Source organism: Clostridium luticellarii (assembly GCF_002995845.1).
GTDB classification, from domain to species: Bacteria; Bacillota; Clostridia; order Clostridiales; family Clostridiaceae; genus Clostridium_B; species Clostridium_B luticellarii.
The window spans coordinates 1-92,819 of sequence record NZ_PVXP01000006.1 but is presented as its reverse complement, the minus strand read 5'-3'; the positions used below and the strand labels follow the sequence as shown (position 1 = coordinate 92,819).

General features: G+C 34.6%; 79 protein-coding genes, 4 tRNA genes, 1 riboswitch and 3 other annotated features. Of the genes, 15 read left to right on the top strand and 68 right to left on the bottom strand.

All coding sequences use genetic code 11. The features are described 5' to 3' along the window. Window positions 1-114: 114 nt before the first annotated feature. Together speE and CLLU_RS03935 are read right to left on the bottom strand one after the other, a co-directional pair. A complete protein-coding gene (gene speE, locus CLLU_RS03940; protein WP_106008270.1) occupies window positions 115-942 on the bottom strand; it encodes a polyamine aminopropyltransferase in 828 nt (275 codons plus the stop codon). Window positions 943-1,030: 88 nt separating this feature from the next. Beyond that, the gene (locus CLLU_RS03935) at window positions 1,031-2,806 is read right to left on the bottom strand and encodes an Eco57I restriction-modification methylase domain-containing protein (protein ID WP_106008269.1); all 1,776 of its coding nucleotides are present in this window, start codon (window positions 2,804-2,806) and stop codon (window positions 1,031-1,033) included. Window positions 2,807-2,960: 154 nt separating this feature from the next. Here CLLU_RS03935 and pdaA point away from each other — a divergent pair, with 154 nt between their 5' ends. Further along, window positions 2,961-3,848 (top strand): delta-lactam-biosynthetic de-N-acetylase, encoded by an 888-nt coding sequence (pdaA, locus tag CLLU_RS03930; protein WP_106008268.1) that lies wholly within the window; start codon window positions 2,961-2,963, stop codon window positions 3,846-3,848. Window positions 3,849-3,979: 131 nt separating this feature from the next. Continuing rightward, window positions 3,980-4,396 carry an RrF2 family transcriptional regulator gene (locus CLLU_RS03925; protein ID WP_106008267.1) on the top strand — a complete coding sequence of 139 codons (417 nt, stop codon included), beginning with the start codon at window positions 3,980-3,982 and terminating at the stop codon, window positions 4,394-4,396. On the opposite strand, the gene CLLU_RS03920 is transcribed toward CLLU_RS03925, so the two are convergent. From CLLU_RS03920 to CLLU_RS03820, 21 genes are all read right to left on the bottom strand, one after another. Next, complete coding sequence (locus CLLU_RS03920; RefSeq protein ID WP_106008266.1) at window positions 4,389-5,111, bottom strand: WecB/TagA/CpsF family glycosyltransferase; 723 nt, start codon at window positions 5,109-5,111, stop codon at window positions 4,389-4,391. The two genes, CLLU_RS03925 and CLLU_RS03920, sit on opposite strands and share 8 nt — an antisense overlap. After that, entirely contained in the window at window positions 5,112-5,765 is a 654-nt protein-coding gene (locus CLLU_RS03915) for a sugar transferase (RefSeq protein ID WP_106008265.1), read from the bottom strand. 56 nt (window positions 5,766-5,821) lie between these two features. Continuing rightward, window positions 5,822-6,826 (bottom strand): acyltransferase, encoded by a 1,005-nt coding sequence (locus tag CLLU_RS03910; protein WP_106008280.1) that lies wholly within the window; start codon window positions 6,824-6,826, stop codon window positions 5,822-5,824. A 19-nt stretch (window positions 6,827-6,845) separates the two neighbouring features. Continuing rightward, a complete protein-coding gene (murJ, locus tag CLLU_RS03905; RefSeq protein ID WP_106008264.1) occupies window positions 6,846-8,396 on the bottom strand; it encodes a murein biosynthesis integral membrane protein MurJ in 1,551 nt (516 codons plus the stop codon). Between the two features lie 14 nt (window positions 8,397-8,410). Beyond that, complete coding sequence (locus tag CLLU_RS03900) at window positions 8,411-9,505, bottom strand: glycosyltransferase family 4 protein (RefSeq protein ID WP_242977464.1); 1,095 nt, start codon at window positions 9,503-9,505, stop codon at window positions 8,411-8,413. Between the two features lie 25 nt (window positions 9,506-9,530). Further along, complete coding sequence (locus tag CLLU_RS03895; RefSeq protein ID WP_106008263.1) at window positions 9,531-10,787, bottom strand: O-antigen ligase family protein; 1,257 nt, start codon at window positions 10,785-10,787, stop codon at window positions 9,531-9,533. A gap of 31 nt (window positions 10,788-10,818) precedes the next feature. Then, complete coding sequence (gene wecB, locus CLLU_RS03890) at window positions 10,819-11,871, bottom strand: non-hydrolyzing UDP-N-acetylglucosamine 2-epimerase (RefSeq protein WP_106008262.1); 1,053 nt, start codon at window positions 11,869-11,871, stop codon at window positions 10,819-10,821. Between the two features lie 22 nt (window positions 11,872-11,893). After that, window positions 11,894-12,640, bottom strand: coding sequence for an acyltransferase (locus tag CLLU_RS03885; protein WP_106008261.1), 747 nt, complete (start codon window positions 12,638-12,640; stop codon window positions 11,894-11,896). Between the two features lie 67 nt (window positions 12,641-12,707). After that, the gene (locus tag CLLU_RS03880; protein ID WP_106008260.1) at window positions 12,708-13,814 is read right to left on the bottom strand and encodes a Gfo/Idh/MocA family protein; all 1,107 of its coding nucleotides are present in this window, start codon (window positions 13,812-13,814) and stop codon (window positions 12,708-12,710) included. Window positions 13,815-13,845: 31 nt separating this feature from the next. Beyond that, window positions 13,846-15,162 carry a nucleotide sugar dehydrogenase gene (locus CLLU_RS03875; RefSeq protein WP_106008259.1) on the bottom strand — a complete coding sequence of 439 codons (1,317 nt, stop codon included), beginning with the start codon at window positions 15,160-15,162 and terminating at the stop codon, window positions 13,846-13,848. A 76-nt stretch (window positions 15,163-15,238) separates the two neighbouring features. Then, window positions 15,239-16,435 (bottom strand): sugar ABC transporter substrate-binding protein, encoded by a 1,197-nt coding sequence (locus tag CLLU_RS03870; RefSeq protein WP_106008258.1) that lies wholly within the window; start codon window positions 16,433-16,435, stop codon window positions 15,239-15,241. A gap of 43 nt (window positions 16,436-16,478) precedes the next feature. Beyond that, window positions 16,479-18,017: a murein biosynthesis integral membrane protein MurJ gene (gene murJ / locus CLLU_RS03865; protein WP_106008257.1), complete on the bottom strand. Its 1,539-nt coding sequence runs from the start codon at window positions 18,015-18,017 to the stop codon at window positions 16,479-16,481. Window positions 18,018-18,086: 69 nt separating this feature from the next. Then, entirely contained in the window at window positions 18,087-19,067 is a 981-nt protein-coding gene (locus tag CLLU_RS03860) for an acyltransferase family protein (RefSeq protein WP_106008278.1), read from the bottom strand. 30 nt (window positions 19,068-19,097) lie between these two features. Next, window positions 19,098-20,387, bottom strand: coding sequence for an O-antigen polymerase (locus CLLU_RS03855; protein ID WP_106008256.1), 1,290 nt, complete (start codon window positions 20,385-20,387; stop codon window positions 19,098-19,100). A gap of 15 nt (window positions 20,388-20,402) precedes the next feature. Next, complete coding sequence (locus CLLU_RS03850) at window positions 20,403-21,410, bottom strand: glycosyltransferase family 2 protein (protein WP_106008255.1); 1,008 nt, start codon at window positions 21,408-21,410, stop codon at window positions 20,403-20,405. A gap of 27 nt (window positions 21,411-21,437) precedes the next feature. Then, window positions 21,438-22,550, bottom strand: a complete 1,113-nt coding sequence (locus tag CLLU_RS03845) for a glycosyltransferase (protein WP_106008254.1) — start codon at window positions 22,548-22,550, stop codon at window positions 21,438-21,440. 7 nt (window positions 22,551-22,557) lie between these two features. After that, entirely contained in the window at window positions 22,558-23,739 is a 1,182-nt protein-coding gene (locus CLLU_RS03840; protein WP_106008253.1) for a glycosyltransferase, read from the bottom strand. A gap of 4 nt (window positions 23,740-23,743) precedes the next feature. Further along, the gene (locus CLLU_RS03835) at window positions 23,744-25,594 is read right to left on the bottom strand and encodes a polysaccharide biosynthesis protein (protein WP_106008252.1); all 1,851 of its coding nucleotides are present in this window, start codon (window positions 25,592-25,594) and stop codon (window positions 23,744-23,746) included. 132 nt (window positions 25,595-25,726) lie between these two features. Next, on the bottom strand, window positions 25,727-26,635 hold the full coding sequence (gene galU, locus CLLU_RS03830) for a UTP--glucose-1-phosphate uridylyltransferase GalU (RefSeq protein WP_106008277.1): 909 nt from the start codon (window positions 26,633-26,635) through the stop codon (window positions 25,727-25,729). Between the two features lie 35 nt (window positions 26,636-26,670). After that, window positions 26,671-27,765 carry a tetratricopeptide repeat protein gene (locus CLLU_RS03825; RefSeq protein ID WP_106008251.1) on the bottom strand — a complete coding sequence of 365 codons (1,095 nt, stop codon included), beginning with the start codon at window positions 27,763-27,765 and terminating at the stop codon, window positions 26,671-26,673. Window positions 27,766-27,793: 28 nt separating this feature from the next. After that, entirely contained in the window at window positions 27,794-29,518 is a 1,725-nt protein-coding gene (locus tag CLLU_RS03820; RefSeq protein WP_106008250.1) for a phospho-sugar mutase, read from the bottom strand. 255 nt (window positions 29,519-29,773) lie between these two features. Between CLLU_RS03820 and CLLU_RS03815 the strand changes: the two genes are divergently transcribed. Continuing rightward, window positions 29,774-31,234, top strand: coding sequence for an aminotransferase class I/II-fold pyridoxal phosphate-dependent enzyme (locus tag CLLU_RS03815; protein WP_106008249.1), 1,461 nt, complete (start codon window positions 29,774-29,776; stop codon window positions 31,232-31,234). Window positions 31,235-31,294: 60 nt separating this feature from the next. Here CLLU_RS03815 and CLLU_RS03810 read toward each other — a convergent pair whose 3' ends face one another. The 3 genes from CLLU_RS03810 to CLLU_RS03800 form a co-directional block, all read right to left on the bottom strand. After that, window positions 31,295-32,314, bottom strand: coding sequence for an alpha-hydroxy-acid oxidizing protein (locus CLLU_RS03810; RefSeq protein WP_106008276.1), 1,020 nt, complete (start codon window positions 32,312-32,314; stop codon window positions 31,295-31,297). Between the two features lie 112 nt (window positions 32,315-32,426). Further along, complete coding sequence (locus CLLU_RS03805) at window positions 32,427-34,787, bottom strand: endonuclease MutS2 (protein WP_106008248.1); 2,361 nt, start codon at window positions 34,785-34,787, stop codon at window positions 32,427-32,429. 86 nt (window positions 34,788-34,873) lie between these two features. Further along, the gene (locus CLLU_RS03800) at window positions 34,874-37,243 is read right to left on the bottom strand and encodes a U32 family peptidase (protein WP_106008247.1); all 2,370 of its coding nucleotides are present in this window, start codon (window positions 37,241-37,243) and stop codon (window positions 34,874-34,876) included. 143 nt (window positions 37,244-37,386) lie between these two features. Here CLLU_RS03800 and CLLU_RS03795 point away from each other — a divergent pair, with 143 nt between their 5' ends. Together CLLU_RS03795 and CLLU_RS19285 are read left to right on the top strand one after the other, a co-directional pair. Then, entirely contained in the window at window positions 37,387-37,926 is a 540-nt protein-coding gene (locus tag CLLU_RS03795) for a DNRLRE domain-containing protein (RefSeq protein ID WP_106008246.1), read from the top strand. A 174-nt stretch (window positions 37,927-38,100) separates the two neighbouring features. After that, the gene (locus CLLU_RS19285; RefSeq protein WP_106008245.1) at window positions 38,101-39,717 is read left to right on the top strand and encodes an exosporium glycoprotein BclB-related protein; all 1,617 of its coding nucleotides are present in this window, start codon (window positions 38,101-38,103) and stop codon (window positions 39,715-39,717) included. 425 nt (window positions 39,718-40,142) lie between these two features. Here the strand turns inward: CLLU_RS19285 and pdxR are convergent, their stop codons facing one another. Beyond that, entirely contained in the window at window positions 40,143-41,534 is a 1,392-nt protein-coding gene (gene pdxR / locus CLLU_RS03785) for a MocR-like pyridoxine biosynthesis transcription factor PdxR (protein ID WP_106008244.1), read from the bottom strand. Between the two features lie 122 nt (window positions 41,535-41,656). Between pdxR and CLLU_RS03780 the strand changes: the two genes are divergently transcribed. From CLLU_RS03780 to CLLU_RS03770, 3 genes are all read left to right on the top strand, one after another. Beyond that, a complete protein-coding gene (locus CLLU_RS03780) occupies window positions 41,657-42,361 on the top strand; it encodes a phenylalanine--tRNA ligase beta subunit-related protein (protein WP_106008243.1) in 705 nt (234 codons plus the stop codon). Further along, window positions 42,358-42,972, top strand: coding sequence for a LysE family translocator (locus tag CLLU_RS03775; protein ID WP_106008242.1), 615 nt, complete (start codon window positions 42,358-42,360; stop codon window positions 42,970-42,972). Before CLLU_RS03780 ends, CLLU_RS03775 begins: the two co-directional genes overlap by 4 nt. Window positions 42,973-43,285: 313 nt before the next feature. Then, on the top strand, window positions 43,286-44,335 hold the full coding sequence (locus CLLU_RS03770) for a glycosyltransferase (RefSeq protein ID WP_106008275.1): 1,050 nt from the start codon (window positions 43,286-43,288) through the stop codon (window positions 44,333-44,335). A 27-nt stretch (window positions 44,336-44,362) separates the two neighbouring features. On the opposite strand, the gene CLLU_RS03765 is transcribed toward CLLU_RS03770, so the two are convergent. The 12 genes from CLLU_RS03765 to ytxC form a co-directional block, all read right to left on the bottom strand. Further along, a complete protein-coding gene (locus CLLU_RS03765) occupies window positions 44,363-46,546 on the bottom strand; it encodes a methyltransferase domain-containing protein (protein ID WP_106008241.1) in 2,184 nt (727 codons plus the stop codon). 77 nt (window positions 46,547-46,623) lie between these two features. Continuing rightward, the gene (locus CLLU_RS03760) at window positions 46,624-47,610 is read right to left on the bottom strand and encodes a glycosyltransferase (RefSeq protein WP_106008240.1); all 987 of its coding nucleotides are present in this window, start codon (window positions 47,608-47,610) and stop codon (window positions 46,624-46,626) included. A 19-nt stretch (window positions 47,611-47,629) separates the two neighbouring features. Further along, complete coding sequence (locus tag CLLU_RS03755) at window positions 47,630-48,613, bottom strand: glycosyltransferase family 4 protein (RefSeq protein ID WP_106008239.1); 984 nt, start codon at window positions 48,611-48,613, stop codon at window positions 47,630-47,632. Between the two features lie 104 nt (window positions 48,614-48,717). After that, entirely contained in the window at window positions 48,718-49,317 is a 600-nt protein-coding gene (locus CLLU_RS03750; RefSeq protein WP_106008238.1) for a cell division protein ZapA, read from the bottom strand. A gap of 180 nt (window positions 49,318-49,497) precedes the next feature. Further along, window positions 49,498-51,879, bottom strand: a complete 2,382-nt coding sequence (gene pheT / locus CLLU_RS03745) for a phenylalanine--tRNA ligase subunit beta (RefSeq protein ID WP_106008237.1) — start codon at window positions 51,877-51,879, stop codon at window positions 49,498-49,500. Window positions 51,880-51,946: 67 nt separating this feature from the next. Continuing rightward, entirely contained in the window at window positions 51,947-52,966 is a 1,020-nt protein-coding gene (gene pheS / locus CLLU_RS03740; RefSeq protein ID WP_106008274.1) for a phenylalanine--tRNA ligase subunit alpha, read from the bottom strand. Window positions 52,967-53,036: 70 nt separating this feature from the next. Next, window positions 53,037-53,257 (bottom strand) — a binding site (T-box leader). A gap of 61 nt (window positions 53,258-53,318) precedes the next feature. Next, window positions 53,319-54,107 carry a TrmH family RNA methyltransferase gene (locus CLLU_RS03735; RefSeq protein WP_106008236.1) on the bottom strand — a complete coding sequence of 263 codons (789 nt, stop codon included), beginning with the start codon at window positions 54,105-54,107 and terminating at the stop codon, window positions 53,319-53,321. 143 nt (window positions 54,108-54,250) lie between these two features. After that, window positions 54,251-54,610 carry a 50S ribosomal protein L20 gene (gene rplT, locus CLLU_RS03730; RefSeq protein ID WP_106008235.1) on the bottom strand — a complete coding sequence of 120 codons (360 nt, stop codon included), beginning with the start codon at window positions 54,608-54,610 and terminating at the stop codon, window positions 54,251-54,253. 28 nt (window positions 54,611-54,638) lie between these two features. After that, window positions 54,639-54,836, bottom strand: coding sequence for a 50S ribosomal protein L35 (rpmI, locus tag CLLU_RS03725; RefSeq protein ID WP_106008234.1), 198 nt, complete (start codon window positions 54,834-54,836; stop codon window positions 54,639-54,641). A gap of 19 nt (window positions 54,837-54,855) precedes the next feature. Continuing rightward, entirely contained in the window at window positions 54,856-55,377 is a 522-nt protein-coding gene (gene infC, locus CLLU_RS03720; RefSeq protein WP_106008233.1) for a translation initiation factor IF-3, read from the bottom strand. A gap of 17 nt (window positions 55,378-55,394) precedes the next feature. After that, window positions 55,395-55,522 (bottom strand) — a sequence feature (ribosomal protein L20 leader region). A gap of 49 nt (window positions 55,523-55,571) precedes the next feature. Beyond that, window positions 55,572-57,485, bottom strand: coding sequence for a threonine--tRNA ligase (gene thrS / locus CLLU_RS03715; RefSeq protein WP_106008232.1), 1,914 nt, complete (start codon window positions 57,483-57,485; stop codon window positions 55,572-55,574). A 67-nt stretch (window positions 57,486-57,552) separates the two neighbouring features. Beyond that, window positions 57,553-57,785, bottom strand: a binding site (T-box leader). A 66-nt stretch (window positions 57,786-57,851) separates the two neighbouring features. Continuing rightward, window positions 57,852-58,754, bottom strand: a complete 903-nt coding sequence (gene ytxC, locus CLLU_RS03710; RefSeq protein WP_106008231.1) for a putative sporulation protein YtxC — start codon at window positions 58,752-58,754, stop codon at window positions 57,852-57,854. A gap of 245 nt (window positions 58,755-58,999) precedes the next feature. Between ytxC and CLLU_RS03705 the strand changes: the two genes are divergently transcribed. The 4 genes from CLLU_RS03705 to CLLU_RS03690 all read left to right on the top strand — a co-directional run bounded on the left by CLLU_RS03705 (window position 59,000) and on the right by CLLU_RS03690 (window position 59,405). Then, window positions 59,000-59,075, top strand: a tRNA-Val gene (locus CLLU_RS03705). 86 nt (window positions 59,076-59,161) lie between these two features. After that, window positions 59,162-59,237: transfer RNA gene (locus CLLU_RS03700), tRNA-Phe, on the top strand. Between the two features lie 10 nt (window positions 59,238-59,247). Beyond that, window positions 59,248-59,322: transfer RNA gene (locus tag CLLU_RS03695), tRNA-Gly, on the top strand. A gap of 9 nt (window positions 59,323-59,331) precedes the next feature. Then, window positions 59,332-59,405, top strand: a tRNA-Cys gene (locus CLLU_RS03690). A gap of 72 nt (window positions 59,406-59,477) precedes the next feature. Here CLLU_RS03690 and CLLU_RS03685 read toward each other — a convergent pair. Genes CLLU_RS03685 through CLLU_RS03670 form a run of 4 tightly spaced genes read right to left on the bottom strand, consistent with a single transcriptional unit; the run spans window position 59,478 to window position 63,651 of the window. Then, window positions 59,478-60,845 (bottom strand): HAMP domain-containing sensor histidine kinase, encoded by a 1,368-nt coding sequence (locus CLLU_RS03685; RefSeq protein ID WP_106008230.1) that lies wholly within the window; start codon window positions 60,843-60,845, stop codon window positions 59,478-59,480. Next, entirely contained in the window at window positions 60,829-61,518 is a 690-nt protein-coding gene (locus CLLU_RS03680; protein WP_106008273.1) for a response regulator transcription factor, read from the bottom strand. Before CLLU_RS03680 ends, CLLU_RS03685 begins: the two co-directional genes overlap by 17 nt. A 38-nt stretch (window positions 61,519-61,556) precedes the next feature. Then, on the bottom strand, window positions 61,557-62,720 hold the full coding sequence (locus tag CLLU_RS03675; RefSeq protein ID WP_106008229.1) for an ABC transporter permease subunit: 1,164 nt from the start codon (window positions 62,718-62,720) through the stop codon (window positions 61,557-61,559). Continuing rightward, window positions 62,713-63,651, bottom strand: a complete 939-nt coding sequence (locus tag CLLU_RS03670; RefSeq protein WP_106008228.1) for an ABC transporter ATP-binding protein — start codon at window positions 63,649-63,651, stop codon at window positions 62,713-62,715. Before CLLU_RS03670 ends, CLLU_RS03675 begins: the two co-directional genes overlap by 8 nt. Window positions 63,652-63,754: 103 nt before the next feature. Here CLLU_RS03670 and CLLU_RS03665 point away from each other — a divergent pair, with 103 nt between their 5' ends. Then, window positions 63,755-64,918 (top strand): pyridoxal phosphate-dependent aminotransferase, encoded by a 1,164-nt coding sequence (locus tag CLLU_RS03665; RefSeq protein WP_106008227.1) that lies wholly within the window; start codon window positions 63,755-63,757, stop codon window positions 64,916-64,918. An 82-nt stretch (window positions 64,919-65,000) separates the two neighbouring features. Here the strand turns inward: CLLU_RS03665 and CLLU_RS03660 are convergent, their stop codons facing one another. The 7 genes from CLLU_RS03660 to pckA form a co-directional block, all read right to left on the bottom strand. Further along, window positions 65,001-65,852 (bottom strand): methylenetetrahydrofolate reductase, encoded by an 852-nt coding sequence (locus CLLU_RS03660; RefSeq protein WP_337955486.1) that lies wholly within the window; start codon window positions 65,850-65,852, stop codon window positions 65,001-65,003. Between the two features lie 114 nt (window positions 65,853-65,966). Beyond that, the gene (gene dapB, locus CLLU_RS03655) at window positions 65,967-66,716 is read right to left on the bottom strand and encodes a 4-hydroxy-tetrahydrodipicolinate reductase (protein ID WP_106008226.1); all 750 of its coding nucleotides are present in this window, start codon (window positions 66,714-66,716) and stop codon (window positions 65,967-65,969) included. A 145-nt stretch (window positions 66,717-66,861) separates the two neighbouring features. Beyond that, window positions 66,862-67,743 carry a 4-hydroxy-tetrahydrodipicolinate synthase gene (gene dapA / locus CLLU_RS03650; protein ID WP_106008225.1) on the bottom strand — a complete coding sequence of 294 codons (882 nt, stop codon included), beginning with the start codon at window positions 67,741-67,743 and terminating at the stop codon, window positions 66,862-66,864. 41 nt (window positions 67,744-67,784) lie between these two features. Next, window positions 67,785-68,780 carry an aspartate-semialdehyde dehydrogenase gene (locus tag CLLU_RS03645; protein WP_106008224.1) on the bottom strand — a complete coding sequence of 332 codons (996 nt, stop codon included), beginning with the start codon at window positions 68,778-68,780 and terminating at the stop codon, window positions 67,785-67,787. Between the two features lie 247 nt (window positions 68,781-69,027). Continuing rightward, complete coding sequence (locus tag CLLU_RS03640; protein WP_106008223.1) at window positions 69,028-69,861, bottom strand: undecaprenyl-diphosphate phosphatase; 834 nt, start codon at window positions 69,859-69,861, stop codon at window positions 69,028-69,030. A 252-nt stretch (window positions 69,862-70,113) separates the two neighbouring features. Further along, window positions 70,114-70,647 carry a GNAT family N-acetyltransferase gene (locus tag CLLU_RS03635; RefSeq protein ID WP_106008222.1) on the bottom strand — a complete coding sequence of 178 codons (534 nt, stop codon included), beginning with the start codon at window positions 70,645-70,647 and terminating at the stop codon, window positions 70,114-70,116. Window positions 70,648-70,709: 62 nt separating this feature from the next. Continuing rightward, window positions 70,710-72,296: a phosphoenolpyruvate carboxykinase (ATP) gene (gene pckA, locus CLLU_RS03630; protein WP_106008221.1), complete on the bottom strand. Its 1,587-nt coding sequence runs from the start codon at window positions 72,294-72,296 to the stop codon at window positions 70,710-70,712. Between the two features lie 418 nt (window positions 72,297-72,714). Between pckA and CLLU_RS03625 the strand changes: the two genes are divergently transcribed. Further along, a complete protein-coding gene (locus CLLU_RS03625; RefSeq protein ID WP_420536064.1) occupies window positions 72,715-74,022 on the top strand; it encodes a MurT ligase domain-containing protein in 1,308 nt (435 codons plus the stop codon). A 33-nt stretch (window positions 74,023-74,055) separates the two neighbouring features. Further along, the gene (locus CLLU_RS03620) at window positions 74,056-74,799 is read left to right on the top strand and encodes a type 1 glutamine amidotransferase (protein WP_106008219.1); all 744 of its coding nucleotides are present in this window, start codon (window positions 74,056-74,058) and stop codon (window positions 74,797-74,799) included. Between the two features lie 82 nt (window positions 74,800-74,881). Here CLLU_RS03620 and CLLU_RS03615 read toward each other — a convergent pair whose 3' ends face one another. The 18 genes from CLLU_RS03615 to CLLU_RS03540 form a co-directional block, all read right to left on the bottom strand. Continuing rightward, window positions 74,882-75,799 carry a DMT family transporter gene (locus CLLU_RS03615; protein WP_106008218.1) on the bottom strand — a complete coding sequence of 306 codons (918 nt, stop codon included), beginning with the start codon at window positions 75,797-75,799 and terminating at the stop codon, window positions 74,882-74,884. 254 nt (window positions 75,800-76,053) lie between these two features. Beyond that, complete coding sequence (locus CLLU_RS03610; protein WP_106008217.1) at window positions 76,054-77,175, bottom strand: sodium ion-translocating decarboxylase subunit beta; 1,122 nt, start codon at window positions 77,173-77,175, stop codon at window positions 76,054-76,056. Beyond that, on the bottom strand, window positions 77,162-77,323 hold the full coding sequence (locus CLLU_RS18835; protein ID WP_170065727.1) for a hypothetical protein: 162 nt from the start codon (window positions 77,321-77,323) through the stop codon (window positions 77,162-77,164). Before CLLU_RS18835 ends, CLLU_RS03610 begins: the two co-directional genes overlap by 14 nt. 56 nt (window positions 77,324-77,379) lie before the next feature. Further along, window positions 77,380-77,769 (bottom strand): biotin/lipoyl-containing protein, encoded by a 390-nt coding sequence (locus CLLU_RS03605; RefSeq protein ID WP_106008216.1) that lies wholly within the window; start codon window positions 77,767-77,769, stop codon window positions 77,380-77,382. 20 nt (window positions 77,770-77,789) lie between these two features. Continuing rightward, window positions 77,790-78,110 carry an OadG family transporter subunit gene (locus CLLU_RS03600; RefSeq protein WP_106008215.1) on the bottom strand — a complete coding sequence of 107 codons (321 nt, stop codon included), beginning with the start codon at window positions 78,108-78,110 and terminating at the stop codon, window positions 77,790-77,792. A gap of 24 nt (window positions 78,111-78,134) precedes the next feature. Then, window positions 78,135-79,676 carry an acyl-CoA carboxylase subunit beta gene (locus CLLU_RS03595; protein ID WP_106008214.1) on the bottom strand — a complete coding sequence of 514 codons (1,542 nt, stop codon included), beginning with the start codon at window positions 79,674-79,676 and terminating at the stop codon, window positions 78,135-78,137. Window positions 79,677-79,704: 28 nt separating this feature from the next. Further along, on the bottom strand, window positions 79,705-80,112 hold the full coding sequence (gene mce, locus CLLU_RS03590; protein WP_106008213.1) for a methylmalonyl-CoA epimerase: 408 nt from the start codon (window positions 80,110-80,112) through the stop codon (window positions 79,705-79,707). Window position 80,113: 1 nt separating this feature from the next. Beyond that, the gene (gene meaB / locus CLLU_RS03585; protein ID WP_106008212.1) at window positions 80,114-81,070 is read right to left on the bottom strand and encodes a methylmalonyl Co-A mutase-associated GTPase MeaB; all 957 of its coding nucleotides are present in this window, start codon (window positions 81,068-81,070) and stop codon (window positions 80,114-80,116) included. Window positions 81,071-81,081: 11 nt separating this feature from the next. After that, entirely contained in the window at window positions 81,082-81,480 is a 399-nt protein-coding gene (locus CLLU_RS03580; RefSeq protein ID WP_106008211.1) for a cobalamin B12-binding domain-containing protein, read from the bottom strand. Window positions 81,481-81,507: 27 nt separating this feature from the next. After that, window positions 81,508-83,172: an acyl-CoA mutase large subunit family protein gene (locus CLLU_RS03575; protein ID WP_106008210.1), complete on the bottom strand. Its 1,665-nt coding sequence runs from the start codon at window positions 83,170-83,172 to the stop codon at window positions 81,508-81,510. A gap of 16 nt (window positions 83,173-83,188) precedes the next feature. Next, entirely contained in the window at window positions 83,189-84,712 is a 1,524-nt protein-coding gene (locus CLLU_RS03570; protein ID WP_106008209.1) for an acetyl-CoA hydrolase/transferase family protein, read from the bottom strand. A 226-nt stretch (window positions 84,713-84,938) separates the two neighbouring features. Beyond that, entirely contained in the window at window positions 84,939-85,259 is a 321-nt protein-coding gene (locus CLLU_RS03565) for a DUF3870 domain-containing protein (protein WP_158255872.1), read from the bottom strand. A 108-nt stretch (window positions 85,260-85,367) separates the two neighbouring features. Beyond that, window positions 85,368-85,542, bottom strand: a riboswitch (cobalamin riboswitch). Window positions 85,543-85,553: 11 nt separating this feature from the next. Next, on the bottom strand, window positions 85,554-88,148 hold the full coding sequence (gene clpB, locus CLLU_RS03560; RefSeq protein ID WP_106008271.1) for an ATP-dependent chaperone ClpB: 2,595 nt from the start codon (window positions 88,146-88,148) through the stop codon (window positions 85,554-85,556). A 121-nt stretch (window positions 88,149-88,269) separates the two neighbouring features. Then, the gene (locus tag CLLU_RS03555; RefSeq protein WP_106008207.1) at window positions 88,270-89,541 is read right to left on the bottom strand and encodes a helix-turn-helix domain-containing protein; all 1,272 of its coding nucleotides are present in this window, start codon (window positions 89,539-89,541) and stop codon (window positions 88,270-88,272) included. 27 nt (window positions 89,542-89,568) lie between these two features. Then, the gene (locus CLLU_RS03550) at window positions 89,569-90,867 is read right to left on the bottom strand and encodes a helix-turn-helix domain-containing protein (RefSeq protein WP_106008206.1); all 1,299 of its coding nucleotides are present in this window, start codon (window positions 90,865-90,867) and stop codon (window positions 89,569-89,571) included. Between the two features lie 164 nt (window positions 90,868-91,031). After that, window positions 91,032-91,184 carry a YtxH domain-containing protein gene (locus CLLU_RS18590; RefSeq protein ID WP_146127588.1) on the bottom strand — a complete coding sequence of 51 codons (153 nt, stop codon included), beginning with the start codon at window positions 91,182-91,184 and terminating at the stop codon, window positions 91,032-91,034. Between the two features lie 104 nt (window positions 91,185-91,288). Next, the gene (locus CLLU_RS03545) at window positions 91,289-92,230 is read right to left on the bottom strand and encodes a YkvA family protein (RefSeq protein WP_106008205.1); all 942 of its coding nucleotides are present in this window, start codon (window positions 92,228-92,230) and stop codon (window positions 91,289-91,291) included. A gap of 154 nt (window positions 92,231-92,384) precedes the next feature. After that, the gene (locus CLLU_RS03540) at window positions 92,385-92,600 is read right to left on the bottom strand and encodes a P-loop NTPase family protein (protein ID WP_106008204.1); all 216 of its coding nucleotides are present in this window, start codon (window positions 92,598-92,600) and stop codon (window positions 92,385-92,387) included. Between the last annotated feature and the right edge of the window lie 219 nt (window positions 92,601-92,819).

Genomic DNA, 92,819 nt, shown 5'->3' with positions numbered 1-92,819 from the left:
ATATATGTCATTTTTAAATTTTTTTAGAGAAAATTTTCAGATATAATAAGGAAAAGCATATCTGGGTCAATGAATAAACTCTCAGATATGCTCTCAAATTCAAAATCAAATATATTATCTAATCAGATCTTCTATGAATTTAGGAAGTACAAACGAAGCTATGTGTAATTCTTTTGTATAGTATTTTGTATTTATATCAGCTGTGGAAGATAAATTCACCTTCTGAGGATCATATCTTTTAGAACCCAGCGTAAAACTCCAAAATCCACTGGGATAAGTTGGTATACCCGCCATAAACAATTTAGTTATTGGGAAAACAGCTTTTGCGTCTTTATAAACATCTCTTACCACCTCAGGTAAATAAAAGGGGGTTTCAGTCTGAGCCACGAATATTCCATCTTTTGTCAGGCACTCATATATTTCCTTATAAAAACTTCCTCCAAACAATCCTTCTGCGGCACCAAAAGGATCTGTGGAATCCACTATTACAACATCAAAACTGTTCCTGTGTTCATGAACGTATTTTATTCCATCTCCAATAAAAATTTCACATTTTGGATCCTCCAGTGCAAAACTTATTTCTGGAAGATATTTTTTGCACTGCTTAACAACTTCTCCATCAATTTCGCAGAGCACAACTTTTTCCACTGTAGGATGCTTTAAAATCTCCTTTACAGCACCGCCGTCCCCTCCTCCAACTACAAGCACTTTTTTAGGATTTGGATGAGTAAATAGAGGTATATGGGTTATCATCTCATGATAAACATATTCATCCCTGACAGTAGTTTGCACTATTCCATCTAGAACAAGCATTCTCCCAAAACTATATGTATCCACTATAGCTAAATCCTGATACTCAGTTTTTTCCCTGATCAAAGTTTGTTTGACTCTATATGTCATAACGGCATCTTCAATTTGACTTTCTTTTAACCATAAATCCATAATATACCCCCGAATCACATTGAAATTCAATCTTTTATTGCAGTAAACATTATTATAGCAATAATTTCATATTGTGACAACAATCCTCCTAAAATCCATCATCAACAACACAGCTTTTTTTTACAATTTTGATTTCTTCTTCCGTCAATCCAAAAAATCTATATAGATAGCATTCTGCATCACCTTTTCCACAAAAATCAATAAAAGGTATCCTCAATTTCATCAGAGTATTGGGATAATACTCATACAGATTATTTCCCAACTTTTTGCCAAAAGTTTTAAAATAAAATTCATATAATGAACTATTTAGAATTTTAAGTAAATCATCATAAGTAAACTCAAGACCTTTCTTTAATACCAGTGAATACACATCTGCACTAAAATAACTTCCTTTGTCTAAAGCAAATCTATTATTTTTTGATTTGTATGGGAATACAATTTTTTTGCCTTCAAATATCTCCGGTTTTCTCCCCCATTGAAGTTCATACCATTTTCTAACTCCATTTTTACACTCTCTCCTATTTAAAAGTTTTTTCTTATATGTACCTATATACCCTATGGAATTAGGGTATTCTATCTCAGATTCTATAATATTGGAGTATATTATAAACATTTTTTTATAGGATATTTCATTTCTATGAATATAACTGCTTTTTATCCAGGGCCTTATTAGAGCACGCTCAATATTTTTTTCCTTCAAAATATGTTCATCTATTATAAAAGCCCTGTCACAACCTGTTATAACTCCCTGATGACTTTCACATATATCATTTAAAGTACATTGGCTTTTTCTCTTTACTTTTTCAATTATTTTTCTTTCAATTTTATCAACAAGTACCCATCCACTGCTGTCTGCAGAATTCTGTTCTATAAAAAAATTTCTGTATTCCCCATCTTTTTTTATAAATAGAGAATCATAAAATTCATTTTTATCCAATTCACTGCAGTCTTTTGGTTTTATAACTTCTATATTATTATCAAAACTTTTTTCATTCAATAAGAATATTATGATAGGATCAATTCCCACATGTTTAAATGGACGTATACCGTAAAAATCTACAATTTTATAGATGGATGTATTTTTTATCAAAAAATTTCTAAGTTCTTCACCACTATACGCTTCACAAAAATATCTGGAACTGATAAATCCAAGCTTTCCACCTTTTTTCAGACAATCCAGAGATTTTTTAAAAAAACAATAGGATATATCTGCTTTATCTCTATATATGCTTCCGTATATCTCCTTTAGAGTCTTAAAATAGTTTCTATTTACAGCTTTGTGTCCTACATAAGGTGGATTCCCTACAAATACATCAAATTTTTCACCTACATTTTTCACTAAAAAATCCTGAACTATAAAATTATCTGAATTCACCCCCCCGCTGATACTGAATAAATCTATCTTTAATATTTTCACTGCAATTTCATCTATATCAAAACCAAATATATTATTATCTATTATATGCTTGCTTATATCCTTCTCCTTTAATTTAATATTATTGTACTTGTTTATGGTTTCTATATTGTCCATAAATATATCTTTTAAATATAAAAAACACGCATATATCAAATTTCCACATCCACAAGAAGGATCTGCAATTTTTATAAATGGGTTTTCAATTACATCCTGAGGCTTTATTAAATTTTTCACCATATACATTGCTATCTCATAGGGTGTATACACCATTCCCTTGGCTTTATTGACACCTTTTAGATTATAGTAATTTTCCGAAAAACATCTGGAACCGGACATATTAAACCTTTTTTTATATTCCTCAATAAATTCAAGTTTAACTTTAGCATCCTCACTGCTGTTATTTATAAAATCATAGATCTTTTCAACACCTTCAATAAAACTCTCCACATCACTATCTCCAATTTATCTTATAATCAAAAAAACATTGATACATCAATGCTTCCTACATACAATTTACTTATAATTTCTTTAAAACTGAAGTATAAATTATTAAATTAAGTATATCATAAATTATATCTTGTAAGGTAGGTGATAATATACTATGATTAAAAAACTTATATCAATTTTTCTAATTTATATAATTTTTTCATGCACTTATAATGCCAGAGCCTGCTACAGGCAAAAGAAGCTTTTAACATACAGCAATCCCTCCATGTCACAGATAAAACTAAACTCTAAAGAGGACAACACACCTAAAAGCTACAACAGGCTGAAAAATTTAGATATTTCTAAATTAGACAAGAGTGAAAAAAACTGGTTTTTTAAACCAAACAACAATGGTACCCCTTCAGAAGAACCTGAAGATGTGTTAAAACTTATAAACAAATATTCCGCATATTATTTAGGAGACACTTCTAAAAAAGTTATCTACTTGACTTTTGATGAAGGCTATGAAAACGGCTATACCTCCAAAATGCTGGATATACTGAAATCAAATAAAGTGAAAGCTGCTTTTTTTGTCACAACCCCCTATATAAAAAGTAATCCGGATCTTATAAAGAGAATGGTAAATGAAGGCCATCTGGTATGCAATCATTCTGAAAAACATCCTTCCATGGCAGATGCTGCAAAAGATCCTGCAAGATTTGAAAGGGAATTTTCAGTAACAGAAGATGCCTATAAAGAGGTCACAGGAAAGGAAATGCCACATTTTTTCAGACCGCCTATGGGAAAATACAGTGAGCTGTCCTTATTTTATACCAGCAAATTAGATTATAAAACCATATTCTGGAGTTTTGCCTATAACGACTGGAATGTAAAAAGACAGCCTTCTCCTGAAGAATCCAAGAAAATGATAAGCCGCAGAACCCATAATGGGGCAATTATATTGCTTCATGCAGTTTCCAAAACAAATTCAGAAATACTCGACTCTGTGATAAAAGATTGGAAAAAACAGGGCTATACTCTGGAAAGCCTCGATAAATTGTAACAAATATATTTCTCTTGCAGGATTTCACTTTATATTATAACTTAAATTAGGTATAATTAAGTTGGTTGTTGTTATTTGGTTATACCTAATTTACCTAATTGTATAAAAAAATATTTTGGGGGAATATGCATATGAGGATTACACAGGAATCAGATTACGGCCTTAGAGTTGTACTCTATTTATCAAAACTAGGCTATGGGAAAAAAATAGAGGCTAAATCCATAGCTAGAGACGAAAATGTACCCCTTAGATTTCTTCTTAAGCTTTTGAGAAAGCTGACCCAGGCAGGTATAATTAAATCCTACAGGGGAGTTAATGGCGGTTATGCATTAAATCTCATGCCTGAAAAAATAACTTTAAGAAGTATAATTGAAGCTATTGACGGGCCCATCTATTTAAACAGATGTTTGTATGACCCTGAACGTTGTACTGCCAATAGAAACGGGCACTGTGACATACATAACTCACTTTTAAAAATACAGAACCACCTGATTGAAGAACTGGAAAGTGTCAATTTCAAGGATATACTGGAAAATAATATTAAATAGTTTGTTTTTTATTGAAAATTATGACTTTCAATAAAAATTTAGGTATGGATATCAGCCTTTTTATTCTAAATGGCTCTTTTATAACTCTGTAAAGCCACTCAAGTCCCAGACTTATCATCCATTTTGGAGCCCTTTTTACTTTACCTGCAAATACATCAAAACTTCCTCCCACTCCCATGTATATATGACAGGGCAATTCATCCATATTCCGTGCTATAAAGATATCCTGTCTTGGGTTTCCCATGGCCACGAATATGGCATAGGGACTGCAGGCTCTTATATCGGAAAGTATATTGTCACAATTGTCTATATCGAAATAGCCATTATGAGTTCCTGATATTATTAAAGTGGGATATTTTTTTTTGAGATTTTTTTTGCACATATCCAGAACATCCTGTTTGGCTCCAAGTAAATATATAGACCTTCCTTCCTCCGTACATTTTTCCATTATAGTTTCCATTACCTCTATACCGGCTATCTTCTCTTTTACCGGCGTACCCACAATTTTACAGGCCAAAACCGTACCCACTCCATCTGGAATTATCACAGTACTGCTACCCCTAAAATTCTTCATCAAGAATTCACTTTTAAGCCCATTGTACAATACTTCCGGATTACCTGAAACTATATTTATTTTTGAGAACTTATCTATATAATCCATGAACTCTGATTTACTTCTATTAAATATTTTGTATTTCAGCAACTTAGTAAACATTTAAAATGCACCTTCACTTTTAAACACAGAAAAAATTGTCTTAAAAAGAATCTTGATATCAGTTAGAAGGGAAAATTTCTTTATATAAGTCAGATCATAATATACAGTTTTTCCTAGTTCTATTTCACCTCTTCCACTTACCTGTGCAAGACCTGTTATTCCTGGAGTAACCATAAGCCTTTGTCTATACGCTTCAGGGTAAAGCTTAACTACCTCCGGTATTTCTGGTCTTGGTCCTACCAAACTCATATTCCCGAGAAGTACATTAAAAAGCTGGGGTATTTCATCCAGACTTGTTTTTCTCAAAAAAGCACCGGATTTGGTAACCCTGTTGTCATTTCTACTTTGAAATACAAAATTTTCTAAATTACCTGGATCAATATTGAGCTTATGTTTTTTTTCCGCATCCACTACCATTGTCCTGAATTTATATATGGTAAAATTTTTTCCATTTTTCCCCACTCTGATTTGTTTGAAAATAGCAGGACCTTTAGAGTCCAGCTTAATCCACAATATGAGTATGACAAACACTACACTCAATAATACCATTCCTACTGCTGAAAATAGAATATCAAAAACTCTTTTCACAAAAAACTGTAATGCCTTACTTTTTATATCCATTTCCATATCTATTTTTATTTCATCTGCCTGCATAATTTAGCAAATTCACCTACTTCCTGTATTTTATCATTATATCATACATATTTTTACTATAAAATCTTTTTTAACTTACTTAGAGCAATGGAACCAAAAAGAGTAATTAGAAAAGCATTTATCTCAAAATCAAGATTACCTGCATCAACATATTTATTGATATAATACTGCGTATAAATGTATAATATTCCCGCCTGAACCAGATATATATCATAGGACATATCCGATATATATCTTACAATTTTCATAATCAATCCCTTTTGGAATTTAAAGCTAAAAATAAAAAGTATAAATGCTGTAGAATAGAAAAGTACAGCAGGCCTTTGAAAAGTTGTTGTATAATCCACATTTCCACTGAATTGTTTTCCCTCAATAAAACCGTATATGACTACAAAAACTGAAATTAAAAACAATGCAGATATAAAAAACCTGTGACGATTTAATTTTTCAGAAATAACATCAATATTTCTGCCCATATAACCTCCCAATGAAAAGTAAAAAATCCAGTACAACAGATTTTTTTTATTCCAGAACCATTCATCAGGCGATGCAATTTTAAAATAATATGTATACACCAGAAAAAAAGCTGTAATGGTAAAGCTAAAGAATATCCACCATTTTTTATCCATAAATCTATATATAAACGGAAACAGGATATAAAATTCAATTATAAGAGGAACATAATAAAAATGGTAGAACACATTTCCATAAATTATATTGTTTATGTCCTCATGTATGTCAAAATTTCTGGTTATCAGCAGTATGTAAATTACACACCATACTATATACTGGGGTACTACCCTTAAAAATCTCTTGACTATAAATTCAGAATAGCTTTCCCCCTTTTTGTAATTTACAGTAAGACCCATTCCTGATATAACTATAAAAGCTGGTACACAAAACCGTGAAAGCTGATTTAATATAAATGACACATTATAAGTGGCAGAATAAGGCCTGCACCTGTAAAGTACAGTTGCGGAAACATGCAGTGATATAACTGCAATTATTGAAAAAGCCCTTATTATATCCATACCCAAAATACGTTTTTTTATTATGTCCACCACCCTCTTCACTTAAATATTACATTGAAATTTTATTTTTAACTGCTTTTACTACATATTCATATTCTTCAATCCCTGTAAGATGGAGACATATGAAATAAACTGCACTTCCTGCTACAAAGGATGCAAAAATGGACATGATGCTTCCCTTCATAAAAGAAGAAAATTCATTCATGCATATATAATTTACAGCATATATACATGCACCCATAACTGCAGAAGAAAAACTTATTTTTAAGAAACCGCCAAAAAGTTTTTTCATGTTCATTCCATTCAATTTTTTATTTAAATTTGCCATCATAAACATTGTAGTTATAATTGCAGAAATAGTAGTAGCCAATGCCAATCCTGAAACTTTCATATATTTTATCAATGCAAAATTTATGATTACATTGATAACTATTCCGGTAAAGCTGTTCACCATAGGCGTTTTTGCATCTTTAATGGAATAAAAGGCTTTGTTCAATATATCCCTTATACCATAGGCAATCATGGCCGGACAGTAAAATAGAAGCGCACTGGAAGTCAGATTTGAAGCCTCCAGACTAAAAGCTCCACGCCTAAAGATCACATTTATAAGTGGATGCCGTAAGATCCCTATGGCAACTGCCGCAGGTATCATTATGATCATTATCGTGTTTATGGAATTGACAAGAGCTTTTCTGTATTTTGCAATATCTTTTTTAACTGCCAATTCCGAAAGGGTGGGATATACAATCATGGCAATACCTATGGCAAATACCTCATAAGCCAGTGTACTTACCTTGTTTGAATAATCCAGTACTGTAACAGCACCAAAATATATGTTGTTCGCAAAGGATCTATTTACAAATAGATTTAACTGAATCAGAGAAGTGCTTATCACTATGGGTACCATCAATTTAAACATGGAAAGTGCATCACTGTCCTTTATATCCATTACAAATCTGTATCTGTACCCAAGCTTCCTGTATCCCGGAATATTTATTGCAAGCTGCACAAAGAAACCTATTACCGTAGCCACTGCAAATCCTTTCATTCCATATTTTGCAGTTAAAAATACAAGATAGATTATATAGACCATATTAGATGCCAGGGCCATAGCTGCAGGCTCGTAAAATCTTTTATGGGACTGCAGTACTCCCGTAACCACACTCTGCAGTGTTACAAATATCAATGACAGCAGCATTATTCTGATTATCTCAACGGATTGACTATATATATTCATATTAGCAGTAAATCCATGCCCGAATAGGTATATTATCTGTTTTGAAAATACAATGAGTATAACTGTAATTATAATTGTAAAAAAAGCAGACAGATTTATTATATTATTTACAAATTTATTTCTTTTCTCACTGCTGCTATTTTCAATGTGATCTGAATTAAGAGGTATAAAGGTCGTAGTCAATCCATAGCTTATAGTTGTCAAAAGATATACAAATCCCAGTGAAAAATTATATATATCAGTTACATAAGTTGCACCAAATTTTTCAGCTATAAGTGCATCTCTCACAAGAGCCAATATTTTGCCCCCTATTATGAGGAGCATTACTATAACGGAACTTTTTATCACTTTTCTTCCTGACATATTTTTCACTCCAACTACTTATGGTAAATTATCTCCTGATATATATGATTATACTGCCTGCAGAAATTACCCACTGAAAATTTTTCTGCACAGACATCATACAGCCTGTTTCCCATTTGTGGTATGTATTTTCTTTTATCATAAGCCAATTTCATTTTATTCACTATGTCTTCTACAGAATTGGGATTTATTAAAAAAATAGAGTCTTCATTAAATATCTTCTTCATCTCACCTATATCTGGAGCGATGAAAGGTTTTTTTACTGCAGCACTTTCAAGTAATGCTATAGGAGGTGCTCCCCCCTCACTAAATGATGTCAGTACTCCTATATCTCCTGCATTTATATAGTCCACCGCATTTTTCCTATAACCTGCAAGTATTACATCATTCTGTAGTGCCAGATCTACAATCAAATTTCTCAGCTTGAGTTCCTCTGATCCATCTCCAACTATAATGAGTTTTACATTTTCAACTTCATCTCTAATAATTCCAAAAGCCTGTATAAGTGACATTTGATTTTTTACAGGGTGCATCCTGGCCACATTTACATACAGAAAATCCTTTTCAGATATATCATATTTTTTTCTTATATTCTCCCTATTTTCTTTCACAGTCAGTCCATTTACATCAATACCATTGCTGACTCTGAATTTTCTCCCTGTAAAATCTTCTTCCTCCAAAATACTTTTTATATAATCCGACACACATATATATCTGTCAAAACTCTTCAATCCTTTTTTACTGAGAGGAGTGAACAGCCTGTATTTTATACTGTTATTTAAAAAATCCTTTCTGAAGTCACTATGTACTGTAGCCACTGTAGGAATTTTCACTTTATCCTTTAAAAAATAATGGGTGAAAAATGCCTTTGCGCCATGAAAATTGACAATATCAATTTGATTTTTTTTTATATACTCCAGCATATACCTGTCGTAGGTAAGGCTTTTCTTGAATTTTATCGTATCTATATTGAGTTTTCTACTCTTTTCATAAAGTCCTCCTCCGCCCAAGGTCCCTATAATACTGTGAAACATGGACTTTGAATAAAGGCTCAAATTCAGCACGTGATTTCCACCGCCACCTACATCATTTCCGGATATAATCTGCAATACTCTGATAACTGCCACCTCCAATTTAAAAGATGTTTAAAAATATACTTTCATGTTCTTCTCTATACATCACAGCCTGGGACACTGCCAGAATAAGCCAGAAATAGGTAGTTGTCCTAGGCACAAAAAATAAATTGTCAAATAAATTCATCACATAAAAAGCTATCATTGATGCAAAAAAACCTGTATAAAAGTATTTATAAAACTCATTTTTAGTACTGTTTATAAAAGATTTGACCTTTATAAGTGAAGCGGCAACAATACCGATAAAAGATATTCCTCCTATAACTCCAAGTTCACTTTCCACCTTCAAGTAGGAATTATGACTTGGCCATCTGGTGTATCCATAAAATTTATACTGTGGATATATCTGAACATATCTGTCATATAAACTTACATAATTTCCATTTCCCACCCCGAACACAGGATGATCCTTTATCATCTTTCCTGCAATTTTCCATAAATAGATTCTGGACTGATTCTGTACAGGATCATCTATTGCCATAATTCTAGCCCTCAATTCCGGCACAAGCATGGATATTGCTCCTGCCGCCAAAATCGGCACAATAAATTTAAAGCTGTACACAACAGCAAGGACAATGAGTCCAACTGCCGCACCAATAATGGCATTTCTGGAACCCGTAAATACCAGATCCAGAAGCATGATCACCGTCAGTATCAAATAAAAAATCTTTTTTATCCTATCCTTCTCATATATAAGCAGCATTATCACGGGGAAAATACCAATTATCAAAAAAGCTGCCAGGTTATTGGGATTATCCATATTTGCCGTTATTTTAAATCTTGCATATCCATAATTCTTAAATTCATTACTCAGGCCGAAACCTGTAAAATACTGATATAATCCATACACACCTACTATAAATGTAGAGCATATGTAGGAATACAATATTCCTTTCAGATGTCCGCTTCTATTCCATTCATATTTCACCATGAAAAACAGTACAATATAAGAGATAAATCTAAGACTTTCACTGACAGCAAGCTTTTTTTCAGCAGCATAACTTACTGATACCAGCATCATAATGGCAAATATACTCATAAATACAGTCAAATAATTCTTAAAAAAATCTTTTATTCCCATAAAAAATCTATGACGTGCTCTCTCTGAAACAACAATTTTAATCATATACAAAACTGCAATAAACACCAGCATACAATCTGAAAAGGCCACATTTCCTATTTTAAATACATCCGGTAAAATGGGAATGGATATTACATAAATACACAAAAATAAATATAAAATTCTATCTAAAAACAAATTCTCACCTCCACATTAATTTTCAAAATTACTATCTGTCAAGTATTTTAGTTATCCTTGACGAAGCCTTTCCATCTCCAAATATATTTTTCTGCTCCTTTAAAGGTACAAAATTCAATATCCCATCCAGTATTTTTTTCACATCGGTTCCTACTATTTTATTCCAGCCATTCTCCACAGTTTCAACCCATTCTGTCTCATCTCTCATGGTTATGCAGGGTTTTTTCATGAAAAAAGCCTCTTTTTGGACTCCGCCGCTGTCCGTAACTATTTTTTGTGAATTCATTTCCAGGTTTATCATTTCCAGATATCCCACAGGATCTGTTACCTTCACATTTTCATTGAATTCAAGCCCATAATCCAGCATATATTTTCTGGTTCTGGGATGAAGCGGAAGCACAACTATCCTGCCGCATTCATTCAGTGCATCTACTATATTGTTCAGTCTATCTATATGATCTGTATTTTCAGCCCTGTGTATAGTAGTAAGTATATACTCCTTACCCTCCAGATCCAGGTCCTTCATAATTTTATTTTTATTTTTCGCCAGCTTTTTAAAATTCAAGATGGCATCGAACATAACGTCTCCTACATTGTAGATACCTTTATCTATTCCCTCTCTTTTCAAATTCTCCTCCGCCGATTTTGTGGGTACAAATAAAATATTGGAAACATGATCTGTAAGGACTCTGTTCTGCTCTTCCGGCATTTCCATATTAAAGCTTCTTAGTCCAGCTTCCACATGGGCTACTGGGATCAATAATTTACTGGCACACAGAGCTCCTGCCAGAGTTGAATTCGTATCACCATATACCAATACGACATCCGGTTTCTCCTTTTCATATATCTCCTCAAGTTTTATGAGCATGGTTCCTGTCTGTTTCCCATGACTTCCTGAACCCACACCCAAATTATAATCCGGTTTAGGTATATTGAGTTCTTCAAAAAACACTTTAGACATATTCTCATCATAATGTTGTCCTGTATGTACCAATATTTCGCTGTGAGATTTTCTTAATATATTGGAAACAGCAGCAGCTTTGATGAATTGGGGTCTTGCTCCTACAACCGTCAATATTTTCATACATATCCTCCTGTAAAATTTATTATTGATTTTTAAGAAGTTGATCTTCAGGAACTTTTCTGAATCTCCTGGCTGGATTCCCCGCAACTATAGTCTCTTTTTCTACATCTTTCGTAACTACACTTCCAGCTGCAGCAAATCCATCTTCATTTATAACCTTGCCCGGAAGGACAGTTGCCTGGGCACCTATTCTGCCGCCTTTTTTAACGGTAATACCTTTAAAATGGCTGTATCTCTCCCTGGATCTGGCTGCAAAATTATCATTTGAAGTCACAACTCCCGGTGCAATAAATACATTGTCCTCAATCTCTGAATAAGCTGTGATATATACATTGGTTTCAATTTTACAATTGGAACCAACCTTTGAGAAATTTTCCACAGCTGCTCCTCTTCCTATTATGGTTTTACCGCCTATGGTTACATTTTCCCTCACTGTGGCAAGATCCGCAACAAGTACATTTTTCTCTATTGTACATCCACAGTAGATTATTACCCCTGCACCTATAAGACATCCATCTTTTATCAAAGTTGGATCAAACTTTTTATCATCCTTAAATATACTGTTTACAGATCTCATGGGTTCTTTGCCTATTACAGTATTGTCATCTATTCTCACATTGTCGCCTATTTTACTGCCGCTGTGAATGACCACGTTATGACCTATTATACAATTATTTCCCAATACAACCTCATTTTCTATAACTGCAAATTTTCCAATAGTCACGTTATTTCCTATCTTTGCAGTATCAGATATATATTTATCGCACATATTAACTCTCCTATTCTTATATATTCAAGAATTGAGAATGAAATTGTTCCATTCTCAATTTTAACTGCTAATTATTGATTTTTTCAATTCCCAGCATATCCAGGGTTGAAAAATCGCCCATGGGAAATTTAACAGGCATACCTGTAAGTCTTGATTTATAGGCCGCCAAAATTATGGACATTCCTTTTTTACCCTCTTTTCCATCTATGAGAGGTTTTGTATTGTTGTTTACAGCATCTATCATGTTTTTGAAAAGAGGTATATGACCAAAACCATATACGGTATCCGGGTCCCCTTCCTGAACTTTCAATATTTCATCATCCATATTTCTGTGATCTGCAAACTCCCAGGTTTCTATTTTATTCACTGCAAGTCCGCCTATGCACACCGTACCTTTCTCTCCAAATACGCTTAAAGTTTCTTCCAAGTTTTTAGGGTAAACACAGGCACTTCCCTCTACTATACCTATGGAACCATTTTTAAACCTTATTACAATTGCTCCAAAATCCTCAGCTTCTATATTTCTTATAAAAGTATCACACTGGGAATACACGCTGTCGATTTCTCCCCCCATCATCCACTGGAGCAGATCTATATTGTGTATGCACTGATTCATCAGAGTGCCTCCGTCAAGTTTCCAGGTTCCACGCCAGGGAGCCTGATTATAATAATCCATATTTCTGTTCCAGAGTATTCTAGCCGTACCGTTTATAATTCGGCCAAACCTGTGCTGTTCTACAGCTGATCTAAGCTGCTGAACCGGCTTGTTGAACCTGTTTTGATGGCATATGCACAACTTAACATGGTTTTTTTCAGATGCCGCTATCATGGCATCTGCATCCTGTATTGAAAGTGCCATAGGTTTTTCACATATGACATTTTTCTTGTTATTCATACAATAAATGGCTATTTCAGGATGATATCCGCTTTCGGTAGCTATGGTGACTACATCTATCTCCTGTTTTGCAAGCATTTCCTTATAATCGGTATAAACTGCCGGTTCATGATCTTTGCCTGTTTTATCCACATATTCGTCTTTTCTCTTTTCAGCCTTTTCACTGACTATATCGCATACTGCTGTTAAAACTGCTTCTTCTTTATTGGCTGCCAGAGCTTCAATATGTTTATAGGAAATTCTCCCACACCCTATAATGGCAAATTTTAATTTTTTCATAAAAACACCTCTTGTAAATAATTAATCCAGATTATAATTTATGGATTTTGTCCCTGTTGTTTTTTACATCTTTAGTGGCATTTCTCGTATCATAAACTATTTTAGCTCTGTCAACTATAGTCTCATAATCATAGCAGCTGTGATCTGTAGTTATAATAACTATATCAGAATCATCAATTTCATCTTTCCAATTTATTGTTTTATACACCTTGCCACCATGTTTGAATTCAGGAATGAATGGATCATCTACAAATATTTCTGCTCCATTTTTTTTCAAATGATCCATAATCTTAAGAACTGGCGATTCCCTCAAATCATCTATATCTTTTTTGTAAGCTGCTCCAAGTAAAAGCACTTTTGCTCCATTCATCGCCTTTTTATGTTCATTCAAAAGTTTCATGGCATTGTCAACTACAAATTCAGGCATAAAATCATTTATCTCTCCTGATGTCTCTATTAATTTTGTATGATAATCGTATTCTTTGGCCTTCCATGAAAGATAAAATGGATCAAGTGGTATACAGTGTCCTCCCAATCCTGGTCCCGGGTAAAACGCCATAAATCCATAGGGTTTGGTTTTTGCCGCATCTATTACTTCCCATATATCTATGCCCATTCTCTTGCAGAGCACTGCCATCTCATTGGCCAGGCCTATGTTTATATTTCTAAATGTATTTTCAAGTATCTTTTCCATTTCAGCCACTGCCGGACAGGATACGGTGTATATCTCACTTTCAAGTATATTCCTGTAAAGAGCTGCCGCAACATCCGTACATTCTGGAGTACATCCTCCTACCACTTTTGGAGTATTCTTGGTTTTATAATACTTGTTACCCGGATCCACCCTTTCAGGAGAAAATGCCAGAAAAAAATCTTTTCCACATTTTAATCCGCCCTCTTCAAGTATAGGTTTTAAAACCTCTTCCGTAGTACCAGGATAAGTTGTACTCTCAAGTACTACAAGCATTCCCCTGTGAAGATACTTTGCAACACTTTTGGTGGAATTTACCACATAGGATATATCCGGCTGTTTATAAAGATCCAGTGGAGTTGGGACACATATGGAAACTGCATCTACATCCTTGACAAAACTAAAATCAGTAGTGGCCTTCAATTTTCCTTCCTTTACCAATCTTTCCAGATCTGAATCCACTATGTCACCTATATAATTAACTCCCTCATTTACTGATTTAACTTTTTTATCCTGAACATCAAATCCAATAACCTGATATCCTGCTTTGGCCTTTTCTACAGCAAGCGGAAGCCCTACATAGCCTAAACCAACTACACCTAATTTTGCTTTTCTATTCTCCAGCTTTTCTATTAATTCGTCTTTCAATTGTGACATGTTTTTACCTCCTAGTTTAACTTGCTCATATGTTTTTCATTATAATACATACTTTTTCCTTTGTCATCTACACTTTTTACTGTTTTTCTTTTACGATAAAGTCCAATATATCCTTTTCTATTTTTTCCCCGCATTCTCCTGCCGTTATTTTTCCCGACGTCAAATCCAGCATTATCTTGCTGACATTTTGAAGAGCCTGTATTTCAGTCACATTGGGAAGTATTTCTCCATATTCCGACTGTTTTACAAAAGTTCTTGCTTTGGGGTCATTTTTTACTTCTTTTATGTTATAGTCCACCTTAAAAGGAGGAATTCTTCCCGTTATATCAAAAAGTGGTTTGCTGGAGTTGTCTATGAGATATTTTATCAGACTCCAGTCTGCATTTTGATATTCTGACTTTGGACTCACATAAGCCACCTGAGCCGTCACAAAAGACATCATCTGTTTACCATTGTATTTTGGAAAAGGCACTACAGAATAATTGAGCCCTGATTCATCCAATTCCTGAAGATCCCAGGAACCACTTATGTAAAAACTGGTCTTCCCATTTTTAAAATTATTTCTAGCAGTTATACTGTCTATGGTTTCCGGCATCAATTTATACTTTTGAACCATATCCTGAATCATGGAATATCCTTTAACTGCACCTTCATTATTGAGTCCTATGTCCTTTACATTATAGCCATTATGGCCTTTCCCAAAAATATAGGCTCCATTGGCCTGCAGTATTGGAAAACTCAAATAGAAATTATTTATATCATACTCAAACCCCTGTTTTTGTCCCATGGAAATCAGTTCCTTCCAGGTTTCAGGCAGATTTTTCACTTTGTCTTTATTATAATATAGACCATAAGTTTCTATAGACAGGGGTATGCCATACATTTTATTGTCAAAGGACACAGTTGCAAGCGCAGATGGTATATATTTATTTTTATCTATCAGATTATCCGGAACTTTGGCCAGAAGATTTTCGCTGTGCAATTTTTCCATTCGGTCATGGGATACTCCAAATTCTATATCCGGTTCCATATTTCTCAAGGATGCCTCAATGTATGCCCTGTTGTCGCCTTTATCCGAATGAATTATCACCTTGTACCCTGAAGTTTTCGACCACTTATCTGCGAGAGCTCTAAGCTCAGTTATTTCGGAATCTGTAAAATGAGACCAGACTACTATCTCTTTGTTGTTATTTCTTCCCGCCACGTCTGTACAGCCTGTTGAAAAAATCGTAAATACTAAAAGTGCAGTCATGAGTTTACAAAATTTCTTCATTAGAATTTTATTCTCCTTTTCACCACATTAAAATATAACATCTCTATCTTTTAAATTTTCTTTTAATTATATCTATTATATTTGTAAGTTCCTTCACCTTTAAAATCAGCAGCATCAAGGTATAGACTCCTACTGCAGCAATTATGCAAATAATTATTATAATCAATTGTCCCTTGAAACCTGTCATAAAGTTACTCAAAAAATCATCTATAAAGAATATACACAGTCCCATGACAGATGCTGCACCCATTATCTTGCTTCCCACCACAAACATGTTGAAGCCATTTACGCTCCCCACTTTATTCCTGAGATCCTTCACAAGAAGTACACAGCTTACAAAGGCAGATATGGTGGTGGCAAGGGTTAGCCCGCCTATGCCCATTTTTTTCACAAGTACAATGCTCATCACTATGTTTACCCCTACACCTATGGCTCCATTTATCATAGGTGTGGTAGTATCCTGCAGAGCGTAAAAAGATCTGTTGAATACATCCCTTATGCCCCAGAACACCAGGCCTGAGACCAGGAAAAAAAGAGCTTCTGCTGTCATATCCACTGCAGTTCTATTAAAAGCACCATGCATAAAAAGCACACTTATTATGGGAATTCTAAGTACCAAAAGCCCTATAACAGCTGGAATAACTATGATATTTATGTTATTCACTGCAGAACTTATATGGTATTTGAATTCATCAAAATTTTTAACGCTTCCGTCTCTGGAAAGTGATGGAAAAATTACTGTGACTATGGCGGAGGCAAAGGTAAAATATACAAGCATATTGAGTTTATTGGCATAATCAAGTGCCACTATACTTCCAATTGCAAGACCTCCAGCCATTCTTTTCTGGACAACTTCATTGACCTGATTTACACCTGTTCCAATAATGACCGGTGCAATCAGTGACAGCATCTTTTTTATCTTAGGCTCCTTGAAATCTATTTTAAAACTGTACTTGTATCTGTTTTTTACAAGCCAGGGAATCTGTATTACTATCTGCAGTCCATTTCCAAGCATAGTGGCCATTGTGAGTCCTATTATCCCATAATGAGTTCCTGTCAATATATACAATATTATAGGTATGTTCATCACTATACCCACTAATGCAGGAGCCGTAAAATCATCCAGAGTTTGAAGTATTGCAGTGTAACCGCTGTTCAAACTCAAAAAAAGTATATTTATCATGCTTATTTTTGTCAAAAAAACAGTTAAATTATATCGTTCCCCTGTAAAATTAGCAATTACATTTACAATATCATCGGTAAATATCCATCCCAATACACATAAAAATAGAGATATGATCATCAAAATATTCATTATGTAATTGGCAAACTTAAACATTTCCTCTCTGCCATTTTTACTGTAGCACTCACTGAGTATTGGAATAAAGGTTGTAGTAATGGCAAGGCCAAATAAATTAAACATGATATTCGGTATTGTAAGGGACATGGTATATGCATCCGAATTGACGGAAGCTCCAAAAGCACTTGCAATAAGTACATCTCTTACAAAACCCATGACCCTGCTTACCATTGAAATGACCATCACTACTCCGGCAGACTTTACAAGTTTATCACTCTTCATGTTTTCCTCCAAAATAATTAACCGCACTTACCTTAAGTATTTTATCACTAATTAATTTCATATACAATTTCATTTACGGCCCAAAAATATTTTTCCCAGTACAGGTACTTTGTCAAATATCCATTTGGACATCAATATTGGCATAAATCCTATAAAAAGCATTATCATTATTACAATATCATAGTCAAGTTTAAACATCTGATAGAATAGAACTCTGGCTCCCGTTTGAAAGAACCAGGATAGTAGATATATATCGTAACTGTATTTACCCAATTTTTTAAACAGCTCTCCAGTTGAAGAATTGACTATGAGTTGTGATATGAGCAAAAATATGCTGCTGCCTAAAAGTGCTGTAAGCAGATTATAATAAGGATATACTTCTTTCCCCACATTAAATCTATTTAAAGTCACAAGAACTACCGAAAATATCATGATAATCACGTACTTATTTTTAATATTTTTCCACCTGTCGTAAGTGCTTCTCAAATATATGCCAAAGAAAAAATAAAATAGGTAGTGCACTATACCATATACATAAAACAATCCTATCTGCTTTGTAAAAATCAGATTCAAAAACAAAGTCAATAGCAATGCTGCTGTAACTGGAAGCTTGTTAAATAAAGGTGCCGCTGCAAATATAAAAAACAGTGTATATATAAACCAAAAATATTGTATTGGAATGTCCAGCGGATAAAGCAGTATATTGGTTATAAGATCATTTAGGTTCACAGGTCTTGCAGCAAAATTGTTCATATACAATTTTATGGGAACTGCCACCAATGACACTGCAAAATATGGAACCATCAGTCTCTTTAATTTTTTACATATGTATGAGCCATAATTCTTTAAATTTTCTATTTCATATATTTTATAGGCAAAAAAACCTGATATAATGAAGAAAAACGGCATGTGAAATGAATATATAAGTTTATATATATATTCATAAAAGTCACTGTTGTTGAACTGTGAATCAGGAAAAGAATGTCCTAGAACTACTAGAAATATGCCTATTCCTCTGGCTATATCCATATCTTTATAGTACTTTTTCATCATCTTGTACCTCCCCCGGGAATCAAAATATTACAGCTCCTTTGGAAGCAGATAAGCTAAAACAAGACCGAGCCCAAGGCCATTTGTGAGCAGTGTAGTGAGTATGGGGCCATTAAACAGTGCCATTATTCCTCCGAAGAGAACCGTGCCCACCAAGAAAATATTCTTATTTTCTACAGATTTAATAATTATCATTATAAAATAGAGAAGTATTGAAAATAAAATTACCCCGGCAATACCGAAATTCATGTAGGCATCCCCGTACCAGGTTACATTAAGCCTCATATCAGGTCTTCCATAATACACCGTTGCCATGTAAAAATTAGGATCCATATTATATATATTCTTGAAAAAGTTACCAAATATGCTCTGGGATAAAAGCATTTTAGGATACATCCAGAAAAAATCATAATATTCCAGGGCTATAAGAGAAGGCCATAGAAATATTCTTATTATCACAAGAAGATATATGGATAATCTTTTTAAATAAAGGGCGGCAAGTCCAAGCACTACAGCAAGCGCTGTCATTTTTTCCACAAAACTCCTCTTTATGCCATATTTCAATACCATTCCGAAAAAAGGAGCCATGAGTAATACCGCAAATTGACTTTTATATGCTGCGTATCCATATAAAACAAGCTGCAATACAATAGGTATTATCACAAATTTATACTTTTTCTTATATATGAAATAAGCCAGTATAAAAGGATTTACTATATTTCCAAGCCATTGAACAAAATAATCTACAAATCTTCCAGCCTGCTCTCTGTAGTCCAGTCTCACCGCATATACATTTTGAAAAGCCTCCAGTATTTTAGTTGGAAATCCCAATTTATATATTAAATAGGAGTAACCAATTATCATAAAACCCACTACACATATCCAAAAAGTTCTGGGACTTATAGATATCTGTGGTATTTCAAGATCCATCTTGCTTACTATAATCACTCCAATTACAGCAACTGCAGTTATGGTATATATAAATACTTCTGAATTTTTACTTTCCCCAAGACCGCTCATTGTATAGACCACTAAAAGCGGAGTAATGCTGAGCAGCAAAAACAAGAGCCAATACAGGCTGGTAAGACCCTTTATTCTATTTGGAAGTAAAAATACGGCAGTATAAACTACTGCTATTACCAGGGGAAGCATAATAAGTGCTCTTTTTAAAATCCCCGAATTTATTACAAAATTAAAAGACTTGTAATATTTAATGGAACATATGTATCCCAGGATCAATCCTGCTATTATAAGCAGGTACAGTACAGCAGACAAAATCTTTCCACCTTTGCCCTGTCTGTCATAAATTTCATCTATCATCAAGCGACCTCCTATTCACCGGTTATTCTTTCTTCTGCTGAAAATTGATTTGAAAAATCCGCATATGGTTCCTATTCCATAAGTTATATGTAATAAAAGAAACAGTATAAACATACAGGGTATATATTTGATTCCATTTTTTACCGCTATTCTTACACATTCTGTCATATCCACCGCAAAATAACTTGCCAGAGCTAAAATCTCTATAATTCTGCTTATAAAAAACAGCTTATAAGTTATTCCAAATACAAATATGGTAATAAAAAATGCAAGTGGAATCAGATGTCTTATTCTGACTATCTCCCTGTTGCTCACAAGAGATCCTCCTATGGCCTCTCCATTCTTAAAATTTTGGGAAATAACTTCTTTTATACTGCTTCTGGGTTTATAATAGGATATTATATCTTTGCTCTGATATATCCTGTACCCTGCCCTTAATATTCTGTTGTTCAAATCATTATCTTCACTTCTGGAGAGACTCTCATTATAAAAACCTATCTCATCAAATATCCATCTCCAGAATGCACCATTCCATACAGTATCCACAAACCCCTCGTAATCCTTCTGCCTGAACTTGGCAACACCTATTCCAAATTTACTCTCATGTAAAAATACTATGCAATTTTCTATATATGACTCTGATGTCAATAGATATGTAGGCCCCCCTACATTCACAACTTTTTGTGATTTCACCTTGTTCAATGTATTTACACATTGACTTACATAATCTTTATCATAAACTGCATGTGCATCAACTCTTACAACTATATCTCCCCTTGCCATCTCTATACCTTTGTTGAGGGCTGCAGCTTGAACCTTCTTTACATTGTCTACAAGCATTACTTTTTCATTTTTAAACTTTTCTATTATACTTCTAGTAGCATCTGTAGACATGCCATCTAGTATCAATATTTCAATAATATTTCCATAAGTCTGATTCATTATGGATTTGAGACATTTTTCTATATGCATTTCCTCATTATATACTGGAATTATTATTGAAACAGAATTCTCGTTACACATATAAATCTCCTCTTGAACTTTCATCAATTACTTATCGTATATTTTACCCAATTTGGGCTCATTGGCTTCCCAAAAATAATTATTTTTCATTCTCCTCATATTGTCAATTATCTTTTCCTTTTCCCTCGGATTTTCTACAAGTCTCCCTATTACATTCTCCAATTCTTTTCTAAGATTGCTTCCTCCTACTGCATATCCAAAATTATTCTTACTCACTTCAAAACCAAACTCAGTTGCAATGTTTGCAATAATTGGAGTTTCAGTTATTATGCTCTCAAAGAATTTATTTGGCATGGATACAGCTGCTGTATTTCCAGGATAAAAGGCATAAGTAATATCAGTGCTGCTGTATAGTTTTTCAAGTTCACTTATGTGGTATACTCCCCGTATATATACATTTGAAAACTTTTTTGAATATTCAGCAAGTTGTTTGGAATATATTCCTCTGCCGCAGATTACAATTTGCACATATTCACTGTATTTCTGCGAGGCATCAATAAGGGCCTTCATTTCATCATAATATCTTACCGAACCTATAAAACCAATTCTAAGCTTAGTGCTGGGCACCTTCTCTATGTTTTTAAAAAGATTTTTATAGGGCGCATTATTTATCACATAAATATTTCTACTTATTTTACTGTAAATCTGCTTCATTTTAGGGGTAACAACTATGTGGGTATCTACTTTTTTCAGCATATGCTTTTCCATTATAATAATGGCATTGTAAATAAATTTGTTTATAAAACCCTTTCTATTGTAAAAATACATGTAAAAAAGATCATGTTCATCATATGTAAGCTTCAATCCAAGTTTTTTATTTAAACCCACTCCTATAAAAAGTCCGTCAAAATCATGGCAGTGCAGTGCTTCAAAATCCTTATTCCTCAAATAATCATAGACTTCCCTTTTAAATTTTAAAAACTTGAAAATCTGCCTGTAACCTGAACCATACTGGGCTTCTCCAAAGAATCTCACTATTTTTATACCATTTAAGTTTTCTTCAGGTTTATCTATATATGTTCCATCCCTATCCCAGCATAAAATAGTGATTTTATGTCCAAGCTTAGTAAGGGATTTTGCCTCCTTGTAGACTCTAGGATCAGGATCAAAACCATTTGTAAGCAGCATAGCAATATTCAAAATTCTCTCACCTCATAATTTCATCGTATATATCAATAGTTTTCTGTGCATTTCTAAGCCAGGTAAATTCTCTCAGTACAGCATTCTCTCCATTTAGGCCAATTTGTCTGGCCTCTTTTCTATGACTTAGTATATAATCAATGGTATTTGCCAAATCATCTACATCATGAGGTTTAACAAGAAAGCCATTTTTTCTGTCTTTAATTACATCTTCTATACCCTGTCCCTTAATACCTACAACAGGTATTCCGCTGTTCATTGCCTCTATATACACTATTCCAAAACCCTCCTGCCAGCTGGGGAGAGAGAATACATCACATTTTGAAGACATATATTTTATCACTTCTGAATGGGGTAATTCTCCCAGGAAAATCACATTTTCACTTAAGTTCAATTCAAATGCAAGTCTTTTTAAATTTTTACTTTCCTCTCCGGCTCCAATTATATAATACCTGATATCAGGATACTTTTTTACAAGTTTCGATAGTGCTCTTATATTCAGATCTATGCCCTTTGTCTTTATTAAAGCAGACACACTGAGCATTACATATTGTCCTTCTAACTCAATTTGTTCATCTATTACATATTCCTCCGGATTAATTCCATTATTTATGACCACAGTTTTATCCAGAAGATATTTTTCTCTTATTACGTTCCTCAGTTTATTGCTGACAGTTATTATCTTATCCGCATATTTCAGTACCCTGAATACATTTTTTCTGCACATGGCATTTTTCTTTATAGTATATTGGAAATCCTGTCCATGAATCGTCACTACCAGGGGCACCCTATATTTCTTGTCAAGAAGCATACTAGCAAATCCAACAGGTATTGCGGTATGTGCATGTATAACATTGAACTTAAAATTTCTATGAAGTCTGCCTACAATTCTCCTTATGCCCAGATACATAAAAAAACCCGAATTCTGTAGAAAAATTCCCCTTGGGAATTCAAAATACCTGGGATAAAAAACTTCTACACCATCCAGCACCGCTTTATCCGGTATTTGAAGGTAGGCTTTATATTTTTTTATTACACCTAAAAAAGCTGGGACATAAGGCACCGGGCATACCACTTTTACATTGCATCCCTCACCTATAAGTTTTTGAACCTGTTTATGAACAAAAATACCCAAGACACTCTTAAAAGGTGAAGGATACATATGTGAAATAACTAGTACATTCTTCATGGTCTTATTCATCCTTTTGATATTTTTTTCTTTTATAAGTTGGTACTTTCTCCTCTATGAGTTTAATTATCTGTTCTTTATCACCATTTACTACTTTTTTAAAATCTTCTATAGATTTTTCTACAAAATTTATATCTATTTTATTGGGTTTTTCCACAAATATTTTATCATGTTCTGTGGAAGTCAGGGCTACTTCATTCATAAGCAGTTCCTCATACAACTTTTCTCCCGGCCTTAATCCGGTATATTTTATTTTTATATCCACTCCTGGTTCATATCCGGATAAAGTTATAAGATCCTTGGCTAAATCCACTATCTTCACAGGCTTACCCATATCCAACACAAAAATTTCTCCTCCATGTGCTATAGCCCCTGCCTGAATTACAAGCTGAGCAGCTTCAGGTATTGTCATAAAAAATCTATTTATTTCAGGATGAGTCACTGTAACGGGACCTCCATGTGCTATCTGCTTTTTAAAAAGTGGAATTACGGAGCCATTACTTCCAAGTACATTTCCGAATCTTACAGCCACATATTCAGTTTTGCTGGCCTCATCAAAAGCCTGCACCATAATCTCACAAAATCTTTTAGAAGCTCCCATAACATTTGTCGGATTAACAGCCTTATCCGTGCTTATCTGTACAAATTTCTCTACATTAAATTTATTACAGCATTTAAGTACATTATATGTTCCTATAATGTTATTTTTAACTGCCTCTGCAGGATTGTTCTCCATAAGTGGAACATGCTTGTGGGCAGCCGCATGAAAAACCACCTGTGGTCTGTATTTCTCAAATATGTCTGTAAGTCTATCCACATCTCTTATGGAACCTATAATTATTTTCTTATTCAATTTAGGATACTTGTAATTTAATTCCATCTGTACGTCATAAACATTATTTTCATATATATCAAATATCAAAAGCAATTTCGGTTCAAATCTGGCTATCTGCCTGCACAGCTCGGATCCAATGGAACCTCCTCCACCGGTCACAACTATAACCTTACCTTTTATGTATCTGTTTATATTTTCATTATTTAACTTTACCTCTTCCCTTCCCAGCAGATCTTCAATGTTCACATCCCTGAGCTTCGAAATACTCACATTTCCATCTATCATTTCATATATTCCCGGTAAAGTTTTGAGCTTGCATTTTGTGGTCTTGCATATGTTTATAATTTTTCTCTTGGTTTTAATATCTGCAGAAGGCATTGCTATTATTATTTCTTCTATGTTGGCCTCCCTGCATATTCTCTGAATCTGATCCCTTCCGCCCAGAACCTTTATTCCATTTATCAGTTTTTTCTTTTTAGACCTGTCATCGTCTATGAGCCCTATTATATTGTAATTAAAATTTTTATGCTTTTTTATTTCCCTTATAAGCATGGCTGAGGCATCCCCAGCCCCTACTATAAGAAGTCTTTTGTCCTTACTGCTTTTATATTCTCCCTTACTGTCCTCAGACAATCTATATATAAATCTTATTCCCCCCAGCGCAAGCACCGACAATATCCAAAAAATTATATGCACCGTATACGGGAATCTGTAATACCTATTTTCAAGAAACTTATAATTTATAAGATAACTGTAAATTATAAATATAAGGTTTGCCAGTGACACAGAATACACAATGGAAACAAGCTCCTCCACGGAGGCATATTTCCATATACTGTTGTATAGATTGAATATTTTATTGAATATCAAAGTTATAACCACCACGGGAATAATTGATAATTTCAAAAATATCATATATTCCGGTGGTATACTAAAATCAAACCTGAGTAATAGAGCAAAATAGAGCGAAATTATTAGAAAAAATATATCGTATACTATAAGTTTTTTATCTTTCTGCATTTAAACACTTCCTAGAGATCATTGTAGAAATTTTGTATAAAAACTCTCTTTATCTATTTTACATCATAAGTAAAATTATTCAACATATTTTTTAATTCCTCATTTTTATACATTTTGTATTATATCCATAAGTTATTTTTTTTCAACTAATTTATCATGTACATTTTTAAAAAGTTCCTGTTCTTTTAGATCTAAAAGATATTTCATAAAAGGCATTTTCAACTCTTCCCTTTTCAGCGCATACTCCACTGTAGCCTGAAGGAACCCGAGCTTGTCACCTACATCATATCTTCTTCCCTCAAAGGTATATGCATACATAGCTTCATTTTTGGCAAGTGTTCTGAGGGCATCTGTAAGCTGAATTTCTCCACCTTTTCCCGGAGTGGTATTATCCAGTATTTCAAATATGGACGGAGTTATTATATACCTGCCAAGTATGGCTATATTTGACGGAGCCTCTTTCACTTTAGGCTTTTCTATTAAATCCTTAACCTTATATACTCTATTTTCTATGTACATGCCCTTGACTATTCCATATTTATAAACTTCATTTTTGTCTACTTCCTGCACTCCTATAATTGAAGTCTTATACTCATCATAGCAGTCTATAAGCTGTTTTAGACAGGGAACTTTGCTGTCTACCACATCATCCCCCAGCATTACCGCAAAAGGCTGATTTCCCACAAAAGTTTTAGCACAGCTTATGGCATGCCCCAGTCCCCTGGGTTCTTTCTGCCTTATATAATAAATATCTGCCATGTTGGATATATCCTGTACCATCTTCAGAAGATCATCCTTGCCTTTGCTGTTTAATTCTTTTTCCAACTCAACTGACTTATCAAAGTGATCTTCTATAGCTCTCTTATTTCTTCCTGTTATTATAAGTATTTCCTCTATTCCAGAAGCCACTGCCTCTTCTATAATATACTGTATAGTTGGTTTATCCACTATGGGCAGCATTTCCTTAGGCTGTGCCTTGGTAGCAGGTAAAAATCTGGTTCCAAGCCCTGCTGCCGGTATTATAGCTTTTTTTACATTCATTTTACAGCATCCCTTCCATAATTCACTTATAAAATTCATTTCAAATCAGGCATATTTTTTACCATATTCTCCAATTGAACTACCACCTCATCTTTGGGGTCTATTTTTTTTGCAATTTGAATATGGATTTTTGCATTCTTCAAGTCTCCTGAATTCAAATAGCACATTACAAGATTTGTGCATATCTCTACAGATTTTGTAACTTCAAAAGCCTTTCTCAAATAAGCTACAGCAGTCTCATATTTTCCAAGGGAAGCATAATTGATTCCCATTTCATTTACAATCTCCACTATACTACTGTCTATATTCAACGCTTCATTCAGATAATAAATTGCCTTTTCATAGTTTTCAAGCATCCTATAGGCAATAGCTATATAATAATACAAAAGAGCATTATCTCCCCAGGTATCCATAAGAGGTATCAAAAGCTTCAGAGCTTTCAGAGGATCCACCGGGTCATTTTCTAAAAGCTCTTTTCCTCTATCGTAATTTACAATGGATATGAGCCACTGTTTTAAATCTGTTACCTCCAGGGTCTCTTCTCCCCCTTTTTCTATATAGGTGTTTATACAAAACAGCGCCCTTTCGTAATCTCCGCTTTCCCTCTTCAAAATGGATTCATAAAAATATGGAAGTGCATAGTCCTCTTTGAGTTCAGCTTTCTCCAGAATGTTCAATTCCTCTTCTCTATATACATGGTTTTTCTTTCTGATTTCATCCGCCATAATTATGAGTTTGTCATATATCTCCACGGTATCTTCCAAAATAGATAATCCCTTTAAAATTATATAAGCATCCTCATAATTCTTATCTTTAATATTCTTTGCAATTACACCTTTTATAAACTTATTATTGTCCTGGCTGCTTTTCAGGATATTTTTATACTTCCCGGCAAATTTAAAGTTTTCATCTGCTCCCAGTACATAGTACATTCCCTCAATGAAATATCCTACAGGTATCTCATCCATATTTTTTTTCAATTTTACATTATCCACTATATACTTGGTATTTACAGGTAGATATATATTTTCAGGCAGACTTGCTTCAAATATCTTTTCAACATTTTTCTTCTCCACCTCTAAAAATAGAAGTCCAGACAATTTTTCTGCAAAATATGATTTTATATCCATAAACTATATCACCTACACCATTATATCATCAGTTTGCATTCCTAATTACATTCATGACATTCTTTTCAAATGTTTCCATTTTTTCTTGAGAATCTTGACTACTACTGCCTATTACGGAAAGATATATTTTTATCTTGGGCTCCGTACCCGAAGGTCTGACTACAAACCAGGATTTATCCTCCATAACAAATTTAAGTACGTTTGATTTAGGCAGTTCTATAATTTTTTCACTTATATTGACCAAATCTTTTTCCACGCTCAATTTATAATCCAGTTTCTTGATTATTTTCACATTACCCAATGTTCTCTTCATGGAATGTCTCAGGCAGTGAAGTATTGTCTCAATTTCCTCATGCCCCTTTTTGCCTTTCAATTCTATGGAAATCAACTTTTCCCTGTAAAATCCATACTTTTTGTAAAGATCCATCAAAGCCTCATAGAGACTCTTTCCTGCCATCTTATAGTACAAAGTCATTTCACATACCAGAGTTGAGGCGATTACAGCATCTTTGTCTCTTACAAAATCTCCGGCCAGATAACCGTAGCTTTCTTCAAAACCAAATATATATTTTTTATCACCCTTCTCTTCAAATTCCTTTATCTTCTCCCCTATATATTTAAATCCGGTAAGTACATCTATAACATTCACATCATAATCTTTTGCTATGGCAGCTGCCATTTCCGAGGTAACTATGGTCTTCACTATCCGGCCATTTTCAGGCAGCTTGTGAAATTCTTTCAAAGAAGAAAGAATATAATGGGTTAAAAGCACTCCCACCTGATTGCCTGTAAGCACCCTGTACTCCCCATGACTATCTTTTACCACTACTCCAAGTCTGTCACAATCCGGATCTGTTCCAAATATTATATCCGGTTTTATATTCTTTGCCATATCCAGAGCAAGGTGAAATACCTTGGGATCCTCAGGATTTGGATATGCTGCAGTAGGAAAGTTTCCATCTGGCTTTTCCTGTTCCTTCACCACAAATACATTTTCATATCCAAGTTCTTTTAAAGTTCTCCTAACCGGAATATTTCCAGTACCGTGAAGCGGCGTATATATCACTTTTAAATCTCTGGCATGAGAACCTACAAGTTCTTTTCTTATAACCAGATTTTTTACCTTTTCTATATAAGATGTATCCAGTTCATCTTCTATCATGTTGAGAAGTTTTTTATTTTCTGCCTCTTTCATATCAATATGCTTTATCTTTGAAAAATCATCAATATTTTCTATACTGGATAATATTTCATTTGCAGAAGCATCCGTTATCTGTCCTCCATCTTCTCCGTATACCTTATAGCCATTGTACTGTTTTGGATTATGTGATGCAGTTATAACAATACCCGCTTTACAATTTAACGTCCTCACTGCATAGGAAAGCATAGGGGTGGGATGAAGTGTTTTAAAAAGATTGACCTTGATTCCATTGGCACATAGATTGCATGCTGCAGTCTGAGCAAATTCCCTGGACATTATTCTGCAGTCGTAGGCTATTGCCACAGAAATATCTTTTTTATATTTATTTATAAGATATTGAGACAAACCTTCTGTAGCCTTTCCCACAGTGTATACATTCATTCTATTTGTGCCCAGGCCTATTATTCCTCTAAGGCCTCCTGTGCCAAATTCCAGGTCTTTATAAAATCTATCTTCTATTTCCCTTTCATCATCTATATTTTTTAACTCCAATTTTTCTTTCTCATCTATATAAGGTGAGTTCAGCCAATATTCATATTTTTCTCTATACATACCAATTTCCCCCTATATGCAATATTTAACAAGTTCTATTATACTATAAAAAATGATTAAAAACACCGGGGACATAATATTTTTACTGCAGCTTTACTTTCTGTCCATAATTTATTCTATAAAATTTACAACCATATTGTTGAATTTATAAATCAATTAACATATAATTATATTAGTTTTTATTAATAATCTAGTCCAACCCTTTAATTTCAAGGATTAAAGGGATATTTTTATGAAGGAAGGTGCTTTATCAAGTTGTATAGATTAGATCAAAATGAAACACCGTTATTTGACGCATTGATGGAATATGTGAACAGGAAAACCATACCTTTCCATGTTCCCGGTCATAAAAAAGGTGTTGGAGCAGATATTGAGTTTAAAAAATTCATGGGCGAAAATCCTTTTAAGATTGACGTGACCGTATTTAAGCTAGTAGATAGTCTTCATCATCCCAATGGCCCGATAAAAAGGGCTCAACAATTGGCTGCTGATGCCTATGGCTCGGATGCCGCTTTTTTTTCAATTCAAGGTACATCCGGAGCCATACAGGCAATGATTATGTCTGTAGTAACTTCTGGAGATAAACTTATAATTCCCAGAAATGTCCATAAATCCGTTACTGCGGGAATTATACTAAGCGGCGCGATACCTGTATACATGCAGCCTGCCCTGGATAAGACCGTAGGCATAGCACATGGTGTTACTCCTGAAACTGTGGAAAAAACTCTCATGGAAAACCCTGATGCAAAAGCAGTTTTAATTATAAATCCCACTTATTATGGAGTAGCTGCAGATATAAAAAAAATTGCGGATATTGTGCATAATTATGATATCCCATTAATTGTAGACGAAGCCCATGGACCTCACCTTGGTTTTAATGACAATCTGCCAATCTCATCTATACAAGCTGGCGCAGATATGTGTTCTCAAAGCACACATAAGATAATTGGTGCTTTGACCCAGTGTTCACTGCTCCACGTCAATTCAAAATACATTGATGTAGGCAGAGTGCAGCAGGTATTATCACTTATTCAAACCACTTCACCTTCATACATTCTGATGGCTTCCTTAGACTGCGCCAGAAGGCAAATAGCCCTTCACGGAAAAGAACTTTTGGATAAGTCCATCGAACTGGCAAATTATGCCCGATATGAAATAAACAATATTCCGGGCTTTTACTGCTTCGGTGAAGAGATACTGGGAAATGAAGGTGTATTCTCCCTGGATCCCACCAAGATAACCATAACCTGCAGGGAGCTGGGAATCACCGGATATGATCTGGATATGATCTTATCAAATAAATACCATATTCAGATGGAACTGTCAGACATATACAATGTCCTGGCTGTAGGTTCCTTTGGAGATACCAGGGAAAACATGGACTCTCTAATAAATGCTTTAAAAGAAATAAGCAGTGAATACTACGGCAGCGGCAGCAAAAAATCAGATTTTCTGGATATACCCGATATACCGAGACAGTTAAAGATACCCCGGGCAGCTTTCAACGCCCATAAGGTTCCGGTACTTTTAAAAAACAGCGTAGGCATGATAAGCGGCGAATTTTTAATGGCATATCCTCCAGGAATACCTATACTCTGCCCTGGCGAAGAGATAACAAGAGAAATTGTAGACTATGTACAGGAGTTGAAAGATACCGGACTATACGTACAGGGTACGGAAGATCCAGAAGTGGAATATATAAAGGTGGTAAAATGAATTTTTTAGGTATATAAGGTATTTTATTGGATACTTTATATACCTATTATTTATATAATTTTATCTGCTGTACAATATCCTGCTGCTTATATTTCCAATGGAATTGCATCCCGTCAAAACCATGGCTGATTTCAGTTCACTCTTTAAATTTTCCACATACAATTTTACCCCTTCTCGCTGCCCGCCAAAAGATGCAGTTACAAAAGGTCTTCCTATAAGTACTGCGTCTGCACCAAGTGCCAGCATTTTAAGTACATCCACACCACTCCTGATTCCACCATCTGCTAATATTGTAACCTTGCCCTTGACTGCCTTAGCTATATCCGGAAGTACTTCTGCCACTCCAGGAGTCTGATCCAAAACCCTTCCCCCGTGATTGGAAACCACTATGGCATCTACTCCAGCTTTTACAGCAAGTCCTGCTTCATCCGGTGTCATTATACCCTTTAATATAAATGGAAGCTTGGTACTTTCCACAATCTCCCTTATTTCCTCTATAGTCTTAGGCCCCACCGGCTTTCCATGAAGCGCCAGGGTTATGAGTCCTGCTGCATCTATATCCATGCCTACGGCAAAAACCCCTGCCTCTTCTGCAATTTTTATTTTGCTTATAACGTTTTTATTTTCCCAGGGCTTTATTACAGCTATACCATTACCATTATACTGCTTTAACTTTTCCAAATTAGTTATCAAAAAAGAATCTACAGCAGTATCTCCAACTATGGGGTATATTCCACCATCGAGACACCCGCCTATGACCCAGGAGATATATTCTTCTTCAGTAAACTTCCCTCCCATATTAAGCGTAGTTCCTGAAACCGGGGCTGCCAAAACAGGTATATCCATCTTTCTTCCAAACAATTCTATGGAAGTATCCGGGTTCTTGGCATTATGTATGACTCTCATATTCAATTTATATCTGTTAAGTGCATTGAAATTTTCTTTGAAAGAGTCCCCTGTTCCCTTGCCTCCCATACCCGGCACTTCGCCGGCACAGGCATTGCCATTACAAGCAGGACATACCCTGCAGCTTCCATTTAAGTTCTCCCGTGCATTTTTTAACACATCTTTATAATTCATAACAATACCGTTAAATAATAAAACTACCTGCATATGCAAAATTTTATTATTAAGCGGACTTTCCCCCCTTTTCCTATAATAAATTTAACATAATAATTATATCATATTTCAATCATTTCAATTCAACTACTGTAACTCCGGATCCTCCTTCACCATACTCACCGAGTCTGTAATTTTTCACATGAGAATGATGTTTCAGCATATCTGTTATGGAATTTCTGAGTACACCAGTACCCTTGCCATGTATTATAGTTACTTCCTTGAGTCCACCTAAATAAGCATCATCCAGATACTTATCCGTAATATAAGTTGCCTCTATTGAATCCATCCCCCTTAAATCCACTGAAGTTGAAACATCTCTAAAATTCAACTTAGCTTCTCTTTTAATCCTCTTCTTCTCATCATTTGAATTCCCTTTACAAGCCCTTAAATCCTTCAAGTTCACAGTTACTTTCATAATTCCAGCCTGAACCTGAAGTTCTCCTTTAGCATCTGGTTTGGATAAAACCACCACTTTCTGATTTAGAGAAGGTATAAACACATGCTGTCCTTCTTTTACTGAATCAAGCTTATCTCCCTTTTCAGTCCTGGTTTTGTACAGATCCTCCTCGGTTTTTTCCAATTTATCCTTCAACTTTTTCCTGTTTTCTTCCAATTTGTGTCTTGCTGAAGAACTATACCCCATCTTCTCCAATTCTCTCATGTCCTTTAAAATATTATCTGCTTCCTCTTTTGCCTGCCTTAATATTTCTTTTGCCTCTCTTTTAGCTTCAATAATGGATTTATCCCTTATATTTTTCAACTTATCAGCCTTTTCCTGATATTTAGACTTGATTTTATCAGCCTCATTTTTTAAAATTTCGGCTTCTCTGGCGTAATTTTCAGCCTTTGCTCTCTTTTCCTGAAGGCTCTGAATCAAATCTTCAAATTTCAAGGCCTCAGTAGCTATATTTTTTCTGGCATCATCTATTATAAACTGAGGAAGTCCAAGTCTTTTTGATATTTCAAAAGCATTTGATTTCCCGGGTAATCCTATCATAAGTCTATAAGTAGGCTTTAATGTTTCCACATCAAATTCCACGGAGGCATTTTCCACCCCCTGGCTTTTCAGTGCATATACTTTCAATTCACTGTAATGAGTGGTTGCAGCTATAGTACAGCCTCTATTTTTCAAATTTTCAAGTATGGAAACCGCTAGTGCCGCCCCTTCTGTTGGATCCGTACCTGCCCCCAGCTCGTCAAACAGCACCAGGGATGAACTATCTGACTTTTTAATTATATTCACTATATTGGTCATATGAGAAGAAAAAGTGGATAAATTTTGCTCGATGCTCTGCTCATCTCCAATATCTGCAAATATCTCAGTAAAAAAACCAACTGTAGAATTTTCTCTTGCAGGTATCATAAGACCGCTCAATGCCATAATATGCAGAAGTCCTATAGTTTTAAGTGCTACGGTTTTACCTCCTGTATTAGGACCAGTTATGACAAGGCAGGTAAAATTCCTGCCTATTTGCACATCCATGGGCACTACAACTTTACCATCTATAAGAGGATGCCTGCCCTCTATTATATCAACCAATCCCTCCTCATTTACACTGGGCACAATTGCATTTGATTCACTTCCAAACTTGGCCTTTGCAAACACAAAATCCAATTCCCATATTATATCTGCATTGATCTTAACTGCATTTACATCCTCATATATTTTTTCGGACAACTCAGCCAGTATCCTGTCTATCTCCGCTTTTTCTTTTAACTTCAATTCTTTTATTTCATTGTTTAAATTTACAAGTCCCATAGGCTCTATATAAAGCGTAGCACCACTGGAACTCTGATCATGAACAAGTCCCGGCACAGAGGATTTGTTCTCTGCTTTTACAGGCAGTACATACCTGTCTCCCCGCATGGTATATAAATTATCCTGCAGATATGAAGAATAGGCTCTTATAAATGAGTTCACCTTATCCCTCACGGAAGCATTTTTATCCTGAAGGCTTTTCCTGATATTGTACAGTGCAGTGCTGGCTTTATCTGCTATTTTTTCTTCGCTTTCTATGGACATAAAAATTTTATTTTCCAGATCCTTTAACACCGTAATTCCAGAACATATATCTTCTATGATTTTAAAATGCTCTTCTTCTTCCTTTGTAGCTATATACTTTTGAAATCTTCTGGCAGCCCTTAAAATGGCACCTATTTTTAAAATTTGTCCCGGCATAAGTACAAAACCCTTTTGTGCCATCTCTATACCTTGTCTTACATCGTAAACACCCTCAAAGGGCGGACTTCCTTTAAATATTAGAAGTTTTAGTGCTTCCCGGGTTTCCTGAAGATGCTGCACCACTTCATAAATATTATCATAAGGTGCAAGCTTCTCTATCAAATCTTTTCCCGCACCCGTACTTGCATATTTTTTTAGTTTTTCTTTTATTTTATAAAATTCCAGTACTTTTAAAGACCTTTCATTCATTTAAATCTATCTGTCCTTTCAATCAAAAATTGAGTTATTCTCAAATTCAAATGGAATTTAAGAATCAATATAAGTTTACAATATATCTATTCTACACCATTTCTATAATGTCCCCGTGTAAATCTGCTAAAATCGCCTTTAAATTCTTCTTTTTGAAAATACGATAATATTCTTTTGGTTTCACTATAATCTTCATCAGTGAAATCTGCCCTGAAGCTTTGAACACCCATGCCTCTTAATTCCCTCATATTTGATATTAAATTAATAGGTACAGCATTGTATATATAGCTTCTGCAAAATCTATCTGTTCTCAGTACAAACTTTTTTTTCTTCCTGTCCAAAAGTGAAAAGCTCCTATTTTCACAAGCTTTATTACAATTTATAAAGCTGCATTTATTCCCCACAGTACTTCCTATGACACAGTGCTCACTTACCATAAGCTCTATCTTGCCATATACTAGAACTTGTGCTTTAAAATCTCCTTTTCCAACCAGGTCCTTTATCTCATGTCTATCTAATTCCACACTCAGACAATCTCCATTTGTAATTTTATTATAAAAATTTAGTGCAGAGCTATTTGTTATATTCAATTTATAATCTCCCAGGATTTTTATTTTATCTTTGAACCTGCTTATTATACCTAAATTTCCAGTAACTATACCTTCAATTTTATTTAGGTTTCTATTTATAAAATCCTCCACATAGTTAAATTCTTCTTTTACTATATTAGGCACTTTAATATATACTTTTTTAGATTTAAAGTTTCCTAATTTATTAATTTTTTCTCTTTGAAATGGATTTATGCATATACACTGGAAATTTGATCCCAATACTGCTTCCAGCTGTTCATCACTGCTTACACATATTATTTTTTGAGGCAGTTCATCTCCTGCAAATTTATTTTTTATGTGAATACTGCTGTGGATTTCAGTGTTAAAATTATTATCTTTTCTGTTTTTAGCCAATACATATTCTCTAACCCTTTTAAAAAGCTCTCTTCTAACTTCATTTAAAGCAGATATAGGCAAAAAACCCTTTTCGAAATATTCAAATTCTATACTTTTAAATTTAAACATCTCTTCTCCCGTTTTATTCAGACTCTCACATATCCTCTCTCTGCTCAAAGGCTGCTTCAATGCCGCTGCAACTTTTTTACCTTCTGCTCTAAATTCCAGCTCGCCATAATTTGTGCACAGTACAACAGGCTCTCCCCGCTTAAATTTCACTGTTAAAGTCAATTCAATCTTTTTTAGACGTGCATATTTATAACTCTCCCTGAGCTCTTCAATTTGAAGAAAATCAGAAGTTTTATATAAAGTATCCCCTATTCTATAATTAAAAGGAAGTATTTTTACACTTTCCCCATCAAAAGCTTTTGATGCTTCTCTTTTATTTTTTAATATTTTGGAAATAACAAATCCTGAATTTTCCACCCGGATTCCATCTCCTACGGATATATCCTCCATTAGAGAAATAGTCTCATTTTCTTTAACAACACCTATTTCTGTTCCTGTATTTTTGGAAAAAGAATAGGACATCATATCTTTTCCTGTGTTTCCAAACAGATAGGCCTTTGAAAATCCCTCCCTGTTGAACAATTGTAAAAGGCTTTTTTTACTGTGTTTTATATAAGCTGCATCATTTAAGCTTTTACAGTTTTCATAAAAATTATCAATCATATTCCTGTACTCTCTTACAACTCCTGCTACATATTCAGGTCTTTTCATCCTGCCTTCAATTTTCAAAGAAGATGTACCGGATTTTATTATTTCTCCTATATTTTCAATGGTACACATATCTTTAGGGCTTAAAAGATATCCTCTTTTTCTACTTTTACCTTTTTCATCTATTATCTCATAGGGAAGTCTGCAGGGCTGAGCACATCTTCCTCTATTTCCGCTTCTGCCTCCGATAATACTGCTCATAAGACACTGGCCCGAATAGCATATACACAGAGCACCATGTATGAATATTTCTGTCTCTATTCCCAGCTGACTGGATATATGTTCTATCTCTGCCAGTGAAAGTTCTCTTGAAAGAACTATCCTTTTAAATCCCATCTTTTTTAAAAATAAGGCGGCTTCCCCATTATGTATGGTCATCTGGGTGGATGCATGTAATTCAAAATTGGGAAGTATATCTTTTAAAATAGAAGAAAACCCTATATCCTGTACTATAAGAGCATCTACTCCAGTATTATATAAAAACCTTGCATATTCACAAGCTGCATTTATCTCTTTTCCCTTTATTACAGTATTTATAGTTACATATACTTTAACATCATGGATGTGACAGTATTCAACTGCACTCTCCATATTTTTATCATCAAAATTTTGTGCATAGGCTCTGGCAGAAAACTTATTTCCTCCCAGATAAACAGCATCTGCTCCTGATTCAACTGCTGCATATATACTTTCTATGTTTCCTGCCGGAGCCAGCAGCTCTATTTTTTTCATCAATTTATCTCCTCCATCTTAATTATATAATAAATTGACACAGTTGAAAATTATATTGTAATTTTATCTTTTTTAAGCCCATATATTATATTAAAACAATTTAGACATTACGTGGAAAATTAAAAAAGTCAGGAGGTAAAATTATGGCTCTTTATATGGCTTATTCAACTGATGATGTATATATATCGGAATTCTTCCCAACTGAAAATTTTGTATTATCTCAATTTTTATATACAGGTCAGTATACAGGTTATAACAAATGCCCTGATGCATATAGAAGCTTGTTAAAATTCGATATTACAGATATATTGTCCTCTAAAATCACTATAAAAAATGTGTTCTTACATCTCTATGTAACTAGAAAAGATAAAATAAATTATGTAGATAATACATATCGGTCTTTAAGAGTTTACAGTAATTTAGTAAACTTCAGTGAAAATACGGCTACCTGGAACAATGCTCCCAATATTTCCATAACTGAGCATAATAAAATTATTTCCGGCAAAGATATAGGCACATATATACAGTTAAATATCACCTGTCTATTTATGAAATGGTGCAACAGGACTATTGCCAACAATGGAATAACCTTACTTGGAACCGAAAATGTCATTGATACTTTAATTGGTTATGACAGCAGCAGATCTCCTAATCCCCCTTATTTATCCATTGAATACTGGTAAAAATTCATAATTTTACTTATATGATGGGTATAATTATCGACAGTATTTTACAAATATAATCAATGGATACCTAAAAAATGTAACAAAAGCTCTAAAAAATTTATATATTATAATTGAAGCAGTTTTAAATTATTATACAAGAGAGTAATACTCGAAAAGTGAGGAGGATGATCTATGGCTTTTTACACGGCTTATCCAACTGATGACGTATATATCTCTCAATTCTTTTCAAATAGAAATTTTGTTTCATCACCTTTTTTGTATACGGGAGAATATGTTCAATACAATGGATGTCCAGATGATTATAGAAGCCTATTAAAATTCGATATTGCTGGTTCAATACCTTCCAGAAGTACAATAGCCAGCGCAGCTTTATACCTTTATGTAAATCGAAAAGAGCAATCCGATTGCCAGCAGCCATGCCAGCAAGTAACTGTTTATAACAATCTAAGTGATTTTGACGAAAGTTCAGTTACCTGGAACAATGCCCCCAATATTTCCGCAACTCAATATAATAAAATAATATCAGATAAGGATGTTGGTGATTATATTAAAATAGATATTACAGATTTAGTTATCAACTGGTACAATAATTCAACTTCAAATAATGGAATTACCCTTGCTAAATCGTCAGAAAATGTTGTTACAAACACTATAATAGGTTATGACAGCAGTAGAGGAAGCTACTCACCTTATTTATTAATAGAGTATGACTACTGCTATGATCCTTGTAAGCCACCAGTAGTATGTCCAACTGGTCCTACCGGACCTACAGGGCCTCAAGGGCCTACTGGAGCTACCGGGCCAACCGGCGCTACTGGGCCTCAAGGCATTCAAGGTGTTACTGGGCCGACAGGGCCGACTGGTCCAACCGGTGCTACCGGTCCTCAGGGTATTCAGGGTGTAACCGGACCTATGGGTGCTACTGGGCCTCAGGGCATCCAGGGCATTACCGGGCCTACGGGTGCTACCGGGCCGACTGGTGCTACCGGTCCTCAGGGACTCCAAGGTATCCAGGGTATAACTGGTCCTCAAGGTATCCAGGGTGTTACAGGAGCCACTGGACCGACTGGACCTCAAGGAATCCAAGGCGTAACTGGACCTACGGGGGCTACTGGTCCTCAGGGCATTACCGGACCTCAAGGCATTCAAGGTGCTACCGGGCCGACAGGACCAACAGGACTTACTGGACCTACTGGACCGACAGGTGCTACTGGTCCTCAGGGTGTTCAAGGTATTACCGGGCCTACGGGCGCTACTGGCGGAGGTGGTGCTATAGTTCCATTTGCATCAGGTGTTCCAACTTCATTAACCACTGTTTTAAGCGGATTGTTAGGCACCGTGAGTCTGGTCGGATTTGGAAATGCCGCTACTGGTATTAATGTTTCAGGCAGTGGTACTATTGATTTAACAGGTGCTGCAGGTACTTTGCTTAACCTTGCACTTTCAGTTCCCCGTACAGGTACCATTACTTCAATAGCCGCATATTTCAGTACCACGGCATCATTGACCCTTCTAGGTTCAACTGTAAGTATTACGGCTCAATTATATCGATCAACCACTCCTGACAACATTTTTACTCCAATTCCAGGTGCTTCTGTGACATTGTCTCCGGCACTAACAGATATAGTTTCAATTGGTTCTGTCAGCAGTGCTTCTATTTCCGGACTGTCAATACCAGTAACTACGGGCACTAGACTGTTAATGGTATTTTCCGCAGATGTGACAGCTGGCCTGGATTTGGCTACAACAATTGCAGGTTATGCCAGCGCTGGTGTAAATATTGATTAATTTAATCTTCTAATAAACAAGCCATTTTTCTATAAAAATTATTTTTATAGAAAAATGGCTTTTTTTCAAATCTACATAAACCCAACAATTATTCAGGCACTTATTTAAATATTAAAGTTCAAATATGAGAGTTTATTTGAGGAACACACATAGCAACCACCTGCTTTATAACTCATCATATAGGGAGTGATATAACCATCATCGAAATCTCAAAGAATAGATTTGACTACATAAAAAATTCAAACAAGATCCGCAACGATGATTTGATTATCGCCTATGAATGTTACCCAGCCACGGCTGACGCAGGGTCTCTACCCTCAAAATCAGCTATGATCTCACAATATGCAAGTTCCAATACACTTGTCTGCTTGCCGTTTTGTACACTTCACTAAATAGAATAAAAAACAAAAGATTCTAATAGTATATTACAACATAGATGATAAGATTTTTATTCCTTTCTCCATTTCTTGAATTTTAGTATTTCCATAACCGAAAATGAGAGAATGATCATATGGTGTACAAAGTTCCGTAGATAAATAGTGTTTATTAATTGCAGTAATCTGTATCCCTTTGTTTTCAATTTTATGCATAAGAGTATTGTCAAAACATGTATTATCAAAAGATACCACAAAATGCAGACCTGCTTCTGCACCAGAGATTGTCACATGATTACCAAATGTACGATTAAGGCAGCAAATTAAATGGTTTCTTTTTTTTAAATATAATTTTCTCATTTTCCTAATATGATATTCAAAAATGCCATTTTCAATAAACTTCGCCAATGTCAATTGTTCAAGGGTTGGAGAGTGCAGGTCTGCCACAAATTTTGCATCTTTCATCTGCTTGCAAATGGAATTGGGTAAAACCATATATCCTATACGTAACGCTGGCATGAGGGTCTTAGAAAAAGTCCCTACGTAGATAACCCGTTCAGGGTCCAAATACTGCATGGATTGTATCGGATTTCCATCAAACCGAAACTCACTGTCATAATCATCTTCAACAATGTAGGTATTGTGTTTTTCAGCATATCTTATCATTTCAATTCTTCTTCCAGCAGGAAGAATAACACCCGTGGGAAATTGATGACTTGGAGTGGTGAAAATAAGTCTAGGCGGATTATCTGGTAATTCAGATGTAACCATACCATGTTCATCAAGTCTCATCGGTCTTATTTGCACATGATTACTTTCCAAAGTATGAAGAATACCATAACTTAAGGGGTTTTCAACTAAAGCATAGCAATCAGAAGGTACTAGCTGACACAATAAGCTAAACGATTGAGCAGCACCATTTGTTATCAAAATATTCTCTGGATATGTGCAAGCACCTCTGGCACGATTTAAATAGAGTGAAATCTGCGTTCTCAATTCATAATCACCAAAAGAATTTTGATAATCCATTTGAAATGACTTTATGTCGAGGGCAATATTATGATACATTTGTGCCCATTTTTTGATTGGAATTTCTCCTAAATCAGGAATACCCGTGCGAAATGATATAATATTGGTACTCTGGTATTTTTTATCATTTTTCTGTTTTTGTATATTTCCTATTTTTACTCTTTGAAATTGAACACCCTCAGAAATATAAGTACCAGAACCACTTTTTGAATAGACATATCCTTCGGCTATCAGTTGTTCATAGCTTTCAACCACAATATTTCTTGCCACATTTAGATAATTAGACAATTCTCGTGATGAAGGCAACTTTTCTCCTGGATGTACTGTACCACAAAGTACAGATTCTTTAATGAAACTATATATTTGCTTTGCAAGAGAATCCTTCGATTCTCTATCAATATTTATGTAAATCATGTATAATCTTCTTCCTAAAGTGGTTCTATAAAAATATGTAAAATGTGGACCTTATTTGAACCAATCTTTTGTGATAAATTATATTACAGAATGAAACTAAAGTAAAATCAGGAGGACAAAAAATGATTGAAATACATCCCAATATGAATAACCAATATCAGAATACATTTTTCGGAATACTTGTTTTGCAAAACTTTCATGAGCAGCCTGGCGGGAAAGAGGCTTTTCACAGATTTACTTATGATGAGTTGGAGAGTATTCGCAGTTCCCATTCAAATTATGACAGAAAAGTTTTTTGTGAAACTGATGAGGTAGTAAAGCCTTATGCCCGCTATTACAAGAAATTTAAAAAGACATATCATGTGCTGCTCCAGCTCGAATCTATTCTAAACGGAAAAGATTTTCCAGATACAATCCCATTGGTTCAAGTCCTGTTTATGGCAGAGCTGAAAACATCATTGCTCATTGCAGGTCATGACCTAAAAAAATGCCATCTTCCTCTCACAATAAAGATGTCGCAAGGCGGTGAAACCTATTCGGGTGCAGGGAGTCATAGTATTGTATTGAAACCAAAGGATATTTGTCTTAAAGATCAGAAGATGTATATTTTAAGTATTATTTATGGTCAAGATGATACTACACGTATAACCAAAGAAACAAAAGATGTACTTTTCTTGATTGATGGGGTTCCCGGGCTGGACAAATACCATATAGAAAAAGGGCTTGAAACTCTGTTGAGATATGTTCGTGTATTTGCACCTGATACAGTTCCTATAGATATGAGAGTAATCGGTACGTCAGCTATGCAAGGCGGCGAAAATCAATGAACACATATACTTTTTTCATTACGTCATTTATTATCATTTTAATCCCTGGTACAGGGGTCATATATACAATTTCTGTTGGGATTTCTAAAGGTAAAAAAGCAAGTATGATTGCTGCATTTAGCTGTACAGCAGGAATTGTTCCACACCTGTGCATAAGTATTGCTCTCTCTTCATTACTTGTAAAAATGAGCAGTGAAGCATTTACGATTATGAAATTACTTGGCGTATTATATTTACTGTACCTTGGCGCACGTATGATTCTCTCCAAAACAAAACTAGAATTGGAAAATATGAAAACGGAATATAGCTCTGTTTCCATAGTTCGTCGTGGAATACTGATAAATCTTTTAAATCCAAAACTAACATTGTTCTTTTTTTCGTTTTTACCGCAATATATAAATTCAAACGGAGAGGATTATGTTATTGAGAGCTTAATATATGGACTAACATTTATGCTTCTTACTCTTGTCGTTTTTATTGGTTATGGAATACTCGCGGGAACTGCTAAAAAGTTGATAATCAGATCTCCGAAAAAAATGAATTTGCTCGAGAAATTCTTTGGAATTATTTTCGTTATTTTTGCAGTCCAGCTTGCGTTAAGTCCATTATAATTTCTTTTTCACATCCATATAACAAATAAAAAAAGTAATTTATAAGTGAAGTAAGCATATGTTAAGTAAAATACATAGTTTCAAAAAATCACATCAATTTATGGCCGGCAATTACGGCCATTTTTCATTCGACACCATTTAAACAATTTCGTGGTAGCATTCGAATAAATTTCTACAATGTGAAATCACATATAATATAAAAAACATATTATAAAATAAGAAAGTAAAACTCTAATTTGATGTCTGAATTCTGATATCTAAGCATAAGAATGGAGATGATATATTGGAACATTCCATAAATATAAGCCTGTGCATGATAGTAAAAAACGAAAGTAATACAATAAGGCGCTGTCTGTCATCAGTTAAAAATATGGTGGATGAAATTATAATAGTGGATACCGGATCTTCCGATAATACAAAGGATATATGTAGAGAATTTACCGATAAAATATATGATTTTAAATGGATAGACAACTTTTCGGCAGCAAGAAATTTCTCATTTGCCAAAGCAACCAAGGATTATATATTATGGCTTGATGCAGATGATATTTTACTCCCTGAAGATATAGAAAAATTTAAAGCTATGAAAAAATCCTTTGATACCTCTTTAGATTCCGTAACCATGAAATACAATACAGGATTTGATGAATACGGAAATATCACTTTAAGCTACAGACGAAATAGACTGGTAAAGGCTTCAAAGAATTTTAAATGGATAGGTTTTGTCCATGAATATTTAGAAGTATACGGAAAAACATTTGATTCCAATATCAATATAACCCATGGCAAAATAAGTTATAAGCCAAATCGCAATATTGAAATTTATGAAAGCAAGATAAAAGAAGGAATTCATTTTTCTTTAAGGGATATTCTCTACTATGGACATGAACTTTATGATCATAGTAGATATATTGAAGCCATTCAGTATTATTCTAAATTTCTGGATTCAAATGAAGGATGGTCGGAAGATAAAATCAGGGTATGCAATAATATTGCCGATTATTATCTGTCAGTAAATAAACCTGAGGATGCCAGAAAATATGTATTCAAAAGTTTTGAATATGATAATCCCAGAGCTGAAGGCTGCTGCAGAATTGGTTTCTCATTTATATATGAAAATAAATTAGCCCAGGCTGTATTCTGGTATGAAATGGCTTTGAAACTGGAAAAGCCTAAAAACAGTCTTGGATTTTTTAATGATGCCTGCTGGACCTGGCTCCCCCATCTTCAACTGTGTGTATGCTACGACAGACTTGGAAATCATAAACTGGCATGTGATCATAACGAAATGGCCGGTAAATTCAGACCCAATGATAAACGTATACTTTTTAATAAACAATACTTTAAAAATTTAGGCATATAATTTATTTTTAAATTATATGCCCAAAAACTAGGATTTAATTCCCCACACCAGATAGATTCTATTGTTTTTTCCAATATTAAAAATATAGATGTTGTCAACATGCACAGCAGCATTATATCTTTTCAATATATCCATCTTTGAATTAAACCATCTTACATGACCCGCAGAATAAAAATTGGGAACAGAAAATATAATATTTGAACCGGTTTTTAGCCTTTTTATCAATCCTATATCATCATTTAGGTGCTCCAGTACCTCAAACATAACAGCAGTATTGTAGTCACCATTTACTATATCAGAGGTATATGCATTGTCAACTTTAAACAAATTTCTGTATTTGTCATTCCTTATTTTGGCCATTTTAACTGCCTCCTCACTGAAGTCTATTCCCTTATAATTGGTTATGCCGCTGTCAAATACAAAATTGGCAAACTGACCAACTCCGCAGCCTATATCTATTATCTTCACATTGCCTATATTCTTGATGATCTCCAGAGATTTGCTCCAGATGGGAAAATACTGCGTTTCACTGTAATGCTTAAAATAGGTTTCATTCCACCCGCCGCTTTCATATACGGAATTATAAAATGCTCCCTGTTTTTCTTTGGAATCAGGAACATTTTCAGGAACTTTGGAAATCACTCCATCAAACACAGTTGTCAAAACCTCAGTCAATTTTCTTCTCTCATATCTGCTGATTTTAGAATCCATCTTCAGCTCTCCCAACTGTCCATATTTCCATTTCTCATAAATTTCTAATATATATTGCTTCATTCCCTGAATGTCATCAATTTCAAAATTTTTACCCCTATGGGTTTTCTCAATTAGTTTTTCCACCAAACTTCCCTCAGGAGACAGGGACATTATTTTTCTGCATAACCTTAAATATTCAAAAACCTTGCCCGTATATACTGACTTCAGCCTGGAATCTTTTCCAATTATCAAAAGGAGCAGATCGGCCTTTCCGGCATTCTTTAAACTCTCCATATGACTCATATAATTTTTTATACTTACTATTCCGTATTTATCCAATTCAACAATTCTGTTCAAGATGTTTTCTTCAATTTTTCCCACAAATTCCACATCTATTTTGTCTTTTTGAATACTCTTCTCTTCTATAAGTTCATTTAATGCAATTATAAAATAATAGGGAACTATCTGCAGATAAAGGGAACCATTAAAAATTACAGTAAATTTATCATTTTTCCTATTACCTATGAATACATCTTCAAAATCGGCTTCATCATATCCATTGGTAATGGTTTTGATCCTGTTTTGATCTAAATTGAATTCCTCAATATAATTTTCCATGGACATCTCACTTACTGTCAATATAACATCTGCATATTTCAATATATTGCCTTCCATTTTTCTCTGCATTTTATATAATAGAGATTGATCATCAAGTACAAAATAGGGATTATTTGTCCACTCATCTCTAAAATCGGATATCCAGGGCTTTTCATATCTTTCCTTTAAATAATAACCTATTACATGGTCTGAATAGGGCCCGGAAGTTGAATAAATTAAATCTATACCATCAAAATCAACAATATCTCCTATCTTGTCCAATACCTCCATTGCCCAAACAGCATTCGTATCTGTGACAAAGGCCAGTTTCTCAAAATTATCCTGAAGCTCCAGCAGCTTTATTTCATATTGATCTATCAGATAATTATCTTTTACAATTCCTCCATACAGATCTACAAAATCTTTATAGTACCTGCTGCATCCAACTGTATCTTCTATTCTGACAATTTGAACATCCTCTGGAATTTCATAAAGCAGGCTGTCATCTCTGGGCATAAATTCAGAGCATAAAACTGTGACAACTATGGGTTCATAATCAAAGTCCCTCAAATACTTTACAAACTTCAAAGTCCTCTGCACCCCCGAACCGCCCAGCGGAGGAAATATATATGAAATAATCAAAACTTTTTTTCTCCTGTTGTATTTTTCTATTACATTCAATTTTTCATATTCATTGATTTTTATTTTAGCTATTTTTCCAACAATTCCACTGGAGATCTTACTTATCTTTTTATATAAAATATAAGCGTTTATATATCTATTTTTAATTTCACATAATCCGGCTAGAGCATATAACAAATTCACATTTAGCGGATCAGACTTTAATCCATCATTCAGCATACTGCAAACCTGGTCTATTTCATAATTTTCCAAATTGATTTTATTTAAATTTTTATCCATATTTTCACCTTTTTTTTATCTATCATATTGAAATAAATTTAGCAGTTTCCTGACAAAACTGCTATTATTAAAAAATACTACAATATGTTATTCAGCTTCAATTTCTCGATTATGAAGGACACCCTTTTGTCCCAGCTATTGTTCAATGCAAAGTTTCTTCTGGAAATGACCAGATCTTCATTGTCTTCTTCAATTGATTTTACTATGTTCTCTATAAAATCATCATTTCCCCTTGATATATAACAATTATTCTTCACCTTGACAGCCTCTTCTATGGCAGTGCTCACCACCGGCTTTCCCAGAGACATATATTCATATAACTTTATTGGATTGCAGCTATTGGTCATTTCATTTACTTTAAATGGTATGATGCAGCAGTTGAAATTGCTTATATAATAAGGAAGTTCTTCATATTTTCTCTCACCTAAAAAGTAGATATTGTTATTTAAATTTACATTTACATCTCCATATTTAGCCCCTATAAATACAAAATCATAATTGCTGTCTGATATATATCTGACCAAATCCCAATCCACCCATGTAGCCAGGGCACCTACATACCCTACAATTCTTCTTCTTCTGGGAATATCCCGGGGTATCTTGTTTTTATCCAGGGAAAAATTATCCGTATCAACTCCATTTTTGACTAAATAGACCTTTCCATGTCTCTGAAAAAACTTTTGATAAAGCCTGTCTGATGCTGTAAATACTATATCCGCCGCTTTCAGCATATCCTCTACATATACATTCCAGACTTTAAATTCATGTGAATAATCATCCACTATATCATATACTATATAATCATAATCCATTTCTTTTATCCTGATAACCTGTTCAGGCGAAGAGCACCATAGTATTACAGGTCTTTTTAATTTTTCCGCCTTTATTTTATAATCTGTCCCCACTTCATACAAACTTTTATTTATCTTTATAAAATAATCCCCCTTTAGATCATCCCTATAATATACGGTATGACCTCTCTCACTTAAATTTCTCATTATCTGCTGAGGTCTTTGATACATTTTATTATAGGGGACTGTGGGCATTTGAATAAAAGTAGCCAATTACATCCTCCACTTTGTATTAGTTTAAAATATATCTGTAACTTTCAAGCAATACATTTATGCACTTTCTCCAGTCGTAATTTTTAATTACATGATTTTTTAATTTTTTATGTCTTTTCATCTCAAGACACTTAAGCACAGCTTCTTTTATACTGCCTTCATCATAAGGATTGCAGTAGACACACATATCTTTAAAATATTCTCTTGTACTTCCCTCTATGGTTGAAACTATATTACAGCCGCTGGCAGCTGCCTCCAAAGATGATAATCCAGGGGTTTCCACAAAGCTGGGCAGCACATGGATTCTGGCACATCTATAAGCATTGTATAAATTGTACTCATCCATAAATCCCAGGTATCTCACATTACTATAGGACATACACTTGCTAAAGTAATTTAAATCATTTATACTTCCTGCAAGCACCAGTTGAATACCCAATTCACTGCATATTTTACTTAGCACAAGTTGATTTTTCCTGGTGCATATTCTTGCTGCACAGAATACATAGTCATTTAACCCATAGGCCTTCTTAAAATTGTAACCACTTTTACATCCCACTTCTATACCGTTATAAATTATTCTATGAGGCATGCTCATATGAAAATCATCCTGTATCTGGATATTTTCCAATTCACTGTTGGGATATATCATTCTGCATCCTTTCAGTACTTCTTTCCTGTATTCCCATAATCTATCCCACAAAATTAAATTTTCAGTATCCTTCACATAATCATAATATTTTTTTAAATTCCAGTATATAGGTGACAGCACTATCAGTTTATTGTAGTCTTCTGCTATTTTATAATACCTATAAGTCTCTTCGACTCTGGTTAAATTAAACAGATGTACAATATCATAACTGGAATAATCTTTTATGTAACCTGTATTTACATCTACCTGTACACCTTTTTCATTTAAATACTTAAACATCTTCATAAGCTGCATGGAATCCCCGGCAAAATTGCTGAAACAGTCTTTTCTTGTGCAAAACAATACCCTCATGCAATCCCTCCAGATTAAATTCTCCCTGAAATCATTATATGCATATAAACAAATTTGGTTATCAATAAAAAAAATTCGAACTAATACCATAATCAGTTCGAATTCTACCTTATATCCTTATTTAAGAGTGGATTTTTCTGTTTTTTTTCCTTTGCCAGATTTATTTGATTTTCTATCAATTTATGCTGAAGATCTATTATCTTGTACTTTCCCGATTGAACCTGAAATTTCAGTTCTTTATTTTCCCCTATAAGCTTTGTGTTTTCTTTTATATATTTTTGGGTGGTTTCCTTTATAATCTTTATTTCTTCCTCAAGTTTTTCAATGTTTTTATTCTTCTCCTTTAATTCTTTACTATCTCCAGCTTTTTTTAACTTTTCTTTGAATTCTTCATTGAGTTCCTCTGTATATTTGAGCTGCTTCTTCAAAGAATTAATCTGATCCTCATAGACCTTGGCAACTTTTTTCAACTCTTCTGCCTGCTTTGACAACTGTTCATTGCTTTCCTGTACCTTTAACATATCATCTGCCACATTGAGTGCAGATAGAATAGCTGCTGAGGAAGTGCTTAACTTACTATTGTTTTCCAATATATTTTTTACTTTCTTATCTACATAGCTGGCAACCTTATGTAAATATTCCTCCTGTTCATCGCCCTTTAAATTGTATTCAATTCCATTTATAAATACCGTCACTACATTCACATTTAAACACCCTCTCAGATCCACATACCCTTTTTTCAAATTCTCTATAAGAATATTCTATCACAAATCTTATATATATTAAATATTATATTTAAGAGTTTACCTATTTGCAAAAAATAATAAAATCGAGTCAGACAGCTGTTTGACTGATTGCTATCTAACTCAATTAAATAGTATTATCTACCTGAGCTGTGCTCTAAATTTATGTTCCAATGCCCCCAGTATTCTATCATGAACCTTGTTTACTTCCTCATCTGTAAGAGTTCTGTTTTCAAGTCTGTAGGATATGGAATAAGCTATACTCTTTTTTCCCTCAGCTACCTGCTTCCCTCTGTAGACATCAAAAATTTTCACACTCTCCACCATATTTCCACCCTGTTTTTTTATAACATCTTCTAATTCCCTTGTCAGAATATCTTCATCCACCAGTATGGCCAGATCCCTCACAACTGAAGGGAATTTAGGAAGAGGTCTATATTTTTTATTCCTGTTGGAATATCTATAGAGAACATCTAAATTCAGTTCTGCTACACAGCACTTTTCTCCAATACCATAATTGTCCAGCACACCTGGGTGAATCTCGCCCAGTACCCCCACCTGGTTCTTTTTTATATACAGTGCTGCCGTCTTTCCAGGATGAAAGGTCGGATTACTGCTTTCCCTTTCAAAAGAAAATTTTTCTATTCCCAGTACTTCCAATATATTCTCAACTACTCCCTTGAGATTGAAATAATCCACTCCACCATAAATTCCAATGGTCACTGTATTTTTTTCATCAGGCAACTTATCTGCATCTTTGTTGGGAATATAAACTTTACCTATCTCAAACAGCCTCACCACCTGGTTTTTTCTGGAATAGTTCCTGCTCAAGGACTCCATCATGGATGGTATTGTAGTAGTTCTCATTATACTGTAATCCTCTCCCAGCGGATTTTTTACAGCTACAGCATTTCTAAGTACACTATCTTCGGGTAAAAGTATTTTGTCAAACACCTTTCTGCTGATAAAAGAATAACTTATGGATTGGTTTAGTCCGCTTGAAGTAAGTGCTCTCAGTACTTCATCATCCAATTTCTGTTTGGGACTTTTCCCTCCCCTGGTACTCACACTTTTTATTATGGCAGAAGGTATATTTCCGTATCCATATATTCGAGCCACCTCTTCAGCTATGTCCTCTTTTATCTTTATATCTCTTCGTCTAAAAGTAGGTATTTCTACTTTCAAAGTTTCACCCTGAATTTCCGTATTTAATTCCAACCTATTTAAACACCCGGCCATTTCATCTGCTGATATTTTTGTACCCAGAAATTTATTTATCCAGTTGTAATTCACTTTCAGGCTGGCAGGTTCAACCTTCTCTCTATATATATCAATTGTACCCTGCATTACCTTTCCAGCCTTTAATTTCTCTACCAGATAACAGGCCCTATTCATAGCTGTTTCAGCCAGATTAGGGTCCAGATCTTTTTCAAATCTAGCTGAAGCTTCTGTTCTGAGTCCTAAACTCTGGGATGAAATTCTTATATTGGTTCCATTGAAATTGGCACTTTCAAATACTACGGAGGAAGTGTCTTCCCTTATTTCAGAATTAAGCCCTCCCATTATTCCAGCAATACCCACGGCCCTTTTTCCATCTCTTATGGTAAGTACATTTTCATCCAGCGATCTTTTTTCGTCGTCCAGGGTTACAAACTCTTCTCCCTTTTCTGCCCTTTCAATTATTATGCTGTTTGATTGTATATATCTTGTATCATAGGCGTGCATGGGCTGCCCCATTTCAAGCATTACAAAATTAGTTATATCCACCAGATTATTTATAGGCCTTACTCCTGCATCCAAAAGTCTTTCCTGCATCCATCCAGGAGACGGCTCTATTTTTACATTCTCTATTCCCCTGGCTATGTATCTTCTGCAGAGATCATCTTTTACTTCAACCTGAAGATCATCTTTTATATTTTTATGTGAAGAAGGTACATAATTCAGTTCAGGCATATTATAATTTTCATTTAAAGTTGCTGCGGTTTCCCTTGCCATGCCTATAATACTCAAGCAGTCAGGCCTGTTTGAAGTTATCTCAAAATCCAATATGCTGCTGGTCATATTGAGTACCTCTTTTATATCTTTTCCAATCGGAGTATTGGGGGGAAGAATCATAAGTCCATGCACAGGTTTATCGCCTGCTATTCCCAGTTCCTCTTCGGAGCAAAACATTCCATTTGACATGATTCCTCTCAATTTTCCCTTTTTTATCTTCACTCCTCCATGAATTATAGAATCATGAAGTGCAACGGGAACTACATCATTTTCCTTCATATTGGTGGCAGCTGTTATAATTTGAAGCAATTCATCCTTTCCTATATTTACCTGGCATATCACCAGTTTGTCTGCATGTGGATGCTCCTCTATTTTCATTATCTTCCCTGTAACTACATTTTGTATTTCATCTCCAGTTGTGATTACCTCTTCCACCTTTGAACCGCTCAAGGTCAATTTATCTCCCAATTCTTTCCCTGTAATATCTACTTTTACATAATCTTTTAACCAATTTACCGGTACCTTCATAAAAAAAACCCCTTTCTTCATCTAATTCAAGTCATTGATTAAATTTCAGCTGTTTTATTTGTTTACTCTAGAACTGATTTAGAAATCTCATATCACTCTCATACATATTTCTTATGTCATCTATTCCGTATTTCATCATAACCATTCTATCTACACCCATCCCAAAAGCAAATCCACTGTAAATTTCAGGGTCTATGCCGCAGTTTCTAAGTACCTGAGGATGTACCATGCCGCATCCTAGAAGCTCTATCCAGCCTTCTCCCTTACACACCCTGCAGCCCTCGCCGCCGCACACAAAACAGGTACCATCCATTTCAGCGGAAGGCTCAGTAAAAGGAAAATGATGGGGTCTGAATTTTGTCTTCATACCCTCTCCGAACATCTTTTTTGCAAACATCTCAAGAGTGCCCTTTAAATTTGCAAAAGTTATACCTTTATCCACTACAAGTCCTTCCATCTGATAAAATATGGGTGAATGAGTGGCATCTACGGAATCTGCACGATATACTTTCCCCGGAGATATCATTTTTATTGGAGGCTTCTGTTTTTTCATGGTCCTCACCTGTACCGGAGATGTCTGAGTTCTTAGTACTACGCTGTCATTTATGTAAAATGTATCCTGCTCTCCTCTTGCAGGATGGTTCTTTGGTATATTCAATGCCTCAAAATTATAATAATCCTCCTCAATTTCCGGTCCTTCTTCTATAGTAAATCCCATTGAAATGAATATATCCTTCATATCTTCTAAAATTTGTTCCAAAGGATGTCTTCTCCCAATATATTGTTTTATACCGGGCATGGTTATATCTATAGTCTCATCTTTGATTTTTTCCTCTGTTTTTAATTTTTTTATTTTCTTTGATGTCTCTTCTATGGCATTTTCCAAGATTGATCTGATTTCATTGGCAAGTTTTCCAACCAGAGGTCTTTCTTCTGGAGAAAGAGTTTTCATCCCTCTGAGTATTTTAGTGAGTTCTCCCTTCTTTCCCAGATATTTAACTCTTACATTTTCTATGCTCAGATCATCTTCTCTATTTTGCAGTTCACTGAGAGCATTTTTTTTGATTTGCTCCAATTTTTCTTTAATCATAATTAGCTTCTCTCCCTTCCAAGAAAATTCAATTTTTAAAATTAAAATATAAAAAAAATTCATCCCCATAAGGGACGAATTCTATATTCCGCGTTACCACCCAAATTAATATTACAAAATAATATTCTCTTTGAAAATTTATCGGCATTACCGCTAGCTGCTACTTGTATTTCACAGATAGTACTCCAGAGCGAACTCCAACATACAGTATTTTTAAAAGAGCTTTCAGCCTTGACTCCTTCTCTCTGTAAAAAACTCTATATTTACTTTCTCCTTCACAGTATACTTCTTTAAAGTTTTCATTATCTATACTCTTAAATATTACATACAGTTTTATCTGTTGTCAATATCAAAATTTCAAATTCTGCCTAACCGCCTCAAACATCATTACGGATGCTGCCACAGCTGCATTTAGGGATTCAGCTTTCCCGGGCATTGGTATTCTCACCTTTATATCTGCCATTTCTTCTATATGCTCACTGAGACCATTGGCTTCATTTCCCAGTGCAAAAATAATTTTTTGCTTCAAATTTATATTGTAAAAATTGGTATCTCCATCCAGTGAACTGGCCACAAGTTTAAAACCTTCCTCTCTCAGGGCCTTCACCTGTTTCAGATCTGTATCCTGAATTATGGGAATATAAAAAATAGACCCCATGGTGGCTCTCAATACCTTTTCATTATATATATCCACCGTTCCCTTTGTAATTATAATTCCCTGAGCTCCAGCTGCATGAGAACTTCTTATTATGGTACCCATATTCCCCGGATCTTGTATTCTATCCAGCAGTAAATAAAATCCTTCTGCAGCTTTTTTAGGTTTTAACCGGGTACATTTTACCACTGCAACTATACCTTGAGGATTCTCCGTGCTGCTTATACTCCTCAACACTTCATCAGTCACAATATATACAGAAGGCATATTTTCAATTCTTTCCTTCATTAAACTTCTTTTCCATCTATCATAAAAGCTGTCAGTTAAAAAAATATCCGTCACTGTAAAATCCGAATTGACGGCTTCCATCACAAATCTAAAGCCTTCTATCAAAAACTTTTTACTTTCAGTTCTATATTTTTTTTCTCTCAGTTTTCTAGCCTGTTTTACCTGAAGGTTATCCCTGCTCTTTATTATATCCATATACCTATCCTCATAATCATGCTGTGGAAATCATATATATGCACTATTTTAATATTCAATAAAAGAGTACAGTACTCTACTGCACTCTCTGATCCCATAAACAATTTATTATATAAATTTAAATCCACTTGATGTAGTTCAATTTATGCGCTCAGTTGTTTTTTTGCTATGTCAGCCAATTCAGTAAATGACTTTGGATCATTTATTGCTATTTCTGAAAGCATCTTTCTATTGACATCAATACCTGCTGTCTTTATCCCATTTATGAATTTTGAATAGGAAAGTCCATTTATTCTAGCCGCAGCATTTATTCTGGCTATCCAGAGTTTCCTAAAATCTCTCTTTTTTAATCTTCTTCCTATATATGCATTTCTCAAAGCCCTCATAACTGTTTCATTTGCTGATTTAAACAATCTGCTCTTGCCGCCATAATAACCTTTTGCCAGCTTTAGTATCTTTCTATGATGTTTACGAGCATTCACAGCTCTTTTTACTCTTGCCATTTTAAAACCTCCTTTTAGAATTCCCTAACTATACATAAGGTATCAATTTTTTCATAACTTTTTCCTGAGCTTCTGATACATATCCTGCTTTTCTAAGATTTCTCTTGGTCTTTGCACTCTTTTTAGTCAATATGTGACTCTTATAAGCTTTTGATCTCTTTAACTTACCTGTTCCAGTAACCTTAAATCTCTTTGCTGCACTTCTTTTTGTCTTCATTTTTGGCATAATAACTTCCTCCTCTCAATTATGCTTTTTTTGCTGATAATGTCATTATCATATTTCTACCCTCAAGTTTGGGCTGCTTCTCTATTACACTGATACCTTCAAGCTTAGAGTAAAAATTATCTAAAATTTTTTTACCTATAAAAGAATAACCAGCTTCTCTGCCTCTAAATCTTATAGTAACTTTGACTTTATCCCCTGTAAGTAAAAATTTCTCAGCATTTTTAGCTTTAATAGAAATATCGTGTTCTTCGATAGTTGGACTGAGTCTCACTTCTTTTATATTGATAATCTTCTGCTTTTTTTTAGCTTCTTTTTCCCTTTTAGACTGCTCATAAATAAATTTTCCATAATTCATTATTTTGCAAACTGGAGGATTTGCCCTCGGAGATATCATAACCAGGTCCAATTCCTTTTCCTCTGCAAGCTTCAGAGCTTTTCCCAAAGGCACAATTCCAACTCTGCCTCCATCATTTGAAACCACTCTTACTTCTTTTGCAGATATCTCATCGTTTAAAAGAAAATCTTTATTTATATCATTCACCTCCTAAGTGAATCAAACAAAAAATATGAAAAAGGACGACTTCTGCCGTCCTCTAAATACATACAATAGAAAATTTACAATAAAACTTCTATAACCTTACTGGCCATGCCGTAAGGTGAGAAACGGCTAGTTTCTGCTTGACGAATTTTATTATACTATTTTTGTCAACATAAGTCAACATAAAATTATCTCAACTATATATCACTTACTTTTTTAGAAATTTCCTCTTTAAGCTTTGATATAAAATCATTCAATTCCATAGCTCCTAGATCTCCGTCTTTTCTGCTCCTTACAGAAATACTATTCCCCGTCTTCTCTTTATCTCCAAGAATGATCATATAAGGCACTTTCTGCATCTGGGCTTCTCTTATCTTATAGCCTATCTTTTCATTTCTAACATCAGCTTCCACTCTTATGTCCTGATCTTTGAGCTTTTTAATCACTTCTTCTGCATATCCTCTCTGATCATCTGTAATGTCCATAACTTTTACTTGAACTGGTGCAAGCCAAGCTGGAAACGCTCCTGCATAGTGTTCTATGAGTATTCCTATAAATCTCTCTATAGAGCCAAACACAACCCTGTGCAGCATAACCGGTCTATGCTTTTCCCCGTCTGCTCCTATATATGTGAGATCAAATTTCTCCGGCATCTGGAAATCCAGCTGCACTGTTCCACACTGCCATGTTCTTCCAATACAGTCCTTCAAATGAAAATCTATTTTAGGTCCATAGAAAGCTCCATCACCTTCATTGATCTTATAGTCGAGTCCAGCTACTTTCAATGCAGTTTTAAGGCCTTCCGTTGCAGCTTCCCAGTCCTCATCACTTCCCATGGAATTTTCAGGTCTTGTAGAAAGTTCAACAAAATATTCAAACCCAAATACCTTGTAAAAATCATCTATAAGTTTTATAACCTGTGTGATCTCATGGGTAATATCCTCTTTTGTCACAAATATATGGGCATCATCCTGAGTAAAACACCTTACTCTCATAAGTCCATGAAGTGCTCCAGATTTCTCATGTCTGTGTACAATTCCCATTTCGCCGTATCTTTTCGGCAGATCCCTATAAGAACGTATGTCATTTTTATAAACAAGTATTGCTCCAGGACAGTTCATAGGCTTTATAGCATAATTCTCATCATCTATTTTGGTAAAATACATATTTTCCTTATAGTGATCCCAGTGCCCTGACTGATGCCATAACTCTTCATTCAACAAAACTGGAGTCATTATTTCCTCGTAGTCAGCTTTTCTATGCATTTCTCTCCAGAAATTTTGGAGTTCATTTCTGATTACCATTCCCTTTGGATGGAAGAATGGAAATCCGGGGCCTTCTTCGTGCATACTGAACAGATCAAGTTCCTTGCCTAATTTTCTATGATCCCTTTTCTTTGCTTCCTCCATCATATTGAGATATTTCTCCAGATCAGCTTTCTTTTCGAAGGCAGTTCCATATATTCTCTGGAGCATTTTATTCTTTTCATCTCCACGCCAGTAAGCTCCTGCTATAGAAGTAAGCTTTACAGCCTTTACCCTTCCTGTGGAAGGTAAATGGGGTCCTGCACACAAATCCACAAAATCCCCCTGCTTGTAAAAAGATATAACTGCATTCTCCGGCAGATCTTTTATCAATTCTACCTTGTAAGGTTCTTTTCTGTCCTCCATGAATTTTACAGCTTCTGCTCTTGGAAGTTCAAATCTCTCCAATTTAATGTTTTGCTTGACTATTTTGTTCATCTCATTCTCAATTTTAACCAACAGTTCCGGTGTAAACGAAAAATCTGCATCTACATCATAGTAAAATCCGGAATCTATAGCAGGTCCTATAGCAAGTTTAACTTCAGGATATAATTTTTTTATGGCCTGAGCAAGTATATGTGAAGCTGTATGTCTCAGTATCTTTTTACCATCTTCATCTTCAAAAGTAAGGATTTCAAGTTTACAGTCTTCATCTATTGCATGATAGAGTTCAACTATCTCTCCATTTAGCTTAGCTCCCAATGCCTTTTTCTTTAAAGAAGTACTCAACTTTTCCGCTACATCCAGTACTTTTGATCCTTTTTCTATCTCTATTTCTTTACCATCTTTAAGACTTATTTTTACCATGGCTATTCCTCCTTAAAATTCTATATTCCCAGCAATATAAAAAAGCAATAAAAAAACTCCTCCCTAAACATGGGACGAGTATTGCCGTGGTTCCACCCAACTTAACAGTAAAACAAGTTTACAAATAACAGATACTGTTCTCTCTACCCTTAACGTGGGTTAGCGGAAATACTTACTGAAAATTCAGTATACAACTCAAGGGTGGTCTTTCACCAGATTCTATTTAAAGGACATCTCAGCCTAAAATCCCTCTCTCTTGAAATAAATCATCTGTTTACTTTTCCCCTTCATAGCTTTTATTTCTATTCGGATTTATTATATTATTATAAAATACTTATGTCAACAAGAAATTTGACTTTTTACAGATTATACCCTGTTAAAATTGTTTTTTATGGATTTACATGTGGCACAGCTGTTGCAAAATTCAACTCTATCCGTAAAAACTTTTTCAATAGTCTCTATTAATTCTGGATTCCTGCAATTTTCAGCACAGTGAATTATTATCCTATCCGGTGAATTGGTTATAAGTGCACTTATCAGAACATCGTCCAAACCTGAATTTAAATTCTTACTACATTTTAACTCTTTTAGATCCCTGAAAAAATTGTCTGTTATATCCTCCTGCCTATCCCTTATTATATAATTGCCCTGGCTGTCTATTATTATATTCAAACACTCTATTTTGCTCTCCTGTATTTCCACAAAATATTTCAGAAGCTTTATAAATTCATTATATTCCTTTTCTACCATATATTTTTCTACCACTTTATCTACTATGCTTTCCAGATCAGGCAGAAGCTCCTTGATTCTAAAAGTTACAAATCCATCTATATTTATTTCATTATTTTCATTTATGCAATTTGATATTTTATCCAGCATTTCATTTCTTTTGTTTATGCAAAAAATAGAATTATCATCTACAATTTCCATCTTCCCCTTCAATACATTTATACTCTCTAACCTGATTTCCTCCAATTCTTCATATCTCAAAAAAAAATATTCATCCGACAAAAAAGTCAGAATATCATTTTTATAAAATTCATCTATCACTATATCATATATAATATTGGCAATAAACATATTGAATATATTCATAAGCCTATTGCTCATTTCTCTATCACAGAATAATTTAAGGAAGTGAGTATCAGACTCTATACTTTCATATATTCCGATAAACACGTCTTTATGTCTAAAATACTCTTTTAGTTCTTGAATTCCCTGTATTACATTTTCTCTTTCTTTATTGTAAACCATAGTTAATAACAGCATCATTCACACTCCCTTCAAAAATAGTATGCATCTAAACAAAATCTATATTCAAATTTCTATTGTCAAATATCGACATACTAAAATCAACATCTTTAAATAACAATAATTCAGGATATAAATTCCAAATGGGAATATATTGACAATAATTTTAAAATTTACTACAGCCGTGATTTTTTCGCACCAGGTATTGACAATATATAGAACTCAATATATAATATGAATTGTCGTGGTAATAATGTGCTTATGGGCGCATAGCTCAGCTGGGAGAGCATCTGCCTTACAAGCAGAGGGTCACAGGTTCGAGCCCTGTTGTGCCCACCACATTATTAATTTAGTGGCTCAGTTTTTTAGAGTGTCTGCCGTCACACTGGAGGCGGGTATAAAATTCTTTTTCTGGGTCGTCATGCGGCCAGATAGCTCAGTCGGTAGAGCAGAGGACTGAAAATCCTCGTGTCCCTGGTTCGATTCCTGGTCTGGCCACCATTTAAAACATGCGGGAGTGGCTCAGTGGTAGAGCGTCACCTTGCCAAGGTGAACGTCGCGGGTTCAAATCCCGTCTTCCGCTCCATTTATACATGGCGCTATAGCCAAGTGGTAAGGCAGAGGTCTGCAAAACCTTCATCCCCAGTTCAAATCTGGGTGGCGCCTCCAAATTAAGCAAAAAATAGTCTAGTTACTGAGATTTTAGTAACTAGACTATCCTTTTACCGATTCACTTAAGTTTTAACACTTTACATCCATAAATATTTTAAACACCAGTTTCTCGTCTTCTCTACATACCTTTACAAAACCACTGTGGTGTTTGACTATTTCTCTAACAATTGACAAGCCAAGGCCACTGCCTTCTTCCTTTCTGGACAGATCCCTTTTATACAACCTCTCAAAAAAATTCTCTATATTCTCATCACCAACTGGAGTTTCAGGAACATTTGATACTGAAATTACCGCATAAAAATTGCCATTGTACTCTTGTTTTCTTATTTTGAATTCAACGGCCGTATTATTTCTAGAATACTTAAGTGCATTATTTAAAAGATTATTCACTGCCCTTAAAAATAAATTGGGATCTGCTTCAATTTCAACGGATTCAAGAGGTAATTTAAGACAAAACCTCAATCCTTTCCGTATAAATTCATCTTCCTCTTCTTCAGCTACCTGCCGTGCCAATTCATTTAACTCCAGACATTGTTTTTCAAGTACTATGTCCTTGGAAGACAGCTTTGAATATTCAAAAAAATCATCCAGCATACTTTTTAAATACAATCCTTTTTTATCCATTATATCTATATAATCATGAAGTTCACGTTTTGAATCATATTTTCCATTCTTAATCATGTCTATATACCCCAGTATAGTAGTTAAAGGAGTTCTCAGATCATGAGATATATTGGTGAAAAATTCATTTCTGTTTTTCTCTTCCCTTTCAATCCTTGAAGCCATATAATTTATGTCTTCAGATAATTCTCTAAGTTCATTTTTATATTTAAGAGGGACCCTTTTAGATAGATCACCTTCAGCAATACTTCTAACTGTTGATTTTATTTTGGATATATAAGATATGCGTTTCCATATGAGCAGGAAAAATACAATTATGAAGATTGAAATTGCCATTACACCTACAATATTGCCATTATCCAATTTACCATAGCCAGTATATATGTAATACAGATAGTACCCATCTTTTAGGTAATCGCACCTGGTTATTTTAACCAGATTATCTCTATGGTCATTTAAAAACTTAAATGTTCTTTTTCCATTTTCAATCTGACCACTATCTATACTTTTAATTTCTCTATTATTTGAAGCTATCACCCCTCCATCTTTTCTCACTACAAAAATAAAATAGGTCATACTATATTCTCTGTTCATATATTTTTGTAATTTTCTAGAATTATTTATATCCATATTTTTCAAGTCCTGTTCAACTGGGGCAATCATGTTTTTATATATGTATTCAGGGGTGCCATTATAACTGTTTAAAAACGACCCTAAAACAGATTCTCTCAAAAAAACTGCAAGTACAAGCGATATAATCACCGAAAAAACTGCAGAAAAAACCAATTCACTCCTGAGCTTAAATATCCTTTTCAATTTTATAACCCACTCCCCATATAGTTTTTATGTATTTACCCTGCTTAACACTATCTCCCAGTTTTCTCCTTAAATTTTTAACATGCATGGTTACAGTATTGTCATTTTCCAGAAAGGTATCCTTCCAGATTATCTCATAGAGTGTCCTGGTGGAATATACCCGTCCCCTATTTGATGCCAGTGTGTATAAAATCTCATATTCCTTTGGAGTAAGCACGATTTCAATATTATCTTTTCTTACTGTATGTTCCAGAGTATTTATTTCTATATCCCTAATTTTCAGCATGTGGTTTTGCAAAGTATTACCGGCTTTAGCTCTCCTGAGTATAGCCAGCACCCTTAATGAGAGTTCCGTAAAATCAAAGGGCTTTATTATATAATCATCACATCCAGCTATGAATCCCTTTATCTTGTCCATTTGCTGGTCTTTTGCAGTAAGAAGTATAACAGGCAGACTTGAGAATTCTCTGAGTCTAGACAGCATGGTATATCCATCCATCTTGGGCATCATAATGTCCAGAATTATCAGAGAAACTGGCTTTGATTTTAAAATTTCCAGACCTTTTTCTCCATCAGAAGCATTATATACCGTATAGCTTTCCTTTTGAAAATAATTTACAAGCATATTCCTTATGTCATTGTCATCATCTATTATCAATATATTTTCCTTCACAACAATCACCCAACTTAAAATTATAGCACTTTGTATTTTCAATCAAAATCCCTTTTGCCAAAAACATAACTGCTTAAAAACAGCATGACTAGAGTCCATACTAAACAGGTTATCAATATAAAAGCTACATTTATGGTACTGGTAAGTTGCACAGAAATATCACCACTCAATGTGCTTATTACGTCAACTATATATGGAACAGGTAGAAATTTTACCAAAACCCCGTATTTTGCCGATACAACATATCTGCCTGCAAAACCAAAAAGATACCAGACGGCCGTTCCTCCAATTAACATAAAACTTATAAGAGATGAAATAAGTGAATTTCTGCATAAAACCGATATGAACAGAATTATTGATACAATGGCTATTGAAACAATTATTGCAATCAACACCATTTCAATAATTGCACTCCAGAGGGGAATAATTGATCTGCTTCCACTTACATATCGCATCTGTGAAGTTATCGGACTCAACGTGAGAGAGCTGTCAAAAACATACTTTGCATCTATATCAAAAGGCAACCTTAAATCGGAAAAACCCAGATGAATTCCAGCTTCCAGTATAAATATCAGGGTACTTATAATCAAAGTAGCTGCACTCAAAATCATGGAAGCGGCAAATTTGGACAAAACAATTTTTTTCCTTGAAATAGGCTTTGTAACCAAATTTTTTATTGTGTTCGGAGAGTAATCTCCTGACACTATATCGGATAAGAACACAATGAGAATAAGTAAAAAAAATACCGGTATAAAATATGCCAGAATTTCCATAGCCGAATACATCCCTTTTGGTATAAGCTCACTTTTTTCTATATTGTATTTTTTCTCATATTTCAATTGAAGCAGCTTGTATTCATTCTCAGGATTATTTTCCCTTTCCAATTTTTGAATCCGCTGATCCAGCTTTGACCTATCATAATTCTTTATTTCATTCAGCTGCTCTTCTCTATCTTTTATCTCCTTCTGGGTACTCACTATATCCCTGGAAAATTCGGCTTTTTTCAATTCTGAATCAGCTTTGTCCCTGCCCATTTTTTGGTTGACAAGAAGAGCTTTATATTTTTGAATCTGCACTTCCAATGTATTTGTTTTCAAAGTACTTGCCAACCCAAATACAATTGTAACCATAAAAATAACAGCAATCCAAATTTTCTTTTTAATGATTATTCTCTTCAGCTCCTCCCATATATATCTATTCATCACCATTTTCCCCCATCATCTTTATAAATTTATCTTCCAGGTTTTGCTTTACTTCAAAGCAACCTTCCACAATTATTCCGCTGTCATGTAATTTTTTCAATACCGTAAATAAATCACATGATTCAGTATTTATTAAAATTGAGACTCCATCATTTTTTACTTCCAGCAGTTTTACATCAAATATATTTTTTATAATTTCTGATGCCTTTTTAGATAAATTCGTTTTTATAAACATGTTTTTTACACTTCCGGCTTTGGAATTGCTGCCTATTTTTTCAACACCCACAATTTTACCCTCATCTATAAAAACAACCTTTGTACATATATTTTCTATTTCACTTAAAATATGTGAAGATATAAGAACACTTACTCTCTTTTCTTCAGCTAAAACCTTTATAATTTTTTTAAGTTCCACAACCCCGATTGGATCCAGCCCATTTGTAGGTTCATCCAATATCAAAAGAGATATGCGGCCCATAAGCGCCTGGGCAAGCCCCAGCCTCTGCTTCATTCCCAGAGAATATGTTTTTACCTTTTTATCAATTTTTGAACCTAATTTAGAATATTTTATGACATCTTCTATCTTATCTTTTGTAACGCTTTCCATCATGCCGGCTATATAATTCAAGTTCTGTCTTCCAGTCATATAACCGTAAAACTCCGGTTTCTCCACTATAGCCCCTATATTTTTCAGTGCTTTTTCTCTTTCAGTTTTAAGATCTTTTCCTTCTATTAGAATTTCACCTTCATCCGTGGACAACATACTGGTTATAATTTTGATTAATGTAGTCTTTCCAGCACCATTTTTCCCTACAAGACCGCAGATCTCACCTGCATTTATGGAAAAAGCAATGTCTTTTAAGACTTGTACCTTTCCTCTTTTTTTAAAAACTCCTTTTAATTCCAATACTTTTTGTATCAATGCTATCATCCTCTTTAAAATAATCTATTTACTATGTTCACTTAAAATTGTAAAATATAAAAGTATAATGAAAATATATTAAAGATAAAGAAAAAATAAAGTTTATATATAGATGGGAAGTGTAAATTTGAACAGCACATCAAAAAATGTACAATCCGTGGAAATTTCAGGTATCAGAAAATTTTACAACAAAGTTATCCAGTATCCAGGTGCAATATCCCTTACACTGGGACAGCCTGATTTCAACGTACCCAATAAGATCAAACTGGCCATGGTAAAAGCTATTGAGGAAAATAAAACTACATATACTTCAACTGCAGGCATCATAGAGCTCAGAGAGGAAATATCAAAATATCTGAGGAAGCTTGGTATAAACTACACAAAAGACGAAATCTGTATTACAATGGGCGGAAGTGAAGCTCTTATGGACGTATTTGCTGCCTTGATAAACAGAGGAGATAAAATACTCATACCAAACCCGGCCTATCCAGCTTATGAAAGCTGTGTAAAAATCTTGGGCGGGAATATACTAAATTATGATTTGAAAGAGAATTTCTCCATAGACTTTGAGAATTTGGAAAAAATACTTGAAGATGAAAAGCCCAAGGCAATGGTTTTATCCTACCCCTCCAATCCTACGGGGGCTGTTTTATCCAGAGAGGACAATGAAAAACTTTTAAAGCTCATTAAAAAAAATAATTTAATTGTAATAAGCGATGAAATATATGCTTCTCTGTGCTTTGAAAAAGAATATTATTCTCCAGCACAATATGATGAAATAAAAGATAGAATTATACTGGTAAGCGGCTTTTCCAAGATGTTTTCAATGACAGGTCTCAGAATAGGATATGTATGTGCAGACAAAATATTTATGAATCAAATAATAAAAGTCCATCAATATAACTCATCCTGTGCCCCTTCCATCTCACAATGGGGAGCTTGTGAAGGATTAAAAAGCTGTATGAAGGATGTAGATTACATGTGCTCAAAATTCATGGAAAGGAGAGATTACATATACAGTAAATTAAAATCCCTGGGATTTGAATTGAATTTACCTAAAGGTGCCTTTTATGTATTTCCTTCCATAGAAAAATTCAACATGAAAAGCGATGAATTCTGTGAAAGGTTATTAAAAGAGGCAGGAGTTGCCATAGTACCCGGTTCCGCTTTTGGAACAAAAGGTGAAGGTCATGTCAGAATCTCATATGCATACAGCATGGATGAGCTCAAATCCTCCATGGGAAAAATAGAAAGCTGGATAGATTCTTTAAAATAAAAAGCAGTGAAATAGGTATGGAATTGATCTCCATATAACTCCATACCCATTAAAATCTAATACACAAGTTTTTTAAAAATCATCACCTGGCTGCTGACGTATTCAAATTTCGGATACCAGATTCATTTAAAATGTCGGTTACGTCCTTCCATCTATTCAGGGAATAAATATGAAGTCCGTTTATTCCTGCATTAATAAAACTGTAGATCTGTTTTATAGTATATTCTTTACCTGCTTTTTTAAAATCCTCCGGATTATCACCATATCTTGCGATTATTTCCGCAAGTTCCCTTGGAATTGAGCTGCCGTTGGATACTGTCATCCTGATGATGGGATCTTTTGAAAGTACCGGCATCAGCCCTACATCTATGGGCAGTGAAACGCCTGCTTTTCGAATTTTGTCCACCCACCACTTGTATTGCTCTACATCATGGCACAGCTGGGTCATTATATAATCAGCACCTGCATCCTGTTTCACACGAAGATGGGCGATATCTTCTTCAAAGGAGTCCGCCTGGAAATGTTTTTCAGGATCACCTGCTGCAGCAATGCAGAATTCAGGGAAATTTTTCTTGATAAATTCCACCAGTTCATTTGCATAATTAAAATCGCCCCTTGTGCCCTGCCATCCTTCCGGGAAATCACCCCTCAGTGCCAATATGTGGTTGACTCCTTTATCCAGATATGTGTGCAGACTTTTTCTTATATCCTCCCTGCTGTTTCCAATGCAGGTGAAGTGGGTTACAGGGATGGTTCTGCCGCTCTTTGCAATTGCACTGCAGACTTCAACATTTCTCCCTGCATTTGTTCCCCCGGCACCATAGGTACAGCTGATAAAATCAGGATTAAATACATAAAGGTGTTCCAAAGTGTCCAAAAGATTGTCCAGAGGTTTATCCGCTTTTGGCGGAAACACTTCAAAGGAAAAACTCATTCTCTGCCTCATAATTTCAGAAACTTTCATCATTCTGCGGCAGCCATGCTTCTGCTTCTAGAGCAGAACATTAATTACATGCCTGCCGCTTTTCACCTCACTTTTATTTTAATTTTAATATGAAATCACATCATCCATGGAATAAAATCCGCTTTTTTGCTTGTACATAAACTCACAGGCCTTTAAAGCTCCTACTGCAAATACCTCTCTGGAAATGGCCGTATGTTTTATTTCTACTGTCTCACCCTGTCCTGCAAATATAACTTCATGTTCTCCTACTATGCTTCCTCCCCTTACAGCATGAAAACCTATTTCATTATGAAGTCTTTTTCTAATTCCTTCCCTCCCATTTACAAAATTTATATCCTGGGAAATGGAATCCTTTATAGTATTTCCAAGCATCAATGCCGTTCCACTTGGAGCATCCACCTTTTGGTTATGATGTTTTTCTATTATCTCTATATCAAAATTTTTATACAAAAAACCACTTATATCCTTTAATACTCTATTTATCACATTTATACCTATGGACATATTGGCCGATCGAAAAATAGGAATGCTACTTGAAGCCTCTTTTATTTTTTTGATTTGATTATCATCATATCCCGTAGTGCAAAATATTATACCAATATTTTTTCTCTTTCCATATTCGATAAGTGAATCCAATGCATCAGGTCTGGAAAAATCCAATATGACATCTGCTTCAACATTACACTGATCTATACCAGGAAAAACTGGAAATTTATTTTGTCCAGAATTTTTATCCACCCCTGCCATTATAGATACATTTAAATCTTTTTCCGCCAAATTTTGTATTACTTTTCCCATTTTGCCATTGCATCCATTTAATATAACTCTAACCATTCATACCTCTCCTTACAATTACTTTATTTTAAAAAATTTAAATCTTGGCATATACAATTTAACGTGAAAGAAATCAGTCTTTCACGTTAAATTGAAAAAATAAAATTTTCTATTTACACAATATTCTCAATAATTTATTCTATTTTTATTTCAAAAGTCCATAATTTTTAAGCTCTGATTTCACAATTTCCAAATTTCCTTCTGACATGCTGCAAAGAGGAAGTCTCAGATCTCCTGCATTCATTCCCAAGATATTCATGGCCGTCTTTATAGGTATAGGATTGGTTTCCACAAACATGGCATTCATTAAAGACAGAGCCTTTAGCTGAAGGGTCAACGCTTCTTTCACATTTCCCTTCAAAAACAACTTACACATATCATGCATGTCTTTTGGAATAATATTGGCAAGTACCGATATAACACCTATTCCACCCAGGGAAAGTATAGGTATGGTCTGATCATCATTTCCCGAATACAGATCAATATTATCTCCGCACAGTGCCTTTACTTTGGCAATCTGACTTATATTTCCACTAGCTTCTTTCACAGCGGCAATATTTTCTACGCGGCATAATTTTTCCAGAGTTTCAGGCTTTAAATTGAGCCCGGTTCTGCCTGGTACATTATATATGACCACAGGAGTTTTTATACTTGAAGCCACTGCCTTAAAATGCTCCACCAACCCCTTTTGCGTAGTCTTATTATAGTAGGGTGTGATCACCAGAACCCCATCTACACCTATGCTTTCTGCCCATTTGCTCATATCTACGGCAGCCTGGGTACAATTACTTCCTGTTCCTGCAATAACAGGAATTCTCCCTTTAACGGTATCTACAGTAAACTTTATAGTGTCCTTTCTCTCTTTTTCAGTCATGGTAGACGCCTCTCCGGTAGTTCCACAGATTATTATCGCATCAGTACCGGATTCAATGTGCCACTCCAATAATTCCTCTAATTTTTCAAAATCAACTCCATTGTCTTTAAATGGAGTAATTATAGCAACCCCTGAACCCCTAAATAAACTCATAATAACACCTCGTCATTAAAATATTTAATAAAATACATCAATTATCTTTCATTTTTGATTATACATTCTGCTATTTGAACAGCATTGGTAGCTGCACCTTTTCTTATATTGTCTGCCACCACCCATAGATTAATTCCACTTTCCAGGCTAAAGTCTCTTCGTATTCTTCCCACAAACACTTCATCTTTTCCAGCAGAATCCAAAGGCATGGGATATACTAGATTTTCAACATCATCTTTTAATATTATTCCGTCATATTCACCATATAGTTTAAATATATCTTCTATGTTGAAATTCTTCTTAAATTCTATATTTATACTCTCACTGTGCCCATATGCCACTGGTACTCTTGCCGTAGTAGCTGTAATTTTCAAAGCATCATCATGCAGTATTTTTCTGGTTTCATTTATCATTTTCATTTCTTCCTTAGTATATCCATTGTCCATAAAAACATCTATATGCGGAAGTATATTTCCTGCTATTGGATAAGGAAATTTTTTAGGTGGATTTCCCTTATATCCTTCTATGAGATCGTTGTATCCACCCATACCAGCGCCAGATACAGCCTGATATGTAGAATACACTATTCTCTTTATGCCATACTTGTCATAGAGAGGCTTAATGGCTACCACCGCCTGTATGGTAGAGCAATTTGGATTAGCTATTATTCCGCTGTTCCACTCTATATCCTCCGGATTCACCTCGGGAACTACCAGAGGCACCTTTTCATCCATTCTCCAGGCACTACTGTTGTCCACAACCACTGCTCCATATTTTGAAAATACAGGAGCAAATTTGAGACTCACGCCCGCCCCTGCTGAAAACAAGGCAATATCTATTTTTTTATTTTTTACGTTTTCCTCATTCAACTCTTCTACTGTGAAATCCACATCTTTAAATTTCAATACCTTTCCGCTGGATTTAGCAGAAGCATATAAATATAAATTTTTTATTGGAAAATTTCTTTCTTCCAGTACCTGAAGAAACTTTCTTCCTACCATTCCAGTGCATCCCACTACTGCTACATTATAATTCATGTTAGTCCCTCCTAAAATTTATAAGATTAATTGCGAATCCCATTTATCCATTAAATTTAACCCTATTAAATATTCTACACTAAATCGCTGAAATATGTTAATAAAAATAAATATTATTTAGAATTAAAAACAACAAAATCTGCATTTCATATATGCTAATCCTGCATTACTTAATTCATATATATTCATTAATGAAGCAAGTCATATCGCGGTTCATTATAAAATATACACTCATATACATTTATGCCTAAACATTTATAACTTTTGTAAAAGCCAAAACAAGTACCACTATTCCTATAAATATTCTATATACGGCAAATACCCTCATAGGTTTTTTCTTTAAAAATCCTATGAATTTATCCACAACTACCAGTGCCACTAAAAATGAAACTACAAATCCTATAACAAGCCCAATTATCTGAATGGAGTTCATGGATATTTTAACTTTTATGAGAGACCAGCCGGACGCAGCTATCATAGTAGGTATTGCCAGAAAAAAGGAAAATTCCGCTGCAGCTACATTGGTAAGCCCGCTTACCCAGCCTCCGATTATGGTAGATGCAGATCTAGACATTCCCGGCCATAATGACAGACACTGGAAACACCCAATTTTAAATGCCTGTACAATATTTACATCTTCAATTTTTCTAATACTATTTCCCTTTCTATACCTGTTCTCCATGTATATCATGAGTACACCCCCGAATATAAGGGCACAGGAAACGGTAACGGGATTGAACAATTTTTCCTGAATAATATCATTAAAAATAAATCCAGCAACTGCAGAAGGTATAAAGGCAACCAAAATACTGAACCAGAGCTTAAATCCCCATTTGCCAGGTGCAAGATTTTTAAGGGAGTTAAATATTTTATTCCAGTAAAGAACTACTATGGCCAATATGGCTCCAAGCTGAATTACAATTTCGAACATGTCTATGTAAACTTTGTTATAAGCAGGTGCTTTAAAGTTTATCAGATTTCCCACTATTATCATATGTCCTGTAGAAGATATTGGAAGAAATTCGGTTATTCCCTCCACTATTCCAATAATAACAGCTTTAATAATAAAAATTATTTCCATTATTTCTACTTCCCCTCTTTCTCCTATAATGTGCAGGACATCAAGTATCCTGTCATACTTGCATTTACAATTAATAATGCAATATCACCATTATACTATTATTGTAAGTTTTTTACCAACAAGTGTATTATTAATAAATTGTAACATATACACAATGAAAATTTGCTAATTGAATATATTAAAAAAGGCCGCTGCACTATTTTTAGTACAGCGACTCATTATCAGGTTTCATGAGTAATTTTTATTTGTACTTCAATCAATCAGTAATCCCATTGTTAAAGAATCATAGAATTTTTCATTAATTAAAAAATCTCTTTTTACTATTCCTTCTTTTGAAAAACCAAGTTTCTTATATAAGTTAATAGCTCGTTTATTATCAGTTCTAACTCTCAAATTGATTTTTCGAATTATTTTCGAATTTCTACTCCAGCTGATCAAATACTCTATAAGCTCCCTTCCAATACCATTTCCCCAATATTCTTTAAGGATACTTACTCCAAGCTCACCAATATGAGCAGTTCTTTGTGTTAGCCCTCCAGAGAAGTTCAAATTTCCAACTACTTTTCCATTGATTTCCGCTACAATAAATAATGCATTTTCTTTTCTCAAAGAATTCTCAATAAAGGTTTCTTCCTGCTCAGTACTTATATCTATCTGACCTGTTCCAAAGGTCAAAAAATCTGATTCTCCTGCAATCACATTAAGATACTCTATTAATGCTCTTGCATCAGATTTATTAGCCTTTCTAATTATAACTCTTTTACCATTCACAGATATCTCTTTCATAAAATATATCCCCTAAGTATTTCATAATTAAATCCTGAGAATTATTTATATCAATGCCACACTTATATACGGCTCAGAGATTCAACCCTTGGGCCTGCATTTATTATATTCTGTGAAATGCCTTCAAATCTCTTGAAATTTTCCTGAAATTTTCTGGATAACTCCTGTGCCTTGATATCATAGGCTCTTTTATCCTTCCACATATTTCTCGGATTTAATATTTCATCCGGAACTCCAGGACAGCTTGTAGGCATCATCACTTTAAATATAGGGTGTTCTATAAAGTTCCCATCTTTGAGCTTTCCCTCCAGAGCAGCTTTTACCATTGCTCTGGTATAAGGTAGATCTATTCTCTTCCCAACTCCATATTCGCCGCCTATCCAGCCCGTGTTCACCATATATATTTCCGTATTATGCTTGTTTATCTTTTCTCCCAGCAGCCTGGCATATACTGCAGGATGCATCAACATGAAAGGCTCTCCAAAACATGCTGAAAAAGTGGCTTCAGGTTCAGTTATTCCTCTTTCTGTTCCAGACACCTTACTTGTATATCCTGACATGAAGTGGTACATAGCAGCTTCTTTGGACAACCTGCATATAGGAGGCATCACTCCAAAAGCATCTGCGGTTAAAAATATTATAGCCTGAGGGTTCCCTCCAACTCCGCTTTTTTCCACATTTTCTATATATTCTATAGGGTAGGCAGCTCTTGTATTTTCCGTATATCTGCTGTCATTATAATCAGGCACTCCGCTTTCATCTGCCACTACATTTTCAAGAACAGTTCCAAATTTTATTGCTCCATATATTTCATGTTCCTTTACACTGTCCAGCCTTATAGTTTTGGCATAACATCCACCTTCAAAATTGAACACCCCTTCATCACACCATCCATGCTCATCGTCTCCAATTAATTTTCTATCTTTATCTGCAGAAAGCGTGGTCTTTCCAGTTCCCGAAAGTCCAAAAAATAAAGAAGTTTTTCCATCATCCCCTATATTAGCGGAACAATGCATGGGCATAACATCTTTCTGTGGCAACAAAAAATTCATCACCGAAAACACCGATTTTTTTATTTCACCGCAATAACTCGTTCCACCTATTAATATTACCCTTTTGTCAAAATTTATCAATATAAAAGCTTCCGAATTGATCCCATCATTTTTTCCGCAGGCTTTAAAGTCGGGTACAGCTATTACATTGAACTCTGGATCAAAATTCTTCAGCTCATCCAGGGCTGGTCTCCTAAACATCTGTGTTGCAAATAGAGCCTGAGAAGCTTTTTCACATATGACTCTTATAGGCATCGAATATTCACTTAATGCACCTACAAATCCATCAAATACAAAGATATCTCTGTCCTGCAGATAGCTCAATACTCTGTTATATAGTCTGTCAAAAGTTCCTTCATCTATGGATAAGTTTGTATTACCCCAATTTATCTTATCCACTATACTTTTTTGTCTGACTATGAACCTGTCTTTGGGAGATCTTCCTGTATACTTTCCTGTGTTAATCATCAAGGCTCCCTTATTAGATAAGATGCCCTCGTTCCTTTTGATTGAAAGCTCTATAAGTTTTGCTGGCGGTAAATTTCTATACATAGCCCTATATCTGTCGATATTCAAATACGTCAAGTCCATATTCATATTCTTTTCCCCCCCCGAATAGTCTTATAATTATATATTATACTATTTATAGAAAAATGCAACAAAAAAATTATATTTTTTTCATTATATAGATTTTTTGGATTAAGGCTTGCAATAACATATTCTTTATTTATAATTAAATATTATTATGCTATTCTAATTTTATATATGATACATTATATCGTGAATTAAAAAATTCTTATATGCGAATTAAAAATTTCTATTTTTTGATTTTTCCATCTTATATATATAATTTATGGGACCTTTTTTTGTTTTTCTAATGTAAAAAGCATCGTATTGTATTATAATATTTAAGAGTTAATTTACATAAGAAACGACATAATATTTTTTTATTTACATAAAGGTGGTGTGAAAAATCAATATAAAATCTTTTTTTAGTATTATTATTTCCAAGGCTATAATAAAGTTGTCAAAATTGTTATTTAAAGGTGGAAGTAATTTCCCTGGCAAGGTTGCATTGAAACTTGATAAGAATATCTTAAAAGTCATATGTAAAAATTATAAAATTATACTTATAACCGGCACAAATGGGAAAACCACTACTACCAGCATGATATACAACATATTAAAGGATACCGGAAAATCTGTGATAACAAACAGTACAGGAGCAAATATGATTACGGGTATAGTTGCCTGCTTTGTGGAAAATTACTCATTTAAAAAATGCTGCGAAACAAATTATGCAGTCATAGAATGTGATGAAGCAAACGTATCTTTTTTTACAGATTATATAACTCCGGAAGTTATAGCAGTTACCAACTTGTTCAGAGATCAGCTGGATAGATACGGTGAAGTCTATACAACTTTGCAAAAGATTCTTCAGGGTATTAAAAAGGCTCCCTTGACAAATTTAGTTCTAAACGGTGATGAATCACTGCTGGGAGATTTGAATGTGCCAAACAGAACTATTTACTATGGCTTCAACTGTTCCCCCACTCGAGATAAGGAGGTATCTATAAACGCAGACGCTAAGTTCTGCAAAAAATGTAAAAGCCCATACAAATATAATTTTCTTACATACAGCCATTTAGGCGATTACTATTGTGAAAACTGCGGTTACAAAAGACCTGATCTGGATTATGTCCTGGATGAGATTAAGTTTCAGACTCCCGACGGCTCTTCAGTAGTGATAAACGGAGAGGACTATTACATAAATCAGCCAGGCATATATAATATGTACAATGCTCTGTGTGCCTATTCTGTAGCCGTTGTCTGCGGGATATCAACCTCTCATATATATAATTCACTTAAAAAACAGCAAAGTGCTTTTGGAAGGCAGGAAAGCATAGAAGTAGGCAGCAAAGAAGTGAAAATAATACTGGTAAAAAACCCTGCCGGTTATGATCAGGCTATAAACACTATAAGCCTTGATGACAGAACTTTCAATCTGGTGGTACTTTTAAATGACAATTACGCAGACGGAAGAGATGTATCCTGGATATGGGATGTTAACTTTGAAAGGCTGTCTTCTCTGAGTATAGATAAAATAATGATATCCGGCATAAGACTCTATGATATGGCCGTAAGGTTAAAGGTCGCAGGCCTGCCGGAAAAAAATTTTATAATCTGTAAGACTTATGAACAACTAATAGAAGAAGTAAAGAATTGCGAATCAAATACTGTATATGTACTCGCCACTTATACTGCCATGATAAGTTTGAGAAAGTTTCTCAATTCTAAAGGTTATATCAAAAAATTATGGTAAAAATATTCAAATCAATAGGGAGTGTGATATAAAATGGAACTTAACATATGCCACTTGTATCCTGATCTTTTAAATGTATATGGCGATTTGGGAAATATTCGTATTCTAAAATACAGAGCCCAGCAGCGTGGAATATCCGTAAATATATTCAATGTATCTCTAGGTGATATTTTTGATGACTCCAGTTATGACATAACTTTTTTTGGAGGCGGACAGGATTATGAACAATCCATAGTATCAGAGGATTTGACCAAAAATAAAAGGGAAGGCATAATAAATTATATAGAAGGAGGAAAAGTATTTCTGTCTATCTGCGGTGGTTATCAGCTTTTAGGCAAATATTACTGCACTCCAGATGGTGAAAAACTTCCAGGCCTCGATGTGCTGAACATACATACCGAAGGTGGGAGCAAAAGGTTCATTGGAAACACAGTGATCTACAATAAAAAATTCAACGAAACCTATGTAGGATTTGAAAATCATTCGGGAAAGACCTATATAAATGACTTGGAACCTTTTGGAAAAGTCATTTCAGGTTATGGAAACAACGGTGAAGATGGTCTTGAAGGATGCATCTATAAAAACTGCCTCTGCACCTACTTTCACGGTTCTCTTCTCTCCAAAAATCCTGAGTTGGCAGACAGACTCATATACACAGCTCTTTCAATGAAATATAAAGAGGTAAAATTAGAGCCCCTGGATGATACATTTGAAATGAATGCTAAAAACTTCATAATAAAAAGGGAAACTAAAAATAAGAAAGATCATATTTCATAATATGATCTTTCTTTATATTTAGAGTCACCTGATTATCTATTGCAATAACCTATGCTGCTCTATTAATCTAAAATTACACACACTAAGCTTTCTGGGATTGTATTCTCTTTTCTTTTTTACCTGAGCTCATTTTAACATAAGAACCTGCAATTATACATATTATACCTATGATCATATTCACCTTTATGCTCTCGCCCAATATAATTATAGCAAAAATAGTGGCCAGTGCAGGCTTTATCAAAAATACCATGGATGCAGTTATTGCCGAAGTTTCCCTTATAGCACCCATATAGCATATATATCCGATTGCCTTTATGAAAATACCCATGTATAATAATACCAGTATGTTTTGCAAAGTTATTCCTGAAAAGATCGGTCTGCCAGTTGCCACGAGAATAATCAGCAGTGCCAGTACTCCGAAACAGAATCCAAAGAAATTGGAAACGTATCCTCCGTATATATCAACCCTCTTCTTGCTGTACACTGTATAAAAAGACCAGCTCACTGCAGAACCGAGTGCAAAGATCATTCCTATAATATCCCTGGAATTTCCAAGTCCTCCTACAATTTCTGAAGGGTTGAGTATTATTACGGCACCAATTAAAGAAACCACCATGGATATAAGCGTTCCCTTTGTAATTTTTTCCTTCAGCATGAAATATGCAAAAGGTATTGAAAATACTGCATTTAAGCAGTACAGAACTGCTGCAGTGGATGCCTTGGTGTAGGTAACTGCAAACTGGAGCAGCACCATTGATACAGTAACTGCCGATATACCGCAGATGGCAAAATATCTTAAGTCATCAGCTTTTATTTTCAGTTTTCTGGCTTTGATATCCTTGGTGGCCAGAGGGCATAATATTATGGCCCCTATCAAGAAGGCAATGAACATGACCTGAAATGGATCCATACTGCCTGTCTGTGCTAGAATTCTTCCTGCAACTTCAGCGGTGCTGTAGAAAATGGCAGTTAAAATTATAAATATATATCCTTTTTTCATTTTCTAATCCCTCCCCAAAATATAAATTGCACATTGCTGTTAACGTTTTCCTTATAATATCAATATAATATGCTGAATTATCTTGAAATTTTGTTTCTATCACTTTTCTCCACTTACAGATGGAAGTACAGAATTATGATACATAAAATTTTTTCTGCTATTAACCTGTGAAAACATAAAAATTGGATCCGTACTGCATATAAATAATATACAGTACGTGTATTTAATTTAAACTTTTAACTGCATCCTCTGTATTAATGGGGAATCAAAGTTATAAGTATTCCACCAGCTATCGCAGTTCCAAATACACCGGCCAGATTAGGACCCATTGCATGCATTATAAGGAAATTATATTTATTTTCCTGCAGTGCTACATTATGTGAAACCCTAGCTGCAATTGGAACCGAAGCTATACCTGCAGATCCAACAAGAGGATTTATCTTTCCATGTGACAATTTGCACAAGATCTTTCCTCCCCAGATACCTCCTGCAGTACCTGTCATAAAAGCTACAAGTCCAAGTACTATTATCTCAAGCGTTTTTACTGTAAGAAAAGTATCTGCTCCCATTCTTGAACCTATAGATAATGTCAGCATTATGGTAATTACATTCATAAATGAATTGCTGGCAGTTTTGGCAAGTCTGTCTACAACTCCACATTCCTTAAATAAATTTCCAAGCATCAGCATGGTTATAAGTGGTGCAATTGGAGGAAGCAATAAGTCAATTATTATTGTTATAAGTATTGGAAAACAAATTTTTTCCCTTTTGGTTACTGCTCTTGACTGCTTCATCATTATATTTCTTTCCTCATGAGTTGTGAGCCATTTCATAATTGGCGGCTGTATAAGCGGCATAAGTGCCATATAGGAATATGCCGCCACAGAAATCTGTGCCATCAGATGAGGCGCCAATGTCTGCGTAACATATATGGCCATAGGTCCATCTGCTCCACCTATTATTCCTATAGCACCTGATTCAGCTAATGTAAAGTGAAGTACTTTAGCTCCAATGATTGCTATAAATATTCCCACATGGGCAAATGCACCCAGTACCATGAGACTTGGATTTGCAATCATGGGTCCAAAATCTGTCATGGCACCCACCCCAAGAAATATAAGTGGTGGAAAAACAACCTTTTGAACTCCTAAGTAAAAATAACTGAAAAGTCCGCCTGGTTTAATAAGTTCATTGCCAGGTACATTTGCAACTATACATCCAAAGCCTATTCCTACAAGTAAGAAAGGTTCATATTTTTTAACTATGGCAAGGTAAATGAACACTATACCCAGAATAATCAAAAATATATTTCCAATTGATAAGTTTATCAAAGACGTTGAATGCCACATTGAATTAAGTGCATTAAGTATTATCATGTTTTTCCCTCCCATGAGAATTAGAGTGAATTTTATTAATCAGTGGGAGTAATTTTAAAATCAAACCTATGACATATAGGAAAAAAAGCAGCAGTATCATATCTATTATGGAAATAAGAACTGCACCTGTAACAGAATCTGTTATCATCTTTCTACCTCCCTATTTCAAATTTAAACTATAATTAGATATTGTTAATAAAGGTGCTATTTTAATACTGCCAGAGTATCTCCTGTATTTACTGAGGTTCCTTTTGTAACTACTACTTGTGCTACAGTTCCACCTTTTGAAGCTCTTATCTCATTCTGCATTTTCATGGCTTCCAGTATAAAGAGGACATCATCCTTTTTAACTGTGTCTCCTTCTTTTATCTTTACATCCAGCACTGTTCCCGGCATAGGGCTTGTAACTGTCTCTCCGCCGCTTACTATTGTTGGGGCTTTTTTCACAGGTGCGGCCTTTTTAGGCGCAGGTGCTGCTTTGGGTGCAGATGCAGGTGCTGCTGGAGCTTGATAAGTGCTGGATGAGCCTTCAGTTACCTCATCTACTTCAACTTCATATGATTTTCCATTTACGGTAATATTAAATTTTCTCATAATTCATTCTCCTTAACAATTTAAATTGCCTTCATTTGTTCTTGACGTCCTGCAGTAGTCCACGGCGAAGCAGCCGTACCTACTCTTTTTATAGTTTTTATATATATACGGGAAGTGGAAGTTTCTAAAGCTGCCGCTACTGCAGCCGTTATAACAGCTACCAGTTCCTCCCCGTCTTCATCTTTCTTTTCTTTTTCTACTAAAGTCTCTTGCTTTTTTTCTTTCTTTACAGTTTTACTCTCTGCATTGCTGCCCTTAGGTGGCTTGTAATGTGCGGGAGTCACCTTAAACAGCAATAGCATACAAGCAACTGCAACTATCAAGATCAATAAATTAGACATACAAAACCTCCTCCATATACCTTTTTATACAGGTATATTGCCGTGCTTTCTTGGATGATTGCTTTCTCTCTTGTCCTTCAGCATCTCAAAGGCTGCTGCCAATCTCTGCCTGGACTCCGATGGAACTATTACATCATCCACATATCCTCTCTTTGCCGCCATATATGGATTAGCAAAATCATCCTTGTATTCCTGTACTCTTGCACGTCTTTCAGCTTCCGGATCAGCTGCAGCTTTAATCTGTTTTTTAAACACGATATTTGCTGCGCCATCAGGTCCCATTACAGCTATCTGCGCGGATGGCCAAGCATATACTATATCTGCTCCCAGATCCTTGCTGCACATTGCCAGATAAGAACCACCATAAGCTTTTCTCACAATTATGGTTACCTTTGGAACTGTAGCTTCTGAATAAGCATAGAGCATTTTTGCACCATGCCTGATTATTCCACCATATTCCTGATTTGTACCCGGTAAAAATCCTGGTACGTCAACTATATTCAAAAGTGGAATATTGAAAGCATCACAGGTCCTTATAAATCTTGCAGATTTATCCGAAGCATTTATATCAAGACACCCTGCCAGCATTTTAGGCTGATTGGCTATTATTCCTATACTTCTTCCATTTATCCTTCCAAAACCTGTTATGATGTTCTGAGCATATTTTTCCTGTACTTCGAAGAAACTTCCATTGTCAACTACTTTATTTATTATATCCTTCATATCATAAGGCTTATTGGGATTATCAGGAATTATGGTATCAAGTTCAGGAATCACTCTGTTTAAATCATCTTCCGTCTCAACTTCAGGAACACTTTCCATATTATTAGAAGGAAGGTATGATAAAAGCTTCTTTACTTGCTCCAGCGAAGTCTTTTCATCAGGAGCTTCAAAATGTGCAACTCCCGATCTTGTGTTGTGGGCACTTGCTCCGCCTAATTCCTCCACAGTTACTTGTTCTCCTGTGACTGTCTTCAAAACCTGAGGTCCTGTTATAAACATCTGGCTGGTATTGTCAACCATAAATATAAAATCAGTAAGTGCTGGTGAATACACTGCACCACCGGCACATGGCCCCATTATCATGGATATCTGCGGTATTACACCGGATGCCTTAGTATTCCTGTAAAATATGCTTCCATACCCTGAAAGAGCATCTACTCCTTCTTGAATTCTAGCTCCACCTGAATCATTTATTCCAATTACAGGCGCTCCTGTTTTTATGGCTAAATCCATTATGTTGCATATTTTTTTAGCATGCATTTCTCCAAGTGCTCCACCTGTAGAGGTAAAATCCTGAGCATATACATAAACAAGTCTTCCGTCAACTGTGCCATATCCTGTTACTACACCTTCATCAGGTATTTCAACTTTTTCCATCCCGAAATTAGTGCACCTGTGGCTTACAAATACTCCAACTTCGACAAAACTGCCTTCATCCAGCAGGTATTCAATTCTCTCTCTGGCAAACATCTTTCCTTTTTTATGCTGTTTGTCGATTCTAACCTGGCCTCCACCCTTTTCAATCTTTTTCTTATCGGCTATAAGTTTACTAATTTTGCTCATATCTTTCTCTCCTTAATAATTAAAATTATTATCTCTGGCAGAGTTCCAAAAGTACACCTTTTGTGCTCTTTGGATGCACGAAAGCAATTTTTGCACCGCCTGCACCATCCCTAGGCTTTTCATCTATAAGTCTTATACCCTTTTCTTTAAGCTCTTCAAGTGCTGCTTCTACATTATCTACTCTAACTGCAATATGCTGTATTCCTTCTCTTTTTTTCTCAATGAATTTTGCTATAGGGCTGTCTTCACTTGTAGGTTCAAGAAGTTCAAGTTCACTTTCTCCAAGAGGTATAAAAGCTGTTATTACCTTCTGGGATTTTACCTCTTCAGTACCTGTGCACTTAAGTCCCAAAACTCCTTCATAAAATTTCAATGATTCCTCAATGCTCTTTACAGCAATTCCAACATGGTCTATTTTTTTTAAATCAATACTCATGTTATTTTTCATCTCCCATTTGAAAATTTTTATATAATAAATCAGAGGCAGTATAAGGATCTATTTTTTTGTTAAAAACATCCTCCACCAATTTTTTAAGCATGCCTGTTTTATCATCCAGCTTCAGAGCAGACTTTAAAAGATTGCTCTGAAGTATAGAAATTATTTTTCCTCTTAAATTGGATTTTGTTCTTTCATTTAATGAACCATCTGAATACATTTTGTCATAACGCTCGTTTATAGTAGAAAACAACTTGTCAATTCCATCATTATTTTTTGCAGTTATATTGAGTACAGGATTATCCTGCATTTTTTTATTACTGAAGCTTAGCATGGCCTCTATCTCTGCTGCTGTACGCTGGGCTCCCTCTTTATCTGATTTATTGACTGCAAAAATATCACCTATCTCCATTATTCCGGCCTTCATAGTCTGTATATCGTCTCCCAGGCCTGGAACCATTACCATGACCACTACATCGGCCACTTTTACTATATCCACCTCCGACTGCCCTACTCCTACAGTCTCAATGAATATATAATCCATACCAAATATATCCAGTATATTCACAGTTCCATATACGGCATCTGAAAGTCCGCCAAGGGCACCTCTTGTTCCCATACTTCTTATAAATACGCCGGCATCGGTATTGAGATCTCCCATTCTTATTCTGTCGCCAAGTATTGCTCCATGAGAAAACGGGCTGGTGGGATCTATAGCTACAATTCCCACTTTTTTATTCTGTTTTCTAATAAGTTTCGCAATCTGATCTGTCACCGTACTTTTCCCAGCTCCCGGAGGGCCTGTTATTCCTATAACCTTTGCCCTACCGGTAAGATGGTACAAATCCTTCATTATCTCCAGTGCACTGCTGTCTCCGTTCTCAAACATGGTTATGAGCCTGGCTGCAGCTCTTTTATTACCATTTACAACACCAGTTTTAATATCCTGAATATTCATATACTCACCTTTTAATTCAATTTAACATTTTTCTTGATGAAATCTATAGTTACCGATGTCTTGGTTCCAGGTGTAAATATAGCCTTTACTCCTGCTTTCTTAAGTCCGGGTATATCCTCTTCAGGTATAACTCCTCCTCCTATTACAAGTATGTCATCTGCACCTTTTTCCTTGAGCAAATTTACTACCTTTGGAAACAAGGTATTGTGTGCACCTGAAAGTATGCTCATTGCCACACAATTGACATCTTCCTGTATTGCTGCTTCCACAATCTGATTAGGTGTCTGCCTAAGTCCTGTATATATAACTTCCATTCCTGCATCTCTAAGTGCTCTTGCTATTACTTTAGCACCTCTGTCATGTCCATCCAGTCCAGGTTTTGCCACTAAAACTCTTATTGGTCTATCCATAATATTTAAATCCTCCGTTCAATTTATTTATTTATATACTCCAAATACTCCCCTTAAAACGTCACATATTTCTCCCAGGGTAGCATATTGTTTTACAGAATCAATTATGAAAGGCATCAGATTGTCTCCCTTTTTAGCTGCGTTCTCAAGTGCAGTGAGTTTTTCACTTACGGCCTTAGAATCTCTTTCAGCCTTTAACTGCTGCAATTTCTCCTTTTGTCTCTCTCCTACAGAAGGGTCAACTTTCAGAAGTCCCTTTGGCGGTTCTTCTTCTATCTGGAACTTGTTCATTCCAACAACTACTTGTTCTCCGGATTCTACTTCCTTCTGATATTCATAGGAGCTGTCTTCTATTTCTTTTTGTACATACCCTTTTTCAATTGCCTTTGCTGCTCCGCCAAGTTCATCTATCTTCTTTATATACTCCATTGCCTTCTTCTCTGTCTCATCAGTCAAAGCTTCCACATAGTAGGAACCTGCCAGAGGATCAATAGTATCTGCTGCACCACTTTCATAAGCTATGATCTGCTGAGTTCTAAGTGCAACCCTTACTGAATCCTGGGTAGGAAGTGCCAGTGCCTCATCCTTTGAATTGGTGTGAAGGGATTGTGTACTTCCGAGTACTGCTGAAAGTGCCTGTATTGCAACTCTCACTATATTGTTGTCAGGCTGCTGTGCTGTAAGAGTGCATCCACCTGTCTGAGTATGGAATCTCAATTTTAACGATTTAGGATTCTTTGCATGGAATCTTTCTTTCATAATTTTTGCCCATATTCTTCTTGCTGCCCTGAATTTTGCAACCTCCTGGAATAATCCGTTGTTTGCATTGAAGAAGAACGACAATCTTGGTGCAAATTGATCCACATCAAGTCCTGCTTTTATAGCAGCTTCTACATAGGCAATTCCATCAGCAATCGTAAATGCCACTTCCTGTACAGCTGTTGACCCTGCTTCTCTTATGTGATATCCCGATATGGATATTGTGTTCCACTTTGGAAGATTCTTTGAACAGAATTCAAATATGTGAGTGATGAGTCCCATAGAAGGCTGAACCGGGAATATATAAGTTCCTCTTGCTACATACTCTTTCAAAATATCATTTTGTATGGTGCCTTTCAATTTATCTGGAGTTACTCCCTGCTTTTCTGCAACTGCTATATACATTGCCAGCAGTACTGAAGCTGGAGCATTTATGGTCATGGAAGTACTTACCTTGTCCAATGGTATTCCGTCAAAAAGCGTTTCCATATCTTTCAGTGAATCTATGGCAACTCCAACTTTTCCAACTTCCCCTTCTGCCAGTTCATGATCTGAATCGTAACCTATTTGTGTTGGAAGGTCAAAAGCCACACTAAGTCCTGTCTGCCCCTGTGATAAAAGATATTTGTATCTTTTGTTTGATTCCTCTGCAGTAGCAAAACCTGCATACTGTCTCATTGTCCAAAGTCTTCCCCTGTACATGGTAGGCTGAACACCTCTTGTATAAGGATATTCCCCTGGAAATGAAAGTTCTTCATTATAATCGATGTCTTTTACATCCTCTGGTGTATAAAGTCTCTTGACTTCTATACCTGATGTTGTCTTAAACGCCTTTTTTCTCTCTGGAAATTTTGCAAGAGCTTTTCCAAGAGTTCCATCTTCCCATTCTTTTTTCTTGGTTTTAACTTCATTAATTTTTTCTTCCTTAAACATTTTCTAACCCCTTTCTTTATTCTTCTGAATTTGATTTATCAGTCTTGATTTTCATACTTCCAGTTTTCTCAAATCTCTCGTGCCATGACAGTGCTTCATTGAGTAAAACCGGTGTGTGAATATTCTTGCCTTGACTTGCTCTCTTAAAGTAATCTTTAAGGAATGGTCTATAATAAGGATGACTGCAATTTTCTATTATGACTTTAGCCTTTTCCTTTGGAGACAATCCTCTTAAATCAGCTACACCCTGTTCTGTTACTATTACATCCACATCATGTTCTGAATGATCACAGTGAGGCACCATTGGAACTATTGAAGATATAGCACCATTTTTAGCTATCGATTCTGTAGTAAATATGGAGATATAAGAACTCCTTGTGAAATCTCCTGAACCGCCTATTCCATTCATCATTCTGGAACCCATTATCTGACTTGAATTTACATTGCCGTATATATCGGCTTCTATGGCCGTATTCATAGCTATTACCCCAAGTCTTCTTATTACTTCCGGATTATTGCTTATTTCCTGAGGTCTCAATATAAGTTTCTTTCTGTATTCATCAATTTTTTCATAGAATTTTTTCTGTCCCTCTTCAGAGAAGGAAACTGATGTAGCTGAAGCCACTGAAATCTTACCTTCATCCATCAGGTTAAATACCGAATCCTGTGCAACTTCGGTGAATACCTGAAGATTGGTAAACCTGGATTCCTTTAGCCCTGCAAGTACTGCATTTGCAACAGAGCCAACTCCTGACTGAAGCGGCAGCAAATTCTCAGGAAGTCTTCCCTGCTTAACTTCATTTTCAAGAAAATCTATCAAATTTCCAGCCATCTTCCTGCTTGTTTCACTTATTGGTGCTACGGTTCTTATATTATCTTTTATATCACTGAAAACTATACATTTTATTTTTTTAGGATCTGCCACTATATAATCTGTTCCTATTCGGTCTGCTGCATGAATTATAGGTATTGGCTGTCTAAAAGGCGGTTTTTCAGGGATATATATATCATGTGTCCCTATAAGTGAGGTTGGCTGTGTTTCATTTATTTCCACAATTACAATATCTGCATTTTTAACATAAGTAGGTGCATTTCCCACAGATGTAGTTGGTATTATATATCCCTCTTCAGTTATACCAACGGCTTCAACTATTGCTACATCGATTTTACCCATGAATCCATAATCCACCATTTGTGGAGACATGCTGAGATGCGCATCTACATATTCAATTTTGCCTGCATTTATGGAATTTCTTACATCCTTATGTGTTTGATACGGAAATCTTTTCTTAATTGCACCAACTCTCGCCAGTTCTCCATCCAGCTCATCACCTACAGAAGCACCTGTGTATAAATTGATTTTAATTTTTTCGCCATCTTTCACCCTCTTTGCCAGCGCTATGGGTACTGATTTAGGATATCCAGAAAATGTAAAACCGCTTGTTCCCACAGTCATGCCATCTTTTATAAGCTCGGCAGCATCATTAGGTGTTCCTATGCATTTTAGAAGTTCTTTGTTTTTTATTCTATCCGTAATCATACTATCCCCTTCTTTACTCAATAATTAGCATAAATATATCTTAAAATATAGTATTTATCAGATTTTTTAATTTATACTCCTCATTCTCCCTTCTTTCTTATTCAAATATATTAAAATCAAAAAACGACATCAGTATATATATTAATATACCAATGCCGTTATTTTTATTAATTCTATGTAAAGGGGTAACCTTTACATCATAATAAAATGGCAACTTGTTAAATTTTTATCTTCTATCTACCATTATTCTATACTTTTCATAGCAATTCGTCAATACCGCTATAAAAGATTTTTTTGCCATTCCAAAATAATTATCCTCTACGTCAGCTATTATCTCATCAATATCATTTAAATCTTTGTTTACCAATAATTCCTTTGCATATTTTTTAGCTGTATCCGTTACAAAAGAGCACTCTGCATCCAATATTCTGCTGGAATATCTATTTAGAATAATTCCTATGACAATTTCTCCGCCATAAAGCTGGCTTGCCGTTATTCCCTTTGGAAGCTTTGCATACCCCGTAATAAATATATTATCTTTTTTCAAAAAAACATACCCCCCTAAAAATATATATATTGTCATAAAACCCAATGTAATAAATTCAAAACACAATTTACAAATTTAAAACATATAATTTTTCCTTTCCCCCGAAGAAATCAATATATATATTAGGCAGGCTTCCTGGCTCAGATTCATTTTACTCCTTAGTCTTCCCGGACATACATCCAGTGACATGATAAAGTTTCATCCTCCATACAGTAGCGGTGGACTGCAGTATTTGACTTTTCCTTTTACTTATTAAAATAACACCTAATTAAATATTTACTTTTAACAGATTTACTATATCCTTACTATCTCAAATTTGTCTTTATAATCCACTCTTATGTTGCAGCCTCCATAAATATCGCCTTTGATTATTTTCTTGGCAATAGAAGTTTCAAGAACATTTTCCATATATCTTTTCAAAGGCCTGGCTCCATATACCGGATCATATCCTTCCGATGCTATAACTTCTTTAGCCCTGTCGGTTATCTCTATATAGATATTCTTGTCCTTTAACCTGTTCTCTATATCTTTCAGGAATATATCTATTATAGATTTAATTTCCTCCGTATTCAATGGCTTGAACATTATTATATCATCAAGCCTGTTCAAAAATTCCGGTTTAAACTTCAACTTCATATCATTCATTACCCTGTCTCTTACATTTTTGTCTATTCCCACAGCACTTTTATTTTCCAGCAGATAGCTGCTTCCTATATTGGAAGTCATGATAATAATGCAATTCTTAAAATCAACCACCTTGCCCTGATTATCCGTGAGCCTTCCATCATCCAGTATTTGAAGAAATATATTAAATACATCATTATGTGCTTTCTCTATTTCATCAAATAATATTACACTATAGGGTTTTCTTCTGACTGCCTCCGTAAGCTGACCCCCTTCTTCATACCCTACATATCCTGGAGGAGCCCCTATGAGCCTTGAAACAGAATACTTCTCCATATATTCCGACATATCTATTCTAATTATATTCTCCTCACTGTCAAATAAAGTTCTGGCAAGAGTTTTGGCCAATTCTGTCTTACCTACACCTGTAGGTCCCAGGAATATAAACGAACCTATGGGCCTCTTTGGGTCCTTCATTCCTGCCCTTGCCCTTATTACAGCATCAGAAACCGCCTTTACAGCTTCCTCCTGTCCTATAACTCTTTTTGAAAGCTCATCTTCCAGCTTAACAAGTTTTTGTCTTTCTCCCTCTACCAACCTGGTTACAGGTATACCAGTCCATTTGGACACTATCTGCGATATCTCCTGTTCTGTAACTTCTTCTTTTAACATAGCATTTTTATTATTCTCTTTTATGTTACTCTCGCTTGCTGCTATTTTCTTCTCCAACTTAGGTATGACTCCATACTTCAATTCTGCAACTTTGTTCAAATCATATTCCCGCTCTGCCTTTTCAATTTGTCCCTTTGCCTCATCCAGCTGCTTTTTCAAATTTCTAACTCCTGTTATGTTGGATTTTTCCCTTTCATACCTAGCTGTCAATTCATTATCTTTGTCTTTTAAATCATTTAATTCTTTCTCCACTGTTTTAAGTCTTTCCACAGAAGCGCTGTCTTTTTCCTTTGACAATGCCTCCCTTTCAATTTTCAACTGAAACAACTTCCTTCTCACATCATCCATTTCAGTGGGCACGCTGTCAATTTCAGTCCTTATCATGGCACAAGCTTCGTCAATCAAATCTATGGCTTTATCCGGCAGATATCTATCTGTTATATACCTGCTGGAAAGTTTTGCTGCTGCCACTATGGCAGAGTCATGAATTCTTATACCGTGATATATTTCAAATTTTTCTTTAAGTCCTCTAAGTATAGAAATGGAATCCTCCACAGTTGGTTCATCTATTACAACCGGCTGGAATCTCCTCTCCAGTGCTTTATCCTTTTCTATATATTTTCTGTATTCATCAAAAGTAGTAGCACCAATACAGTGAAGTTCCCCTCTGGCAAGCATTGGCTTTATCAGATTTCCTGCATCCATGGAACCTTCTGTCTTTCCAGCTCCAACTATGGTATGAATTTCATCTATAAAAAGTATTATTTTGCCTTCACTTTTTTGTACCTCTTTTAAAACAGCTTTCAGCCTCTCTTCAAACTCTCCTCTAAATTTAGCTCCAGCAATTAAAGCACCCATATCCAGGGAAAATATTATCTTATTCCTTAATCCTTCCGGTATATCTCCTCTTATAATCCTCTCTGCCAGTCCTTCCACTATAGCGGTTTTTCCTACTCCTGGTTCCCCTATGAGCACGGGATTATTTTTAGTTCTTCTTGAAAGTATTCTAACCACTCTTCTTATCTCATCATCTCTGCCTATTACAGGATCTAACTTGTTCTTTTTCGCTTCTTCAATTAAATTTCTACCATACTTAACCAGTGCTTCATAAGTTCCCTCCGGATCCTGGGTATCAACTTTTTGGTTGCCTCTAACCTGAGACAGTGTTTCCAGAAAAGCACTTTTTGTTATATTGAATTTTTTTAGTATCCCATCTACATCCTCAGAATGGATTTCCATAATGCTGAGCATCAAATGCTCTACACTTATGTAGGAATCCTTAAAATTTTTAGCTATGCTTTCTGCTTTTACAAAAACATCTTCAAATCTCCTGGCAGCATAAAGAGAGCCTCTCTGTGCCCCTTCACCCAATACTTTTGGCATCTTATCCAAGACATTTTCAGTCTCATTTACAAGTGACTTCACATCTACAGACATCTTGCCAAATATATTTGGAATCAATCCATTCTCATCAAATACCAGAGCCGAAAATAAATGAATTACATCTATCTGCTGATGATTGTATCTTACAGCTATAAGTTGTGCTTCATTTATTGACTGCTGAGCCTTTACTGTAAGTTTATTTATATCCATAACCAACAATATTGTGCAAACCTTAATTAAATAAGTGTTTACACAGTTCCTCCTTCTCAGTTTATTTTAATTTAGTATTTACATATATGTATATCTTCATTTGAATTTTTCAAAATAGATTTTAATTAATTAAAGAAAGTTCATACTTTTCCCTTAAACTGATAGCAAAAGTAAAATATTTAATGGACTCAGGCACATTATTCATTTTATAGTACATTTCACCCATTTCCATATATCGGTTATATATTTCCTTATTAGTTCCAAACTTGAGTAAATTATCTAAAGAAAGGTTCATATACACTTCCCCCTTTATATAATTGCCTTCTTTTAATAATATTGACGCCTTATAATAATATGCCTTTTCTATAAAAGCTATATTATTCAAACTTATAGAATAATCCAAAGCTATGTCGCATACACTGCCTGCTTTTTTCAGAATTTCGTTTTTTAGCAAAACATCCACGCCTACAAGCACAAAATCCACTAATTTTTCCATATCATCTTTGGGATATATATTCAATGCTCCATTCAAATAATTCAGTGCCGTTCGTTTTTTTCCCAGGCCAAACAATATTCGGGAATAATCAAGCATTGCTTCGGATTTTCCTTTAAAATTATTTCCATATAACTCATATACTTTCTTTTCATATTTGTGAAATTTATTTATATTCATTTTCAATGAGAGTACAGCAAATACATGGTATATCCGCACATCTTCTATATTTTTCTGTAAACGGTGTGACAAATTCATAATTTTGACTGCCAATTCATACGCACTATCATAATCCTTCATAAAAATATAACATACGTCTTTATAGTACATGGCCCTTAATAAATATTCATTATATCCATTTTCTCTGCAAATTTGTATTACATTATCATAATAATTCACAGCCTGAAAAAATTCTTTGGAGATATAAAAATATTTGGCAATATCCATATAGTAAATCGATGCCATTTTACTAGAAAAGCACTTCTGAAGATATTCATAATAGGCGGAAATCATAAGTTGTATTTTTTGAAATTGGTTTTTATTTAGGTAATAATTAAAAAGAATATGCATTATTTTAAAACATATGTCATTATAAGAATATTCTTCAGCAAATTTTAAATTATACCGAAGTATTTTTTCATAATTCTCGGTAGGAGGATTTTTTAATATATCATTTATATTCTTGATTATTTGACTTTTAACATCCTGCATTAAATATCCGATATCGATTTCCAGCTTGCCTGCCACGAATTCTAAAATCCACTGCTCAGGCTTTATTTTGCCATTTTCTATGCAGCTCATTTTTGAAACAGAAATTTTATTATCACATAACCTTTTTAGTGTATATCCCTTGTATATTCTAGCCCTCTTAATTCTCTCACCTGTAGAAAGTATCTCCATAATTATCACCCATTTTTTATTTGAAAGTCACTTAATCATTCCAATCTTCTTAAAATTTTCAACACCTTCATTTAAATATTTAGCAGCTTCCCTGTCTAAATTATTTTCTATATAAAATTTTCCCAATGTTATTGATATTTTAGCGGCTTCCTCTACATAATCCATATTCTTTGCAAAATTCAATGCCATAATCAATGTATTTTCTGCTTCCTTCTTATTGGACTCCAGCATATCTACTCTAAATTTCAACAGATAATAATCCACTAAAGTTTTATTATTGCCTTCGTCCACTTTGTCCATTATTTCTTCAAGAATTTTTTTTGAATTCTCAACATCCTTCAATTTTATATAATTTTCACAAATATCTATAAGCGTTGTAATGATACCGCTGTCCTTGAGTTTTATTCTCAACTCTTTCGCCTTGTTTAAATGAATAAATGACTCTTCAATGTTGTCAAACTGATAAAAAAGTTTTCCCAAATTATTTTCAATCTTTGCAATATTCATTGTATCCTTTAATTTTTTATATACTTCCAGTGCCTTTCGGGAATACTTTATGGCGTTATCCACATTACCCTTTTTACTATACTCTTCCGCCAGTAAAAAAAGTGTACTGGCATATTCCTTCTTATTGTTCATATGATTAAATTTTTCTTTTGCCAGGTAGGAATAGTTTATAGCTTGATCTGTATTTTCCAGTTTGAAATTTGCACACGCTATATAATAATATATTTCTCCCAGCAAAAAATCATTTTCCATCTTATTTTCATTATATATATTTTCTGCCTGCTGGAAATAACTGCAGGCAGAATTATAAGATTTCAATCTCATTGTAATCTTACCCAAATTAATAAATGTTTTTATAGTTTCTTCATACTTATTGTTCTTGATGAATATTCCATTGGCCGTCAGAAAAATCTGCTGTGAGATTGTGTAATTACCCTTCATCATATAGATCTTACCTCTTAGATATAAGTTTCTTGCTTTTCTATATTCCAGATCATACTTTTCTGCAAAGTATAAGGCTTTTTCAATATATTGTTCCGCCTGAATTAAATTTTCACTTATTATATAGGATTCAGTTATATTTTCAAAATAAATACAAATTTTTTCCGCTTGAGTTTCCTCTGATTCCATCAAATACTCAATGGAAGTCTTTAATTCTCCAGCCAAATATTCCAGAAGATCCATGCTTGGATTTGACTTTCCTGATTCTACCAAACTTATCTGACCAGGCGTAATTCTATCTCCTGCTAAATCCTTTAAGGTCATATTCAATTCTTTTCTTCTTTTTTTTATTTTTTCTCCTAAAGAAAGTATTTCCATGATTCACTCTTCCTCTGCATATACCACTGCAACTCACAAATTTTAACCAGATTAAAATTCCTATAAGTATTTATTTTATTATACCATATTTTTAATAACAAAAGAAAATCTTTTAAAAAAATGATAATTTCAACAATGTTGAAATTATCATAATACATTAAACATCACTTCATCCAGTTTGTCATTTCATCTGCAGTATTCTTTAAATTTCTTGAAGCCCTCTTTATTCTTCTTTTATTGGATCCTCTCAGTCCGGGCACTGCCATCATACCAACTGCAGCTCCAATTATTGCACCAGCTATAAATTTTCCACGCATTAATATCCTACTCCTCTCTTGATTTTACTAAAATATTTATTTCTAATATAATGGAGATCTGATTATATTAAATAGGATATGCAAATTTGATTTTTTTAAACAGACTAATTTTCACAATTACTTACAGGACGGGATCTAAATATATTCCGAATCTGTTTTAAAATCTTTGATATATTTTTACCTTCCAATATTTTTGTAATATATTCCACTGCTTCTTTCGTAATTAAAATTATATTTTCTTCTCCCGGCCAATTATCCATTATAATTTTTTCGGGTATTTCATCTATTACAATATTAAGTGCAAAAAATGCTACGGAGATATCATCTATTTTACCTACAAAAGGTATAAAATCAGGCAATATATCTATGGGGCTTGCCAGATAAGCTGTCAGCGCGGTCAACATAATCTTAACTTTTAGCTTCACTCTTTTATCCCTGAGCAGCCTCCAAAATAGTGTTATTATATCCGGGACAAGCATCCCATATTCTATAATTTTTTCATATTTGGATGGTACTCTGTGAAGTATTTTTTCTCTAAACCTGTGATAACCTCCTAAAATGAATGGACTTTTTTTCTTTTTTATATGAGGAAATTTTTTCTCTTTTTCATATTTTATATTCTCTGCTTCTATTTCCAGTGCTTTAGGCAAGATTTCCATTCTGGTCAATTTAAGATTAAAATAAGGTATGAGCTTTATAGCTAAATTCAAATCAACATTTACGTTGTCTCCATCCACATTTATTCCATATGGAGAAAAATCCTCCAATATTTTTTTTACAGCAATATTTTTTACACTCTTCAGCATTTTCAATTTATAAATTTTCAAATCAAATATTTTTAAATTTATAATATTGTCTCTTACATTTCCCAGTCCTATCTTAACCTGAAAAGCAGTATTTATCTTTCTCTTATAACTGCCATTTATTATAAGCATATCTTGTATGCTTATGTTCTCTATATGCAATCCTTCTATTTTTAGGTAGTCCTGGACTATGCTGAGTATATCTTCTTCACTTAAAATAACTTTTGCTGCAGACACTTTCATATATGATTTTCCCTCCTTATTATGATATATTACAACCCCTTTTAATTATATATTAAAAACCAGATGCTTTGCAATTTTCAGCAAAATAATTAATAAAAACCTGCCAAAGCTCCCTGCAGTCATTTAATTTTTTCTTTCTTTCATATACCATTTTTCAAAAAAGATGCTGTTTTTTTCCAGCTCCCTCTACAATATTATCTCCATATCCTAAAATACTTAAAAGCTTTATTGCATTTTGAGTAGTGGATTTCCCATAGTAAATTTTGTAATCAAATAATATTACATCTTCTGTGATATTTTCCTGAAAATAATAATTTTTAAAATAATCTTCAAGTATGCAGGTAAGTTCTATATTCTTTTTAAAAAACAAACTGCTGCAAAATCAAATTGCAGCAGTTTTTATTAATTTGTTATATGTTCTAGATAAACAGGAATTTATTCATTTAGAAATCAACTTTCTTTCCTTCATATATATACTGGAATAATTTTTTCATCTCTTCTTCAGTTATTTTTGCAGGATTAGCTCCTGTACAAGCATCTTCCATGGCATTATGAGATATTCTATCCAAATTATCTTTGAAATCAGTCT

What these genes read in the sequence shown, in the direction of transcription:
- dapA (WP_106008225.1), bottom strand. Translation starts at nt 67,743, where the DNA reads ATGAGTTTATTTAGGGGTTCAGGGGTTGCTATAATTACTCCATTTAAA.
- CLLU_RS03835 (WP_106008252.1), bottom strand. Translation starts at nt 25,594, where the DNA reads ATGCAGAAAGATAAAAAACTTATAGTATACGATATATTTTTTCTAATA.
- wecB (WP_106008262.1), bottom strand. Translation starts at nt 11,871, where the DNA reads ATGAAAATATTGACGGTTGTAGGAGCAAGACCCCAATTCATCAAAGCT.
- meaB (WP_106008212.1), bottom strand. Translation starts at nt 81,070, where the DNA reads ATGAATATTCAGGATATTAAAACTGGTGTTGTAAATGGTAATAAAAGA.
- speE (WP_106008270.1), bottom strand. Translation starts at nt 942, where the DNA reads ATGGATTTATGGTTAAAAGAAAGTCAAATTGAAGATGCCGTTATGACA.
- CLLU_RS03610 (WP_106008217.1), bottom strand. Translation starts at nt 77,175, where the DNA reads ATGATAATACTTAATGCACTTAATTCAATGTGGCATTCAACGTCTTTG.
- CLLU_RS03765 (WP_106008241.1), bottom strand. Translation starts at nt 46,546, where the DNA reads ATGGATAAAAATTTAAATAAAATCAATTTGGAAAATTATGAAATAGAC.
- CLLU_RS03635 (WP_106008222.1), bottom strand. Translation starts at nt 70,647, where the DNA reads ATGAAAGAGATATCTGTGAATGGTAAAAGAGTTATAATTAGAAAGGCT.
- CLLU_RS03640 (WP_106008223.1), bottom strand. Translation starts at nt 69,861, where the DNA reads ATGGAAATAATTTTTATTATTAAAGCTGTTATTATTGGAATAGTGGAG.
- CLLU_RS03580 (WP_106008211.1), bottom strand. Translation starts at nt 81,480, where the DNA reads ATGGATAGACCAATAAGAGTTTTAGTGGCAAAACCTGGACTGGATGGA.
- CLLU_RS03795 (WP_106008246.1), top strand. Translation starts at nt 37,387, where the DNA reads ATGGCTCTTTATATGGCTTATTCAACTGATGATGTATATATATCGGAA.
- ytxC (WP_106008231.1), bottom strand. Translation starts at nt 58,754, where the DNA reads ATGCTGTTATTAACTATGGTTTACAATAAAGAAAGAGAAAATGTAATA.
- CLLU_RS03600 (WP_106008215.1), bottom strand. Translation starts at nt 78,110, where the DNA reads ATGTCTAATTTATTGATCTTGATAGTTGCAGTTGCTTGTATGCTATTG.
- CLLU_RS03860 (WP_106008278.1), bottom strand. Translation starts at nt 19,067, where the DNA reads ATGAAAAAGTACTATAAAGATATGGATATAGCCAGAGGAATAGGCATA.
- thrS (WP_106008232.1), bottom strand. Translation starts at nt 57,485, where the DNA reads ATGGTAAAAATAAGTCTTAAAGATGGTAAAGAAATAGAGATAGAAAAA.
- CLLU_RS03775 (WP_106008242.1), top strand. Translation starts at nt 42,358, where the DNA reads ATGAACACATATACTTTTTTCATTACGTCATTTATTATCATTTTAATC.
- CLLU_RS03550 (WP_106008206.1), bottom strand. Translation starts at nt 90,867, where the DNA reads ATGGAAATACTTTCTTTAGGAGAAAAAATAAAAAAAAGAAGAAAAGAA.
- CLLU_RS03805 (WP_106008248.1), bottom strand. Translation starts at nt 34,787, where the DNA reads ATGAATGAAAGGTCTTTAAAAGTACTGGAATTTTATAAAATAAAAGAA.
- pdaA (WP_106008268.1), top strand. Translation starts at nt 2,961, where the DNA reads ATGATTAAAAAACTTATATCAATTTTTCTAATTTATATAATTTTTTCA.
- CLLU_RS03735 (WP_106008236.1), bottom strand. Translation starts at nt 54,107, where the DNA reads ATGGATATAATAAAGAGCAGGGATAACCTTCAGGTAAAACAGGCTAGA.
- pckA (WP_106008221.1), bottom strand. Translation starts at nt 72,296, where the DNA reads ATGAATATGGACTTGACGTATTTGAATATCGACAGATATAGGGCTATG.
- mce (WP_106008213.1), bottom strand. Translation starts at nt 80,112, where the DNA reads ATGAGTATTGATTTAAAAAAAATAGACCATGTTGGAATTGCTGTAAAG.
- CLLU_RS03555 (WP_106008207.1), bottom strand. Translation starts at nt 89,541, where the DNA reads ATGGAGATACTTTCTACAGGTGAGAGAATTAAGAGGGCTAGAATATAC.
- clpB (WP_106008271.1), bottom strand. Translation starts at nt 88,148, where the DNA reads ATGGATATAAATAAACTTACAGTAAAGGCTCAGCAGTCAATAAATGAA.
- CLLU_RS03870 (WP_106008258.1), bottom strand. Translation starts at nt 16,435, where the DNA reads ATGAAGAAATTTTGTAAACTCATGACTGCACTTTTAGTATTTACGATT.
- CLLU_RS03605 (WP_106008216.1), bottom strand. Translation starts at nt 77,769, where the DNA reads ATGAGAAAATTTAATATTACCGTAAATGGAAAATCATATGAAGTTGAA.
- dapB (WP_106008226.1), bottom strand. Translation starts at nt 66,716, where the DNA reads ATGGTTAGAGTTATATTAAATGGATGCAATGGCAAAATGGGAAAAGTA.
- CLLU_RS03770 (WP_106008275.1), top strand. Translation starts at nt 43,286, where the DNA reads ATGATAGTAAAAAACGAAAGTAATACAATAAGGCGCTGTCTGTCATCA.
- CLLU_RS03855 (WP_106008256.1), bottom strand. Translation starts at nt 20,387, where the DNA reads ATGATAGATGAAATTTATGACAGACAGGGCAAAGGTGGAAAGATTTTG.
- murJ (WP_106008257.1), bottom strand. Translation starts at nt 18,017, where the DNA reads ATGAAGAGTGATAAACTTGTAAAGTCTGCCGGAGTAGTGATGGTCATT.
- CLLU_RS03840 (WP_106008253.1), bottom strand. Translation starts at nt 23,739, where the DNA reads ATGAAGAATGTACTAGTTATTTCACATATGTATCCTTCACCTTTTAAG.
- CLLU_RS03780 (WP_106008243.1), top strand. Translation starts at nt 41,657, where the DNA reads ATGATTGAAATACATCCCAATATGAATAACCAATATCAGAATACATTT.
- CLLU_RS03915 (WP_106008265.1), bottom strand. Translation starts at nt 5,765, where the DNA reads ATGCAGGCAGATGAAATAAAAATAGATATGGAAATGGATATAAAAAGT.
- CLLU_RS03850 (WP_106008255.1), bottom strand. Translation starts at nt 21,410, where the DNA reads ATGTGTAACGAGAATTCTGTTTCAATAATAATTCCAGTATATAATGAG.
- murJ (WP_106008264.1), bottom strand. Translation starts at nt 8,396, where the DNA reads ATGTCAGGAAGAAAAGTGATAAAAAGTTCCGTTATAGTAATGCTCCTC.
- pdxR (WP_106008244.1), bottom strand. Translation starts at nt 41,534, where the DNA reads ATGATTTACATAAATATTGATAGAGAATCGAAGGATTCTCTTGCAAAG.
- CLLU_RS03645 (WP_106008224.1), bottom strand. Translation starts at nt 68,780, where the DNA reads ATGAATTATAATGTAGCAGTAGTGGGATGCACTGGAATGGTAGGAAGA.
- CLLU_RS03615 (WP_106008218.1), bottom strand. Translation starts at nt 75,799, where the DNA reads ATGAAAAAAGGATATATATTTATAATTTTAACTGCCATTTTCTACAGC.
- CLLU_RS18835 (WP_170065727.1), bottom strand. Translation starts at nt 77,323, where the DNA reads ATGATAACAGATTCTGTTACAGGTGCAGTTCTTATTTCCATAATAGAT.
- CLLU_RS03675 (WP_106008229.1), bottom strand. Translation starts at nt 62,720, where the DNA reads ATGAATAGATATATATGGGAGGAGCTGAAGAGAATAATCATTAAAAAG.
- CLLU_RS03885 (WP_106008261.1), bottom strand. Translation starts at nt 12,640, where the DNA reads ATGTGCGATAAATATATATCTGATACTGCAAAGATAGGAAATAACGTG.
- rpmI (WP_106008234.1), bottom strand. Translation starts at nt 54,836, where the DNA reads ATGCCAAAAATGAAGACAAAAAGAAGTGCAGCAAAGAGATTTAAGGTT.
- CLLU_RS03755 (WP_106008239.1), bottom strand. Translation starts at nt 48,613, where the DNA reads ATGAGGGTATTGTTTTGCACAAGAAAAGACTGTTTCAGCAATTTTGCC.
- CLLU_RS03800 (WP_106008247.1), bottom strand. Translation starts at nt 37,243, where the DNA reads ATGAAAAAAATAGAGCTGCTGGCTCCGGCAGGAAACATAGAAAGTATA.
- CLLU_RS03810 (WP_106008276.1), bottom strand. Translation starts at nt 32,314, where the DNA reads ATGAATTATAAAGATGTGTTAAAAAATGCACGGGAGAACTTAAATGGA.
- galU (WP_106008277.1), bottom strand. Translation starts at nt 26,635, where the DNA reads ATGAATGTAAAAAAAGCTATAATACCGGCAGCAGGGCTTGGAACCAGA.
- CLLU_RS03660 (WP_337955486.1), bottom strand. Translation starts at nt 65,852, where the DNA reads ATGAGTTTTTCCTTTGAAGTGTTTCCGCCAAAAGCGGATAAACCTCTG.
- CLLU_RS03875 (WP_106008259.1), bottom strand. Translation starts at nt 15,162, where the DNA reads ATGTCACAATTGAAAGACGAATTAATAGAAAAGCTGGAGAATAGAAAA.
- CLLU_RS03825 (WP_106008251.1), bottom strand. Translation starts at nt 27,765, where the DNA reads ATGGATATAAAATCATATTTTGCAGAAAAATTGTCTGGACTTCTATTT.
- CLLU_RS03575 (WP_106008210.1), bottom strand. Translation starts at nt 83,172, where the DNA reads ATGTTTAAGGAAGAAAAAATTAATGAAGTTAAAACCAAGAAAAAAGAA.
- CLLU_RS03670 (WP_106008228.1), bottom strand. Translation starts at nt 63,651, where the DNA reads ATGATAGCATTGATACAAAAAGTATTGGAATTAAAAGGAGTTTTTAAA.
- CLLU_RS03570 (WP_106008209.1), bottom strand. Translation starts at nt 84,712, where the DNA reads ATGATTACGGATAGAATAAAAAACAAAGAACTTCTAAAATGCATAGGA.
- CLLU_RS19285 (WP_106008245.1), top strand. Translation starts at nt 38,101, where the DNA reads ATGGCTTTTTACACGGCTTATCCAACTGATGACGTATATATCTCTCAA.
- CLLU_RS03880 (WP_106008260.1), bottom strand. Translation starts at nt 13,814, where the DNA reads ATGAAAAAATTAAAATTTGCCATTATAGGGTGTGGGAGAATTTCCTAT.
- CLLU_RS03620 (WP_106008219.1), top strand. Translation starts at nt 74,056, where the DNA reads ATGGAACTTAACATATGCCACTTGTATCCTGATCTTTTAAATGTATAT.
- CLLU_RS18590 (WP_146127588.1), bottom strand. Translation starts at nt 91,184, where the DNA reads ATGCGTGGAAAATTTATAGCTGGTGCAATAATTGGAGCTGCAGTTGGT.
- CLLU_RS03665 (WP_106008227.1), top strand. Translation starts at nt 63,755, where the DNA reads ATGGGAAGTGTAAATTTGAACAGCACATCAAAAAATGTACAATCCGTG.
- CLLU_RS03545 (WP_106008205.1), bottom strand. Translation starts at nt 92,230, where the DNA reads ATGAAAGTGTCTGCAGCAAAAGTTATTTTAAGTGAAGAAGATATACTC.
- pheT (WP_106008237.1), bottom strand. Translation starts at nt 51,879, where the DNA reads ATGAAGGTACCGGTAAATTGGTTAAAAGATTATGTAAAAGTAGATATT.
- CLLU_RS03925 (WP_106008267.1), top strand. Translation starts at nt 3,980, where the DNA reads ATGAGGATTACACAGGAATCAGATTACGGCCTTAGAGTTGTACTCTAT.
- rplT (WP_106008235.1), bottom strand. Translation starts at nt 54,610, where the DNA reads ATGGCAAGAGTAAAAAGAGCTGTGAATGCTCGTAAACATCATAGAAAG.
- CLLU_RS03820 (WP_106008250.1), bottom strand. Translation starts at nt 29,518, where the DNA reads ATGTATAGAGAAAAATATGAATATTGGCTGAACTCACCTTATATAGAT.
- CLLU_RS03920 (WP_106008266.1), bottom strand. Translation starts at nt 5,111, where the DNA reads ATGTTTACTAAGTTGCTGAAATACAAAATATTTAATAGAAGTAAATCA.
- CLLU_RS03595 (WP_106008214.1), bottom strand. Translation starts at nt 79,676, where the DNA reads ATGAGCAAAATTAGTAAACTTATAGCCGATAAGAAAAAGATTGAAAAG.